Origin of the sequence: Aeromicrobium sp. Root495, from assembly GCF_001426755.1 — a bacterium.
In the GTDB taxonomy this organism is placed as follows: Bacteria; Actinomycetota; Actinomycetes; order Propionibacteriales; family Nocardioidaceae; genus Aeromicrobium.
This window is the reverse complement of record NZ_LMFJ01000001.1, coordinates 891,096-978,892: the sequence shown is the minus strand read 5'-3', so window position 1 is coordinate 978,892 and position 87,797 is coordinate 891,096. Positions and strand designations below refer to the sequence as shown.

General features: G+C 68.6%; 73 protein-coding genes, 3 rRNA genes and 1 pseudogene (1 of these 77 only partly in view). 28 read left to right on the top strand and 49 right to left on the bottom strand.

Translation table 11 applies throughout. The features are described 5' to 3' along the window. Both ASD11_RS18650 and ASD11_RS04990 read left to right on the top strand, forming a co-directional pair. Nucleotides 1-181 (top strand): annotated as a pseudogene (locus tag ASD11_RS18650) (hypothetical protein); the annotation flags it as partial. Nucleotides 182-247: 66 nt separating this feature from the next. Further along, on the top strand, nucleotides 248-955 hold the full coding sequence (locus ASD11_RS04990) for a DUF4191 domain-containing protein (protein ID WP_056284123.1): 708 nt from the start codon (nucleotides 248-250) through the stop codon (nucleotides 953-955). An 88-nt stretch (nucleotides 956-1,043) separates the two neighbouring features. Here the strand turns inward: ASD11_RS04990 and ASD11_RS04985 are convergent, their stop codons facing one another. Next, entirely contained in the window at nucleotides 1,044-1,412 is a 369-nt protein-coding gene (locus ASD11_RS04985; protein ID WP_056284119.1) for an RDD family protein, read from the bottom strand. Nucleotides 1,413-1,610: 198 nt separating this feature from the next. Here ASD11_RS04985 and glnA point away from each other — a divergent pair, with 198 nt between their 5' ends. Both glnA and ASD11_RS04975 read left to right on the top strand, forming a co-directional pair. Next, nucleotides 1,611-3,032 carry a type I glutamate--ammonia ligase gene (glnA, locus tag ASD11_RS04980; RefSeq protein WP_056284115.1) on the top strand — a complete coding sequence of 474 codons (1,422 nt, stop codon included), beginning with the start codon at nucleotides 1,611-1,613 and terminating at the stop codon, nucleotides 3,030-3,032. A gap of 191 nt (nucleotides 3,033-3,223) precedes the next feature. Further along, nucleotides 3,224-4,054: a hypothetical protein gene (locus tag ASD11_RS04975; RefSeq protein ID WP_056284114.1), complete on the top strand. Its 831-nt coding sequence runs from the start codon at nucleotides 3,224-3,226 to the stop codon at nucleotides 4,052-4,054. Nucleotides 4,055-4,060: 6 nt separating this feature from the next. Here the strand turns inward: ASD11_RS04975 and ASD11_RS04970 are convergent, their stop codons facing one another. From ASD11_RS04970 to ASD11_RS04960, 3 genes are all read right to left on the bottom strand, one after another. Then, a complete protein-coding gene (locus tag ASD11_RS04970; protein WP_056284111.1) occupies nucleotides 4,061-4,345 on the bottom strand; it encodes a hypothetical protein in 285 nt (94 codons plus the stop codon). Continuing rightward, a complete protein-coding gene (locus ASD11_RS04965) occupies nucleotides 4,338-5,489 on the bottom strand; it encodes a site-specific integrase (protein WP_056288394.1) in 1,152 nt (383 codons plus the stop codon). Before ASD11_RS04965 ends, ASD11_RS04970 begins: the two co-directional genes overlap by 8 nt. A 61-nt stretch (nucleotides 5,490-5,550) precedes the next feature. Beyond that, complete coding sequence (locus ASD11_RS04960; RefSeq protein WP_056284108.1) at nucleotides 5,551-5,775, bottom strand: helix-turn-helix domain-containing protein; 225 nt, start codon at nucleotides 5,773-5,775, stop codon at nucleotides 5,551-5,553. A gap of 139 nt (nucleotides 5,776-5,914) precedes the next feature. On the opposite strand from ASD11_RS04960, the gene ASD11_RS04955 reads away from it, so the two are divergent. From ASD11_RS04955 to ASD11_RS04935, 5 genes are read left to right on the top strand one after another with little or no spacing between them, the layout of a single operon-like run. Next, the gene (locus ASD11_RS04955) at nucleotides 5,915-6,121 is read left to right on the top strand and encodes an excisionase family DNA-binding protein (protein WP_056284104.1); all 207 of its coding nucleotides are present in this window, start codon (nucleotides 5,915-5,917) and stop codon (nucleotides 6,119-6,121) included. Then, complete coding sequence (locus ASD11_RS04950; protein WP_056284099.1) at nucleotides 6,121-9,381, top strand: helicase-related protein; 3,261 nt, start codon at nucleotides 6,121-6,123, stop codon at nucleotides 9,379-9,381. Before ASD11_RS04955 ends, ASD11_RS04950 begins: the two co-directional genes overlap by 1 nt. After that, a complete protein-coding gene (locus tag ASD11_RS04945; protein WP_056284096.1) occupies nucleotides 9,374-10,057 on the top strand; it encodes a DUF4391 domain-containing protein in 684 nt (227 codons plus the stop codon). Before ASD11_RS04950 ends, ASD11_RS04945 begins: the two co-directional genes overlap by 8 nt. Further along, nucleotides 10,054-11,946 (top strand): site-specific DNA-methyltransferase, encoded by a 1,893-nt coding sequence (locus ASD11_RS04940; RefSeq protein WP_235503239.1) that lies wholly within the window; start codon nucleotides 10,054-10,056, stop codon nucleotides 11,944-11,946. Before ASD11_RS04945 ends, ASD11_RS04940 begins: the two co-directional genes overlap by 4 nt. 4 nt (nucleotides 11,947-11,950) lie before the next feature. Next, entirely contained in the window at nucleotides 11,951-15,034 is a 3,084-nt protein-coding gene (locus ASD11_RS04935) for a type III restriction-modification system endonuclease (protein ID WP_056284094.1), read from the top strand. Nucleotides 15,035-15,053: 19 nt separating this feature from the next. Here ASD11_RS04935 and ASD11_RS04930 read toward each other — a convergent pair whose 3' ends face one another. Together ASD11_RS04930 and ASD11_RS04925 are read right to left on the bottom strand one after the other, a co-directional pair. Continuing rightward, nucleotides 15,054-16,865, bottom strand: a complete 1,812-nt coding sequence (locus ASD11_RS04930; protein WP_056284091.1) for an ATP-dependent helicase — start codon at nucleotides 16,863-16,865, stop codon at nucleotides 15,054-15,056. Next, nucleotides 16,862-18,637 carry an ATP-dependent nuclease gene (locus tag ASD11_RS04925; protein WP_056284088.1) on the bottom strand — a complete coding sequence of 592 codons (1,776 nt, stop codon included), beginning with the start codon at nucleotides 18,635-18,637 and terminating at the stop codon, nucleotides 16,862-16,864. Before ASD11_RS04925 ends, ASD11_RS04930 begins: the two co-directional genes overlap by 4 nt. A gap of 275 nt (nucleotides 18,638-18,912) precedes the next feature. Here ASD11_RS04925 and mobF point away from each other — a divergent pair, with 275 nt between their 5' ends. The 3 genes from mobF to ASD11_RS04910 are packed head-to-tail and all read left to right on the top strand — an operon-like array spanning nucleotide 18,913 to nucleotide 24,468. Then, nucleotides 18,913-22,506 (top strand): MobF family relaxase, encoded by a 3,594-nt coding sequence (gene mobF, locus ASD11_RS18795; protein WP_056284084.1) that lies wholly within the window; start codon nucleotides 18,913-18,915, stop codon nucleotides 22,504-22,506. A 56-nt stretch (nucleotides 22,507-22,562) separates the two neighbouring features. Continuing rightward, nucleotides 22,563-23,570, top strand: coding sequence for a type IV toxin-antitoxin system AbiEi family antitoxin domain-containing protein (locus tag ASD11_RS04915; RefSeq protein ID WP_056284082.1), 1,008 nt, complete (start codon nucleotides 22,563-22,565; stop codon nucleotides 23,568-23,570). Beyond that, nucleotides 23,563-24,468 carry a nucleotidyl transferase AbiEii/AbiGii toxin family protein gene (locus ASD11_RS04910; RefSeq protein ID WP_056284079.1) on the top strand — a complete coding sequence of 302 codons (906 nt, stop codon included), beginning with the start codon at nucleotides 23,563-23,565 and terminating at the stop codon, nucleotides 24,466-24,468. Before ASD11_RS04915 ends, ASD11_RS04910 begins: the two co-directional genes overlap by 8 nt. 4 nt (nucleotides 24,469-24,472) lie before the next feature. On the opposite strand, the gene ASD11_RS04905 is transcribed toward ASD11_RS04910, so the two are convergent. Then, nucleotides 24,473-25,261, bottom strand: a complete 789-nt coding sequence (locus ASD11_RS04905) for a hypothetical protein (RefSeq protein WP_056284076.1) — start codon at nucleotides 25,259-25,261, stop codon at nucleotides 24,473-24,475. A 102-nt stretch (nucleotides 25,262-25,363) separates the two neighbouring features. Here ASD11_RS04905 and ASD11_RS04900 point away from each other — a divergent pair, with 102 nt between their 5' ends. From ASD11_RS04900 to ASD11_RS04890, 3 genes are all read left to right on the top strand, one after another. After that, on the top strand, nucleotides 25,364-25,981 hold the full coding sequence (locus ASD11_RS04900; protein ID WP_162246460.1) for a helix-turn-helix domain-containing protein: 618 nt from the start codon (nucleotides 25,364-25,366) through the stop codon (nucleotides 25,979-25,981). Nucleotides 25,982-26,059: 78 nt separating this feature from the next. Next, nucleotides 26,060-27,265 (top strand): hypothetical protein, encoded by a 1,206-nt coding sequence (locus tag ASD11_RS04895; RefSeq protein ID WP_056284070.1) that lies wholly within the window; start codon nucleotides 26,060-26,062, stop codon nucleotides 27,263-27,265. A 424-nt stretch (nucleotides 27,266-27,689) separates the two neighbouring features. Then, nucleotides 27,690-28,295, top strand: a complete 606-nt coding sequence (locus tag ASD11_RS04890; protein WP_056284066.1) for a hypothetical protein — start codon at nucleotides 27,690-27,692, stop codon at nucleotides 28,293-28,295. 90 nt (nucleotides 28,296-28,385) lie between these two features. Here ASD11_RS04890 and ASD11_RS04885 read toward each other — a convergent pair whose 3' ends face one another. Continuing rightward, the gene (locus ASD11_RS04885; RefSeq protein WP_056284063.1) at nucleotides 28,386-30,548 is read right to left on the bottom strand and encodes a glutamine synthetase III family protein; all 2,163 of its coding nucleotides are present in this window, start codon (nucleotides 30,546-30,548) and stop codon (nucleotides 28,386-28,388) included. Nucleotides 30,549-30,700: 152 nt separating this feature from the next. Then, entirely contained in the window at nucleotides 30,701-30,919 is a 219-nt protein-coding gene (locus ASD11_RS04880) for a hypothetical protein (protein ID WP_056284059.1), read from the bottom strand. A 65-nt stretch (nucleotides 30,920-30,984) separates the two neighbouring features. On the opposite strand from ASD11_RS04880, the gene ASD11_RS04875 reads away from it, so the two are divergent. Continuing rightward, nucleotides 30,985-31,425, top strand: a complete 441-nt coding sequence (locus tag ASD11_RS04875) for a hypothetical protein (protein WP_056288389.1) — start codon at nucleotides 30,985-30,987, stop codon at nucleotides 31,423-31,425. A 66-nt stretch (nucleotides 31,426-31,491) separates the two neighbouring features. Here ASD11_RS04875 and ASD11_RS04870 read toward each other — a convergent pair whose 3' ends face one another. Further along, nucleotides 31,492-32,814, bottom strand: a complete 1,323-nt coding sequence (locus ASD11_RS04870; protein WP_056284055.1) for an ammonium transporter — start codon at nucleotides 32,812-32,814, stop codon at nucleotides 31,492-31,494. A 248-nt stretch (nucleotides 32,815-33,062) separates the two neighbouring features. Here ASD11_RS04870 and ASD11_RS04865 point away from each other — a divergent pair, with 248 nt between their 5' ends. Beyond that, nucleotides 33,063-33,494, top strand: a complete 432-nt coding sequence (locus ASD11_RS04865) for an SRPBCC family protein (RefSeq protein ID WP_056284052.1) — start codon at nucleotides 33,063-33,065, stop codon at nucleotides 33,492-33,494. 79 nt (nucleotides 33,495-33,573) lie between these two features. Here the strand turns inward: ASD11_RS04865 and ASD11_RS04860 are convergent, their stop codons facing one another. Together ASD11_RS04860 and ASD11_RS04855 are read right to left on the bottom strand one after the other, a co-directional pair. After that, nucleotides 33,574-34,086, bottom strand: coding sequence for an LPXTG cell wall anchor domain-containing protein (locus ASD11_RS04860; protein ID WP_056284047.1), 513 nt, complete (start codon nucleotides 34,084-34,086; stop codon nucleotides 33,574-33,576). 62 nt (nucleotides 34,087-34,148) lie between these two features. Continuing rightward, complete coding sequence (locus ASD11_RS04855; protein WP_235503238.1) at nucleotides 34,149-34,778, bottom strand: TetR family transcriptional regulator; 630 nt, start codon at nucleotides 34,776-34,778, stop codon at nucleotides 34,149-34,151. A gap of 161 nt (nucleotides 34,779-34,939) precedes the next feature. On the opposite strand from ASD11_RS04855, the gene ASD11_RS04850 reads away from it, so the two are divergent. The 6 genes from ASD11_RS04850 (at nucleotide 34,940) to ASD11_RS04825 (ending at nucleotide 41,092) form a co-directional block, all read left to right on the top strand. Continuing rightward, entirely contained in the window at nucleotides 34,940-36,031 is a 1,092-nt protein-coding gene (locus ASD11_RS04850) for a ferredoxin reductase (RefSeq protein WP_056284042.1), read from the top strand. A gap of 14 nt (nucleotides 36,032-36,045) precedes the next feature. Next, nucleotides 36,046-37,317, top strand: a complete 1,272-nt coding sequence (locus ASD11_RS04845) for a fatty acid desaturase family protein (protein ID WP_056284037.1) — start codon at nucleotides 36,046-36,048, stop codon at nucleotides 37,315-37,317. 119 nt (nucleotides 37,318-37,436) lie between these two features. Continuing rightward, nucleotides 37,437-38,708: an NAD(P)/FAD-dependent oxidoreductase gene (locus ASD11_RS04840; RefSeq protein ID WP_056284031.1), complete on the top strand. Its 1,272-nt coding sequence runs from the start codon at nucleotides 37,437-37,439 to the stop codon at nucleotides 38,706-38,708. 5 nt (nucleotides 38,709-38,713) lie between these two features. Continuing rightward, on the top strand, nucleotides 38,714-39,478 hold the full coding sequence (locus ASD11_RS04835) for a DUF1365 domain-containing protein (protein ID WP_056288383.1): 765 nt from the start codon (nucleotides 38,714-38,716) through the stop codon (nucleotides 39,476-39,478). After that, nucleotides 39,471-40,712: an SAM-dependent methyltransferase gene (locus ASD11_RS04830; protein WP_056284028.1), complete on the top strand. Its 1,242-nt coding sequence runs from the start codon at nucleotides 39,471-39,473 to the stop codon at nucleotides 40,710-40,712. The genes ASD11_RS04835 and ASD11_RS04830 overlap by 8 nt, the downstream gene beginning before the upstream one ends. An 89-nt stretch (nucleotides 40,713-40,801) precedes the next feature. Beyond that, a complete protein-coding gene (locus ASD11_RS04825) occupies nucleotides 40,802-41,092 on the top strand; it encodes a WhiB family transcriptional regulator (RefSeq protein WP_056284026.1) in 291 nt (96 codons plus the stop codon). A 51-nt stretch (nucleotides 41,093-41,143) separates the two neighbouring features. Here ASD11_RS04825 and ASD11_RS04820 read toward each other — a convergent pair whose 3' ends face one another. The 28 genes from ASD11_RS04820 to tyrS all read right to left on the bottom strand — a co-directional run bounded on the left by ASD11_RS04820 (nucleotide 41,144) and on the right by tyrS (nucleotide 72,316). Continuing rightward, nucleotides 41,144-42,295, bottom strand: coding sequence for a DUF3152 domain-containing protein (locus ASD11_RS04820; RefSeq protein ID WP_056284023.1), 1,152 nt, complete (start codon nucleotides 42,293-42,295; stop codon nucleotides 41,144-41,146). 2 nt (nucleotides 42,296-42,297) lie between these two features. Continuing rightward, nucleotides 42,298-45,213, bottom strand: a complete 2,916-nt coding sequence (locus tag ASD11_RS04815) for a bifunctional [glutamine synthetase] adenylyltransferase/[glutamine synthetase]-adenylyl-L-tyrosine phosphorylase (RefSeq protein WP_056284020.1) — start codon at nucleotides 45,211-45,213, stop codon at nucleotides 42,298-42,300. 69 nt (nucleotides 45,214-45,282) lie between these two features. Continuing rightward, nucleotides 45,283-46,113 (bottom strand): pseudouridine synthase, encoded by an 831-nt coding sequence (locus ASD11_RS04810; RefSeq protein WP_200940147.1) that lies wholly within the window; start codon nucleotides 46,111-46,113, stop codon nucleotides 45,283-45,285. Between the two features lie 97 nt (nucleotides 46,114-46,210). Next, nucleotides 46,211-47,551, bottom strand: a complete 1,341-nt coding sequence (gene der, locus ASD11_RS04805) for a ribosome biogenesis GTPase Der (RefSeq protein WP_056284015.1) — start codon at nucleotides 47,549-47,551, stop codon at nucleotides 46,211-46,213. After that, a complete protein-coding gene (locus tag ASD11_RS04800; protein WP_056284012.1) occupies nucleotides 47,544-48,269 on the bottom strand; it encodes a lysophospholipid acyltransferase family protein in 726 nt (241 codons plus the stop codon). Before ASD11_RS04800 ends, der begins: the two co-directional genes overlap by 8 nt. After that, nucleotides 48,266-48,979 carry a (d)CMP kinase gene (gene cmk / locus ASD11_RS04795; protein ID WP_056284007.1) on the bottom strand — a complete coding sequence of 238 codons (714 nt, stop codon included), beginning with the start codon at nucleotides 48,977-48,979 and terminating at the stop codon, nucleotides 48,266-48,268. The genes ASD11_RS04800 and cmk overlap by 4 nt, the downstream gene beginning before the upstream one ends. 10 nt (nucleotides 48,980-48,989) lie before the next feature. Beyond that, nucleotides 48,990-50,057, bottom strand: a complete 1,068-nt coding sequence (locus ASD11_RS04790) for a prephenate dehydrogenase (protein ID WP_056284004.1) — start codon at nucleotides 50,055-50,057, stop codon at nucleotides 48,990-48,992. After that, the gene (locus ASD11_RS04785; protein ID WP_056284001.1) at nucleotides 50,054-50,839 is read right to left on the bottom strand and encodes a pseudouridine synthase; all 786 of its coding nucleotides are present in this window, start codon (nucleotides 50,837-50,839) and stop codon (nucleotides 50,054-50,056) included. Before ASD11_RS04785 ends, ASD11_RS04790 begins: the two co-directional genes overlap by 4 nt. Further along, on the bottom strand, nucleotides 50,823-51,500 hold the full coding sequence (gene scpB / locus ASD11_RS04780) for an SMC-Scp complex subunit ScpB (RefSeq protein ID WP_327019516.1): 678 nt from the start codon (nucleotides 51,498-51,500) through the stop codon (nucleotides 50,823-50,825). The genes ASD11_RS04785 and scpB overlap by 17 nt, the downstream gene beginning before the upstream one ends. Beyond that, nucleotides 51,497-52,429, bottom strand: a complete 933-nt coding sequence (locus ASD11_RS04775) for a segregation and condensation protein A (protein ID WP_200940088.1) — start codon at nucleotides 52,427-52,429, stop codon at nucleotides 51,497-51,499. The genes scpB and ASD11_RS04775 overlap by 4 nt, the downstream gene beginning before the upstream one ends. Before the next feature lies 1 nt (nucleotide 52,430). Next, complete coding sequence (locus ASD11_RS04770; protein WP_056283999.1) at nucleotides 52,431-52,769, bottom strand: hypothetical protein; 339 nt, start codon at nucleotides 52,767-52,769, stop codon at nucleotides 52,431-52,433. Next, on the bottom strand, nucleotides 52,754-53,602 hold the full coding sequence (locus tag ASD11_RS04765; protein WP_056283997.1) for a ParA family protein: 849 nt from the start codon (nucleotides 53,600-53,602) through the stop codon (nucleotides 52,754-52,756). Before ASD11_RS04765 ends, ASD11_RS04770 begins: the two co-directional genes overlap by 16 nt. A 61-nt stretch (nucleotides 53,603-53,663) precedes the next feature. Continuing rightward, entirely contained in the window at nucleotides 53,664-54,587 is a 924-nt protein-coding gene (xerD, locus tag ASD11_RS04760) for a site-specific tyrosine recombinase XerD (RefSeq protein ID WP_056283994.1), read from the bottom strand. Further along, nucleotides 54,577-55,176 (bottom strand): NUDIX domain-containing protein, encoded by a 600-nt coding sequence (locus tag ASD11_RS04755; protein ID WP_082554172.1) that lies wholly within the window; start codon nucleotides 55,174-55,176, stop codon nucleotides 54,577-54,579. Before ASD11_RS04755 ends, xerD begins: the two co-directional genes overlap by 11 nt. Continuing rightward, a complete protein-coding gene (locus ASD11_RS04750; protein ID WP_056283991.1) occupies nucleotides 55,173-56,864 on the bottom strand; it encodes a CTP synthase in 1,692 nt (563 codons plus the stop codon). The genes ASD11_RS04755 and ASD11_RS04750 overlap by 4 nt, the downstream gene beginning before the upstream one ends. A 151-nt stretch (nucleotides 56,865-57,015) precedes the next feature. After that, a complete protein-coding gene (locus ASD11_RS17715; protein ID WP_056283986.1) occupies nucleotides 57,016-57,870 on the bottom strand; it encodes a copper transporter in 855 nt (284 codons plus the stop codon). Next, nucleotides 57,867-59,051 (bottom strand): putative cytokinetic ring protein SteA, encoded by a 1,185-nt coding sequence (gene steA / locus ASD11_RS18045; RefSeq protein WP_156464594.1) that lies wholly within the window; start codon nucleotides 59,049-59,051, stop codon nucleotides 57,867-57,869. Before steA ends, ASD11_RS17715 begins: the two co-directional genes overlap by 4 nt. 61 nt (nucleotides 59,052-59,112) lie before the next feature. After that, the gene (gene recN, locus ASD11_RS04735) at nucleotides 59,113-60,834 is read right to left on the bottom strand and encodes a DNA repair protein RecN (RefSeq protein ID WP_056283979.1); all 1,722 of its coding nucleotides are present in this window, start codon (nucleotides 60,832-60,834) and stop codon (nucleotides 59,113-59,115) included. Beyond that, nucleotides 60,834-61,751, bottom strand: coding sequence for an NAD kinase (locus tag ASD11_RS04730; protein ID WP_056283976.1), 918 nt, complete (start codon nucleotides 61,749-61,751; stop codon nucleotides 60,834-60,836). Before ASD11_RS04730 ends, recN begins: the two co-directional genes overlap by 1 nt. Next, on the bottom strand, nucleotides 61,748-62,563 hold the full coding sequence (locus ASD11_RS04725; RefSeq protein WP_056283973.1) for a TlyA family RNA methyltransferase: 816 nt from the start codon (nucleotides 62,561-62,563) through the stop codon (nucleotides 61,748-61,750). Before ASD11_RS04725 ends, ASD11_RS04730 begins: the two co-directional genes overlap by 4 nt. After that, nucleotides 62,560-62,790, bottom strand: a complete 231-nt coding sequence (locus ASD11_RS04720) for a hypothetical protein (protein WP_056283968.1) — start codon at nucleotides 62,788-62,790, stop codon at nucleotides 62,560-62,562. Before ASD11_RS04720 ends, ASD11_RS04725 begins: the two co-directional genes overlap by 4 nt. Further along, complete coding sequence (locus ASD11_RS04715; protein ID WP_056283965.1) at nucleotides 62,787-63,791, bottom strand: HAD-IIA family hydrolase; 1,005 nt, start codon at nucleotides 63,789-63,791, stop codon at nucleotides 62,787-62,789. The genes ASD11_RS04720 and ASD11_RS04715 overlap by 4 nt, the downstream gene beginning before the upstream one ends. Before the next feature lie 9 nt (nucleotides 63,792-63,800). After that, on the bottom strand, nucleotides 63,801-64,166 hold the full coding sequence (locus tag ASD11_RS04710; RefSeq protein ID WP_056283961.1) for a single-stranded DNA-binding protein: 366 nt from the start codon (nucleotides 64,164-64,166) through the stop codon (nucleotides 63,801-63,803). A gap of 95 nt (nucleotides 64,167-64,261) precedes the next feature. Further along, nucleotides 64,262-65,269 carry a tetratricopeptide repeat protein gene (locus ASD11_RS04705; RefSeq protein WP_056283958.1) on the bottom strand — a complete coding sequence of 336 codons (1,008 nt, stop codon included), beginning with the start codon at nucleotides 65,267-65,269 and terminating at the stop codon, nucleotides 64,262-64,264. A gap of 97 nt (nucleotides 65,270-65,366) precedes the next feature. Next, nucleotides 65,367-65,483: ribosomal RNA gene (gene rrf, locus ASD11_RS04700) — 5S ribosomal RNA — on the bottom strand. Nucleotides 65,484-65,601: 118 nt separating this feature from the next. Beyond that, nucleotides 65,602-68,706: ribosomal RNA gene (locus ASD11_RS04695) — 23S ribosomal RNA — on the bottom strand. A 341-nt stretch (nucleotides 68,707-69,047) separates the two neighbouring features. Then, nucleotides 69,048-70,566 (bottom strand): 16S ribosomal RNA (locus ASD11_RS04690). Together the 16S, 23S and 5S rRNA genes form the textbook arrangement of a ribosomal RNA operon. A 475-nt stretch (nucleotides 70,567-71,041) precedes the next feature. Then, nucleotides 71,042-72,316, bottom strand: a complete 1,275-nt coding sequence (gene tyrS, locus ASD11_RS04685) for a tyrosine--tRNA ligase (RefSeq protein WP_235503237.1) — start codon at nucleotides 72,314-72,316, stop codon at nucleotides 71,042-71,044. Between the two features lie 77 nt (nucleotides 72,317-72,393). Between tyrS and ASD11_RS18040 the strand changes: the two genes are divergently transcribed. Further along, complete coding sequence (locus ASD11_RS18040; RefSeq protein WP_156464593.1) at nucleotides 72,394-72,915, top strand: hypothetical protein; 522 nt, start codon at nucleotides 72,394-72,396, stop codon at nucleotides 72,913-72,915. On the opposite strand, the gene ASD11_RS04675 is transcribed toward ASD11_RS18040, so the two are convergent. The 3 genes from ASD11_RS04675 to ASD11_RS04665 are packed head-to-tail and all read right to left on the bottom strand — an operon-like array spanning nucleotide 72,845 to nucleotide 78,475. Further along, the gene (locus ASD11_RS04675) at nucleotides 72,845-74,176 is read right to left on the bottom strand and encodes a M1 family metallopeptidase (protein ID WP_082554171.1); all 1,332 of its coding nucleotides are present in this window, start codon (nucleotides 74,174-74,176) and stop codon (nucleotides 72,845-72,847) included. The genes ASD11_RS18040 and ASD11_RS04675 overlap by 71 nt on opposite strands. Next, a complete protein-coding gene (locus ASD11_RS04670) occupies nucleotides 74,173-78,027 on the bottom strand; it encodes a Pls/PosA family non-ribosomal peptide synthetase (protein ID WP_235503236.1) in 3,855 nt (1,284 codons plus the stop codon). The genes ASD11_RS04675 and ASD11_RS04670 overlap by 4 nt, the downstream gene beginning before the upstream one ends. Before the next feature lie 43 nt (nucleotides 78,028-78,070). Further along, entirely contained in the window at nucleotides 78,071-78,475 is a 405-nt protein-coding gene (locus ASD11_RS04665; protein WP_056283949.1) for a universal stress protein, read from the bottom strand. 62 nt (nucleotides 78,476-78,537) lie between these two features. Here ASD11_RS04665 and ASD11_RS04660 point away from each other — a divergent pair, with 62 nt between their 5' ends. Next, nucleotides 78,538-79,212 (top strand): DsbA family oxidoreductase, encoded by a 675-nt coding sequence (locus ASD11_RS04660; protein WP_056283946.1) that lies wholly within the window; start codon nucleotides 78,538-78,540, stop codon nucleotides 79,210-79,212. Nucleotides 79,213-79,441: 229 nt separating this feature from the next. Here the strand turns inward: ASD11_RS04660 and ASD11_RS04655 are convergent, their stop codons facing one another. From ASD11_RS04655 to ASD11_RS04640, 4 genes are read right to left on the bottom strand one after another with little or no spacing between them, the layout of a single operon-like run. Further along, nucleotides 79,442-79,849, bottom strand: a complete 408-nt coding sequence (locus ASD11_RS04655; RefSeq protein WP_056283944.1) for a universal stress protein — start codon at nucleotides 79,847-79,849, stop codon at nucleotides 79,442-79,444. Then, nucleotides 79,846-81,357 (bottom strand): tripartite tricarboxylate transporter permease, encoded by a 1,512-nt coding sequence (locus ASD11_RS04650; protein WP_056283942.1) that lies wholly within the window; start codon nucleotides 81,355-81,357, stop codon nucleotides 79,846-79,848. Before ASD11_RS04650 ends, ASD11_RS04655 begins: the two co-directional genes overlap by 4 nt. After that, nucleotides 81,357-81,884: a tripartite tricarboxylate transporter TctB family protein gene (locus ASD11_RS04645; protein WP_056283939.1), complete on the bottom strand. Its 528-nt coding sequence runs from the start codon at nucleotides 81,882-81,884 to the stop codon at nucleotides 81,357-81,359. The genes ASD11_RS04650 and ASD11_RS04645 overlap by 1 nt, the downstream gene beginning before the upstream one ends. Then, the gene (locus ASD11_RS04640) at nucleotides 81,881-82,867 is read right to left on the bottom strand and encodes a Bug family tripartite tricarboxylate transporter substrate binding protein (RefSeq protein WP_056283936.1); all 987 of its coding nucleotides are present in this window, start codon (nucleotides 82,865-82,867) and stop codon (nucleotides 81,881-81,883) included. The genes ASD11_RS04645 and ASD11_RS04640 overlap by 4 nt, the downstream gene beginning before the upstream one ends. 82 nt (nucleotides 82,868-82,949) lie before the next feature. Here ASD11_RS04640 and ASD11_RS04635 point away from each other — a divergent pair, with 82 nt between their 5' ends. Further along, nucleotides 82,950-84,563, top strand: coding sequence for a sensor histidine kinase (locus ASD11_RS04635; protein WP_200940087.1), 1,614 nt, complete (start codon nucleotides 82,950-82,952; stop codon nucleotides 84,561-84,563). Further along, on the top strand, nucleotides 84,560-85,222 hold the full coding sequence (locus ASD11_RS04630; RefSeq protein WP_235503235.1) for a response regulator: 663 nt from the start codon (nucleotides 84,560-84,562) through the stop codon (nucleotides 85,220-85,222). The genes ASD11_RS04635 and ASD11_RS04630 overlap by 4 nt, the downstream gene beginning before the upstream one ends. Before the next feature lie 29 nt (nucleotides 85,223-85,251). Here the strand turns inward: ASD11_RS04630 and ASD11_RS04625 are convergent, their stop codons facing one another. Both ASD11_RS04625 and ASD11_RS04620 read right to left on the bottom strand, forming a co-directional pair. Continuing rightward, nucleotides 85,252-86,589, bottom strand: a complete 1,338-nt coding sequence (locus ASD11_RS04625; protein WP_056283932.1) for a glutamine synthetase family protein — start codon at nucleotides 86,587-86,589, stop codon at nucleotides 85,252-85,254. A gap of 24 nt (nucleotides 86,590-86,613) precedes the next feature. After that, nucleotides 86,614-87,000, bottom strand: a complete 387-nt coding sequence (locus ASD11_RS04620) for a YchJ family protein (protein WP_082554169.1) — start codon at nucleotides 86,998-87,000, stop codon at nucleotides 86,614-86,616. Between the two features lie 22 nt (nucleotides 87,001-87,022). On the opposite strand from ASD11_RS04620, the gene ASD11_RS04615 reads away from it, so the two are divergent. Next, on the top strand, nucleotides 87,023-87,797 hold the 5' portion of the coding sequence (locus ASD11_RS04615) for an NAD+ synthase (protein WP_056283927.1). 992 nt of this gene lie beyond the right edge of the window; the window shows 775 of its 1,767 coding nt (coding positions 1-775); it begins with the start codon at nucleotides 87,023-87,025; the stop codon falls past the right edge of the window.

The following is an 87,797-nucleotide window of genomic DNA, read 5'->3' as shown; positions in this document are numbered from 1 at the left end:
GGAGTTCGTCGAGCTCAAGGACGAGGCCGACGAGATCGGCTTCCTCGGCGTCATGTCCGGGCCGCTCGTCCGCTCGTCCTACCGCGCCGGTCGTCTGTACCACCAGGCCGTCGAGGCTCGTGAGGCCGCGGGTCAGCCCGTCGCGCGTCACGACGGCGTGCCCATGGCACCCCTGGTCTGATCGCAGAGCCGACCTCGATCCCACACCCGCCCCCTCAGGGTGTCGGAGGGTCGTAGACTGGACAGCATGTCGAATGCTGCCCCCGTGCCCGAGCAGGGTCGCCTGCGCCAGATGCGCCAGGCCTACCGGATCACCAAGAAGACCGACCGCAACATCGGCCTGATCCTGCTCCTGTGGTTCGTGCTCGTCGGCGGCATCACGGCCGTCGTGGCCTACCTCGTCTTCGGCACCGGCATCTTCGGCATCATCACGACGGTCGTCTTCGGCCTCCTCTCCGGCCTCCTGGCCGTGCTCATCGTCTTCGGGCGCCGCGCCGAGCGCGCTGCCTACGCGCAGGTGGAGGGCCAGGCCGGCGCCGCCGCCGGCGTGCTCCAGATGCTGCGCCGCGGCTGGCACACCAAGCCCGCCATCGCGTTCACCAAGAACCAGGACGTCGTGCACCGCGTCGTCGGCAAGCCCGGCATCATCCTGGTCGGCGAGGGCAACCCGGCCCGCGTGCGATCGCTCCTGGCCGCGGAGAAGAAGAAGCACGCCCGCATCGGCGGCGAGGACGTCCCGGTCATCGACGTCATCGTGGGGCAGGGCGAGGGCCAGGTCCGCCTCACCAAGCTCGTCAAGCACATCCAAAAGCTGCCCAAGAGCATCAAGCCGGCCCAGCAGACCGCGGTCATGAACAAGCTCAAGGCGCTCGACGCCATGCGTCCCGCAGCCCCCATGCCCAAGGGCCCCATGCCCACGAGCATGAAGGGCGCCCGCCGCGCCATGCGCGGCTGACCCACCCCACGCTGCCCTGTCCCGTCGGGGACGAACGATGAGGGGTCGTGGTCGCTCCGGCGACCACGGCCCCTCACCGTCGTTCGGGTCAGGCCCGCGTGCGCGGGGCGACGCGCGAGGTCGTCAGCACGTCGTGCAGGCCGCGGCCCTCGTCGTTGGTGATCACCGGCGGAATGACGACACAGATGAGCGCCGTGCGGATGGCCGAGCGGACCAGGCCGATCGGCCGGCCGTCGGCGCCCTCGACCTTGAGACCCATCACGCCCTTGCCGAGGGAGAACCCCACCAGACCGGTGGTCACGGTGACCTCGAGCCAGAAGATGCCGAGCGTCAGGAACGAGCTCGCGGCGCCCTCCCCCGCCAGCGGCCGGCCGGTGATGGCCACGCCGGTCAGCAGCGCGACCACCCAGTCGATGAGCAGGGCCAGGACACGGCGACCGAAGGAGGCGTTCTTCACGAGGCCCAGCCTAGTCAGGCCCGCGCACCGCGTCCGAGCCGAGCGCGCAGCCGGTCAGCGGACTTGTAACATGTCCGAAACATAGGAGTCATGGCAGGGAAATTCCCTCTGCCTACGTTTGAGGGCACGGTGCAGCGATGCGCTGGTCCCACGTTTCGACTCACGACCGCCCCGGTTCCCCGAGGCTCAGGAGGCCACATGTTCGGCAATGCCGACGAGTTCTTCAAGTTCGTCAAGGACGAGGGCGTCGAGTACCTCGACGTCCGTTTCACCGATCTCCCCGGCATCCAGCAGCAGGTCACCCTGCCCGCGTGGACCTTCGACGAGGACGCCGCCAAGAACGGCGTCGCGTTCGACGGCTCGTCGATCCGCGGCTTCCAGAGCATCGACCAGTCCGACATGGTCCTCTTCCCCGACTTCGGCACCGCCTACGTCGACCCCTTCAAGGCGCGCAAGACCCTCGCCATGGAGTTCTTCGTCCACGACCCGATCACGGGTGAGGCCTACTCGCGCGACCCGCGCAACATCGCCCGCAAGGCCGAGGCCTACCTCGCCACCACGGGCATCGGCGACACGGCGTACTTCGCGCCCGAGGCCGAGTTCTACATCTTCGACCGCGTCAACTACGGCACGAGCGCCAACAAGTCGTTCTACGAGATCACCTCGGCCGAGGCCGCCTGGTCCACCGGCGACGAGGTCAGCGACAACCGTGGCTACAAGGTCCGCTACAAGGGCGGCTACTTCCCCGTCGCGCCCACCGACCAGACCGCCGACCTGCGCAACGACATGATGAGCAACCTCGCCGAGGCGGGCCTCACGCTCGAGCGCGGCCACCACGAGGTCGGCACGTCCGGCCAGGCCGAGATCAACTACAAGTTCGACACGCTGCTCAAGGCTGCCGACGACGTCATGAAGTTCAAGTACATCGTGCGCAACACGGCGTGGGCGAACGACAAGACCGTCACCTTCATGCCGAAGCCGATCTTCGGCGACAACGGCTCGGGCATGCACGTTCACCAGTCCATCTGGAACGACGGCTCGCCGCTGTTCTACGACGAGGCCGGCTACGGCGGACTCTCGGACCTGGCGCGTCACTACATCGGCGGCATCCTGAAGCACGCGCCGTCGCTGCTGGCCTTCACCAACCCGTCGGTCAACAGCTACCACCGCCTGGTGCCGGGCTTCGAGGCCCCCATCGCGCTGGTCTACTCGGCCCGTAACCGCTCGGCCTGCGTGCGCATCCCCATCACGGGATCCAACCCCAAGGCCAAGCGCATCGAGTTCCGCTGCCCCGACCCGTCGGCCAACCCGTACCTCGCCTTCTCGGCGCTGCTGCTGGCCGGTCTCGACGGCATCAAGAACAAGATCGAGCCCCCGGCCCCGATCGACAAGAACATCTACGAGCTCCCGCCGGAGGAGTACGACGCCATCGACATGGTGCCGACCTCGCTGAACTCGGTCCTCGACAACCTCGAGGCCGACCACGAGTTCCTCACCGCCGGCGACGTGTTCACGCCCGACCTCATCGAGACGTGGATCGACTACAAGCGCACGGAGGAGATCCTCCCCGTGCAGCTGCGTCCGCACCCGCACGAGTTCGAGCTGTACTACGACATCTGACAGACGTCGTAGCACTGAAAGGGCCTCTGACCTGCACGTTTGCAGGCTCAGGGGCCCTTTCCATTGCTCTGAAATCAGCCGGATTCCGCAGGGATTCCGCAGGAGATCGGCTTCAGCGTCATGCGGTCTCCATCGCTCCAACCGTCTGGACCCTAGGCTCTGAGGCCATTGGGCGCCACGAGGAGGACATCTTGCCAGCCGCTGACTTCAGTGAGTTCTCCTACGGGTACGCCGTGGTGCGTCAAGCCGAGGATCTGCTGGCAAGGATCGGTGCGGGCCTCGTTGGCGCCCCAACCCTGCCATCGCTCCTGAAGGAGAACACGGTCGGATATGACGCGGAACTTGTGGCCGTTGACTTCGCTCTATTCCTGCAGTTCAAGCGCTCCTTCTTCGTCTCCCGACAGCACACCCAAGGACCCTGCGGCTACATGAGCGGGGAGCCACACTGCACCTGGGCTTACTGGAACACCGAGCACTACCGCTTCGACGTCGACACCGATTCCAACCAGTTCCACGCGATGCGGGGTTACGAAACCAGCATCGTCCTCGGTTACGGGAACGGACTCTCGTTGTATCTGGCTCCGGCCTTTCACAAGGAGACCGACCTACATCTCGCCTACACCCGGGGGCTCATACTTGATCGATCGATCGGCATCCGTCCATCCGCGTTCGACACCGTGGCGGCCGGCCAACACAAGTACTCCTTCGACCTCGGGATGACCGCAGGCGTCGTGACCTCAGAGCCCGCCCCTGTTGACCCAAAGACCGCGGCTGACGCGATTACCGCGGTCGCCAACACAGCGATAGCAGAACGCCCGACCGAGCCACTGACGCTGGCCGCCCTCGGTTCGTGGGCTGCCAATCAGTCGTCAGCGGCCGGCATGGACCTCGAATTCGACCGGCGTTCGGCGCCGGACACGCTTGCGTTCCTCAGCGACTTTGCGGGCCTGCTGGGCGGGTCCCTAACTCTTCTCGGCCGCCAAGACGAGACCCTCGCCCGCGACGCGGACGATGGGGCCTGAGATTGGTCAGCCGTCGCAGGGGTCACTGACAGCGCGCATGACTGCCTCGACGTACTCCTCGATGTCACCCGGCGCGAGGGCGAGCTGGATGCGAGTCTCGCTCCCCTGGCCCACCCGGCCGACCACGACGGCCAACGAGGTGTGGTCGTCGTCGAACGCCACGACGACCTTGCCGGGCTTGACGAGTTCGAGATCGTAGATGTCGGTCGGGTCGACGAGCACGTGGCCGCTCTTGTCGACGGCCTCGAAGTCGGCCCAGACGTCGACGCTGTAGAGCCCTGTATCAATCATTGCTTCTCTCCTTATAGACGGCCGCGACCGCGGCTCGTGAGGTGTCATCCCTGTCAGGCCAGAGGTGACCGTAGGTATCGAGGGTTGTCTTCGCCGAGGCGTGCCGAAGCCGGGCCTGCACGACCTTGACGTCGAGGCCGGAGGCGATCAGCAGCGAGGCGAAGTAGTGCCGCAGGTCGTGGAACCGGAAGTCGTCGGGCAGGCCGACCTGGGTCCTCGCTGCGCGGACGGCACGTTCGATCGTCCAGGGCCCGCCGGCGTTGCCCCACAGGTCACTGACGATCTGAATGCCGTTGCCCAGCGGGATCGCCTCGGCGAGGAGCTGCGACATCTCGACTGGGATCGGGATCGAGTGACGCGAGGTGTCGGACTTCAGTGGCTCGTTCTCCCACTGCACCGACGGCGTCACGACGCCGGTGGCGAAGTCGACGTCCGTGACCGGTAACGCCGCCGCTTCGGCAAGGCGCAGCCCGGCGTGGGCACCGAGAAGGATCGCTGGCCGTACGCCGGGCGGCACCGCGTCGTAGAGCGCCCACACCTGGCGCGTCGTGGCGACGTAGGGCCGCTGTTTGCCCATGCCCGGCGAGGTCCGCCGCGAACATGGGTTGCGCGCGACGATCCCGTCATGGACGCCGTCGGTGAAGATCTGGGAGAAGCGTGAGTAGATCGCATAGATGTAGGAGTCGGCTCGCCCCTCCTTCTTGAGCGTCACCGTCCAAGCACGCACGTCCGACGGTTTGATCGCGGACATCGGTACGGATCCGAAGTGGGCCTTGATGATCTTGACGTGCACCTCGGCCTGCCGGACGGTCGACGCCCGTCGAGTGCCGTAGCCGGCCAGCCACTTGTCGCACCACTCCCCGACCGTCATCTTCGCGTCGCTGGGGGCGACGTGGTCGCCGCGCAGGAGTGCGGCCAACTGCTTGTCGAGCCACGCCTGGGCCTGGACCTTCCGGTCGAAGTGCCTGGTGTGCTCGCGACCTGAGTCGTCGACGTACCGGGCGCGCCAGCGCGTCACTTGGCCTGCAACCGCCGACGCGACCTCGACGCTGTTGCCATCGGCATCCTTGATTCGCTTGCGCCAGCGATCCTCGACGGACCCTCGCTGGGATCGCCGCTGCTTGGGTGTGGGTTGCTTCCTCATGGGCTCGCCGTAGCACGGAGCGCCGCCAACCGGGCGGTCCACAGCTGCTCCTGTGGAGAACTCAGGCGACACCGCGCCCCGTGGACTCTCGCTGCTCCTCGAGCCAGTCGAGAACGTCCTGCCGGAAGTAGCGCAGCCGGCGTCCGAGGATGAAGCCGCGTGGCCCGGTGCCGAGCACCCGCCAGTAGCGGACGGTTGCCAGCGGCATCCGCAGCAGCTCGGCGACCTCCTCGATGGTCATCAGCGCGTCGATACGCTCGGGCTCGGGAGTGGTGTGGTCGGTCATGGTCGGCTCCAGGGAGTTGAGGTTGGTCCTACCCCCAATGGCCGAGGGGGGCGGGCCGAGTGGCCAGGGCACCCGAACGAGAGAAGAGATCGGCAGAAACCGGCAAAGAACGGCTCCGGTCGGCACTAGGGTTCGGACGGTGACCGAACCCTGGGTGTCCGCCGACGTGATCGCCGGGTACCTCGGCGTGACCAAGGACAGCATCTACACCTGGATCGCCAAGAAGGACATGCCCGCCCACCGGGTCGGGCGTCTCTGGAAGTTCAAGGTCACCGAGGTCGACGAATGGGTGCGCAGCAGCGGCGCCGACGAGACCGCGAAGCCCCCGAAGAAGGGGGCGCGCTGATGGAGATCATCGACAATCTCAACCGCCTGCTCGGCGACGACATCAAGGTCACCCTCACTCGCGGCTCCAAGCTCCGGATCGCCGCATCGACCTTCTCGATCTACGCCTTCGAGGCACTCCGCAAAGAGCTGGAGGGTGTCAAAGAACTGGAGTTCATCTTCACTGCTCCGACGTTCGTCGCCAGCCAGGCGACCGACAAGGTCAAGAAGGAGCGTCGGGAGTTCTACATCCCCCAGACCAAGCGGGAGTCCAGCCTCTACGGCTCCGAGTTCGAGATCCGGCTGCGCAACAAGCTGACCCAGCGCGCGATCGCCCGGGAGTGCGCGGACTGGATCAAACGCAAGGTCACCTTCAAGTCCAACAAGACCGGCGCTCCGATGCAGCAGTTCGCCGTGGTCGACGATCGGGCCGCATACATGCCGCTCCAGGGCTTTACGTCGGCCGACCTCGGCTACGAGCGCGGCGACGCGGTCTCCAACCTCGTCAACAAGATCGATGAGGCCCCGCTCGCGTCGGCCTACCTCCAGACCTTCGACCAGATCTGGTCGAGCCCGCAGCAGGTCGAGGACGTTACCAAGGTCGTCCACGAGCACATCGCGAGCGTGTACGCCGAGAACAGTCCCGAGCGGGTCTACTTCCTGATCCTCTACAACCTGTTCTCCGAGTTCCTCGAAGACATCAGCGACGACGTGCTGCCTGATGACCTCACCGGGTGGCGCGACTCGGAGATCTGGAAGAAGCTCTACAACTTCCAGCGCGATGCCGCGGTGGGCATCATCAACAAGCTGGAGACCTACAACGGCTGCATCCTCGCCGACAGCGTCGGCCTCGGGAAGACGTTCACGGCGCTGGCGGTCATCAAGTACTACGAGAGCCGCAACAAGTCGGTCTTGGTACTCGCGCCGAAGAAGCTCGAAGACAACTGGACGACCTACAACAGCCCCTACGTCACCAACCCGTTCTCGGCAGACCGCTTCAGCTACCACGTCCTGGCGCATACCGACCTGTCCCGGGACAAGGGCTACTCCGGCCAGATCGACCTGAGCAAGGTGAACTGGGGCAACTTCAACCTCGTCGTGATCGATGAGTCCCACAACTTCCGCAATGCCGACTACTCCGAGGACAAGGAGAGCCGCTACCAGCGGCTCATGCGCAAGGTCATCCAGAGTGGCGTCAAGACGAAGGTCCTTATGTTGTCGGCCACCCCCGTCAACAACCGCTTCAACGATCTCAAGAACCAACTCCAGCTTGCCTATGAAGGCGAGTCAGAACAGCTCTCGGCGAAGCTCAACATCAACAAGTCGATCGAGCAGGTCTTCCGCGAAGCCCAGGTCGCCTTCAAGAGATGGTCCGAGCTCCCCGCCGAGGAGCGCACCACCGACGCGATCCTGCGCATGCTGGACTTCGACTTCTTCGAGCTCCTGGACGCGGTCACCATCGCCCGATCCCGCAAGCACATCCAGTCGTTCTATGACACCGCCGACATCGGCGCATTCCCGAACCGCCTCCAGCCGGGGTCGATACGCGAGCCGCTCACCGACCTGCCGCAGGCGCCGACGTTCAACGAGATCTTCGAGCAGCTCCAGGTCCTCAACCTCGCCGTCTACACGCCGCTCTCGTATGTCCACCCAAGCAAGATGCAGAAGTACGTCGACCTCTATGCAGTCCAGGGCGGAACCGCACGGGGCAACCTCGGCATGGCCGGCCGCGAGCAGGGCCTCAAGACCCTGATGACGGTTAACCTGCTCAAGCGCCTGGAGAGCTCGGTTGAGGCGTTCCGGATCACGCTCCGCAAGGTCGAGGCCGCCATCGACCACGCTCTGCAGGATCTGGATGACAAGGACGGCAAGATCGCCGACATCGGCGCGGCCTTCGGAGACATCGAGGCCGATGACGACGACTTCGAGGTCCCCACCGCTCCGTCGGTCGGCAAGAAGTACCAGATCGACCTCAATGACATGGACACCACCTCATGGCGCAACGACCTCTGGCACGACCGTGAGACCATCCGCGAGCTCGTCGAGGCGATGGACCTCATCACCCCGGAGCACGACCGCAAGCTCCAGCGACTCCGGCAGGTCATCAGCGCGAAGGTCGAGCACCCCCTCAACGGCGACAACAAGAAGGTGCTGCTCTTCTCAGCCTTCGCCGACACCGCCCGCTACCTCTACACCAACCTGGAGCAGACCGTCCACGCCGACCGCGCACTCGAACTCGGCCTGGTCACTGGCTCCACACACCCCAAGACGACCCTCGGCGACGGCTTCGACTTCCAGAAGCTCCTGACGTTCTTCTCCCCCCGCTCGAAGGACAAGGCAGTCGTCTTTCCGAACGAGCCCGGCGAGATCGACCTGCTGATCGGCACCGACTGCATCTCGGAGGGGCAGAACCTCCAGGACTGCGACTTCGTCGTCAACTACGACATCCACTGGAACCCGGTGCGGATCATCCAACGCTTCGGCCGCGTCGACCGCATCGGCTCGAAGAACTCCGTGATCCAGATGGTCAACTTCTGGCCCGACATCAGCCTCGACGAATACATCAACCTCAAGGAGCGCGTCGAGAACCGCATGGTCATCGCCGACCTCGCGGCCACCGCCGACGACAACCTCCTCACCCAAGAGTCCAACGACACCAAGTTCCGCAAGGAGCAACTCCGCCGCCTCCAGGACGAGGTCATCGAGCTGGAGGACGTCCGCACCGGCGTCTCGATCACCGACCTCGGGCTCAACGACTTCCGCATGGACCTGCTCATGTACATGGAGCAGTACGGCGATCTCGCGTCCTCGCCCAAGGGTCTCCATGCAACCGTCCCCGCCAATCCCGAACGTGGCCTTCGCCCCGGCGTGATCTTCGCACTGCGCAGCGTCGATGAGCAGGCGGAGATCAACCGTCACAACCGCCTGCACCCGCACTACCTGATCTACCTCGACAACGACGGCAACGTCGTCACCGACCACACCGAGGTCAAGCAGCTCCTCGACCTGGTTCGGGCAAGCTGTCAGGGAGTGCATGAGCCGATCCCTGCCGCGTACCACGTCTTCAACCAGCTCACGAGCGAAGGCGCCGAAATGCGCGTCTACTCGAACCTGCTCAACGAGGCCATCAACTCCCTCATCGACATCACCGAGCAGCGGGACATCGACAGCCTCTTCTCAGGAGCGAAGACCACCGCATTGCAGCAGAGCTTCGAGGGGCTCGACGACTTCGAGCTGATCGCCTTCCTCGCCATCGTCGAGCCCGAGGCGACCGATGGCTGACCTGATCCAGTGGCCCGAGACGGCGAAGGTCGACCGGGTCATCCCGAAGGAGCGTCTGTACGCCGAGGCCAGCGCGGGTGCTGCCCTCAAGCAGCGGTTCGTCGACGAGGTCCAGCGCGTCCGATGGGCCTACAAGTTGGGCGATGAGTCGCTGCGCCTCGCGCCTGGTGAGACCGTCACCGAGATCCAGGTCTTCGTCCTCGACCTGAAGGGCTCCAGCCTCGACAACTCCGTGCTCGCCTCCATCGACAAGGCGGTCCCCAGCCAGATCATCTTCGAGCTGCGGCGCGAGGACGGTCTGTGGACCGAGCAGGCGATGACCGCGGCCTACAAGCGTGCCGGCGGCAAGACCAAGGGCACCGACTACTTCCGCACCGGCTGGATCGGCTCTGATCAACCGCGCATCCCGCTGCCCGCCGCCCTCGACATGGACGGCCTCTACAGGCAACTGCTGGGCCGCTTGCTCCCCCACCCCATCTGGCCGGTCGAAGAACTGTCGGACGCCCTCGACAGAATGGGACGTATCCGCGGGCTCACCCGCGAGATCGCCGCGCTGGAGAAGAAACTCCGCACCGAACCACAGCTCAACCGCAAGATCGAACTCCGCAGGCAGATCAAGGAACGCACCGCAGTGCTCACCGAGCTGACCGAACCCGTACCGAGCAATAGGGAATGACCGTGGACAAGCTCAAAATGCACTCGCCGGACCTCACCCAGCACAACATCGACCAGATCGCCGAACTTTTCCCCGCGGTCGTCACCGAGACTCTCGACGCCGACGGCAGCCCCGTGCGCGCGGTCGACTTCGACGCGCTCCGCCAAGAACTCTCCGATCACGTCGTCGAGGGGCCACAGGAGCGTTACCAACTCGACTGGCCCGGCAAGCGCGCCGCGGCCTTCGCCGCCAACGCGCCCATCGCCAAGACCCTGCGGCCGGTACGCGCGGAGTCCGTCGATTTCGACACCACGAAGAACCTCTTCATCGAGGGCGACAACCTGGAGGCGCTGAAACTGCTCCAGGAGTCGTACATCGGCAAGGTCAAACTGATCTACATCGACCCGCCCTACAACACGGGCAACGATTTCGTTTACGAGGACGACTTCGCCGAATCGAGCGCCGACTACCTCGCCCGTTCGGGCCAGACATCGGAGACGGGCGACCGCCTTGTCGCGAACACCGAGGCGAACGGCCGCTTCCACTCCGACTGGCTCAGCATGATGTACCCCAGGCTCAGGCTCGCGCGTAACCTCCTGACATCTAACGGAGTCATCGTGATCAGCATCGACGATTCCGAGGTTTCGCGTCTCACGTCGCTCTGCGACGAGGTATTCGGTGCCGACAACCATGTCGAGACGCTGGTGTGGAAGCGTCGCTACGGAGGCGGCGCCAAGGAGCGGCACTTCGCCAGCATCCACGAGTACCTAGTCGTGTACGCGCGGGACCTCTCACAGCTAGAGGAGCTCTTCGTCGACCTGACTGACGAGCAGATCGAGCGTTACTTCAAGTCGACTGACCAGAACTCCACCACTCGCGGACCATACCGAACTCAGCCGCTAGAGCCCGCCGCTTCTATGGGAGACCGTCCCAATCTGCGCTTCCCCATCATCGCGCCCGACGGCTCGGAGCTCTGGCCAAAGCGACAGTGGCTGTGGAGCCGCGAGCGGGTGGCCGAGGCCTCTGAACGTGGCGAGCTGGAGTTCCGTCAAGGCACTAACGGATGGCAGGTATCGATCAAGCAGTATCTGAACGACGAGACCGGCGCCCGTCGCAAGACGAAAGCAACGTCAATCGTTGAAGGCATCTACGGGCAGCTGGGCAGCGCCGAGCTGAAGAAACTGTTCAGTGGCAAGGATCTCTTCCCGTATGCCAAGCCGTCCGCTCTCGTTCAGCGCCTTGTCGACATTTTCACCGTGCGAGATTCGTTGGTGCTCGACTTCTTCGCCGGGTCAGGTTCAACCGCTCACGGGGTCATGGCTCAGGGTGCCCTCGACCGCCTCCCTCGGCGCTGGATCGTGGTGCAGCTCGGAGAGGCCGTAGATGCGAAATCTGAAGCAGGCAAGGCTGGCTACCGCACCATTGCAGAGCTGTCACGAGAACGTATCCGCCTCGCCGGCGCCCAAGTCGGCGTCGGCGCCGGCATGCTGGCTGAGGATCTCGACGTAGGCTTCCGGTCACTTCGAGTCGACAGCACAAACATGGCTGATGTCCTGGCTTCGCCTGACGGGACTGAACAGGATGAGTTGCTCGGTGCGGTTGACAGCGTCAAGCAGGACCGCGGCGCCGAGGATCTCCTGTTCCAGGTTCTGCTGGACTGGGGCTTGGACTTGTCGCTGCCGATCGTTCGCGAGCAGATCGAGGGCTACGAAGTGTTCGCAGTCGACGACGACGGGGTGATGGCGTGCTTCGCTGACAGCGTCACAGAAGCCGTTGTGCAGGCGATCGCGAAGCGCCACCCGCTTCGTGCCGTCTTCAAAGACGCCGGGTTCGCCAGCGACGCGGCGCGCATCAACGCTGAGCAGATCTTCCGCGAGGTGTCACCCGAGACTGAGGTAAGGGCGATCTGACCTGATGAAGCTCCAGTTCAAGGTCCAGCAGTACCAGACCGAGGCCGTCGATGCCGTGGTCGACGGGTTCACCGGGCAGCCGTATGCCGACGGGGTGAAGTACCGCATAGATCCCGGCATGGAAGCGGCACCGACGCTTCTGGAGGATGCGGGCCTTCGCAACGCAGAGATCGCGCTGACCCCGCCACAGCTCCTGACGAACATCCACCGCGTGCAGCAGGCGCGCGGGCTGGAGTTGTCGAAGGACCTCAAGGACCCGGTCAAGAAGTCGGCGTCGCCGATCAATCTCGACATCGAGATGGAGACCGGTACCGGCAAGACCTATGTCTACATCAAGACGATCATGGAGCTGCACAAGCGGTACGGATGGTCGAAGTACATCGTGGTCGTGCCGTCGATCGCGATCCGCGAGGGCGTGAAGAAGTCGTTCGACATCACCGCCGAGCACTTCCAACAGATGTACGGCACCAAGCCGCGCACCTTCGTCTACAACTCCTCCCGGCTGCATGAGCTGGAGCGGTTCTCGTCCGACTCCGGCGTACAGGTGATGATCATCAACATCCAGGCGTTCAACGCCACGGGCAAGGACGCCCGCCGCATCTACGAGGTGCTCGACGACTTCCAGTCCCGCAAGCCCATCGACGTGATCGCCGCGAACCGGCCGATCCTGATCATCGACGAGCCGCAGAAGATCGAGGGCGACGCGAAGAAGCCGTCGAAGTCGCTGGAGGCGCTCGGGCTGTTCAACGCCCTATTCGCGCTGCGATACTCGGCGACCCACAAGATCGAGCGCACCAAGGTGCACCGCCTCGACGCGGTGGACGCGTACAACCAGAAGCTGGTGAAGAAGATCGCGGTGCGCGGCATCACCGTGAAACACCTGGCCGGCAGCACCGCGTACCTGTACGTGGACGGGCTGGAGGTCGGCAAGGGCGCGGACTTCCCGAAGGCGCGGGTGGAGCTTGAGGTGCAGACCGCGCAGGGCATCAAGCGGCAGGTGAAGCGGCTGAGCCAGGGCATGAACCTGCACGACGTCTCTGGTGGCATCGAGGCGTACAAGGGCCTGTTCATCCGGGATGTCGATGCGAACCGCGACATCATCGAGCTGAGCAACGGCGACATCATCGGAGCCGGCGAGGTCACCCAAGACGTGGCCGAGGACCAGAAGCGTCGCATCCAGACTCGCGAGGTCATCCGCGCCCATCTCGACAAGGAACGCGAGCTGTTCGCGCAGGGCATCAAGACGCTGTCGCTGTTCTTCATCGACGAGGTCGCCAAGTACCGCGACTACGACCGGGACGACACCCTCGGCGCGTACGCCCGCGTGTTCGAGGAAGAGTACGAGGCGGTGCTCGCCGACTACCTCAACCAGCTCGACCTCGACGAGGCCGCGGAGCGGTACCGCAAGCACGTCGAGGCGATCCCGGTGCGGTCGACGCACGAGGGCTACTTCTCGATTGACAAGAAGACCGGGCGCTCGATCGACGGCAAGGTCACCGCGCGCGGCGAATTCGCAGGCCAGTCGGACGACGTCGACGCCTACGACCTGATCCTCAAGGACAAGGAGCGGTTGCTCTCCTTCGAGGAGCCGGTGCGATTCATCTGGTCGCACTCGGCGTTGCGCGAGGGCTGGGACAACCCGAACGTGTTCGTCATGGGCATGCTGAAGAAGAGCGACAACACCACCACGCGGCGGCAGGAGATCGGCCGCGGCCTGCGCCTGTCGGTCGACCAGCATGGCGAGCGGATGGACAACCCCGTCACCGTGCACGACATCAACGAGCTGACCGTCGTGACCGACGAGTCGTACACCGACTTCGTCACCGCGCTGCAGAAAGAGATCATCGAGTCGCTGTCGGCCCGTCCGCGCGCGGCGAGCGTCGACTACTTCACCGGCAAACAAATCAAACTCGCCGACGGCTCGACCAGCGTGCTGGAGAAGACGCTCGCGCAGGCGCTGTACAACCACCTCATCCGCCACAACTACATCGACGACGACGGCTTCGTCACCCGGGCGTACAAGGACGCCCGCGCCGACGGCACCCTCGCCGCGCCGACGTCGGAGGCGCTCAAGCCGATCATTGACTTCGCTTGGCCGCTCGTGGACGCGCTCTACCTCGACGTGCCCAAGCCGGCCGACGGCCGCAAGCCCAAGAAGATCCCGTTCAACGAGGCGAACTTCAAGAAGCGCGAGTTCCAGGAGCTGTGGGGCCGCATCAACCACAAGGCCGTCTACCAGGTCGAGTTCGACTCCGCCGAGCTGATCCGCAACTGCATCCATGTGCTCGACAAATCCCTGAGCGTCACCGTCATGCAGTACCTCGTCGAGGCCGGCAAGCAGGTCGTCGGCCTCGAAGTCGAGCAGCTCGAAGCCGGCACCGGGTTCAAGGTCTCGGAGACCAAGGTCGAGCACTTGGCCGTATCGGCGGGTTCCACCGTCAAGTACGACCTGCTCGGCGAGATCGCGGAGAAGACCCGGCTCACCCGCCGAACCTGCGCCGCGATCCTCACCGGCATCAACCCGGGCACGTTCGCGAAGTTCAAGCAGAACCCCGAGCAGTTCATCACCGAAGCCGCCCGGCTCATCAACGAGCAGAAGGCGACCGTCATCGTCGAGCACCTAAGCTACGACCCGCTCGACAACCGGTACGACTCCTCGATCTTCACCGAGAACCAGACCGCCCAGGACCTGTCGAAGGCGGGGGACAAACTCAAGAAGAGCGTCTACGAGTACGTCGTCACCGACTCCAAGGTCGAGCGGTCGTTCGTCGAGAAGCTCGACGTCAGCGACGAGGTCGTCGTCTACTCGAAGCTGCCGCGCGGGTTCTTCATCCCGACCCCAGTCGGCGATTACAACCCCGACTGGGCGATCGCCTTCCGCGACGACACCACGAAGATCAAACACGTCTACTTCGTCGCCGAGACAAAGGGCTCCATGTCGACCCTCCAACTCAAGGGCGTGGAGAACGCCAAGATCGAGTGCGCCCGCAAGTTCTTCGCGTCCCTCAACGACAAGTCCGAGCACGACGGCGTGAAGTACGACGTCGTGAATGACTACGACGCACTTCTCCAGCTCGTCGCCGGATAGGTGCATGCACGCGCCGGCGTTATGAAGACACGAGGGACAGGAATCGTGACGGTTGCGTTGTCCTCGGACCGTACCTCGTGTCTCGCGCCGTCGCTCGCGTGAGCAAGAGAACTCGACGCGGGCGCGTGATCGCAACGTAGAAGGTTCGAAGTTCGTCACGCAATGCCGAATCGGACGTTGCCCTGAAGTCGGGGAACTGGCCGTCGTTCAAGCCAACAACCCCAACGGCCGCATATTCGCGCCCTTGCGATTTGTGCACGGTAAGAAGGCGGACGCCAGACGCGAGGTCGTCCCCACGTTGCGCGCGTGAGCAGTGCAGTTTGAAGTTTCCCCAGGTCAGGTCAGACCGCGCGGTTAGCCCATCAAACTGAGCCCAACTGGTCGAGAACTGGAGCACGTCGGTCTGCCAGTTCGCCGCCTCTGCGTCAGCCACGCCGGTAGGCAGCTCCGTTCCCTGGAGGAAGGGGACGAGCTCCGCGACATCCGTAAGGTCGACTACGCCCGCGACGGCTTGGATCAACTCGTCATCGGACGCAAAGACGGCATCTCTGACTGCATCTGTCGACTCCTCGGCAAGATCGACACCAAGGAGCCTGCCCAGCTCCCAGTACGTCGAATGATGATCGGGCGCTGCCTTCAGCGACACTGCCTCAAGAACGACCCTGCCGGCCACGGTCGTGAGCCATTCATTCGGCGTGCTGGACAGAGCGAACGGAATCTCCCGCTCGGCCAATGCCGACGCTACGAAACGAAGACCGGCCGCTGACCTGGATAGCACTGCGATGTCTTCGGCGCGGAGCGAATTGTTTTCGCCGATGCCGAGCGCCCCCTCGGGAAGCCCGCTCTCCAGGAGGCCTTCGACCCAGGCCGCCACCCTCTCGCCCTCCTCGGCTTCTGTCGCGAGCGCCTCGAGGTCGATCATGCCTGGAGCCGCGAATGCCGCCTCTTCGCTGACCGCGTGGCCGAGTGCAGCCGCAACCTTGCTTGACGCAGTGGCGAGCACCGTGGCGGACCGGAAGTTGGTGTGGAGCTCGTGGCGTTCGGCAACGAAGGCTTCTGTGAATACTCCTATGAGGCGAGGATCTGCCCCGGCGAAGCTCACGATCGATTGCTTGTCATCACCGACCAGCATGGTCGGGATGACCACCTCACCTTGGTCCGATACCAGCTCAGTGAGCAGGTCGTACTGCGCCTTAGTCAGGTTTTGAGCCTCATCGACGACGATGGATGTGTAGAGGCGTCGTATCTGGCGCCGCGCCGAGCCCACCGTCAGCAGCTCCGTAGCACGCGTTAGAAGCGCCGGATAGTCGAGAGCACCATTGTCATCGAGCGCTTGCAGCCAGTCGTTCAGGCCGTCAGTGCGTTCGCCCGTGGCACGTGCCAAGTCGAAGCCCATGAGACGGCTCTTGAGATCTTCTGGCTCCGCGTCGCCGCGATCTCGCAGCCACGAACGAAAGAGCTCCACGCGGTCCTCGTCGCGAGCCAACAACTCCGGCTCAAGCGGAAGCCCGATTCGAGTTCCATGGGCGCGAAGCAAGCTGTGCGCGAACCCGTGGATGGTCTCGCTGTCGATACGACGTGCGAGCGCTCCAAGCCGTGTATCGAGCCTGGCGCGAAGCTCGTCTGCTGCTTTCACCGTGTAAGTCAGAGCGAGCACCCGCCCATTGCCGCCGGAGTCTTCAAGGAGCAACCGTTGGATTCGCCGAGCGACCACTTCGGTCTTGCCGCTTCCCGCACTCGCCACCACCACAAGCGCACGCGCGTTGCTGTCCACAGCTGCCTGTTGCTCGGGACTCAGCACCGGCTCGTTGAAGTCGTCGGTCGTGGTCATGAAAGGGCTCCGTCGATAGCTTGGATCATTTCCTGGACCGGCGACGGCCACGTGGTGGAGTCCTCGTAGCGTTCGAGCAAGACGTCTGCCAGGGTCTGCCCGATCGATCCCTTCAAGTCCTTCATAGTCGATAGGACATTGGCGACGGGCGCGAGATCGGGACGCACCCGTTCGCACGCGGTTCTACCGACGTCCTCGTCGAAGTCCACGATCATCGCCTCGATCGCTCCAGAGACGCCCTTGGCCGCGGCGCTGTCCGGCTTGCCGACCCAGATGACAGTCGCTGGGGAAGCTCCCGTTGTAGCAAGATTCTCAACAGCGGCAACGCCAGCAGGATCGCTGTCAGCGAAGATGAACCAGGGGACCCCGATGGCATTCGCGAACTTGGCAACCGCGCGGGCGGTCTGTGTCGCCATCGACTCGGGGTCGATGACGCAGACCCCGTGGGCCTTTGCGCCGAGGGCGTGCCTCAAAACTGGCGGCAGGAACCCGCGTTCCGTCGCACCGTCCCCGACCACGATGGCACTCGCGAAGAGGATCTCACCGAAGGGTCGTTCGGCAAGCCTCTTGAGCTTCTCCATCTCCTCGGTGTGGTGGCTCGGGCGAAAGGGCCGTGGCGTGCCCGGAGCATTGCTGGGGGCGGGACCGAGGTCCACTACGGCCAGCGAACCTCCGTCCTCCCGGAAGAGCCGGATCGCTCTTGGATCCGAGGCTGTGACGACCTGGCTGGAGTGCGTGCTTGCAACGACCTGCCCGCGGATCGACTTCAGCAGGTGCGGCAACTCAGACGCCGCCTGCGGGTGCAGGTGCGCTTCAGGTTCCTCGACGAGGGTTACAGGATGTGGGCGGAGCGAACCGCCGTCCGCACCGAGCAAGCGTTCATACAGCACGCCTTGGATCTGGAGCGAGGCCAGACTCCGCGCACCAGCGCCATGCATTCTGATCGGAAGCGCCCCATGTCCGCTGTCAAGGTCGATCGACAGCGAGCGAGCCAGTTCCTCGAGGGTGATGGGGATCGGGTTGATGCCGGGAGCTCCGATGCTCCCAACGGCGCGGTTTAGCGCATCCAGCGACCGACTAACCGATGCGAGTGTCCCGCTTCCCGCGACGATGTCGGCACTGAGACCCGCCAAGCGGAGCTCCAGATCGGCCCGTGTCACGTCGTCAACGTCCAAGTCGCTGAGCACCTTGCGAACACCCGAGCCACGACGACCGAGTTCCTCCATCAAGTCGCGCCCAGTGTTGACAAGGTCCGACGCCACCAGCCCCCGAGCATCCCGTCCAAGGTCCTTTGCCCCAGAGCGCTCGACCCAATTGCCGCTGGCGGCGTCGAACGTCAGGATCTTGAACTCGGATCGAGCGCCAAGCCCTTCGGCCGAGCGTCGGACGTGGGCGCGCCAGGCGAAGCGCTCACGAAACGGGGGGTCGCTGATCGTCTGTGCATCGCCGCCCATCAGCCGACCTTCGTCGTCCTCGAACGCTTGCTCGTCTGTGGATGCAGGAGGCGGACTGGGCGCGAGGACGACATCGATCTCGGGTTCCGCAGACGATCCGACGGTGAAGTCGTCTACGTCAGCGACACGACCGCCCAACGCTAGGTGCAAGGCAGACAGAACCCTGGACTTGCCGACATTGTTCCGCCCGACGAGGAGTGTGAGGCCAGGCTCGAACTCGACTTCACACGACACGATTCCTCGGAAGTTCCGAATCGTGACTCTCTCGACATACAGCGCCGCGTGCCTCGTGGCTGGGGCGACGGCAGCGGTAGTCACCCTCCCACGCTAATGCTCGTCCCGTTCGCGCTCCGGACTCCACGCCGAAGCGCCAGCACGACTCCTCCTCTTCTGCCGGCGGCGGCCCCTCGTCTCTGTCATGTCCGTCCTCCTTGTCGTCCTCCTCCTTGTCGTCCTCCTCCTTGTCGTCCTCCTCCTGCTCGTCCTTCCCTGCTCGTCCTTCTCCTGCTTCCCGTCTTCCTCACACACCTCTTTCATCCACGGCCCGTCCCGTGGCCACTCGCGTTCTGCGCGCGGCCGTTTGGGATGTGACGATGACGCTTCACAAGCTCTCGGCGGGGTCGGGGTATGAGTACCTGACGCGGCAGGTGGCGGCTCTCGACTCGACGGAGAAGGGCGCCACTCCCCTTGCCGACTACTACTCGGCGAAGGGCGAGTCGCCCGGGCGCTGGGTCGGCTCCGGCCTCGTCGGAGTCGACGGCTTGGACACCGGCGACGTGGTGACGGCCGAGCAGATGAAGCACCTGTTCGGCACCGGGTCACATCCGCTCACGGGCGACCCGCTGGGGGCGGCGTACAAGGCCTACGACAACACCGGCGTCGACGGGTTCAACGCCGAGGTCGCCCGACGGGCGCGGGTTTCGACAAGCTCAACCACCGAGGGCGGCTCAACCACCGGGAATCCGCCGTACGACGTGGTCGCCCGGGTGCGCTCCGAGGTCGCGCGTGAGCGGTTCGTCGCCGACCACGGACGCGAGCCCAAGACTGCACGGGAGCTGTCGGACGCGCTGGCTCGCTACTCCCGGCCCCGACAGACGGCGGTGGCCGGGTTCGACCTGACGTTCTCGCCGGTGAAGTCGGTGTCCGCGCTGTGGGCCGTTGCACCTGCCGACCTCGCCCGGGCGATCGAGGAGGCACACGATGCTGCCGTCCGCGATGCGCTTGCCTTCATCGAGCGCGAGGCGGTCTTCACCCGCGAGGGGCGCAACGGTGCCCGGCAGGTCGAGACCCGCGGGCTGGTCGCGACCGCGTTCACCCACCGCGACTCCCGGGCCGGCGACCCCGACCTGCACACCCACGTCGCCGTCGCCAACAAGGTGCAGACGCGCTCGGGCAAGTGGCTGTCGATCTACGGCACGGTGCTGCACGAGCACGTCGTCGCCGCGTCGGAGACCTACAACACCGCTTTGGAGCGGCGGCTGGTCGAGGCGCTCGGGGTGGTGTTCGTCGAGCGGCCGGGTGGCGCGCGGGACAAGCGGCCGGTACGGGAAATCGACGGAGTTCCTGCCGACCTGTGTGAGCGGTGGTCGGAGCGGCGCAAGGCGATCACGGCACGGCAGCGGGAGCTGGCGCGGGAGTTCAAGCGGGCGCATGGTCGGCCGCCGACGCCGGTGGAGGCGGTGGCGTTGGCTCAGCAGGCGAACCTGGAGACCCGGGAAGCCAAGCACGAGCCGAGGTCGGAAGCCGAGCAGCGGGCGACGTGGCGGGCCGAGGCGGTTGAGGTGCTGGGCTCGGCGAGGTCGATCGACGACATGGTGTCCTCGCTCCCCCGCGCCGCGGCTCAACGGTCCGTGACGGCGTCCTGGATTCGTGAGGCAGCGGGGCGGGTGATCGCGGAGGTGGAGTCGCGGCGGGCGACGTGGCAGGTGTGGCACTTGCGGGCCGAGGGGCAGCGGCAGGTGCGTGAGGTCGCCGTACCGGCTAATCGGGTGGCCGAGGTGGTCGAGTGGATCGTCGACGATGCGATCGGACGGTTGTCGGTCAACCTCACCCCCGACGTCGATCCGATCCCTGAGCCCGCCGGGTTGCGTCGTTCGGACGGCACCAGCGTCTACCGGCACACCGGCCGCGACCACTACACCAGCCGCCGCGTGCTGGAGGCCGAGCAGCGCATCGTCGCACTTGCTGGCCGGTACGACGGCTTGGCGTGGTCGCCCGATGAGGTCGAGCTGTCGGTGCTTGCCTCCGCGCTCGAGGGCGCACGGCTCAACCGCGGCCAGGAGGTGCTGGTGACCGCGATGGCCACCAGCGGCGCGCGGGTGCAGCTCGCGCTGGCTCCGGCCGGATCTGGCAAGACCGCCGCGATGCAGGTGCTGGCGAAAGTGTGGACCGAGGGCGGCCGCAACGTGCTCGGGCTCGCGCCGTCGGCGGCGGCTGCTGCCGCGCTCGCCGAGGCAATCGCGATGCCGTGCGAGACGCTGGCCAAGCTCACCCACGACCTGGCCCACGTCCCCGACTCCGGCCTTGTCAGCTCGATCGGGCCGGGCACGCTCGTCGTGATCGACGAGGCCGGTATGGCCGACACCCTCACCCTGGCGTCCGTCATCGAGCTCGCGGTGGCGCGCGGCGCCTCGGTGCGGCTGATCGGCGACGACCGGCAGCTCGCCACCATCGGCGCCGGTGGACTGCTGCGCGACATCGCAGCCACCTTCGGCGCGATCCGGCTCGACGAGCTGGTGCGGTTCACCGACCCTGCCGAGGGCGAGGCGTCGCTGTCTCTTCGCGACGGCGATCGGGCCGCGCTGGGGTTCTACCTGGACAACGACCGCGTCCACGTCGGCGATGTCGCCTCCTCTCTCGATGACGTCTTCGCTGCTTGGTCGCGGGAACGTGCCGGTGGGCGCGACTGCCTGATGCTCGCGCCGACCCGGGAGCTGGTGCGTGAGCTGAACCTTCGCGCGCAGGCATCGCGAGGTGTTGTGGGCGGGTCGGTCGGTCTCGCCGATGGCTGCTCGGCGCATGGGGGTGACGTGGTGATCAGTCGCCGCAACGACCGACGCCTCGGGGTGAGCGGCACCGACTGGGTGAAGAACGGCGACCGCTGGATCATCACCGACGTGCGGCCCGACGGCGCCCTGTCGGTGCGGCACACCACCTCGCGGCTGCACGCGACCCTGCCCGCGGCGTACGTGGCCGAGCATGTCGAGCTCGGCTACGCCTCGACCGTCCACACTGCCCAGGGCATCACCACCGACGTCGTCCACGGGATCGTCAGCGGCACCGAGGACCGCCAGATGCTCTACACGATGCTCACCCACGGCCGGGTCGAGAACCACGCCCACATCGTGCTCTCCACCGAGCCGACGCACGCGCTGCCATCGCCGACGGTCGAGCGGGCGATGACCGCGACCGAGGTGCTCGAAGGCATCCTCGCTCGCGACGGAGCCGCCGTCTCCGCCACGTCGACGCAGGTCCGTGCCACCTCGCCAGCAGCGCAGTTTCAGGACGCCGTCGCTCGGTACGCGGACGCCGTTGCGCTCGCAACGTCCCAGATGAGAGCGAACCCCGACCTCGCCGAGCCCGGTCCGCTCCCCTGGCTCGCCGGCACCCCTTCCGAGGCGGCGTCGCACTCGGCATGGGGTCCGTACCTCGCCGCCCGATCCCGCCGAGTCTCTTCGCTCGCCGCCGAGGTCGCCGCCGATCCCGTGCTGCCGGAGTGGACGGCGAAAGACGACGACGTCCTCACTCCGGAGCTGAGGCGCGAACTGGCCGTCTGGCGAGCAGCCACCGGCGTACCCACCGACGAACGAACGCTGGCCGGGCCGGTGCCGCACGACGACCGGGAGGCGGCGTACCACCGCAACCTCACCGGCCGGATCAATGCGCGCTACGGCGAGGCCGTGAAGACCTGGGCCGACCGCATCGTCGAGTACGTCGGCAGGCGCGACGAGCAGACCGGCGAGCTCGCGAAGTACCTCGACGGTCTCGCCCGCAAGGGCATCGACGCCGAGCGCATGCTCGACCTCGCCGCCGGTCGGAAGCCGCTGCCGATAGACCACCCGACCGCCGCGCTGGCCTACCGCGTCAAGGACCTCGCCACCCCGAGGAGGCCGCGTCGGCCGGGTCCGTCGATCGACCCCTTCCCGCGGTCGCCACAGCGAGACGGCGGCCCGAAGCTTGGAATGTAGCCTTAGTTTCGCGTTAGCGGGTTGGAATGTATCGCTCTGCGCGATACTATCCAAGTATGAAGTCCACCGAGGCTCTTCGCATCCTGGCCGACCTGACTGCCTACCAGTGGGGCATGGTCACGTCGGCTCAGGCCAGCATGCACGGGATCGCCCGCCTGGACCTCTCCCGACTCGCCGAGGCCGGACACCTAGAGCGTCTCGCGCACGGCGTGTACAAGGACGCCGGAGCACCCGGCGATCAGTTCGATGACCTCCGCGCTGCCTGGCTCAGCACGGACCCCAAGCGCATGGGACACGAGCGCAGCAAGGACCGCGAGAGTGGCGTTGTCTTCGCTGGGACGTCCGCAGCGCGACTCCACGGCATCGGCGACCTCTGGGATCGCCGCTACAACTTCGTCAGCCCCACTCGCCGACAGAGCCAGCGCAGCGAGATCCGCTACAGACAGCGCAAGCTCGACCCACGCGACGTCACCACCGTCGATGGCCTGCCCGCCATGACGATCGAGTGCACCATTGCCGACCTCTTCAACGCCGAGGCCGACACCAGCCACATCGCCGATGCCCTTCGCGATGCGTCCTACAAGCACAGGCTCGACGTCGATCGTCTGCGCGAACTGCTCGCTCCACACGCGAAGCGCGAGGGCATCCGTCGGGGCGATGGAGCCGCTCTGCTCGAGCGCCTGATGGAGGTTGCAGGTATCGACGCAGACACGCTGTCGGGACGGATCGCGGCCACGCAGGAGATCGGTTCACGCGTCGCCGCCAAGTATCTCGACCAGTTCGGTGGTGTCCGACTGAAAGAGATCCTCGCTGCCCAAGAAGCAGCGAAGGTGATCCATGAGTCGTTCCCATCGCTCGATGAACAGGCCCGAGCGAAGATGCTGTCCGCCATCAACCCAACTGCAATGAAGAGGGCGCAGGAGGCCGTGCAGCGCGTGCTCATGGATTCCGGCACCATTGATGCAATCCGTAAGGCAGCGGCAGCTCAGAGTGCAAATCCCACAGTCACCCCGGAGATGATGCGTCTGATCGAGAACGCGCAGAGGGCGATGAAGAATGTCTGAGCCCTACCCCACGCCTGCCGGAGTCGAGGCCGCCATCAAGGACGCCGCCAAGAAGGCGGCGAAGGCGGATCTCTCTCTCGACGTGAATCGCCGCATTCAACTGGAGTACTTCAACCGGTTCCTCAGTCGGGTGTTCTCCGATGGCGACGAATCTGAGTGGGTTCTCAAGGGCGGCACCGGCATCCTCGCGAGGGTGCCGTCTACGCGTTCCACCCGCGACATCGACCTGTACCGCGAAGGCTTCACACTCACACAGGCCCTGGACGACCTGATCCGCCTCGCAGCGATCGACCTCGGCGACCACTTCGGCTTCGAGTACGTCGGGCACACCGACTCGATCGGCAACGACACCCAGCCCTACACCGAGGGCTACCAAGTCAAGTTCAACATCTTCATCGGGCTCAGCGCGAAGGGGAACCTCCAGGTTGATCTCGCCGTCGGCGCCGGAATGACTGGAGACGTTGTCACGACCGAGCCGGCCACCGCGCTCAACCTGCCTCGCCTGGCCAGGAACCCCTACCGTCTCTACCCCGTCGTTGACCAGATCGCTGACAAGGTCTGCGCGACGATGACCGAGTACCACGAGAAGGCGTCCAGTCGCGAGAAGGATCTGGTTGACCTCGTGGTGTTCGCGACCACGCAAGACATCGACGGCGACGACCTCCGAACCGCGATCGCCACCGAAGCACGCCGCCGAAAGATGGAGACGTTCGACCACTTCGCCGTACCGACGACATGGGGTGCGGGGTATGCCAAGCTCAGCAAGCCCGTGCCCTACTGCGCTGACTACCGCACGGTCGACCTCGCCGCAGAACTCGTCACTCGGCTCATCGACCCCGCACTGTCACGTGATGCCGCGGGCAAGACGTGGTCGCACGAATCTCTAAGCTGGACCTGACCTCTCACATCGCGGTTCGCCCTCGCTCCGCGTCCTCCCGCAGCGCTCGGATGGCGCCAGACGCGTGACGCCGGATGGACCGTGACGACAGCGCGTGGGCTTCCTCGACCATTTGCGTCACCGACGGCGTCATCAGCCCACCTCGGCCGCGGCGCCCCGGTGCGTCGATCTGCTCAGCTGCGTGGGCGAGGTCGAGCAGAAGGTCGCGATCGCTCTCGACCAGCTTGCCGGAGTCGATCCCGCGCTGGAGGAGATCGGCGAGCACCTCCCTGCCCGCCACCTCGTCGTTCGCGGGTCCGGTCGGGATGGACTCATCGAAGGCGTCAACCAGCACGGTCATCGCCCACGCCTCATCACGACGCTTGGCAAGGTCACCGACGCCGAGCTCGGCCATCGACTCCCGGTAAACGCAGTCGAGGATCTTCTTGGCGACGTACCTGTCGTCTGCGGGATCGTGTTCGCAGATCTGGACCCAGAGTTGGCCAGCCACGACCGCGTCGATCTCCTCAGCCAGGCGGCTGATGCGGCCGGCGACTCGCGCGGCACCCGGCATCAGGAGCCAGGCGAGCGCGACGTACGCCCGTCGCTCACCCTCGGCGATCTTCCGGAGAGCCGTGAGCACTCCATCGCGCTGGGCCGGCTCGGCGTCCCGCATCCAGCGCGGCAGTTCCTTCAGGTCATCCACGTCCGGCAGATCCGAGGACATCCGCCGCCACCGCGGCCACTCGGCTCGCAGTCCTCGCATGTTCGGAGCGTCGAGGTCATCGACGCCTAGGCACTTGGCAACGCTCATCACGTTGCTCCTTCCTGTCAGCCCCGGGTTGGGCAACAGGTAGGTGTGCAGGCGTCCCCAGATCGCCGAATAGAGATCTGGCTGGATATGTACGATACGGGTGTGACGAACTGGAGACCTCAGCCGAGGACGGTCATCGAGGAAGCGCGTCTCGCCAGCGGACTTGGCCAGGCCCAGCTCGCAGCCCTCGCTGGCACCTCGCAACCAACGCTGTCGGCTTACGAACGGGGCAAGAAGAGCCCCGGGCTCGCCGCAGCGGAGCGAATCGTGAACGCCGCCGGCTGGAACATCGCGCTCCAGCCGCGGGTCAGCTTCACCGAACACCCAGCGCCACCGGGATTCCGATTCCCGTTCACCGTCCCCGACCGGCTGTGGCGCCTGGAAGCCCCCGGATGCTTCCGCACGATCAAGTTCTTCGACCTCATCGAGGACGACAACGACAGGTTCTGGTGGGACCTCTCTGCCCGTGCGGACCGCAAGCTCGTGTACGAACGGCTCCTTACCTACGGGGACGAGGCCAGCCTGATCCACTGCGTCGACGGCGCGCTGCTGATCGACCTATGGAACGAGATGGAGGTACCCGAGCCGATGCGCACCCACTGGGCCGCGGTCGTCGAGGCCACGCTCCACGCACCGATCCCAGCTGAGCACGAGCTGGTCCGTCGCGACGAGGACACACGGCGCACGGCGTTCGACATCATCAAGCACGCCAACTCCTGACCAGCGCAGCCAAACAACCTGATTCGTCGGATGTGCCCACTACCGTTGGCCTGACCCGAGAAGCCCGAGGAAGCAGCGATGGACAACGAGATTCAGCTCATCAGCGACGGCGATGGCCTCGCGGTCCTCGGCGAGGAGAAGGCGGTCGAGAGGTTCCTGCGCGACGAGGGTCTCTGGGCAGCGTCAAAGGCCCTCGACCTTCGCGGACTGAAGCCGCTGCTGACGCACGGGTCCAACGTCACTCAGGCAGCCGCGGAGGTGACGGCCAACGCTGGACGCTGGATGAAGCTGACCGGGGACTCAGCCAAGGTCGCGAAGAGGTTCCCGCTTCTCAAGGACCCGAAGACCGGCAACTCCTACGCCACGGCTAAGGCGAAGGACGGGCACAAGTTCGTAAAGAACCTTCAGTTCGAGGGCGGGCCCGGATCGCTCCTGACCAATCCGGCGGCCCTTTCTGGGGCGGCGGGTCTGATGACGCAGACCGCGATCCAGCAGACCATGGCGGAAATCACCGACTACTTGGTCAGGATCGACGCGAAGGTCGACGACGTTCTCCGCAAGGTGGACGACACCGTGGTGGCCCAGATGGTCGGGGCCGGCCACACGATTGAGCGAGCACTGACTATCCGCGAGGAGACAGGCAGCGTCAACGAGACCCTCTGGTCGACAGTGGACCAGACACACCAGACGATCGGCGCGACCCAGACCTACGCGCTCGACCAACTCGACGCCGTCGCGAAAAAGTTGGAGGAAACCAAGGTCGGCGGGCTCGCCGCCGCAGCCGCACTAGCCGAGCATGAAGTGCCCAAGTGGCTTGCCGTGCTCGCACGCTGCTTCCAACTGCAAGACGCGATCGACGTGATCGAGCTCGACCGCGTTCTCGCCGAATCCCCGCATGAGCTCGACGCCTATCGACGCGGACTGAAGAAGGCCCAAGCGGGACGACGCGAACTCGTATCCGAGCACACCGCGCATCTACTGGCCCGCATGGACAAGGCCGTCGAAACGGCCAACGCGAAGATTGTCTGGAACCGAACGAAGTCCTTGGATGTCGTCGCGTCTGCCAACGATCTCGCGGCGGGACTCGATGACTTCCACGGATTGCTAACAATCGAGGCTGACCTCCGGTCGTGGGAGCCGCGTGAACTCGGGCGCGCGGCAGAAGTCGCGTCTCAGGCGATCCAGCAGAGTAAGGACAAGGGGCCGGGCGTCGTGGGCACAGCCGCCTTGGCAGCAACCGCAGTCGGCCTGGGGAAGAAGTACGGAGGCGGCGACCAGGCATAGGCGTACTGCCTTCGTCGCGACTCCGCCAAATTCCGCAGGGATTCCGCAGGAGATCCGTTCGAGGCCGAAATCGGCCAACGTCGACCATCGCGCAGGATCAGCGTTTCCGCAGGTCAAACGGCATTTTTGGGAGATAGTCAACACCGGCCAACATCCCCAACGGTGTTCGAGCTGTACTACGACATCTGAGTCTCCGGGGCTGGAGCAGCAGCGTCCTCGCGATGAGGCCTCGCCGCTGGTCCGTCAGTAGTCCGCAGGAGCTGGCACTCGGGCCGCGATCACACGGTTGATCGCGGCCCTTGTGCTGTCGTCGTGGCCCGATGCCCGAGGGAATCTGGCGCGATCCACGCTTGCACCACAGGTCAATGACAGGTTGGCGAGTGAGTGTCGTACGGAAGCACGATTCGCCCTCGGAAGGATCTGTATGAACAAGTCCACACTCGTCCGCGCCGGCATGGCCGGCACCGTCGCCGGCCTCGGTCTCGCCGCCGGCGGCGTCGCCATCGCGAATGCCGACACGACGAAGGCTCCCGACCCGTCCTCGAGCTCCTCGCGACCCGAAGGCCCGCGTGGCGACCACGCAGGACCCGGCCGAGACGCAGCCGTCATCGCGAAGGCACTCGGCCTGGACGAGGACGACGTGGCGAAGGCCATCGAGTCGGTCCGGGACGACCTTCGACCGGAGAAGCCGTCCCAGGGCACTCGACCGACGCCGCCCACCGAGGCCGAGCGCGCCAAGCAGGACGCGGCCTTCGTGAAGGCGCTGGCCAAGGAGCTCGACGTCTCCGAGGACAAGGTCGCCGATGCGGTCGAGGCGGCACAGAAGCAGGCCAGCACCGATCGTCAGGCCATGCGGTCGAAGGTCCGGGCCGCTCTGGTCAAGAAGCTGGACGCCGCAGTCACGGCCGGGACTCTCACGGCGAGCGACAAGACGTCGGTCCTGAAGGCCTTCGACGCCAAGATCATCGACGCCGGCGGACCGCACGGTCCCGGCGCCCTTCCGCCGACGCCGAAGAAGTCGTCCTCCTGACCTGACGGCCAGGAACGGCCACGACCTACGCCGAGTGCAGCGTCCCGTGGCTCCTGAGAGGCCACCGGACGCTGCACTCGGCGTGCTGGGTCAGCGGATGAAGAGCATCTCGCGGTACTTCGGCAGCGGCCACGCCTTGTCGGCGACGTCGACCTCGAGCGCGTCGGCGTAGACGCGGGCCTGGTCCATGAGTCCTCGGATCGACGTGGCCACGTGCTGCATGTGCTCGGCCGTGTCGGCGAAGTCGTGCTTCTCCAGCTCGGCGCCCAGCTCGGTGATGGTCGACATGAGGCCGTTGGCGTTGGCCGCGATGGCATCGACCACCCCCGTGTCGAGGGCAGGGACGGCGGCGTAGGTCGCCGACAGCTCCGCGAGGTAGCCCAGCGCCGCCGGGTAGATGACGGTCTTGCCGAGGTCCATCACGAGCTTCGCCTCGACGAGGACCGAGTTGATGTACTGCTCGGCATAGACCTCGTAGCGGCTGTTCAGCTCCACCGCGGACAGCACACCGGTGGAGGTGAAGAGGTCGATGACGGCCTGCTCGGTGAAGACCGGCAGAGCGTCGGCCGACGTCGGCAGGTTGCGCAGCCCGCGCTCCTTGACGGCAGCCTCGTGCCACTCGCTCGAGTAGCCGTCGCCTCCGAAGACGGCGTTGCCGTGGAGCTCCATGACCTCCTGCAGGACCGTGGCCACGGCCTCCGGCAGCTCCTTGCCCGCACCGAGCTCGGTCTCGAGCTTGGCCGCGATCCAGTCGAGGGAGTCCGCGAGCATGGTGTTCATCGCCACGAGCGGTCCCGAGACCGACTGCGACGAGCCGACCGCCCGGAACTCGAAGCGGTTGCCGGTGAAGGCGAACGGGGAGGTGCGGTTGCGGTCGCCCGGGTCGCGGGTGAACGGGAGGATCTGCGACAGGCCGAGATCCATGATGCCGCCGTCGCTCGAGGCGGAGACCTTGCCGGCCTCGATGTCGGCGTAGACGGCCTCCAGCTGGTCGCCGAGGTAGACCGACAGGATCGCCGGCGGCGCCTCGTTGGCGCCCAGGCGGTGGTCGTTGGACGCCGTGGCGATCACGGCGCGCAGCAGCGGTCCGTACAGGTGGACGCCACGGATCACGGCGCCGCAGAAGACGAGGAACTGCAGGTTCTCCTCCGGCGAGGTGCCGGGGTCGAGCAGGTTGCCCTGGGTCGCGTTGCCGACGGACCAGTTGACGTGCTTGCCCGAGCCGTTGATGCCGGCGAAGGGCTTCTCGTGCAGGAGGCACATGAAGCCGTGCTCGGCTGCCGTGGCCTTCATGACCGTCATGAGCAGCTGCTGGTGGTCGGCCGCGACGTTGGCCGCCTCGAAGTACGGGGCGATCTCGAACTGGCCGGGGGCCACCTCGTTGTGGTGCGTCTTGGCGGGGATGCCGAGCCGGTAGAGCCGGTCCTCGAACTCCTGCATGAACACCTGCACCCGGGCCGGGATGGCGCCGAAGTAGTGGTCGTCGAACTCCTGGCCCTTGGCCGGCGGGGCGCCGAAGAGCGTGCGTCCGGCGAGCAGCAGGTCGGGGCGGGCCGCCGCGAAATGTGAGTCGATGAGGAAGTACTCCTGCTCGGCGCCACAGCTCGAGTTCAAGGGCGCGATGTCGGTCTCGCCCATGAGCGCCAGGACCTTCCGCGCGGCGGTGTCCATGGCGGCGTTGGAGCGCAGCAGCGGGATCTTCTTGTCGAGGGCCTCGCCGGTCCACGACATGAAGACGCTGGGGATCATGAGCGTGGCGCCGTTCTGCGTCTGCATGATGTACGCCGGGCTCGTGGGGTCCCACGCCGTGTAGCCGCGCGCCGCGTTGGTCATGCGCAGGCTGCCGTTGGGGAACGACGAGCCGTCGGGCTCGCCCTTGATGAGCAGGCTGCCCGTGAACTCGGTGATGGCGTTGCCGTCGGCGTTGGTGACGATGAAGCCGTCGTGCTTCTCGGCCGTGATGTTCGTCAGCGGGTAGAAGACGTGCGAGAAGAACTTGGCCCCCTTGCCCATGGCCCAGTCCTTCATGGCCGCGGCCACGACGTCGGCGGTCGCCGGGTCGAGCGTCTCGCCGGTCTGCACCGTGCGCTTCATCGCCTTGAAGGCGTTCTTCGAGAGCGCCTCCTCCATCGTCGCAAGGTTGAAGACGTCGCAGCCCCAGGTCTCGCTGAGGGGACGGATCTCCGTGGTCTCGACCGGCGTGCGGGTCAGCACCTCGGTGATGGCGCTCAGGCGGATGTCGTTGGCCGGCATGTGGTGCTCGCATTCGTGGGGGAACGGGGAGCCCTCACGATAGGAGTCGCCTGTTTCGGTTCGGGATCCCTGCATTTCCGGCAGGTTTCCGACCTGCCGAGGGCCGCGACCGTGGATCGGTCGCGGCCCTCGGGTCGTTCAGCGCGGTGCGGTCAGCCGAGCACCGAGGCGGCGTCGACGGTGCCGTCGTTGGCCTCGATCGCGTCGGCGAGCTTCGTGACCTGCTCGTCGTCGAGCGTCAGGTCGGCCTCCTCGAGCCCCTTGCGGAGCTCGGCCTCGACGGTGCCCTCGGGGGCGCCGTCCTGGTAGGCGCCGACGCGGTTGACGACGAACTGGATGGCCTCGTTCTTGTCAGAAGATGTATCGCTCATGCCTCCGACGCTACCGAGGTCTGGGCGAGATGCATGTCGAGCGCAGCGGTGCGAGCGTGGGTGCCATGAGCACCCAGGACGCACCCGCACCCCGTCACCAGCGACCCGACGGCGTGAGCGACGAGACGGTCGAGGCACTCGGCAAGCTGAGCGAGGCCCTCGAGGCCGTGGAGGAGGCCCGCGGCGCGCTGTACGCCTTCCACCGGCTCTCCGGGCACGCCGACCTCCAGGTGGGTGAGGCAGCGGACCAGCTCAGGGAGGCCGGCCACGGCGGGCTCGCCGACCGGCTCGAGACCGAGCTGGTGGGCCGCAACGTCATCGACGGCCGGTGGACCTTCCAGATCGTCGAGGACTACGACGAGCACTACTACGCCACCTTCAAGGACCTCGAGCGCTCGGCTCGCGACGAGCTCATCGAGGGGAAGACCCACGTCTTCGAGGCCGAGATGAAGGAGGACCGTCGCACCCACGGTCGGCGGCACCACGAGGCCACCCCCGAGGGCTGACTCGATCCGGCCGCGCGCGGCACGACCCGTCCCGCCGCGCGGCGCCGTCCGCAGGACCGGGTGCGCTCAGGACGAGCCGTGGCCGCCGAGGTGCGGGCGCGTGCCCGACAGGGCGTGCAGGTCGTACGCGGCCTCGGCGTGGATGACCAGGTCGACACCCTGTGTCTCGTGGTCCGGGTCCACCCGGAAGCCGATGGTCCGGTCGAGGACCGCCACGATGGCTGCGGTCGCCGCGAACGAGTACAGCAGGGTCGCTCCGGCGGCGACGAGCTGCTTGCCCAGCTGGTCCGCTCCCCCGCCGTAGAAGAGTCCGTCGACCGACGTCACGTCGCTCGAGGCCAGCAGGCCGATGAGGATCGTGCCGACGAGGCCGCCCACGAGGTGGACGCCCACCACGTCGAGGGAGTCGTCGTACTTGAAGTGGTACTTCAGTCCCACCGCCCCCGCGCACACCGCGCCGGCCACCAGGCCGATGGCGAGGGCGCCGACGGGTGTCACGTGTCCGCAGGCCGGAGTGATGGCCACGAGTCCGCTCACCACACCCGACGCGGCACCGAACGAGGTGGCGTGGCCGTCGCGCCAGCGCTCCACGCCGAGCCAGGCGAGCAGGCCCGTGCAGCCCGCGAGCATCGTGTTGACGAACGCCACGGCCGCGAGGTGGTTGGCACCCAGTGCCGATCCGGCGTTGAAGCCGAACCAGCCGAACCACAGGAGCCCGGCGCCGATCATGACGAGCGTGAGGTTGTGCGGCTTCATGGGGTCGCGGCCGAAGCCCAGGCGCTGTCCGAGCACGAGCGCCGCCGCGAGACCGGCCGCGCCAGAGTTGATCTCCACGGCCGTGCCGCCCGCGAAGTCGAGGGCTCCCAGGCGGTTCACCATCCAGCCGCCCACGTGGTCGCCGTCGCTGAGGTCGAAGATCCAGTGCGCCACCGGCGCGTAGACGAGGACGGTCCAGACCGCGCAGAACACGAGCCACGTGCCGAACCGTGTGCGGTCGGCGATGGCGCCGGCGATGAGCGCCACGGTGATGACGGCGAAGAGCCCTTGGAACAGCGCGAAGAGGATCTGCGGGTAGGGCGCGCCGGGCTCGGCCTCCAACAGGCCCTTGAGACCCAGGTACTGCGTCGGGTCCCCGAAGAGCCCAAGACCCATGTCGTCGCCGAAGGCGATCGAGTAGCCCACGAGCACCCAGACCACGGTGACGACGGCGATGGCCCCGAAGACCATCATCATCATGTTGAGGACACTCTTGGCCCGGACCATGCCGCCGTAGAAGAAGGCGAGACCCGGTGCCATGAGGAGCACGAGGGCCGACGCGGCCAGGAGCCAGGCGGTGTCGCCCGCGGCGGTGGCCGCCGTCGCGGCGTCGGACAGGAGTCGGGCATCCATCAGGCTCGTCACCTCTGCGTCTCGGGGCCCGACGACGTTCGGGCCACCGCACAGCGTGACGCCTTCGCATTTCCCCCAGATCACGAAACCGTCATCGGTGTTACGAACGTGTTACGACCGGGAGGGGCACCTTTCTCGGCCCTGGGTCCCGGACGTGAGGAACGCCTCACTCCGAACGCCACCCAGGGGCAGCCGGACGGGAGAGACTGGAGGGATTCGTGTCCGCTCGACCCCGCAGGAGCTCCGCAGTGCCCCGTATCGCCCGCCGCACCTTCGTTGCCGCCCCCGCCGACCGCGTCTGGGCCCTCGTCGAGGACTTCTCCCAGTGGCACCCCCGGCTGAGCATCTACGAGGGAGGCCCCGAGGCCTCCCCCGAGCTCGTGGTGACGGTCGTCGACCGCGACGACGCGGCCCACACGCTCTCCTACTCGATGCCCGAGCCGCCGTTCCCCATCTCCGACCACCTGGCGTCGATCACGGTCACCGAGGACCGCGACACCTCGTGCTACGTGGAGTGGTCGGCGAGCTTCGAGTCCGATCCCGGCATCATGCACATGCTCGAGGACCAGCTGGGCGACGACATCTTCTCCCTGGCCCTCGACAAGCTCGCCACTGCGGCGCAGGACCAGTGGGCCGAGGTGGCCGACGCCCAGCGCGACGGCGAGGAGGCCGCGGCCTGACCCGAGGCCGCGCCACCGAGACGCAGAAGAGCCGGACCCAGCGCTGCTGGGTCCGGCTCTTTCTCGCGCTGCGGAAGAACTAGCTGCGGCGACGCGCCAGGGTGACCGAGCCCGCGACGGCGAGGACGACACCGAGCACGATGACCCAGAAGGCGAGTCCGCCGGTGTTGGGCAGGATGCCCGAGAGCCCGTCGTTGCCGGCGTTGCCGACACCGTCGCCGAGGTCGGCTCCGCCGGCGGCCTGGTCGGTGCACTTGGGCAGGTTGATCGTGGCGGTGCGCGTGAGCGAGCCGCCGTCGTAGGTCTGGACGGCGCGGAGCGTGACGCTCTGGCCGGCCTTGGCCTTCTTGGTGGAGAAGTCCACGGCGAAGTTCTTGCCCGAGCCGGTCTTGGTCTGACCGAGGTAGGTCACGGTCCAGTCGCCGTCGACGCTGGACTTGCCGATGAACGGCAGGGGCTGCCCGATGCAGACGTCGGGATCGATGATGATCGCGACGGTCGGGTCAGGGTAGGCGTCGTCGGCCGCGGACGCGGCAACGCCCGGCAGCACGAGGCCGAGCGCGAGCAGGACGGTTGCACAGAACTTCCACATGCAACCATGATCCATCACGAACGCCCTCCCGTCAGGTGAACACGCGACGTGTATCGAGAGTTTCAGCTCTTCCAGTCCCTGAAACCCAGGACGATGAGTCGCATCTCACGTCGGGCCTTGCGCTTGATGTCCTCTTCGAGGTCGGTCCGGCCGTCCGGGATCCCGATGACCTGCTCGGCCCGGTAGACCATGTTCCTGACGAAGAGCCCCGAGGCCATCTTGACGTCTTCCCCCGACCAGCTGTCGATGTTGGGCAGCCGCGCCAGCATGACGGCGAGCTCGGAGATGAAGAGCTCGAGCTCACGCTGGATGGCCTCGCGCACCAGCGGCGAGCCGCTCGTGCGCTCCCGGGCGACGAAGCCGAAGTGCGCCTTGTTCTGCTTCACGACACGCACGAGGATCTCGGCGGACGCGTCGATGATGTCGGCGAAGGTGTCGGGATCGCGCTGTGCGTCGCGGATCATGGCGCGCAGCGTCTCGAACGACTGACCGACGAGCGCCAGGCCGACGTCGTCCATCGAGGAGAAGTGCCGGTAGAAGGCGGTGGGAACCACGCCGGCCTCACGGGTGACCTGGCGCAGGCTCACCTGGGCGAACCCGACCGTCCCGCTCAGCTCGAGGGCCGCGTCGAGGATGGCCTGACGCGTGCGCTCCTTCTGCGCCTGGCGGGTCAGGGCGGTCGTCTCGCTCACCGTTCCAGCCTATCGTCCGGTTTCGGTGCACACGCATTCACCGGGTGCGCCACGTCACGAGCCCTGGTGGTTGCGTTGAAGCCCAGTCCGAGGCACAATTTCAGTGTACGCACGTTCACTGAACGTTACCGAGCAGTAGAGCTCGATCCAGGAGGAGAGACATGGGCATCGTCCGCCGCGCACTCGGCTCGCGAGCCGTCGCGACCCTGACGTCTCCGCACACCGTCGACCACTACCTCGACCTCGTGCACCCCATGCTCACCGTCGACCTGGTCCGGGCCCGCGTCGTGGAGGTCATCCAGGAGACGGGCGTCGCCAGCACCGTCGTCCTGCGCCCCAACGGCGCCTGGAAGGGCTTCGTGCCCGGACAGCACGTGCAGTTCGGCGTCGAGGTCGACGGGACCCGTCGCGTCCGGGTCTTCTCGGTCTCCAGCTCCACGGAGAACCGCGACGGCACCTTCACGGTCTCGGTGAAGGCGCACCCCGACGGCTACGTCTCGCAGTTCCTGCGCAACGGCCTCACGAAGGGCACCGTCGTCCACCTCTCGCAGGCCGAGGGCGAGTTCGTGCTGCCCGACACGCTGCCCGGACACGTCGCCCTCGTGAGCGGCGGGTCCGGCATCACGCCGGTCATGTCGATGGCTCGCTCCCTGCGCGACCGCGGGCACGCCGGTCGCATCACCTTCCTGCACTACGCCAAGTCGCGCGAGGACGAGATCTTCTCCGACGAGCTCGACACGCTGGCCGCGTCGCTCCCCGACGCGCAGGTGGTGCGCGTCTACACACGCGCCCCCGAGGAGGACGCGCCGCTCAGCGGACGCTTCCACGTCGACCACCTCAAGCACCTCGGGGTCGATCCCGTCGACACCCTCACCTTCGCGTGCGGTCCGGCCGGTCTCATCGCCGCCGTGCGCGACACGTACGAGGAGCTCGGCGCCCTGGACCAGCTCCGGGTCGAGTACTTCAAGGTCCCGTCGGTCGACCTCGACGCGGCCGACGCCACCGGCACCCTGTCGTTCGAGGCGAGCGAGACCGCCGCCGACAACTCCGGCGCCACCATCCTCGAGCAGGCCGAGGCCGCCGGGCTCAAGCCCGACTTCGGCTGCCGGATGGGCGTCTGCAACACCTGCGCCGTCAAGAAGCTCAGCGGCGCCGTCCGCCACGTCGTCACCGGCGAGGTCGGCGCCAACACCGACGAGACCATCAAGGTCTGCGTCCAGGTCCCCGTCGGCGACGTCGTCGTCGATCTCTGAGGAGGGAAGAGAACATGTCGAAGAAGCGCGCACCCATCGAGCCGCTCTCCGCGAGCTCGCACAACGAGGCACCCCAGCCGCTCGTCGGCTCCGACGCCACCAAGCAGTCCACCATCGGGCTCGAGTACATGAGCTATGAGGAGCTGGAGGACTTCGGGCACGAGCTCGACGGGATCCGCCAGCGCACCCTGGACTCACTCGGCCAGGCCGACGCCGACTACATCCGCCGCGTCATCAAGGTGCAGCGCACCTTCGAGGTGCTCGGCCGCATCGGCATCTTCACGCCGTTCTTCTGGCCGACCTTCGTCGCCGGCATCGTGTTCCTCGGTCTCTCCAAGATCATCGAGAACATGGAGATCGGCCACAACGTCATGCACGGCCAGTACGACTGGATGAACGACCCGCTCGTCGACGGCAAGCGCTACGAGTGGGACAACGTGGCACCGGCCCAGGACTGGAAGCACGGCCACAACTACATCCACCACACGTACACCAACATCCACGGCATGGACCGCGACATCGGCTACGGCCTGCTGCGCATCGACAACGACCAGCCCTGGTACCCGAGCCACCGGTTCAACCTGCCGGCCGCCTTCCTGCTCATGCTCTTCTTCGAGTGGGGCGTGATGTACCACGGCATCGAGCTCGACGAGTACCTCGGCGGCAAGATGAGCAAGAAGGACTTCCGCGACCGCAAGAGCCGCGCCGCCCGCAAGGCGCGTCGTCAGGTGCTCAAGGACTACGTGGCCTACCCGGCCATCGCGCTCGCCCTCGTCCCCTTCGTCGGCTGGTGGGCTCCCCTCGCGGTGATCGGCGCCAACTTCGTGGCCAACCTGATCCGCAACATCTGGACGTTCCTCATCATCTTCTGCGGCCACTTCCCGGCCGAGGTCCAGACCTTCGCCGAGGAGGACGCGCAGAACGAGACGCGCGGCCAGTGGTACCTGCGTCAGCTGCTCGGCTCGGCCAACATCTCGGGCAGCGCGCCGTTCCACATCCTGAGCGGCAACCTGAGCCACCAGATCGAGCACCACCTCTTCCCCGACATCCCGGCGCGGCGCTACCCCGAGGTCGCCCAGGAGATCCGGGCCATCTGCGAGCGTCACGGCCTCCAGTACAACTCCGGTCGCCTGTCCAAGCAGCTCGCGAGCGTGGCCCGTCAGCTGGGGGCCTACTCCAAGAAGCCCTCGGACCCGCTGCTGCAGGGCAAGAGCCCCGAGGCCAAGGCCGTGCGTCGCGCCAAGCGCGAGGCGGCCAAGGCTGCCCAGGAGACGGTGGACGCCTGAGTCCTCGAGCCTCGACGGAGCGGGTGCGACACAATGGTGTCGTGCCCACCTTGTCGTCGTCACCGGTGATGGTTGTCACCTCCACCCATCCGACACGCGCCTGAGGACGAACTACCTACATGAGGCCAACAGTCGCAGTCGTCGGGTCCGGGGTCTCCGGACTCACGGCCGCCTACACGCTGCGCACGACCCACGACGTCACGCTCCTCGAGGCGGACGACCGGTTCGGTGGCCACGCCCACACGCACACGGTGCCGGTGGAGGGCGAGCCCGACCATCGCGTCGACAGCGGGTTCATCGTGCACAACGATCGCACCTACCCGCTGCTCCAGCAGCTGTTCCGCGACCTCGACGTGGCCGTGCACCCCACCGAGATGAGCATGAGCATCGCGTGCGACGGCTGCGGGCTCCAGTACGCCGGCGGCCGCGGCGGCAAGGGCCTCTTCGCCCAGCGTCGGCGCGTCCTCGACCCGCGATACATCCGGATGCTCTTGGGCGTGAAGCGCTTCCAGAAGCTCGCGATCGCCCTGCTCGAGACGCCGGAGTCGGCCGACGAGCCGCAGACCTACGGCGACTTCCTGCGGGTCCACGGATTCTCCGAGCACTTCCTGCGCCACTACGCGATCCCCGTGGTGGCCTGCGTGTGGTCCTCGGGCACCGAGACCGCCCTCGACTACCCGGCGCGCTACCTCTTCACGTTCCTGCGGCACCACGGCTTCCTGTCCATCAAGGGCTCGCCGCAGTGGTTCACCGTCCAGGGCGGGTCCAACGAGTACGTCCGTCGTCTCGTCGAGCGCCTCGCCGACGCCCGCAGCAGCAGCCCGGTCCGGTCCGTCTCGCGGACCCGCGACGGCGTCGAGATCCGCACCGGCGACGGTGAGGTCCTGACGTTCGACTCGGTGGTGATCGCCACGCACGCCGACGACGCGCTCGCGCTCCTCACCGACGCCACCCCGGACGAGAAGCGGGTCCTCGGCGCCTTCGAGTACTCCCACAACGAGACGCTCCTGCACACCGACGGCGCGCAGCTGCCCTCGGCCGAGCAGGCCAAGGCCTCGTGGAACTTCCGCATGGACGCCTGCGACGCCGACGGCGCCCCCGTGGTCACGTACTGGATGAACAAGCTCCAGGGCCTCGAGAGCCGCCAGGACTTCCTGGTCACGCTCAACGCCGCCGAGTCCATCGACCCCGAGACGGTCATCGCCCGCATGCAGTACACGCACCCCATCTACACCCCGGCGTCCGTGGCGGCCCAGTCCGAGCTGCCCGACCTCAACACCGCTGCCACGGTCTTCGCCGGCGCCTACCACGGGTGGGGCTTCCACGAGGACGGCTGCCGCTCCGGCGTGCAGGCCGCCGAGGCCGTCCGCTCCGCCGTCACGGTGGCGTGAGCGGCATGAGCCAGCCCGTCGTCCCCGCGCTCCCCGCCCTCGTGGTGGGGAAGGTCGGGCACGCCCGCCGCGGGCCGATCGAGCACCGGTTCTCCTACCGCGTCTACCAGTGGCTCGTCGACGTCGACGACCTGCCGCGGATGCCCCGCTGGCTGCGCGCCTTCTCCACCTTCAAGGCGTCCGACCACCTGGGCGACCCGAGCTCCTCCATCCGCCGGAACATCGAGGCCCTGTGCCGCGAGCACGACATCGACGTGACCGGCCACCGCCTCGTCATGCTCGCCAACGCGCGCGTCCTGGGCCACACCTTCGACCCGCTCAGCGTGTTCTGGGCGATCGACGACGACGGCCACGTGGACACGATCGTCGCCGAGGTCCACAACACCTACGGAGAACGGCACGCCTACGTGCTGCGTCCCGACGAGGCCGGCCGGGCCGAGACCACGAAGGACTTCTACGTCTCCCCGTTCTTCACCGTGGAGGGCAAGTACGACCTGCGCTTCCGGCTCGGTCCCGACCGGGTCTCCTCCACCATCGTCCTGCGCCAGGGCGGCACCGCCATCTTCAGCGCCACGTTCGGCGGCGAGGTCCGACCGGCCACCCCCGGCCGGCTCGCCCGCGTGCTCCTGACGCACCCCTTCATGACCCAGCGCGTCAGCGCGCTCATCCGCATCCACGGCGTGTGGCTGTGGCTCCGACGGCTCCCCGTCGTGGCCCGGTCGCCGCACCGACTCACCTCCACCGCACCCCAGAGGAGCCCTCATGACTGACACGCTCGCCACTCGCTGGCCCGGCATCGCCTCCACGCCCAGCACGCCCTTCAAGGCCCGCGTGGCCCGCGCCATCCTGCGCCCCTCCGTGAGCCGCTTCCCCGTGCGCCTCACGTTCGCCGACGGGCGCCGCTGGGGCGCCGGCGGACCCGACGCGCCCGAGATGCACGTCGTGCGTCCCTCGGCGTTCTTCAACCGCCTGGGAGCCGAGACCAAGATCGGCCTGGGCGAGGCCTACATGGCCGGCGACTGGACCACGGGTCCCGACACCGACCTCGCCGACCTCCTCACCCCGTTCGCGGCGCGCCTCACGAGCATCGTGCCGCCGTCGCTGCAGAAGTTCCGCGCGTTCGTCGACGAGCGCCTCCCGAGCCACGAGCGCAACACCGTGGAGGGCTCGCGCTCCAACATCGGGCGGCACTACGACCTCTCCAACGAGCTGTTCGCCGAGTTCCTCGACCCGACCATGACGTACTCGGCGGCCTGGTTCGCCTCCGCCGACGAGGACCTGCAGACGGCGCAGGAGCGCAAGATCGACGGCATCCTCGACCAGGCCCGCGTCGGCGAGGGCACGCGTGTCCTCGAGATCGGCAGCGGCTGGGGCGCCCTCGCCATCCGCGCCGCCCAGCGCGGCGCCGTCGTCACGACCGTCACGATCTCCCAGGAGCAGGCCGCCCTCGCGGTCCAGCGCTTCGAGGAGGCCGGCGTGGCCGACCGCATCGACCTGCGCCTGCAGGACTACCGCGACGTCACCGGCGAGTTCGACGCCATCGTGAGCGTCGAGATGATCGAGGCCGTGGGCGAGGAGTTCTGGCCCACCTATTTCGCCAAGATCGACAGCCTGCTCGCTCCCGGCGGCGCCGTGTCCATCCAGGCGATCCTCATGGCCGACCACCGCTACAAGGCCACCCGCAACTCCTACGGCTGGATCCAGAAGTACATCTTCCCGGGCGGCCTCATCCCCTCCCCCGAGGCCATCAACCGCACGCTGGCCGAGCACACCACGCTGCGGGTGAGCGAGACCCGCTCGCTGGGCCCGGACTACGCGCGCACGCTGCGCCTGTGGCGCGAGCGCTTCAACGAGCGCTGGCCCGTCATCGCAGAGCAGGGCTTCGACGAGACGTTCCGCCGCATGTGGGAGTTCTACCTCGCCTACTGCGAGGCCGGCTTCGGCGTCGGCTACCTCGACGTCGCGCAGCTGCAGATGACGCGCCACCCCGTCGCCACGGCCTAGTCCTTCCGGACTAGAAACTTGCGTCACCGACCCATCCGCCCGGCGGGTCAGTGACGAACCACTGGTGAAGCCCCCCAAAGGAGATCACCGTGGCCAGCACCTCGCGCCTTCCCATGCCGCTGCAGGAGTCGTACGACTGGCAGTACGACGGTGCCTGCCGCACGGCCAACCCGGAGACGTTCTTCTCCCCGGAGTCCGAGCGCGGTCCGCGTCGGCGCTCCCGTGAGGCAGCAGCGAAGGCCATGTGCAACGTGTGCCCCGTGGTCCGCCAGTGCCTCCAGCACGCCTTGGAGGTCCAGGAGCCCTACGGCGTCTGGGGCGGCCTCAACGCCACCGAGCGCGAGCACATCCTGCGCGCGGCCCGCACCAAGGCCAGCTGACGGCTGACCCACCATGGCCCGCGGGCCGTGGATGATCCACCGCTCAGCGGATCAGGGTGCCTTCCAGCCGTAGCGGGGCAGACCCAGCTCGCTCACCTTGGGCCAGGGGTTGGCCTTGCAGCCCGCCAGACCCTTGGACTGCTGCATCATGACCGGCGCGGTCTTGCCCTTCCCGCCGCAGCCGGCGTGGTTCTTCTCGAACCAGTGCCCCGTCTCGTGGTTCACGACGAGATGGCGGTAGTCGCGCACCGAGCGGTCGGCCTTCTTCCAGCCGGGGGTGGCCGTGCGCCAGCGCGTCTCGTTGATGATGACGTAGCGACCGACCCGACAGCTGTACGTGGAGCTGCAGCCGCTGGAGTACGACGGCACCCGCGACGCCTTGGCCAGCACGAGCGTGAACGACCCGCCCTTGCTCACGCGCTTGAACCGCACCCCGGCTCCTCGCCAGCCCCGCGCGTCGGCGTAGGTCTGCGCGGTCTGCTTGATGAACGTGGAGAGGCTCGAGGAGGAGGAGCCGTTCTTCACGACGCGGTAGGTGACGGTCTTGCGCACGTCACGACGGTGCAGCACCGTCGTGGTGGCCGAGGCCGTGACGACCTTGGGCTCGTGGAGCGCGCGGGTGGCACGGACGCGGAACGCGAGCCGGTGACCCACGTCGCCGGGAGCGATCCGGTACGTGCGCGAGGTGGCCCCTGCGATCGCCCGTCCGTCGCGCAGCCAGCGGTAGGCCAGGCGCGGCGTCCCGCCCCTCCACGTGCCGCCGAGGGCCGTGAGGGTGCGACCGAAGCGTCGCGTGCCGGAGACGGAGGGGTTCTTGGTGACCACGAGGCTCGCCCAGCGCACGGCTGCGGTCCGGTTGGACACGGCGGTGGTGTCGGCCCGGTCGGGAGCGGAGGCCACGACCTGCGCGGAGATGCGGTCGCCCCAGTCGGCCTTGGTGAGCGGGTACGTGAGGCCGGTGCGGCCCGTGCTGACGCCGTTGCGGAGCCACAGCACCGCGGTGGTCGCCTCGGCAGGCTCGTACGTCCCCGGGCTGACCCGGAGCGTGGAGCCCGTCCGGGCGGTGCCCGAGACGACCGGAGTCTTCACGACGGCGACCGGCACGGGCTCGACTCCGGGATCGGCCTCCGCCGCCACGGCCGGCACCGCCGACATGACGCTCGAGAGCAGCGCTGCGACCACGACCACACCCAGACGACCCATGTTCACTCCCAGAAGACGCGCTCGACGACCTGTCGAGCCTGGCGGGTCGAGCGCAGGTACTCGTCGACCATGCGTTCCCCGCCGTCCAGACCGTACCCGAGAAGGTGCGCGACGCCGGCCCTTTCGTCAGCCTGCTGCACCATGGACTCCGCAGCCTTGGCCCGCAGCAGCACGATGGCGTTGCGGATCCGGCTCACGATGCGCCACGAGGTGGTGAGCGTCTCGGCGTCGGACGCCGACAGCAGCTCGGCCTCGGCGGCGGCCGCCAGGGCCTCGAGGGTGCGCGGGGTGCGCAGGCCCGGCACGGCGTGGGCGTGCTGCAGCTGGAGCAGCTGGACCGTCCACTCGACGTCGGCCAGACCGCCACGGCCCAGCTTGAGGTGCGTCGTGGGGTCGGCGCCGCGCGGGAGCCGCTCGGAGTCGACGCGGGCCTTGATGCGACGGATCTCGCGCACCTCGGCCTCGCTCATCCCGCCCTCGGGCCACCGGAGGGGGTCGATGAGCTGGGTGAACCGCGCGCAGAGGTCGGGATCGCCCACCGAGGGACGGGCCCGCAGCAGGGCCTGCGCCTCCCACACCGCCGACCACTTCTCGTAGTACGAGGCGTAGGCGCCGAACGAGCGCACGAGCGGTCCGTTGCGGCCGTCGGGGCGCAGGTCGGCGTCCACCTCGAGCGGCGGGTCGTCCGACGGGGCGGAGAGCATCTTGCGCAGCAGGGTGGCCACGGCCGTGGCGGCCTTCGAGGCCTCGCCGCTGTCGGCCCCGGGCAGCGGGTCGTGCACGAACATGACGTCGGCGTCGGAGCCGTAGCCCGACTCGTGGCCACCGAGACGTCCCATGAGCACGACCGACATGCGGGTGGGCATGTCGCCGCGCTCGGCCTTGACCGCGGTGGTGGCTGCCACGAGGGCCGCCTCGAGGGTGGCCTCGGTGACGTCGGACAACGCCTGGCCCACCGTGTCGATGTCCAGATGGCCCAGGACGTCGGCGATGCCGATGCGCGAGAGCTCTCGGCGACGGACGCGCCGGACGGCCTTGATGGCCTCGTCCGGCTTGGCGTGCCGCTCGGCGGCCAGGATCATCTCGCCGCTCAGCCGTTCGAGGTCGAGCGGGTGCAGGGCTGTGGCATCTCCCAGGAGCGCCACCGAGTCCGGGGCCCGGAGGATCAGGTCGGTCACGTAGCGGCTCGAGGCCACGACGCGGGCCAGCTGCTCGGCGCCCTGTCCCTCGTCGCGCAGCTTGCGGAGGTACCAGTGCGTCTCGCCCAGCGTCTCGGAGATCTTGCGGAAGGCCAGCAGGCCCGCGTCGGGGTCGGGAGACTCCGCGAACCACTCGAGCATCGCGGGCAGGAGCGACTTGAGGATGGCCGCACGACGCGACAGCCCCGAGGTGAGGGCCTGGATGTGGGCCAGCGCACCCTTGGGGTCGACGAAGCCGAGCGCCCGCAGCCGCGCCTCGGCCGCCTCCGGGGTGAGGCGTAGCCCGTCGGCCGGGAGCGAGGCCACGGCCTCGAGCAGCGGACGGTAGAAGAGCTTCTCGTGCAGGCGTCGCACCTGGCGCCGGTGCGCGGCCCACTCCTTCTCCAGGTTGGCGGCCGGGTCCTGGCGGAAGCCCATGGACCGGCCGAGGCGACGCAGGTCCTCGGTGTCCTCCGGGACGATGTGGGTGCGCTGCAGGCGGAACAGCTGGATGCGGTGCTCGAGGGTGCGCAGGAACTCGTACGCCTCCTCCATGGCCGCGCCGTCGCGCCGACCGACGTACCCGCCGTCGATGAGCTCCTGGAGGGCCACGAGCGTCGTGGGGCTGCGGATGGACTCGTCGCCGCGACCGTGCACGAGCTGCAGCAGCTGCACCGCGAACTCGACGTCGCGCAGCCCGCCCGAGCCGAGCTTCAGCTGGCGCTCGCGCTGCCCGTGGGGGATGTTCTCGATGACCCGCCGACGCATGGCCCGCACGTCGCGCACGAAGTCCGGGCGCGTGCTGGCCTGCCAGACGAGCGGACCGACGGCATCCACGTACTCCTGGCCGAGCTTCTCGTCGCCGGCGGCGAAACGGGCCTTGAGCAGGGCCTGGAACTCCCACGTGGAGGCCCAGCGCTCGTAGTACGTGAGGTGGCTCGTGAGGGTGCGCACGAGCGGGCCGGAGCTGCCCTCGGGTCGCAGGTTGGCGTCGACCTCCCAGATGACGCCCTCCGACGTGTGCTGGGAGCAGAGCCGCATGGTGGCTGCCGCGAGGCGCGTGGCGACCTGCGCCGCCTGCCCGTCGACGTCGTCGTCGGTGGGCTCGTGGACGAAGATCACGTCGACGTCGCTGTGGTAGTTGAGCTCGCGGCCGCCGGTCTTGCCCATGGCGACGACGGCGAGGCGACAGCGGTCGGCCTCGGGCTCCTCGGACCGGGCGATCCGCAGCGCGGCACCGAGGGTGGCGACGGCGAGGTCGGCCAGCTCGCCCGAGGACTGCTCGAAGGTCGTGAGCGCCGTGAGGTCGCGCGCCGCCAGGTGCAGGAGCTTGCGGTAGTAGGCGACCCGCAGCTCGTCGGCCGTGGTGGCCTCCTCCATCTGCCGGCGGCGGGTCTCCAGGTCGAGCGGCTGGGTCTTGAGCTCGTCCTGGGCCAGGTCGAGCAGGTGCTCGGGATGGCGAGCCAGGAATCCCCCGAGTCCCTCGCTCGTGCCCAGCACGATGAGCAGCCGGTGCCGCAGCTCGTCGTCGGAGCGCAGCGTGCTCAGGAGTCGCTCGGCGCCCCAGCTGTCGGCGATGTCGACGAGGGAGCCGAGCGCGGAGTCCGGGCTCGCCACGGACGCGATCTGCTCCACCAGGGCGTCGTCGATGCCGGGCAGCAGGGCGAGGTTGGCGACGGCCCGCTCCCCGTCGCGGAAACCGCGGCGGGCCAGGGCGAGATCAGGAGTCGGCGAGGCCACGACGTCAGGTTACGGGAGTGTTGCCCCGGGCCGGACCACCTGTCGAAGCAGCGCCGCGGCCCGGGCGCGTCAGGGGCCGTCCGGCGGCGCGAGCGGGAGCGTCCGACGGCTCACGAACGAGCGGTCCGTGCCGTCCACGGGGTCGGTGAACGACAGCTCGGCGGCCAGCAGCTGCAGCGGGGTGCTGAAGTCGTCGACGGCGACGTCGAGGACCTCCGGGTAGAGGGGGTCGCCCAGGATGGGGACACCCAGCCCGCACAGGTGGACGCGCAGCTGGTGGGTCTGGCCGGTGGACGGCGTGAGCCGGTACACGGCCAGGTCGCCCAGCACCTGCTCCACCTCGACGAGTGTCTCGGCGTTCACTGCGGCACCGGGCACCACCGACACCTGCCACGCACCGCGGTCCTTGCGCAGGTGGTCGCGGACGACGAGGGGAGTCGCCAGGTCCGGCCGGTGAGGGGCGAGGGCCCGATAGACCTTCCGGACCTGTCGTGCGGCGAAGAGCTCCTGGTACGCGCCCCGCCAACGCTTCTCGGTGGTCAGGACCAGCACCCCCGACGTCACCCGGTCGAGCCGGTGCGCGGGCGAGAGCTCGGGCAGACCCAGCTCGTCGCGCAGCCGGACCACGACGCTCTGCCGCACGTGCCGACCCCGCGGGATGGTGGAGAGGAACGCGGGCTTGTCCACCACCACGATCCGCTCGTCGTGGTGCAGCACGTCGGGCGAGCCCGGCACGACCGGCTCGTCGCGCAGCTCGCGGTGGAACCAGACGAAGGTGTGGGGACGGTACGGCTCGTCCTCCAGCACGGCGGAGCCGTCCTGGTGCACGAACCCGCCCGCCTCGAGCATCCCGGCGACGTCGACCCCGGTGGGCAGCTTGGTCCGCAACCACTCCCCCATGGTGCTCCAGGGCGCAGCGCCGACACCCCGGTCGGGCGTGCGCACCCACGCCGCGCCGAGCGCGTGGCGCGGCGGCAGCGGCGACCGGGGCGGCACGTCAGCGCTTGCGCTTCTCGCGCGGTCGCTGCGTGATGTGGATGGGCGTGCCCACGAACCCGAAGTGCTCGCGCAGACGGCGCTCGATGTAGCGCATGTAGCCGGCCTCGAGCTTGCCCGACGTGAAGAGCACGAACGTCGGCGGCGCCACGGAGGCCTGCGTGCCGAAGAGGACCTTGGGCTGCTTCCCGCCGCGGACGGGGTGCGGGTGCTCGGCCACCATCCGGCCGAGGAACGAGTTGAACGCGCCGGTGCCGATGCGGGTCTCCCAGCCCTCGAGCGCGGAGTCGATGGCGCGCACCAGGCGGTCGACGTGCCAGCCGGTGCGTGCCGTGATGTTGATGCGGGGAGCCCACTGCACCTGCACGAGCTCGCGCTCGATCTCGCGCTCGAGGTAGTACTGGCGCTCCTCGTCGACGAGGTCCCACTTGTTGAAGGCGATGACGAGCGCGCGACCGGTCTCGGCCACGGAGGTGATGATCCGGGTGTCCTGCTCCGTGAGCGGCTTGTCGGCCTCCACGATCATGACGGCCACCTCGGCCCGCTCGATGGCGGTGTTGGTGCGCAGGCTCGCGTAGTACTCGTGGCCCGAGGCCTCGCGCACCTTGCGCCGGATGCCGGCGGTGTCGATGAAGCGCCACTCGCGTCCGCCGAGGGTGATGAGCTCGTCGACGGGGTCGACGGTGGTGCCTGACGCGTCGTCGACGACGACGCGCTCCTCGCGGGCCAGGATGTTGAGCAGGCTCGACTTGCCGACGTTGGGCTTGCCGACGATGGCCACGCGGCGCGGGCCGCCCACCTCTTCCTCCTCCTCGCCGGGGGCCTCCGGGAGGGCCTCGAGGACCGCGTCGAGCAGGTCGCCCGAGCCGCGACCGTGCAGGGCGGAGACGGGATAGGGCTCACCGAGCCCGAGGTTCCACAGACCGGCGGCCTCCATCTCGCCACGCTGGTCGTCGACCTTGTTGGCGGCGAGGACGACCGGCTTGTCCGCAGCCCGCAGGATGCGCACGACCGCCTCGTCGGCGTCGGTGATGCCGACGTTGGCGTCCACGACGAACAGGACGGCGTCGGCGGCCTGGATGGCGATCTCGGCCTGGGCCGCGATGCGCTCGGCGAGACCGCGCGCGTCGGGATCCCAGCCGCCGGTGTCGACCACCGTGAAGTAGCGGCCGTTCCAGTTGGCCTCGTAGGGGACGCGGTCCCGGGTGACACCCGGGACGTCCTCGACGACCGCCTCGCGACGGCCGATGATGCGGTTGACGAGGGTCGACTTGCCCACGTTGGGGCGGCCGATGACGGCGAGCACCGGGAGGCGACCGCCTGTATCGATGACGTCAGACAACGGTCGTTCCTTCCGGGAGCGGTCCGGGCAGCGACAGCTGCCCGACGCGCTGCGCCCACACGAGGTGGTCACGCAGGTGGTGATGGATCTGGGCGCCGACCTCGGCCACGGTGCTCGACGGGCGCGGCCAGGGCTGCGCGTCGAAGCGGATGGGCGAGCCGTACATGAGGTCCAGGGTGGCACCGGGGGCCGGGCGTGACTCCGAGTCGGCCCCGGCGGCCCGCGTGCCGAAGACGGCGACGGGCACCACGGGAGCACCCGTGACGAGCGCCAGCCAGGCGACGCCGTTCTTGATCTCGTGCAGCTCGCCCTCGCCGCGTCGGCCCTCGGGGTAGACCACGACGGCCTGTCCGGCCGCGAGGGCGTCAGCCGCGGCGCGCAGCGCGCCGACGTCGGGCTCCTCGCGCTCGATCTTGACCTGGCCCACGAAGCGCAGCAGCCGTCCGGTCCTGCCCTCGAACGCCTCGGACTTCACGAGGGCGTGCGCGGGACGCGGGGTGCACGCGATGAGCAGCGGGCCGTCCATCCAGCCGATGTGGTTGGCGGCGATGATGACGGGACCCTTCTCGGGGACGTGGTGGGTGCCTCGTTCACGCAGCTTCCAGCGTCGCTCGATGTAGCGGCGCCCGAGGGGTCGCAGGAGCTTCAGCCCGCCTTCCGGCAGGCCGCGAGGGGCATGGCCCACCGCCTGGGCGGCCTCGAGGAGCTGGTCGGTCACGCGGGATCGCCCACCTCGTCGACGAGGGCGACCACGGTGTCGATGACCTGCTCGAGCGTGAGGTGGGTGCCGTCGACCTGCACGGCGCCGTCGGCCCGCACGAGCGGGGACGCCGCGCGCGTGGAGTCGATCTGGTCGCGACGGGCCAACGACTCCGCGGTGGCCGAGGTGTCGGCTGCGCCGGTCTCGGCAGCGCGGCGGGCGGCGCGGGCAGCGGCGTCGGCCACGAGGTAGACCTTCACGGGGGCGTCGGGGGCGACGACCGACCCGATGTCGCGACCCTCGACCACGATGCCGCGACCTGCTTCGAGGACGTCTGCGATGGTCCGACGCTGGAGGTCGACGAGCAGCTCACGGACCCGCGCGACGGTGGCCACGGGGCTCACGTGGTCAGTGACGTCGGAGCCGCGGATGGGCTCGGAGACGTCGGTGCCGTCGGCCTCGATGGTGGGACCGAGCGGGTCGGTGCCGGAGACGATGACGACGCTCTCGGCCTCGCGCGCGACGGCGTCGGCGTCGGACACGTCGGTCCCCCGCTGCAGCAGGGCCCAGGTCATGGCGCGGTACATGGCACCGGTGTCGAGGTACGCGAGCCCGAGCCGCGAGGCGACGCCGCGGGCGGTGCTGGACTTGCCGGAGCCCGACGGTCCGTCGACGGCGACGACGAGACCGGTGGCCCTGCCGTCGTTCGCTCCCTGACGCTCGCTCATGCGTTCTCCTTCATCGGTACGCGGACCAGCCACGCTCGGTGAGCGCGGCGACGAGGACGTCGGCCCGCTCCGCCGCGACGGCGATCTCGACGAGGCCCACGGGCCGGCCGAGCTCGTGGTCGATGCGCAGGTCCTCGATGTTCACCCCTGATTCTCCCGTATGGGCAAAGAGCTGCGACAGGGCACCCGGGGAGTCGGGGATCTGGACGTGGACGGTGGACAGCTCCACCGGCTCGCCGCCGTGCTTGCCGGGGATGAGACGCGTGCCCGCGCGGCCCGTGTCGAGCACGTGGGCCAGGGTCTCCGCGTCCACACCGACCTCACGGTCGAGCGCCGTGATGACCCGGTCGAGATCGCTGCGCACGTCGGAGAGCAGGGCCCGCACGGCGTCGGCGTTGCTGTCGAGGATGTCGATCCACATCCCCGACGCGCTGCCGGCGATGCGGGTGACGTCGCGCAGCCCAGGCCCCGCGAGGGCGAGGTGCGACGACGGGGCGTCGGCCAGCCGCGACGCCGTGAGGACGGAGAGCAGGTGCGGCAGGTGGGACACGAGCGCGACGGCGTCGTCGTGGGCCGCGGCCTCGAGCCGGATGGGCACGGCGCCCATCATCACGGCGATCTCCTCGACGAGCCGCACGGCGTCGTCGTCGGCACCGGGGCTGGGGGTGATGGCCCACGGGCGGCCCTCGAAGAGCTGGGCGGACGCGGCAGCCGGTCCCGACCGCTCACTTCCGGCCATGGGGTGGCCGCCCACGAAACGGTGTCCTTCGGGGTGCGCGGCCGCGGCCGCCACGACGGCGGACTTCACCGAGGCGACGTCGGTGACCACGGCGTGCGGCCAGCGCTCCAGGGCCTCGACGACGGTGCGGGGCGCGGCGCTGGGAGGGACGGCCACGATGACGGCGGCCGGCTCCGGCGTGGTGCCCACGGTCCCGGCTCCCCGAGCGGCCGCCTGGGCAGCCACCGCGGGGTCGGCGTCCTCGAGGAACACCTCGATGCCCTGCGCACGCAGCGCGAGGGCCACGGACGTGCCGATGAGGCCGCACCCGATGACCTGGGAGGGAGGCTGGTCGATCATTCCGACGACCCCGGCTCGTCGGCTCCGGGGGCAGGCGACGACGAGTCGACGCTGTCGAGGAGCGCGCCGAGCTCGTCGCGCGAGAGCTCGCGCAGCGCCCCGGCGGCCAGCGCACCCACGTGCAGCGGCCCGAAGGCCGTGCGGGTCAGCTCGAGGACCGGGTGTCCGGCGGCGGCGAGCAGACGCCGGACGATGCGGTTGCGCCCCATGTGGATGTCGAGCTCCACGAGCGATCGTCCCCGCGAGCGGTCCTTCACGAGGAACCGGTCGACCGAGGCGCTGCCGTCCTCCAGCTCGATGCCGTCGCGCAGGACCTTGCCGGTCCGATCGGGCACGACACCCTCCACGAGCGCCACGTACGTCTTGGTGATCTCGAACGACGGGTGAGCCAGGCGGTGGGCCAGGTCGCCGTCGTTGGTGAGGATGAGCAAGCCCGACGTGTCTGTGTCGAGCCGGCCGACGTGGAAGAGCCTCTCGGGGCGGTCCGCCACGAGCGACGCGAGGTCGGGACGGCCCTGCTCGTCAGCCATGGTGGACACCACGCCGCGAGGCTTGTTGAGCACCAGGTAGACGTTCTGCGACGCGGGCGGCAGACGCTTGCCGTCCACGCGGATGACGTCGGCCACGGGGTCGACGCGACGACCCATCTGGGTGACGACCTCGCCGTTCACCTCGACACGACCGTCGGCCATGAGCTCCTCGCAGCGACGTCGGCTGGCGACCCCGGCCTGGGCCAGCACCTTCTGCAGGCGGACGCCCTCGTGCTCAGTCGACTCGCTCACCGGTCTCCTCACCGAGCTCGTCGTCCGACGGCTCTGCTGCAGCGGCCCCGGACTCCTCGGCGGCCTCGGCCGGGCTCTCGGGGACGAGGTCGTCCTCCATGTCCTCGATGGCCGGGAGCATGGGGGCGATGTCGGGGAGGTCGGACAGGCTGGCCAGACCCATGCGCTCGAGGAAGTAGCTGCTCGTGCGGTAGAGGATGGCTCCGCTCTCGCCGTCGTGGCCGGCCTCCTCCAGGAGTCCGCGGGTCACGAGCGTGCGGACCACGCCGTCGACGTTCACTCCACGGATGGCCGAGATGCGCGAGCGGCTGATGGGCTGTCGGTACGCCACGACCGCGAGCGTCTCGAGCGCGGCCTGCGTGAGCCTCGCCTGCTGGCCCTCCAGGACGAAGCGCTCCACGGCCGAGGCGTACGTCTCGCGAGTGAAGTAGCGCCATCCACCGGCGACGTTGCGAAGCTCGAAGCCGCGCTGCTGCTCGTCGTACTCGGCGGCGAGCTCGGTGAGGGCGTCCTCGACGTCGTAGGGCGGGTGTCCCACGGCCTGGGCGAGCGTGAGGTGGTCGAGGGGCTGGTCGGCGACCATCAGCACGGCCTCGAGCGCGGGTCGGAGCTCGAGCATCTCCAGCTCGAGCTCGTGCGGGCCCTTGGGCAGGTCGCTCACGCGCCCTCCTCTTCCTGGTCGGTGTCGTCCTGACGCGCGGCGTCGTCCTGAAGGGTCTGGTCGGGGTCGAGGGTCACGGCGGCGACGGGCTCGGTCTCCGGGCCGGACGGCGCCACCTCCTGCAGCACCGGCGGGGCGTCGAACTCGTCGCTCACGTCGATGTCGGCGTCGTCGGAGCCGGTCCAGCGCAGGTGCAGGTCGCCGAGCGGCGTGGCCTGGTCGAACGCGACCACGCCCTCGCGGAACAGCTCGAGCAGCGCGAGGAACCGCGCCACCGTGGTCATGACATCGGCGTCGGCGGTGAGCGCACGGAAGGTGATGTTCTGCTCGCGGCGCAGCCGGTCGACGATGAGGTGGGCCTGCTCGCGCACGCTCACCTGCGGTGCGTGCAGGTGCGCGATGGAGAGCATCGGCACCGGCTTGGGCTCGAAGGCCTTGGCCGCCAGCGCGGCCAGCTCCTGAGGACCCACGGAGATGAGGACCTCGGGGAGGAGGTCGGCGAAGCGCGGCTCGAGCCCCACCGACCGTGGATGACGACGCTCCTCCCCCACGAGTCGCTCGGCGATGACGGCCGCCACCTGCTTGAAGGCCCGGTACTGCATGAGTCGCGCGAAGAGCAGGTCGCGGGCCTCGAGCAGCGCGAGGTCCTCCTCGTCCTCCACCTCGGCCTGCGGCAGCAGGCGGGCCGTCTTGAGGTCGAGCAGGGTGGCCGCCACGAGCAGGAAGTGCGTGGTCTGCTCGAGGTCGTCGTCGAGGGTCTTGATGTAGGCGATGAACTCGCCGGTGACCTTGGAGAGCGCGATCTCGGTGATGTCGAGCTGGTGCTTGGAGATGAGGCCGAGCAGCAGGTCGAAGGGTCCCTCGAAGTTGCCGATGGACACCGAGAAGCCGGCGGGCACGCTGGGCTCGGCGACGACCTCGTCGCTCACGTCAGGACGCGTCGAGTCGTCGTGCGACGTCACTGTCGACACCACGCGCCTCCAGGTCGGCCAGGGCGATGGCGAGGGCGGCCCGCACGAGCCGGCCACGGTCGACGTTGCGACCGAGGGCGCCACGCAGCTGCAGGCGCGCCTGCTCCACCGCGAGCAGCTCGTCGGACGTGACGTAGACGGTCATCTTCTCGTCGTGCTTGACCCGGCCGCTGCCCGTGGCCGGGGCGGCAGCCGCACCGGAGGCTGGGGCCGGCGTGCTCGCAGCGGGCTTGCCCGCCGACGGGGCGGTGGCGCGGAACAGCTCGTCGGCGCCGGGCAGGTTCACGCGTCGGGGCATCGGACCAGCACCTCCCGGGCCAGCTGGCGGTACGCCTCGGCACCGGGCGAGGAGGGCGCGTACTCCGTGATGGGCTCGCCCGCGACCGTGGAGTCCGAGAACTTGACCGTGCGGCGGATGACGGTGTGGAAGACGAGGTCGCCCCAGCCCTCGACGAGGGTGGCCAGCACCTCGCGGCCGTGCAGGGTGCGACCGTCGAACATCGTGCCGAGCAGGCCGATGATGGTGAGGTCGAAGTTGGTGCGGTCGCGAACCTTCTCGATGGTCTCCTTGAGCAGCGCCACCCCGCGCAGCGCGAAGTACTCGCACTCGAGCGGGATGATCACGCCGTCGGCCGCGGTGAGCGCGTTCACGGTCAGGAGTCCGAGCGACGGCTGGCAGTCGATCAGGATGACGTCGTAGTCGTGGAGGACGGGACGCAGCGCGCGGGCCAGCACCTGCTCACGACCCACCTCGGTGACGAGGCGCATCTCGGCCGCCGAGAGGTCGATGTTGGCCGGTGCGAGGTCGAGCCCGGGGACGCTCGTGCTGAGGATGATGTCCTTCAGCCCGAGCTCACGGTCCATCAGGACGTGGTAGATGCTCTGCTCCAGCTCGTGGGCGTTGAAGCCCAGACCCACCGTCAGGGAGCCCTGGGGGTCGAAGTCGAGCAGCAGGACCCGCCGACCCGCCTCCACGAGGGCAGCACCGAGGCTGATGGTGGTGGTGGTCTTGCCGACGCCACCCTTCTGGTTGCACAGCGCGATGATCTGCGCCGGCCGACCGGGCGGCCGGGGCGTGGGATCAGGGAGCAGCGGGACCGGTCGTCCGGTGGGTCCCAGCTCGTCGCTCATCTGTGTCCTCTGCGCCTCGATGGTCTGGTCCTGCCGTGATTCCGTGCCACTCTACCGCCACTCAACGGGCCCGCGGATGCGCACTGGCGTACGTCTCGCGCAGTCTCTCGATGGTCACGAGGGTGTAGATCTGGGTGGTGGTGACCGAGGCGTGGCCCAGGAGCTCCTGGACGACGCGGACGTCGGCCCCACCGTCCAGCAGGTGGGTCGCGAACGAGTGTCGCAGGGTGTGGGGCGAGACTTCAACCGCCACCCCGGCCCGCTGGGCCGCCTTGGTCAGGACCGTCCACGCGCTCTGCCGACTCAGGCGCCCGCCGCGCGCGTTCAGGAAGAGTGCCGGGCCCGACTGGAGTGCGGCGAGCGTCGGCCGCGAGGTCGCCAGGTAGGTCTCGATGGCCGCGAGGGCGAAGCTCCCGACCGGCACGATCCGCTGCTTTCCGCCCTTGCCGCGCAGCAGGACGGTCCCGTCGGTGAGGTCGAGGTCGTCGACGTCGAGCCCCACGGCCTCCGAGATCCGGGCCCCCGTGCCGTAGAGCACCTCGAGCAGCGCCCGGTCACGCCGGGCGAGCGCGGTCTCCGGCGCTCCCGATGCCTCGAGGATGGCCTCCACCTGCTCGAGGTCGAGCGCCTTGGGCAGCCGAGCCGCCGGCCGGGGCGGCTTCACGCCGGCGGTCACGTCGAGCGCGACGATCCCCTCACGGAGACAGAACTTGTGGAAGCCGCGCACGGCCACGACGGCGCGGGCCGAGCTGGCCGGGCCGAGCGGCGGGTGGTCGGGGTCGCCGGTGCGCAGCGCGGCCAGGAAGCCGAGCACGTCAGCCTCCTGCACGGCCGCGACGTCGTCGATCGAACGTCCCGCGAGGTGCTCGACGTAGCGTCGCAGGTCACGGCGGTAGGAGGCCAGGGTGTTGGCCGACAGACCGCGCTCGACCCCGAGGTGGCTCAGGTAGTCGGAGACGGCGCGCTGGAGGGGCTCACCGGACACGTCGTGCCTGCTCGGCCAGGATGGCCGCGACCGTCATGGCGTCACCGACACGACCGGCGAGCACGGCCTCGACCGCGTCGTCGAACGGCATCCACCACTGGGTCATGTCGGCCTCCTCGGCCTCCCTCTCGGTGCGCTCCGCGTCGGGCACGACGCTGAGCCCGGTGGCGAGGTAGACCGTCCAGCGCTCGGTGGAGTACCCGGGCGTCGTGACGAGGTTCAGCAGGACGGACCAGTGCTCGGCGACGAGGTCGGTCTCCTCGCCCAGCTCGCGCCGGGCAGCGTCCTCGGGGCCCTCTCCCCCGACGTCGAGCGTCCCCGCGGGGATCTCGAGCAGCCGCGCGCGCACGGGGTGCCGGTACTGCTGGACGAGCAGCACCCGGTCCTCGTGGTCGAAGGCCAGCACGCCCACGGCACCATGGGGCCGCACCACGGCGCGGCCGTGCTCGGAGCCGTCCGGCGCCACGATCGTGTCGACCGAGAGGCTCACGTACGGGCTGGTGTAGTGCTCCTGCGAGGACGCCACCGTCCAGGCGGCGTCCTCGTCGGCGAGGCCGGCCGGAGCCGACGACCCCGGCAGGCCGCTCATGCGGTGGCGCTGGTGTCGACGGCGTCGACCGGGCTGTCGACGGGAAGACGGGTCTCGCGCTGGCGCTGCAGCGCTGCCTTCACCAGGCCCACGAACAGCGGGTGCGGCCTCGTGGGACGGGATCGCAGCTCGGGGTGGGCCTGCGTGGCGACGTAGAACGGGTGGACCTCCCGGGGGAGCTCCACGAACTCCACGAGGGTGCCGTCCGGAGAGGTGCCGCTGAACACGAGACCGGCGGCCTCGATCTGCGCACGGTAGGCGTTGTTGACCTCGTAGCGGTGGCGGTGACGCTCCTCCACCTTGTCGCTGCCGTAGAGCTCGGCCACGATGCTGCCCGGCGTGAGCGCGGCCTCCCAGAGACCGAGGCGCATGGTGCCGCCCAGGTCGCCGGCACCCTCGACGAACGCCTGCTGCTCGGCCATCGTCGCGATGACCGGGGCCGGCGTGCTGGGGTCGAACTCCGTGGAGCTGGCACCGTCGATGCCCGACTCGTGGCGGGCGTACTCGATGACCATGCACTGCAGGCCGAGGCAGAGACCCAGCACGGGGATGCCGCGCGTGCGGGCGTACTGCAGCGCACCGACCTTGCCCTCGATGCCACGGATGCCGAAGCCGCCGGGCACGCAGATGCCGTCGACGTCGCCCAGGTGCTGGGCCGCACCGGACTCCGTGGCGCAGTCGTCGGACGGGACCCAGCGCAGGTGCACCTTGGTGCTGCGGGCGAAGCCGCCGGCGCGCAGGGCCTCGGCCACCGAGAGGTAGGCGTCGGGCAGGTCGATGTACTTGCCGACGAGCGCGATCGTGACCTCGTCGTCGGGCTGGTGCACCCGGCGCAGCAGGTCGTCCCACTCCGTCCAGTCGACGTCACGGAACGGCAGGTCGAGGCGGCGCACGACATAGGCGTCGAGGCCCTCGGAGTGCAGAACCTTGGGGATGTCGTAGATGGACGGTGCGTCGCTCGCGGTGACGACGGCCTCGGGGTCGACGTCGCACATGAGCGAGATCTTGTTCTTGACGCTCGCCGGGATGGCCCGGTCCGAGCGGCACACGATGGCGTCGGGCTGGATGCCGATGGAGCGCAGGGCGGCCACCGAGTGCTGCGTGGGCTTGGTCTTGAGCTCGCCGGAGGGACCGATGAACGGCACGAGCGAGACGTGCAGGAAGAACACGTGCCCGCGGCCGATCTCGTGACGCACCTGGCGGGCGGACTCGAGGAACGGCTGGCTCTCGATGTCGCCGACCGTGCCGCCGATCTCGTGGATGACCACGTCGACGCCGGGGCCGCCCATGGAGAGCATCCGGTCCTTGATCTCGTTGGTGATGTGCGGGATGACCTGGACGGTGTCGCCCAGGTAGTCGCCGCGACGCTCCCGCGCGATGACGTCGGAGTACACCTGCCCGGTGGTGACGTTGGCGCGGCCCACCAGCACCTCGTCGAGGAAGCGCTCGTAGTGACCGATGTCGAGGTCGGTCTCGGCGCCGTCGTCGGTCACGAAGACCTCACCGTGCTGGAACGGGTTCATCGTTCCCGGGTCGACGTTGAGGTAGGGGTCGAGCTTCTGCATCGTGACGCGCAGGCCACGCGACTTGAGGAGTCGACCGAGGCTGGAGGCCGTGAGCCCCTTGCCGAGCGAGGAAGCGACCCCGCCGGTGACGAAAACGTGCTTGGTGACCGGGCTAACCGCCACAGTGCCTCCCGTGGGCTCAGAATGGGCGTCGAACCTGTCGGTCCTCCACGGGATTCCAGCCTACCAACACCGAGGGCCTCAGCGCCAACGACACACGGGACCGACCGTCGAGGTCACCCGACGGAGCCGGGTGAGACCGTGCTCGGCGGACTCAGCGGGGAAGGGCGCCGTCGGCACTGCGGCTCGTGCCCCAGGCCCCGTTGTTGCCGCTCGCCTCGCGGGCGAGTGCCAGAGCCACCACGACGGGGCCGGCCGCGGCGTCGGTGACGTCGACCGTGGAGACGGGCGAGTCGGCGTCGCGCACCTCGGCGACGTAGCCCTCCTCACGGCTCGAGGCGGTGGGACCGGCGACGACGGTCCCGGCACCTGCTCCGTCGAGCCCCTGGGCGAGGGCCGCCAGGACGGGTCCGCTCCCCCCGGCCCGCGAGGAGCCGCTCACCACGACGGCGAGGTCGGCAGCCTTGCTGGGCTTGTTCTTCCACGTCACGAGCTTGGCCTCCACCATGGCGGCGTCGACCGCGGCGGCCTTGTCGTCGAGCGAGGCGTCAACCTTGCCGGCGACCGAGCGCCCGAGCGCCTCTCCCACCTGGGCATAGCTCTCGCCGCTCAACGTCACGCCGGCGTCGGAGGCGGCCTGCTGAGCCACGCTCTCGGCGAACTGTCGGTTGGCCGGGTCGAGGAGCTTGGCGGTGAGCACGCCCTGCCCGGTGACCGAGCCGCCGGCCTTCTTGACGTCGGCCACGACGTCGGCCACCTGGCCCTCGTCGGCACCGGGCAGCGTCAGGACGACGACGGAGTGCTTGGCCAGCTTGTCGCCCAGGAGCGCGGGAGCGGTGCGGGCGGCGTAGCCCTCGTCGAACCGGGCCAGGGCCGGGTCGGTGCTGTCGTCGCTGCCGGACAGCTCGGACCCGGCGTCGTCGAGGAGGCCGGCGCCCAGCGCCACGCCGGCGGCGAGCGCGATCAGCACGGCGGCGATCGAGACGAGGTGGTAGCGGAAGCTGATCACGGGAGAAGTCCTTCGATCCAGGAGCGAGCGTCGGAGAGCTGGCCGGACAGGTCGTTCCACCAGTCCTGGCCGACCGGGGTGGTGGCGATGGCGGCGACGACGGCCACGAGGCCGGCCAGGAGCACCAGGAGCACGGGCCACACCGACATGGGCGTGGCCACGAGGTGTCCCACCGCCTTGGCGTCGACGAGGCGGCGCCCGGCGCGCAGCCGGGTCACGAACGTGCTGGCCACCTCGGCGGAGCCGCGCTCGAGGAATGCCACGAGGTTCGGCGCGCCGCCGACCTCGACGATGACGGGTGCCTCGTTGCTGTCGGCCAGGAGGATCGCGAGGTCGCCCGGCGAGCCCGTGGCCACGAAGGTGACGGCGTCGACGCCGGCCTTCTCGAAGCGTTCGTGCCCGCCGTGCGTGGGGCTGGAGGTGGTGACGACCACCTGGGCGCCGCTGCGCAGCGCCCGGTCGGAGAGGTCGTCGACCCCGCCCACCACCACGCCGGGCTTCAGGCCGAGGTCGAGTGCGGCGTCGGCTCCGCCGCTGACACCGATGACCACGGCGTCGTGGTCGCGGATCCACTTGCGCAGTCCCCGCAGGTCCTGCTGCCAGTCGTGGGCGCGCTGCACCACCACCACGGGACGGCCGCGCAGCCTGCGGGCCAGCCGTGGGACGCGAGCACCCTCGAGGAGCATGGCGCGCTCACGCTCGAGGTGGTCGCTGGCGTTGGCCGTGAGCGACTCGAGCCGCGTGGAGAGGCCCTGCTCGGCAGCGCCGAGCTGCTGGGTGACGGTGGCGTCGTCCTGCGCCACGCCCTGCGCCACGAGGACACCGTCCTTGAAGATGCGGCTGCCCTCGACGCGGACCGTGTCGCCGGACTTGAGCCGCGACCACACGCCGTCGCCCACGGCGTCGATGAGCGTGACGCCGGCGTCGGCCAGGACGCGGGGCCCGAGGTTGGGGAATCGTCCCGAGGACGAGGCGGAGGCGTTGACGACGGCCCGGACCCGACGCTGGACGAGCTCCTCGGCCTGGGACCGGTCGAGGTCGGCAGCGTCGATGACGGCGATCTCACCGGCCTTGAGCGACTTGGCCTGGGAGTCACCAGGGCGGGCGAAGCGCACCACGGCCGAGAAGCCGGAGGCGTCGTCTTGTGCTGAGCGCCGGGCGCTGCGGGACCATCGAGACATCGTCAGCCATCGTGGCACGCGGACCTGGCCGATCCGTGCAGGTCGCGCCCGGGCGTGGCGCTCAGGGAGCCGGGTGAGGGGCCTGGCGACCCGAGCGCTCGGACCGGGCCACGTCGAGCAGCTCCTGGGCGTGGGCCTGGGCGGTGGCCGACTCCTCCAGCCCCGCGAGCATGCGGGCCAGCTCGTCGACACGGTCCTGCCCCACCAGCTCGGAGACCGAGCTGCGGGTGACGGCACCGTCGTCGGACTTGCTCACGTGGAAGTGGTGGTCGGCGAAGGCCGCCACCTGCGGGAGGTGGGTCACGGCCAGCACCTGGACGGATCCGGCCAGGCGGGCGAGGCGACGCCCGACCTCGACGGCAGCCGCGCCACCGATCCCGGCGTCGACCTCGTCGAACACCATGGTGGGCACCGTGGTGCGGTCGGCGAGCACGACCTCGAGCGCCAGCATGAGGCGAGACAGCTCGCCGCCGCTGGCTCCCTTGGAGAGCGGCCGCGGGTCGGAGCCGTTGTTGGCGGCGAAGAGCAGCTCGACGTCGTCGATGCCGTGCGCCGCGGGCTCGGCGCCCTCGCGCCGGGAGACCGAGACCTCGAGCCGTGCCGAGGGCATGGCCAGCGCCGTGAGCTCCTCGCTGACGAGGGTGCTGAGCCGACCGGCCGCCTCCTCGCGCACCGCGGAGAGCTCCTCGGCGAGGCTCTGCACCACGGGTCGCAGCTCGTCGATCTCGGCCTGCAGCCCGGAGATGGCGTCGTCGTCGTGGTCGATCTCGCCCACGCGGGCAGCGGCCTTCTCGGCCCACTGCAGGACGTCGGCGAGCTCGGGGCCGTACTTGCGCTGCAGGGCCGTGAGCGCGGCCCGGCGGTCCTGCACCGTGCTGAGACGCGCCGGGTCCACCTCGACACCGGCGGCGTAGGAGGCCAGCTCCCCGGCGACGTCGTCGACGAGGATCGCCAGCTCGGACACCCGGGCGCCCAGGGCGTCGAGCGTGGGGTCGTGGCCGGCGACGTCCGAGAGCACGGCGCTGGCGAGGCTCAGGCGGTCGTGGGCCGGGCCACCCTCGGGATCTCCCGAGAGTGCGGCGTGCGCGACGTCGGCGGCACGCACGAGCGACTCGCCGTGCGCCAGGCGCGACTCCTCGGTGCGGAGCGCCTCGTCCTCACCGTCGAGGGGCTCGACGGCCGCGATCTCGGTGAGGCCGTGCTGCAGGAGATCGAGCTCGCGGGCGCGCTCCTGAGCGTTGGTCCGCAGCTCCTCGAGGCGCGACTGCGCTGATCGGAGGCGCTGCCGGACGGGCTGGTAGCGCTCCAGCACGGTGGACAACGGTTCTCCGGCGAAGCGGTCGAGCGCCTCACGCTGGGCCACCGGGCGGTGGAGGCGGTGCTGGTCGGACTGCCCGTGGACGGCGACCAGCTGGTCGGTCACCTGGGCCAGCAGGCCGGCCGGGACCGTGGCGCCTCCCGCGACCGCACGGGAACGTCCCTGGGCCGAGAGCGTGCGACCGATCACGAGCGCGTCGTCCTCGACCTCGCCCCCGGCCTGCTCGACGCGTTCGGCCACGCCGTGCCCCGGCGGGAGCACGATGGTGGCCTCGACGCGGGCCGACGAGGCGCCGCGGCGGACCAGGCCGCTGTCGGCGCGGTCGCCGCGCAGCAGTCCCAGCGCGGTGACGACCATCGTCTTGCCGGCGCCGGTCTCACCCGTGATGACGCTGAAGCCGCTGCCGAGCTCCAGCTCGGCCGACTCGATGACGCCGAGCGAGCTGAGGCTGAGGTACTGCCACATCAGAGTCCCCCCTGCTGACGACGCTCGGCCGCACCCCGCCAGCCCTCGACCGGCAGGTCGAACTTGCGGACCAGACGGTCGGCGAACGGAGCGTCGTGCAGGCGTGCCAGCCGGGCCGGCACGGTGCCGCGGCGGACCTCGACGCGGGCACCGACCGGCAGCTCGGCGGCGCGGCGCCCGTCGCACCACAGGACACCGTTGGCGCGCTCCCCGACGACCTCGACCGCGAGCACCGCCTCGGGCGAGACCACGAGGGGCCGGGCGAACAGGGCGTGCGCGCTGATGGGGACCATCAGCAGGGCCTCGACCTCGGGCCACACGATGGGACCGCCGGCGCTGAAGTTGTAGGCCGTGGAGCCGGTGGGCGTGGCGCACACGAGCCCGTCGCAGCCCCAGCGCGAGACCGGACGGTCGTCGATCTCGACGACGAGCTCCAGCATCCGCTCGCGGGCCGCCTTCTCCACGCTGGCCTCGTTGAGCGCCCAGTTGGTGGCCACCACCTCCCCGCCCACGAGCACGCGGACGTCGATGGTGAGCCGTTCCTCCACGCTGTAGGTGCGCTCGACGATGCCCCGCACGACGTCGTGCAGATCGGCGACGTCGGCCTCGGCGAGGAACCCGACGTGACCCAGGTTCACGCCGAGGACGGGGGTGCCGGTGCCGCGGCACACCTCCGTGGCGCGCAGGATCGTGCCGTCTCCCCCGAGGACGAGGGCGAGCTCGCAGCCCTCCGCCGCACCCTCACCGTGGGGCAGGACGACCGCGTCCTCGACCCCCACCGAGGCCAGCGCGGCCGCCTCGGTGTCGAGGATGGAGATCTCCAGGCCGGCAGCACGCAGGTCGCGCGCCACGGTGACGGCGACCGAGAGCGCCTCGGGGCGCGCCTCGTGCACCATGAGCAGGATCCGACGGGTCATGCATCGACCTCCAGGGGTCCGGCCGCCACGACGTCGAGGGCGGACTGCTCGAGGGGTGCCGGTGCGTCCGTGCGCAGCCAGCAGAAGTACTCCACGTTCCCGGCGGGACCGGGCAGGGGGCTGGGCGCCAGGGCGCGGGTCCCCCAGCCGTGCTCGTGGGCGCTGAGGCACACGCGGTGCACGGTCTCGGCGTGCAGGGCCGGGTCGCGCACGACACCACCCTTGCCGAGCCGGTCCTTGCCGACCTCGAACTGGGGCTTGATCATGAGCACGATGTCCCCATCCTCTCGGCAGACGCGCGTCAGTGCGGGCATGACCACGGTAAGGGAGATGAACGACAGGTCCGACACCACGACGTCCACCGGACCACCGATCGACTCGGTCTCGACGGTGCGGATGTTGGTGCGGTCGTGCACGTGGACGCGCGGATCGTTCTGCAGGGCCCACACGAGCTGTCCGTAGCCGACGTCGACGGCCACGACCTCACGGACACCTCGTCGCAGCAGGACGTCGGTGAAGCCGCCCGTGGAGGCGCCGGCGTCGAGGCAGCGACGCTCGACGACGCTCAGGCCCAGGGGCTCGAACACCCCGAGGGCGCCCAGCAGCTTGTGGGCGCCGCGGGAGGCCCACCCCTCGTCCTGCGTGGTGTCGACGACGATGGCCTGGTCGGTGCCCACCTGGGTGGCGGGTTTCTGCGCTCGCTGCCCGGCCACCTTGACCTGACCGGCCTGGATCAGGCCGGAGGCGTGCTCGCGGGAGCGGGCGAGGCCTCGCCGGACCAGCTCGGCGTCGAGCCGGACCCGGCGGCTCATGTTCCGGGGAAGGGCGTGTCGGGGCGGCCGGCGCCGGCGAGCGCCCGTCGCAGCGCCTGGTGCGCCTCGTCGAAGACCTCGGGATGACGCGCGAGGTCGACGTCGCCCAGCGCATCGAGCCGGTCCAGCACCGTGGACAGCTCGGGGTGGTCGACGACGAGCTCGCGGGCCCGCTCCAGCAGGTCCCGCGCCCGTTCGGCGTTCTCGGTCTCGAGGTCGTCGCTCACGACGTCATCCTCTCATCGAGTGCCGGCGCCTCGGCACCACCGTCGACCACGTGCCACGCGAGTGCCAGCACCGCTCGCAGGGCGGAGGTGGTGCCGGGCTCCCCCGACGTCAGGGTGATCGTCCCGTCCTGGAGCCGCGCCCCGGCGTCGCCGCAGGTGGCCGACGTCTGCGCGACCTCGACGGGGTGATGCTCCTCGAGCAGGCCGGAGAGGTCCGTGGAGACGAACGCTGGCCGCAGGTGCTCGGCCGCCTGCACCCACGTGGCGAGCGAGTCCACGCCGGTGAGCACGGCGAGCGACGGGATACCGATGCGGTTCGCGCCCTCGATGTCGGTGTCGAGCCGGTCGCCGACCATGAGGGGCCGCTCCGCCCCGGTCCGCGTGAGCGTCTCCTCGAAGAGCGGCTTCTCCGGCTTGCCGGCCACGACGGGATCCCGGCCGGTGACCCCGCGCACGAGGGCCACGAGGGAGCCGTTGCCCGGAGCGATCCCCCGGGGCGTGGGCACCGTGAGGTCGGTGTTGCTGGCATACCAGGGCAGGCCGCGGGCCACCGCATAGGTGGCCTCAGCCAGGTCCTTCCAGCCGAGGTCGGGGTTGAATCCCTGGACGACGGCCGCGGTGTCGTCGCCGAGGGCCGTGACGCACCTCAGCCCGAGGTCCTCGAGCGGCAGCCGGAGTCCCTCCCCGCCGACGAGGAGCACCTCCGAGTCGGACGGGAGGTCGTGCGCCATGAGCCGCGCGACGGCCTGGGCCGAGGTGATCACCTCGCCCACCTCGCGCAAGGGCATCCCGAGGGACTGCAGGTGCTCGGCCACCACGGCGGCGGGCCTGGCTGCGTTGTTGGTCAGGTACGCCACTGCGGTGCCGGCCGAGCGAACGGACTCCAGGGCCTCGGCGGCCCCGGGCACGGCGTCAGGGCCCACGTAGACCACGCCGTCGAGGTCGAGCATCACCAGGTCGTGCCGGCTGTGCAGAGGGACGTCGGACGAGGCCAGGACCATGCTCCCAACCTATCGCCGGGCTGGGCGACGTTCCTTGGGTGCCGCCGGGCCGAGCGCCACGACGGAGGTCACCTCCACCGACGCGAAGCTCTGCACCCCGGCACCACCGCGGCTGAACCGGCGGCGCAGAGCTCCCTGGACCTCGACCTGCTCGTCGGCGCGGAGTCGAGCGACCGATCGCCTGATGCGAGCGGCCCAGGCGACGCACTCGATGGTGTCGACGCTCTGCTTGGAGCGCTTCCGCGCTGCGGCGTCACGCTCCACCACGAGCCGGAAGGTCACGATCTCGTCGCCACTGGGCAGCGCGAGGACCTGCGGATCGGCAGAGATGCGTCCGGAGAGATGGACATGGTTGAGGGCAGAGGTTCCAGTCATCCGGCCAGTCTCGGCGCACGAAGACGGGCCGGCCAGACCTCACCGACGCGTCTGTGGACGACGTCGGCGAGGTCCGCCGGTCTGTGGACCGCCGGTCAGCGGTCCAGGGTGCTGAGGCGCTCCTCGGCATCGGTGATGCCGTTGCCGTCGACGGCCACCACGCGGTGGAACCACTCGACGGCCTCGTCCTTGCGACCCGCGGCGAGCAGCGTGTCGGCGTAGGCGTAGCGAAGTCGCGCGACCCAGTCGGCCCGCGACTTGGAGTTCAGGTTCTCCGTCTCGAGCAGCTGGAGGGCCGCGTCGACCTGGCCCAGGTCGCGGCGTGCCCCGGCCACGACGATCGTGAGCTCGATCTGGCCCATCTCGTCGAGCTTGGCCCGGATCTCCGGCTTGTCGTAGGCCAGCGCCTTCTCGGGACGCTTCAGCGCCCGCTCGCAGTCGGCCATCATGGGCGCGTACGACTGTCCACCGTTCATGCGGCGCGCAGCACGGAACTCGGCCAGCGCATCGGCGAACTTGCCGGCTGCGTACGCGGTCTCGCCACACGCCTCACGGATCATGGCGTTGCGCGAGGCACGCGCCCGAGCCGCCAGGGCGTGCTTGTAGGCCGTCTCGGGGTCGTCGTGCAGGAGGACGCCGGCCATCACGAGGTGACGGGCGACGCGATCCTGAAGCTTCTCCGGAAGGCTCTGCAGCTGGAGCCGCGCTGCGCGGTCGAGATCCTTGGCACTGACGTCGTCCGGGATGGGAGGACCGTCGTACGTCTGCTGGTCGACGGTGCGCTCGCGCTCGGGCTCGCGCTCACGGCGCTGGCCGCCCGGACGTCCTCGTCCGCCGGCACCGGCCGGTCCCGCGGAGCGGGGACCACCGCGACGATCGGATCCGCCGTCACGGCCACCCGGGCCACCTCGCCGGTCGGATCCTCCGGAGCCGCCGCGACGGTCCGATCCGCCGGGCGCGCCGTCCCGGCGATCACTGCTGCGGCCGGTTCCACGCTCTCCAGGTCGTCCCTGGGAGCGTCCCTGCCCGCCGGGTCCGCCTTGACCGCGTCCGCGGCCCTTGTCAGAGCGGCCTGAGCCGCCCGATCGTCCTGACTCAGCCATGAGTCCATCCTGTCCTGTACTGCTGCTTCTGTCATGCGACACAGCGCTGCAAATGCAACGAGGCCGCTCCCGAAGGAGCGGCCTCGCGCTAAAAATTGTCCGGCGACGTCCTACTCTCCCACGCGCTCTCGCACGCAGTACCATCGGCGCTGAAGGGCTTGACTTCCGGGTTCGGAATGTAGCCGGGTATTTCCCCTTCGCCATGGTCGCCGAAACTCTATGGAGATATCAAAACCTTGGAGCACAGAGTTCTCATGAGTCATGAGTACTCCTGCTTCATGGTTCCCGATCATATCTCGGGAACCTCACAGTGGACGCGCGTGATCTTTGTAAGAAACAAGCCCTCGGCCTATTAGTACCGGTCAGCTCCATGCATTGCTGCACTTCTACTTCCGGCCTATCAACCCAGTGGTCTGCTGGGGGCCTTACCTGGTAAACCAGTGGGAAACCTCATCTTGAAACGTGCTTCCCGCTTAGATGCTTTCAGCGGTTATCACTTCCGAACGTAGCCAACCAGCCGTGCTCTTGGCAGAACAACTGGCACACCAGAGGTTCGTCCATCCCGGTCCTCTCGTACTAGGGACAGCCTTTCTCAAGTTTCCTACGCGCGCGGCGGATAGGGACCGAACTGTCTCACGACGTTCTAAACCCAGCTCGCGTGCCGCTTTAATGGGCGAACAGCCCAACCCTTGGGACCTGCTACGGCCCCAGGATGCGACGAGCCGACATCGAGGTGCCAAACCATCCCGTCGATATGGACTCTTGGGGAAGATCAGCCTGTTATCCCCGGGGTACCTTTTATCCGTTGAGCGACGCCGCTTCCACATGCCAGCGCCGGATCACTAGTCCCGACTTTCGTCCCTGCTCGAGTTGTCACTCTCACAGTCAAGCTCCCTTGTGCACTTACACTCGAAACCTGATTGCCAACCAGGCTGAGGGAACCTTTGGGCGCCTCCGTTACATTTTAGGAGGCAACCGCCCCAGTTAAACTACCCATCAGGCACTGTCCCTGATCCAGATAATGGACCTAGGTTAGATATCTAGTACGACCAGAGTGGTATTTCAACGGTGACTCCACTCGAACTGGCGTCCGAGCTTCACAGTCTCCCACCTATGCTACACAAGTCGAACCAAACACCAATACCAAACTATAGTAAAGGTCCCGGGGTCTTTCCGTCCTGCCGCGCGTAACGAGCATCTTTACTCGTAGTGCAATTTCGCCGAGTTCATGGTTGAGACAGCGCCCAAGTCGTTACTCCATTCGTGCAGGTCGGAACTTACCCGACAAGGAATTTCGCTACCTTAGGATGGTTATAGTTACCACCGCCGTTTACTGGGGCTTAAGTTCTGTGCTTCGCTTGCGCTAACACGTCCCCTTAACCTTCCAGCACCGGGCAGGAGTCAGTCCGTATACGGCGTCTTTCGACTTAGCACGGACCTGTGTTTTTAGTAAACAGTCGCTTGGGCCTGGTCTCTGCGGCCTTCAACGCTTCGTGGAGCAAGTCCACTCACGAATCCGGCCCCCCTTCTCCCGAAGTTACGGGGGCATTTTGCCGAGTTCCTTAACCATGATTCACTCGATCACCTTAGTATTCTCTACTTGACCACCTGAGTCGGTTTGGGGTACGGGCGGCTCAGAACCTCGCTAGATGCTTTTCTCGGCAGCATAGGATCACTCACTTCGACTAAAACGTCTCCCCATCAGTTCTCAGGCACATGAGTCACGGATTTGCCTATGACTCGCCCTACGACCTTGGCCGCGGACTACCATCGCCGCGGTTGAGCTACCTTCCTGCGTCACACCATTGCTTGCCTACTACCAGCTCGGGTCGTGCGCTCTGCCGGCCAATGTCTCCGAAGAGACTGGAGGCCGGTTTCGGGCACTTAGCATTACTGGATTCAGCATGGGCGGTTCAGTGCCGGTACGGGAATATCAGCCCGTTGTCCATCGACTACGCCTGTCGGCCTCGCCTTAGGTCCCGACTTACCCAGGGCAGATTAGCTTGACCCTGGAACCCTTGGTCATTCGGTGGAGGAGTTTCTCACTCCTCATTCGCTACTCATGCCTGCATTCTCACTCGTGTCACATCCACGGCTGGGTCACCCCGCCGCTTCGCTCGTGACACGACGCTCCCCTACCGATCCACACGGCTGGACCACGAAGGCCTACCTATAGTGTGAATCCCATAGCTTCGGTGGATAACTTGAGCCCCGCTAAATTGTCGGCGCGGAATCACTTGACCAGTGAGCTATTACGCACTCTTTCAAGGGTGGCTGCTTCTAAGCCAACCTCCTGGTTGTCTCTGCGACTCCACATCCTTTTCCACTTAGTTATCGCTTAGGGACCTTAGCTGATGGTCTGGGCTGTTTCCCTCTCGACTACGGAGCTTATCCCCCGCAGTCTCACTGCTGCGCTCTCACTTACCGGCATTCGGAGTTTGGCTGGGTTCAGTAAGCTTGTAGGCCCCCTAGCCCATCCAGTGCTCTACCTCCGGCAAGAAACACGCAACGCTGCACCTAAATGCATTTCGGGGAGAACCAGCTATCACGGAGTTTGATTGGCCTTTCACCCCTATCCACAGCTCATCCCCCCAGTTTTTAACCTAGGTGGGTTCGGTCCTCCACGCGGTCTTACCCGCGCTTCAACCTGGCCATGGATAGATCACTCCGCTTCGGGTCTAGATGGTGCAACTCATTCGCCCTATTCGGACTCGCTTTCGCTACGGCTACGGCTCTCGCCTTAACCTCGCTACACCACGCTAACTCGCAGGCTCATTCTTCAAAAGGCACGCTGTCACCCTTCACAAGGAAGAGCTCCAACGGATTGTATGCACATGGTTTCAGGTACTATTTCACTCCCCTCCCGGGGTACTTTTCACCTTTCCCTCACGGTACTAGTCCGCTATCGGTCATCGAGGAGTATTTAGGCTTAACGGGTGGTCCCGCTAGATTCACACCGAATTTCAGGGGTTCGGTGTTACTCGGGGTAACGCAAAAGAGCCATGAGCTTACGACTACGGGGGTCTCACCCTCTACGCCACGACTTTCCAGTCGGCTTCGTCTTCACTCATGGTTTGTGACTCTTTGTCAGCTCGGCAGAACTGACCATGCGGCCCCACAACCCCCCAATGACAACCCCTGCCGGGTATCACATCACTGAGGTTTAGCCTCTTCCGGTTTCGCTCGCCACTACTTCCGGAATCACGGTTGTTTTCTCTTCCTGAGGGTACTGAGATGTTTCACTTCCCCTCGTTCCCTCCAGACGCCCTATGTGTTCAGGCGCAGGTACCTGGACTTTCCTCCAGGTGGGTTTCCCCATTCGGACATCCCCGGATCACAGGTCGGTTGTCACCTTCCCGGGGCTTTTCGCAGACTCCAACGTCCTTCATCGGCTCTCGATGCCAAGGCATCCACCATGTGCACTTAGTAGCTTGTTGTTACTACAAAGATGCTCGCGTCCACTGTGAAGTTCTCAAAATACGATCGGTACCGCACAAATTCCCACGCCTGCTCAGTTGTAGGAAGAACCGAGCGGTTCGAGGGGATATGCGGTCCGAGGAAACTGCCCGAAGGCTGATCCCTCAGGACCCAACAGTGTGCCTGAGTTGTCGCTACTTTCCATCGAGGTTCCGTCCTGCAAGCAGGTGTACTGACGATGTTCGGCGGGCGACAAGCCAAATAGTCGACGTCCACTAGTGAGCTGTGCTGCACGAGACATTCGCTCGTGATCAGCACAATGGACCGTCTGGAATGAACCAGCCGGCCAAATGCTCCTTAGAAAGGAGGTGATCCAGCCGCACCTTCCGGTACGGCTACCTTGTTACGACTTCGTCCCAATCGCCAGCCCCACCTTCGACAGCTCCCTCCGTAAACGGTTGGGCCACTGGCTTCGGGTGTTGCCGACTTTCATGACGTGACGGGCGGTGTGTACAAGGCCCGGGAACGTATTCACCGCAGCGTTGCTGATCTGCGATTACTAGCGACTCCGACTTCATGGGGTCGAGTTGCAGACCCCAATCCGAACTGAGACCGGCTTTTTGGGATTCGCTCCACCTTGCGGTTTCGCAGCCCTTTGTACCGGCCATTGTAGCATGCTTGAAGCCCTGGACATAAGGGGCATGAAGACTTGACGTCATCCCCACCTTCCTCCGAGTTGACCCCGGCAGTCTCCTATGAGTCCCCACCATTACGTGCTGGCAACATAGAACGAGGGTTGCGCTCGTTGCGGGACTTAACCCAACATCTCACGACACGAGCTGACGACAGCCATGCACCACCTGTATACCGACCACAAGGGGGGCTACATCTCTGCAGCTTTCCGGCATATGTCAAACCCAGGTAAGGTTCTTCGCGTTGCATCGAATTAATCAGCATGCTCCGCCGCTTGTGCGGGCCCCCGTCAATTCCTTTGAGTTTTAGCCTTGCGGCCGTACTCCCCAGGCGGGGCGCTTAATGCGTTAGCTGCGGCACGGAGACCGTGGAAGGTCCCCACACCTAGCGCCCAACGTTTACGGCATGGACTACCAGGGTATCTAATCCTGTTCGCTCCCCATGCTTTCGCTCCTCAGCGTCAGGTAATGCCCAGAGAACCGCCTTCGCCACCGGTGTTCCTCCTGATATCTGCGCATTCCACCGCTACACCAGGAATTCCGTTCTCCCCTGCATACCTCTAGTCTGCCCGTATCGGAAGCACGCTCAGGGTTGAGCCCTGAGTTTTCACTCCCGACGCGACAAACCGCCTACGAGCCCTTTACGCCCAATAATTCCGGACAACGCTCGGACCCTACGTATTACCGCGGCTGCTGGCACGTAGTTGGCCGGTCCTTCTTCTGCGGGTACCGTCACTTTCGCTTCGTCCCCGCTGAAAGAGGTTTACAACCCGAAGGCCGTCATCCCTCACGCGGCGTTGCTGGATCAGGCTTTCGCCCATTGTCCAATATTCCCCACTGCTGCCTCCCGTAGGAGTCTGGGCCGTGTCTCAGTCCCAGTGTGGCCGGTCACCCTCTCAGGCCGGCTACCCGTCGTCGCCTTGGTGAGCCGTTACCTCACCAACTAGCTGATAGGCCGCGAGCTCATCCTTCTCCGCCGGAGCTTTCCACCTCCGATCATGCGAAAGGAGGTCATATTCGGCATTAGACGTCGTTTCCAACGCTTATTCCGATGAGAAGGGCAGATTGCTCACGTGTTACTCACCCGTTCGCCGCTCGTGTACTCCCGAAGGAGCCTTACCGCTCGACTTGCATGTGTTAAGCACGCCGCCAGCGTTCGTCCTGAGCCAGGATCAAACTCTCCGTTGAAAATTCAACATTCTGTTCGATCCCGACAAACTATTTGCTGACAAATAAATTGTCGGAATTGTTTCCATCGCTGATCGAGAAGCCGAAGCTTCTCAGTCATCGACGGGGGTATTACTTTGATTAATCTCGTCGACTTTTGGCACACTGTTGAGTTCTCAAGGATCAGACGCACACCCTAGCGCTTCCCGTTTCCGGTGAGGCGCCTCAGGGGCAACTCGTCCAACTTACATGGTCTTGCGGATCCCGGTCAAACCGGCTCCTGCCACGTTCACTCTCCGTTGTCAGCAGCTAGTTTCCGGACGCTGGGTGTGAAACCCTTGGCGGTCCTGGCGTTAACTGTTTCGGTTCGAGTGGCTGCGAGACCCGATCGCCCGGCGTTCCCGCCTTGCTCTCCGTCGCTCTCTGCAACAAGAAGAACATTACGCAGATTCGCCTGACGTGGCAAATCGAGAGCGGGTGACGCCCGTCACATTCGCTAGCGATTCAGAAAAACGCCTGAAATGCCGCGCTTTCCCTTCCGTAACACGAGCCAGGAGCCGTGGAGGAGCGGAGCGTCGGCCAGCAGCAGCTCGGGATCCTCCGCCCGGACGTTGTTGACGTAGGCGCCTCCCTCACTCACCGCACGCCGGGCAGCCGACCTCGAGTCGACCAGGCCGGCAGCCACGAGGGCGTCCGTCAGCGTCGGCGCATCGGCCACTGCAAGGTCCACGGCGCCTGCTTCGCGCAGGGCAGCAGCCAAGGTGGACTCCGGCAGCTCGGCCAGGTCTCCGCGGCCGAACAGCGCCGTGGACGCGAGCTCGGCGGCGGCCACCTCCTGGGACCCGTGGACCAGGGCGGTCACCTCGGCGGCGAGGCGACGCTGGGCCAGACGGAGCCCGGGCTTCTCGACGTGCTCCACGAGGAGCGCGTCGATCTCGTCGAGCGGCACGAAGGTGAACTGCTTGAGGTACTCCCCCACCTTGGCGTCCTCGGCCTGGATCCACGACTGGTAGAAGGCGTACGGACTCATGAGGGCGGGGTCGAGCCACACCGTGCCCGACTCGGTCTTGCCGAACTTGGTGCCGTCGGCCTTGGTGATGAGCGGGGTCGCGAGGGCGTGCACCTTGGCCCCCTCCGAGCGACGCACGAGCTCGACCCCGGCGGTGATGTTGCCCCACTGGTCGCTGCCACCGGTCTGCAGGACGCACCCGTGCCGACGGTGGAGCTCGAGGTAGTCCAGCGACTGCAGGAGCACGTAGCTGAACTCGGTGTAGCTGATGCCGCTCTCGAGGCGGCTGCTCACGACGTCGCGGGCCAGCATCCGGTTCACCGGGAAGTGCTTGCCGATGTCGCGCAGGAAGTCGATCGTGCTGAGCCCCTGGGTCCAGTCGAGGTTGTTGACGAGCGTGGCGGCCGAGGGTCCGTCCAGGTCGACGAACCGCGACACCTGGCCGCGGATGCGCTCGACCCAGTCGCCGACGGTCTCCTTGGTGTTCATCACCCGCTCCCCCGCCTCCTTGGGGTCGCCGATGAGTCCGGTGGACCCGCCCACCAGCAGCAGAGGCCTGTGCCCCGCCAGCTGGAGCCGGCGTGCGGTGAGGATCTGCAGGAGGTTCCCGACGTGCAGGCTCGGGGCCGTGGGGTCGAAGCCCACGTAGTACGTGATCGGCCCCTCGTCCATCTGGGCGCGCAGGGCGTCCAGGTCGGTCGAGTGCGCGATGAGTCCACGCGCCTGCAGGTCGTCGAGCACGGCACCGCCGGTTGCGGTCACGGATTCCTCCAAGGTCTGGAACGGTCGCCCCGATCCTATGCAGGGACCGCGCGACGGGGGCCTGGGACCATGGGGCGGTGGACGTCGTCGAGATCGCGCTGGTCGAACGGGACCTGGTCGACGCCTGGGCGACCCACCTCGCGTCCGAGACGGCCGGCACGGCCGTGTCCCTCGGGCGGCACTGTCCGGCCTGCGGCTCGACGCGCCATGGGCGGCCGCTCGTGACCGGTCGTCCCGACGTCCACGTGAGCCTCGCGCGGGCCGGAGCCCAGGCCGTGGTGGCCGCGGCGCGGGTCCCGGTGGGGATCGACGCGGAGCAGCGCGGAGCCGTGGACGCGGACGCCCTCGCAGCCGCCGACCTGCCTCCTGCCGCCGACCCCACCCTCGCGTGGGTGACGGCCGAGGCGCGGGGCAAGCTGGCCGGCACCGGACTTCGCGGACCCTCCCGCGACGGCCTCATGACGACGGTCGCCGTCGGTCACGGGCTGGTCGTCGTGCTCGCCACCCACGCGCCGGTGACCGTGCGGTTCAGGGAAGTCGAGGGAGCTCCGGACGGCGCAGCCACGGCTCCAGGAACGCCGCACCGTCCACGTCGGTGACGTCGGAGATGAGCTGCTCGAGCTCGAGCGTCGAGGCGTTGGAGTGGCGGTGCCGCTTGGTCCACAGCTGCAGGAGCCCGAAGAAGGCGTCGTCGCCGACGGTCGTGCGCAGGGCGTGGACCGTGAGCGCCCCGCGCTTGTAGAGGCGGTCGTCGAACATCAGGTCGGGTCCGGGGTCGGCCAGCACGAGGTCCTGCTCGAGGGCGTCGAGCCGGCGCCAGTGGTGCTCGGCCCACTCCTGAGCCGAGCGGCCACCGCTCTCCTCGGACCACAGCCACTCGGCGTAGCACGCGAAGCCCTCGTGGAGCCAGATGTCGTTCCACGTGCGGAGCGTGACGCAGTTGCCGAACCACTGGTGGGCCATCTCGTGGGCCACCAGACGTTGGGCGTCCCACTCGTCGGTCATGAGGTTGGAGCCGAAGATGGAGAGGCCCTGGGCCTCGAGCGGGATCTCCAGCTCGTCGTCGGTGACGACCGTCGTGTAGCCGGCCGCGAAGGGGTACGGGCCGAACCGGTCGGCGAAGAAGGCCAGCATCTCGGGCTGGCGCCGCAGGGCCTTCAGCGCGGTGGCGGCCTCCTCGCGCGACGAGACGATGCGGAGCGGGACGTCGGCGTCGTCGTCCTGCGTGACCAGACGTCCGACGTGCACCGTGGCCAGGTAGGAGGCCATGGGCTCGTCCTGCACGTACCGGTGGGTGACGGTGCCCGCGCCGCGCCGCGTGGGCTCGGCGCGGCCGTTGGCGACCGCGCCGTAGCCGTGGGGCACGGAGACCGAGACGTCGTAGCGGGCCTTGTCGGACGGCCGGTCGTTGCAGGGATACCAGGACGGGGCCCCGTGGGGCTGCGACGCGACGATCGAGCCGTCCTCGAGCTCCTCCCAGCCGGCCTCACCGTCGAGACCGGGCATGGGCCTCGGGGAGCCCGAGTACGTGACCGCGACGACGAGCTCGGTCCCGGCCGTGACGGGCTCCCGCGTCGTGATGGTGAGGTGGTCGCCCTTGTGCGCGAACTTGGCGGGTCGCCTGCCGTCGACGAGGACCTTGGAGACCCGGAGACGGTGCAGGTCGAGCACGAGCGACGTGGTGTCGAGCTCGGCCCTCACGTGCAGGACGGCCGTGCCCTCCAGGCGGTTGCTCTCGGGGACGTAGGTGAGGGAGAGCTCGTAGGCGGAGACCCCGTAGCGCCGGTCGCCGTGACCGGGGACGTAGCGGTGGTCGACGGGATCACGCTGCACGGCTCGGGCCGGACCGGTCCCGCTCATGCGTTCCAGGGTCCGATCGGGTTGCCGATCCAGCGCGTGCGGGCCGGGACGGACTCCCCACGCATGACGAGCGATCCGGGGCCGACCGTGGCATGACGTCCCGCCGACGCCGCCGGCAGGACCACCCCGTGAGGGCCGAGCGTGGCGCCGCTGTGCAGCTCGACCGTGTCCATGCTGAGTATCCGATCATGGAACAGGTGGGTCTGCACCACGCAGCCCCGGTTGACCGTGACCCCGTCGCCCAGGTGGACGAGGTCGGCCTCGGGCAACCAGTACGACTCGCACCACACACCCCGCCCGATCGACGCTCCGAGGGTGCGCAGCCAGGCGGTCAGGAGCACCGTTCCCGAGACCGTCCCGCAGAACCAGCGGGCGGCCAGGACCTCGACGAAGGTGTCGGCCAGCTCGTTGCGCCACACGAACGTGCTCCAGAGCGGGTGCTCCCCCGCCCGCACCCGACCGACGAGGAGCCACTTGGCCGCCGTGGCGACGGTGGCGGCGACGAGACCGGCCACGGCGAGCATCGGTCCGGCCAGGACCATGGCGAGCCACCAGCCGACACCGTCGGCCACGGCGAGCAGGGCCGTGGCCCACCCGAGGACGAGGCCCACGTCGAGGACGACCGCGACGAGCCGGGCGAGCTCGAAGCCGGCCCGGGCCGCTCGCAGGCGCAGGGGCGGCTCGTACGTGCGGGTCCGATCGACCTCCTCGACGGAGCGGCGGAGCTTGGTGGGCGGGCTGCCGAGCCACGACGTGCCCTTCTTCGCCTCGGTGCGACGCGGCGCCGCCGACAGCACGGCCACGAGTCCCCGCTTGGGGACCTTGCGACCGGGAGCCGTCATGCCGGAGTTGCCGACGAAGGCGTGCCGGCCGATCTTGACGGGCTCGACGCGCAGCCATCCGCCGCCGAGCTCGTACATGCCGAGCATCGTGTCGTCGGCCAGGAAGGCACCCTCGCCGACCGTGGTCATGGAGGGCAGCATCAGGACGGTGGACGCCTCGACGTCGGGCCCGATCCTGGCACCGAGCAGGCGCAGCCAGACGGGCGTGAGCGAGCTGGAGTACAGCGGGAACAGCCACGTGCGGGCCTCGTCGAGGACCCGGAACACGGTCCAGGCCTGCCACGCCTGACGACCGTGCACGGCGTGCAGACCCGGCCTCAGCCCGAGCGACTGGAGGCGGACGATCACGAGCACGAGGGTCGCGAGCACCAGCATCGTGAGCAGGGCGAACGGGACGAGCAGCACGAGGGCCCGCGCCAGCGCGTCTCCCGCACCGGAGGCACCGTCGAGCAGGGGCGAGAAGGCGGCGAGCGCGAGGACGGCCGCCAGGAGGGGCAGGCTCGCCAGGAACGCACCGGTGAGCGCGTAGGCCACGGCCCAGCGTGGACGGAGCGGAGCCTCCTCGGCCAGGAGCGGGCCGCGGGACTCACCGACGACGCGGGCGGGCGCTCCGGCGGCGTACTGCCCCTCCGGGACGTCCTCCAGCACCGTGGAGCCGGCGACGACCTCGGCGTCGTCGCCGATCGTGACTCCGGGGCCGACCAGGCTCCGCACGCCGATGCGGGCGCTCTCGCCGATCCTCACCGGGCCCAGTCGCAGCGTGGCGCCGTCGATCCACCAGCCGCGCAGGTCCACCTCGGGCTCGACGGACGCCCCGTCGCCCACGGTGAGCCAGCCGGTGACAGGAGGAACCGTGTGCAGGTCGACCCCCTTGCCGATCGTGGCGCCCAGGAGCCTCGCCTGGGTCTTGACGAGTCCGGACGACGCGAGCGACTCCGCGCCCACCTCGTCGACCCAGCGCTCGGCGGCCCACAGCCGCAGGTGCGTCTTGCCGCCTCGCGGGTGCTCCCCGGGCTCGACGCCTCGCAGCAGGAGCCTGGCGCCCGCCACGGCCAGGACCATGCGACCGACGGGAGAGACGAGGACCACCAGGCCGATGACGACGGCGACCCACGGGACCTCGGGCAGCCACGCCCAGCCCCACGCCGAGCGGGCCGCGAGGACCCCCAGCCCGACCCACGTGAGCCAGCGGAGGCCGGCGGCCGCGCGGAACGGCAGCAGCAGGACCAGCTGTCCGAGCTGGGTCTTGAGCGGCACGGGCGGGACGCTGCGGTTCAGGGCGCCGGAGGGCGTCTGCATGGCATCCAGGTGGGCCGCGAGCCCTGCCACGGACGAGTGCTCGTAGACGTCGGCCACGGTGGCCTCCGGGAAGCGCTCCCGCAGCCGGGCCACGAGCTGGGCCGCCATGAGGCTGCTGCCGCCGAGTGCGAAGAAGTCGTCCTGGGGCCGGGACACGACCGCACCGAGGATGTCGAGCCACAGCTCGCCGACCCAGCCGGCGGTCCCCTCGAGGCGGACCTCGGCCTCGGGCGCGGCGACGGGCCACGGCAGCGCGTCGCGGTCGACCTTGCCCGACGTGCGGACCGGGACGGTGGGGACGACGGCGAGGCGCGGGACGTTGGACGCAGGCAGCCGCTCCCGCAGGAGGACCCCGACCGTCCCGGCGTCGAAGGTGCCGTCGACCGTCACGTAGCCGACGAGGACCTTGTTGCCGGCCGAGGTGGTGCGCACGGCGGCTGCGGCAGCCACGACGCCGGGAAGGTGCAGCAGGGCGTCGTCGATCTCGCCCAGCTCGATGCGGCGACCGCCGATCTTGATCTGGTCGTCGGCGCGGCCCTGGAAGACGAGGCCCTCGCCGTCGAACCGCACGACGTCGCCGCTGCGATAGGCGCGGTCCCAGCCCAGGGCCGGCGCGGGCGCGTACTTCTCGGCGTCCTTGTCGGCGTCGAGGTACCGCGCCAGGCCCACCCCGCCGATCATCAGCTCGCCCGGCTCCCCCGGGGCCACCGGAACACCCTCGGCATCGACCACGGCGAGGTCCCACCCGGCCAGAGGCAGACCGATGCGCACCACCTCGTCGGCGTGCACGCGGGCCCCGCACGCCACGACCGTGGCCTCGGTGGGACCGTACGTGTTCCACACCTCCCGGCCGGGCGTGGCGAGGCGCAGGCCGATCTCGGGCGGGCACGCCTCTCCCCCGAGGATGAGCAGCCGGACCGCGTCGAGCGCGGCGGTGGGCCACAGCGAGACGAGCGTGGGGACGGTGGAGACCACGGTCACGTCGTTGGCCACGAGCCAGGGCCCGAGGTCGGTGCCGCTCTTCACCAGCGAGCGCGGGGCCGGCACGAGGCAAGCACCGTAGCGCCAGGCCAGCCACATCTCCTCGCACGAGGCGTCGAAGGCGACGGACAGCCCGGCCATGACGCGGTCACCGGGGCCGAGCGGATGTTCCTGGAGGAACATCGAGGCCTCGGCGTCGACGAACGCGGCGGCGGAGCGGTGCTGGACCGCCACGCCCTTGGGCGTGCCGGTGGAGCCGGACGTGAAGATGATCCAGGCGTCGTCGGTGAGCTCGGGGTCCTCGACGCGGACGGGCGCGCCGGGCGATCCCGCCGTGGAGATGCGCAGGTCGTCGCCGATGACGGCGGCCACCCCGGCCTCGCCGAAGACGGTGCGGGCGCGCTCGTCGGGGTCGTCGACGTCGACCGGCACGTAGGCGGCTCCGGCGTGCAGGACGCCGAGGATCGCCACGTAGAGGTCGGTGGTGCCCGACGTGATGCGCACGCCGACCCGGTCACCCCGCCCGACGCCGACGTCGGCGAGGTCGGTGGCCACCGCCGTGGCGGCCTCCTCGAGCTCGGCGTACGTGAGGACGCGGGAGCCGTTGTCGAGGGCGGGGACGTCGGGAGCGTCCGCGAGGGTCGCTCGGAAGATCTCGACGAGGGTGCGCGGCGCGGGTGCCTCGGCACCCCGGAGCAGGGTCGGCGGGACCGTCAGGGCTTCGGGCACGGGCGGCACCGTCCCACGACGGCGTGAACGCCCGGTGAACGCGTCACAGGACGGCGGCGGCCGCCTGCCCCGGCTTGACCGCGAGCACCGGCACCGGCGCGTCCATGAGGATGCGCTGCGCCGTGCTGCCCATGAGGAGCTTGCCGACCGCGGTGCGCGGCCGCAGACCGATGATGATGAGCCCGGCCTTCACCTCGCGCGCGACCGTCAGGATCTCCTCCGACGTGTCGTCGCCCGAGGGCTGACGGACCGAGACCTCGGTGCCGGTCTTGTCGCGGATCTCGGCGCGCAGCTGCTCGAGCTCGTCGGCCTTGAGCGTGGGCCGTCCGTCCTCGCGCGAGACGCACACGAGCACGAGCGGCGAGCTCGTGGCCCGCGCCCGGGTGATGCCGTGCTCGAGCGCCACCTCTCCGAACTGGTCAGCGCGATATCCGACGACGATGGTCATGCGTCCATGATCGCGCATCGGAGCGCCGGAATCATCTCCCGGGACCAGGTGTTGGACCCGACGTGAGCACAGACACCCCCTCCGCCCCCGCGCCCGTCAAGATCGACGTCTGGTCCGACATCGCGTGCCCGTGGTGCTACGTCGGCAAGCGCCGCATGGAGACGGCCGTCGCGGCCTTCGCCGAGCGCGGCGGCGCGGTCGAGATCGAGTACCACAGCTTCGAGCTCTCCCCCGAGACGCCGGTGGACTTCGCCGGCGGCGAGGCCGACTTCCTGGCCGCCCACAAGGGCATGCCGCGCGAGCAGGCGGCGTCGATGCTCGAGCAGATGACTCAGCTGGCGGCCACCGAGGGCCTGGCCTACGACTTCGGGTCCCTCCAGCACACCAACACCGTCCTCGCGCACCAGGTGCTGCACCTCGCCAAGGAGCACGGCGTGCAGGTGGAGCTCAAGGAGCGTCTCCTGAAGGCGTACTTCGAGGAGGGCCGGCACGTGGGACGCATCGACGACCTCGTGGAGCTGGCGGCCGAGGTCGGGATCGACCGCGACGTCACGCGGGCGGCGCTGGAGTCCGGCCGCTACCTCGACGCCGTGCGCGCCGACCAGGAGCAGGCCCTCGAGTACGGCATCAGCGGGGTCCCGTTCTTCGTGCTCGATGGACGCCTCGGCGTCTCCGGCGCCCAGGACCCCCAGGTCCTGCTCGGCGCCCTGGAGCAGGCCGCCGGGGTCGAGGCATGACCGGGCCGCTCCAGATGGTGCCAGGAGCCGACGACGCCGTGTGCGTCGACGGGGTCTGCGCCGTCCCCTCGGCCACAGCCGACGAGACCCCCGCCTCCACCGACGAGAAATGATGCATCCGGGTAGCCCTGGCTACCCGGATGCATCAACACCGACGGCGGGCCGACGAGCGACGATGCTTTGCGGTGGCTGTGGCTACCGCAAAGCATCATCTCCGGTCGGGACGGCGTCAGACGGTGTCGGCGAGCGGGTCGGGCTTGACCGCGAGCACGGGGCACTCGGCGTCGAGGATGACGCGCTGGGCGACGCTGCCCAGCAGCGCCTTCCCCACGGGTGAGCGGTGCTTGACGCCCACCACGATCAACGTGGCGTCGACCTGCTCGGCCACCTCGATCACGGCGTCGGCCACGTCGGGCACGACGTCGTGGCGCATGCTCACCGAGAGCCCCAGCGTCTGGAGCTCGGCCTTGATGCGCTCGATCTCGGCGTCGTCGGCGTAGCGCCGGTCGACGAGCGAGTCACCGCGCGTGGCGTTGACCACGACGAGGTCCTCGCGCCGCAGCTCGGCCTGGGCCGCTCCGTGCGCCAGGGCCGCGCGGCCGTACTGGTCGGTCCCGTAGGCGATGACGATGGTCATGCGTTCACGTCCATGGATGCGTCCTCCGTGCGGGTGGGGGCGGGCGGGGTGGTGCGGCGCGACATGACGACCGAGCCGACGAGCAGGATCGCCATGACGATGTAGACGACGACGGCGACTGGCTCGCTCCACAGGGTGCTGACGTCTCCCTGGGAGATCGAGAGCGCCTGGGTGAGCTGCTCCTCGAGCCTGGGGCCGAGGATCACTCCCACGATGAGCGGGAGCACCGGGATGGCGAAGCGCCGCATCGCCAGGCCCAGCATGCCGATCCCGAGCAGGAGCGCGAGGTCGAAGGCCTGGAAGTTCACGCTGTAGGCGCCGAGCGAGGCGAAGAACAGGATCCCCGCGTAGAGGTACGGCCGACGGATCTGCAGCAGCTTGGCCCAGACCGGCGCCAGGGGCAGGTTCAGGACGAGCAGCAGCGTGTTGGCGATGAAGAGGCTCGCGAGCAGGCCCCAGACCAGCTTGGGCTGGGCGTCCATGAACTGCGGACCGGGCTGCAGGCCGTAGTTCTGCATCGCCACGAGGATGACCGCGGCCGTGGCCGTGGTGGGCAGACCGATCGCGAGCAGCGGCACGAGGGTGCCGGCCGCGGAGGCGTTGTTGGCCGCCTCGGGTCCGGCCACGCCCTCGATGGCGCCCTTGCCGAACTCCTCAGGGTGCTTCGTGAGACGACGCTCCGTGATGTAGGAGAGGAACGTGGGCACCTCGGCGCCACCGGCCGGCAGCGCGCCGAACGGGAACCCGAACGCGGTGCCACGGAGCCAGGGCTTCCAGGAGCGGCCCCAGTCGTCGCGGCTCATCCACGGCTGTCCCACGGGGATGACGTCGAGCGGCTTGCTGCGCAGGTGCGCAGCGACCCACAGGGCCTCACCGATGGCGAACACGGCGACGGCCACGACGACCACGTCAATCCCGTCGGCCAGCTGCGGGCTGCCGAAGGTCATGCGCTGCTGACCCGTGGTGGTGCCCACGAGGCCGATGGCGAGCCCGATGAACAGGGCGATGAAGCCGCGGATCTTCGACGACCCGAGCACGGCGGTGACCGTGAAGAGCGCGAGCGCCATGATCGCGAAGTACGACGGCGCACCGAGCTTGACGACGACGTCGGCGATGTTGGGCGCCAGGAGCACGATCAGCAGCGTGCCGATGGTGCCGGCCACGAACGAGCCGACCGCCGCCGTGGCGAGGGCCTGCGCCGCCCGCCCCGACTTGGCCATCTTGTTGCCCTCGAGCGCCGTGACCACCGAGGAGGACTCCCCTGGCGTGTTCAGGAGGATCGACGTCGTGGACCCGCCGTACATGCCGCCGTAGTAGATGCCGGCGAAGAGGATCAGTCCACTCGTGGGCGGGACGCTGAACGTGACGGGCAGCAGCAGGGCCACCGTCATGGCCGGACCGATGCCGGGCAGGACGCCGACCGCGGTGCCGAGGAGGACGCCGATGACGGCGTACATGAGGTTCTCCGGCGTGAGCGCCGTGGCGAAGCCTTCGAGGAGGAGATCCATCAGAGCACCCCGTCCAGGACGCCGGCGGGGATCGGGATCCCGAGGCCGGAGTAGAAGCCGTACCAGGTCAGCAGGGAGAGCGCGGTGCCGATGCCGACGTCCAGGATCAGCGTGCGGCTGCCCAGGACGCGGGCCGAGGCGGCGAACAGGAACGCTCCCACGATGGCCCAGCCGAGGAAGTCGATCGTCGCGATCACGATGACGAGGACCAGGCCGAGCTTGATGACGGTGGCCCAGTCACTGCCCTGCGTGAGGTCGACGTCCTCGCCGTCGTCCTCCTCCGGCACGTCGCCACGCCACGTGGCCACGGCCAGGAGTCCTGACAGGAGCACGAGGACCGCGCCCACGACGTAGGGGAAGGCGTAGGGCTGGACGGGCTGGTCGGCGAAGCCGTCGGAGAGCCCGGCCGCGTCGATCAGGACGACGATCCCCACGACGAGGAGGAACCCGGCGAGCCCGTACTGGGCCACGTCCTTGCGCGTCGTCCCGTCGGGCGCGACGGGTGTGGTGGTCTCGGTGGTGGTCATGCGAGTCCCAGCTCCTTCAGGGTCGAGGCGACCCGGTCGTTCTGCTCCTCGAGGAAGTCCTCGAAGTCCTGGCCGACGGAGAAGTTGTCGATCCAGCCGTTGCGCTTGAGCGCGGCCTTCCACTCCTTGGTCCCGTGCATCTCGGTGACGATCTCGACGAGCGCCGCCTTCTCCTCCTCCGTGATCCCCGGCGGCGCGAGGATGCCGCGCCAGTTGAGGAACTCCATGTCGACGCCCGCCTCCATGAGGGTGGGCGCATCGACGTTCTCGAGGCGCTCCGCGCCGCTCACCGCGAGGACCCGCAGCGAGCCGTTGTCGATCTGGCCCTGGAACTCACCGAGCCCGGACATGCCGGCGTCGATCTTGGAGCCGAGCAGGGCCGTCGTGAGGGGACCACCGCCGTCGTAGGAGATGTAGTTGACGTCGCGCGGGGAGATGCCGATCTCCTGCGCGAGCTGCATCGGGAAGAGGTGGTCGGGGCCGCCCGGCGACGAGCCGCCGCCGATCGTGACGCCCTTGGGGTCCTTCTTCCAGGCGTCGACGAGGTCGGAGAGCTCCTTGTACGGCGAGTCGGCCGGCACGAGGATGCCCTCGGCCTCCGCCACGACGCCGGCGATGGGCGTGGCCTTGTCGACCGTGGCCTTGGACTTGTTGGTGTAGACCGCACCGACGACGCCGAGGCCCATCGTGAGCATGACGTCGTCGGAGCCGCGCTCGTTCATGAGCCGCTGCATCGCGACCGTGCCGCTCGCCCCGATCACGTTGGTGATCTCGAAGCGGCCGGTGATGTCGTCGTCCTCCATGGCCTTCACGGCGGCGCGACCGGTGAGGTCGTACCCCCCGCCGGGGCTGTTGGGGATCATCATCCGCAGGCGACGGTTGTTGGGGTCGTCGCCGCCCCGGGTCACGCCGCAGCCGGCGGTGCCGGCGAGCAGGGCGAGCACCAGAGCCACGAGCGTGGCCTTGCGTGCACTGGACGTCATGGGTCCTCCTTGGTCGGACCCGATCCTCGCCCAGCTTGTGGCCTGCGTCACGATTGTGGTCGCAAGGGAGGTAGTGGTCATTGTGGTCGTCAAGAGGACGCGCCTGACGCTCGCCGGTCAGGTGCTCGTGCTGCAGCTCGTCGTCATCGGCGTCGTGCTCGTCATCGTGGGCGCCATCTCCCTGCGCCAGAGCACCTCCACGTTCGGCGAGGAGCGCGGCCGGGCGATGCGCTCGGTGGCCGAGTACCTCGCCAACATCGACGTCGTGCGCGACCGTGTCGACGACGAGGACGCACCCCGCACCCTGGCGCCGTCGGTCGACCGGGCCCTCCGGCTGTCGGGTGCCACGACGGTCTCCATCGCTCGCGCCGACGGCGAGGTGGTGGCCTCCTCGGACCCCGAGCTCGTGGGCACGCAGGCCAGGCTCGGCGACAGCGACGTGCAGCAGGGCCGCGGCTGGGGCGGCGACCTCGACGTCGACGGACACCCCGCCGTCGCCGGTCACGCACCGGTGCTGTCCGACGCCGGCGACCTCATCGGCCTGACCATCGCGGAGCAGCGCTACCCGGCGTTCTGGGACCGCCTCACGGACGACGCCACCGACCTCGCGCTCTTCCTGGGGGCGGGCGCCGCCCTCGGCGTGGCCGGGACGTGGTGGGTCTCGCGCGTCCTGAAACGTCGCACGCGGGGGCTGGGGACGGCCGAGATCGCCACCCTCGCCGACCACCGCGAGGCGCTGCTCCACAGCATCGGCGAGGGCGTGCTCGCGGTCGACCCGCAGGGACGCATCACGGTGCTGAACGACAGCGCGTGCGAGCTGCTGGGCCTCCGCACCTCCGACGTCGGCCGCCGCGTGGCCGACCTCGGGCTCGAGCCCGACGTCACGGCCCTCCTCGCCGGGCACGACGACGCGCACGACGCCGTCGCCCTCGTGGGCGACCGCGTGATCGTGGTGAACCGCAGGCCCGCCCTGAGCCGGGGCCGCGGGATCGGGAGCGTCACCACGATGCGCGACCGCACCGAGCTGGTCTCCATGCAGAACCAGCTCAGCTCCAACCTCTCCATCACCGACACGTTGCGCGCCCAGACCCACGAGTTCGCCAACCGCATCCACACGATCTCCGGACTCGTGGAGCTGGAGGAGCACGAGGAGCTCGCCCAGCTCCTCGGCACGCTGCGCCGCGAGCGGGCCGAGCTCGACGTCCGTGTCCGGGACCACGTGGACGACCCGGCCGTGGCTGCTCTGCTGGTGGGCAAGGCCAGCGTCGCGGCGGAGGCCGGCGTGCGGCTCACCGTCACCGACGACTCGCACCTGCCCGGCCTCGAGCGGAGCCTGTCCGGCGACGTCACCACCGTCGTGGGAAACCTGGTCGACAACGCCGTCGACGCGTGCCGGAACCTGCCGGACGCCGCCGTCGAGATCACGCTCGCCGTGGCGGACGGCGACGTCGTCGTGACGGTCGACGACAACGGTCCGGGGGTCCCCGAGGAGATCCGTTCCGCCATCTTCGTCCGGGGCTTCTCGACGAAGCCCGACGTCCTGGGCGGCCGGGGCATCGGGCTGCCGCTCGTGCGGCTCATCGCCACCCGGCGCGGCGGGACGGCCCTGATCGACGACGAAGCCGGTCGCACCCGCTTCGTCGTGAGCCTGCCGCTCGTGCCCGGTGCGGCCACTCGTGGGACGGTGTCGTCGTGAGCGGTCCCCTGCGCGTGCTGGTCGTCGACGACGACTTCATGGTCGCCCGCATCCACGAGCGCTTCGTGGAGCGGACCGACGGCTTCGAGGTCGTGGGCAGTGTCCGGTCGGGCCGTGAGGCCCTCGCCGCCGTCGACGAGCTCACGCCCGACGTGGTGCTGCTCGACGTCCACATGCCCGACATCGACGGGCTCGAGGTCCTGCGCTCGCTGCGGGCGGCGGGCCACGCGGTGGGTGTCGTGATGGTCACGGCCGAGCGCGACGCCGAGGTGGTCCGGTCGGCGCTGCTGGGCGGGGCGCAGCAGTATCTCGTGAAGCCGTTCGAGTACCCCGACCTCGCCGCGCGGCTCGACGCCGTCCGGAGGTCGATGGAGGTGCTCGTCGGCGATGCCGACCAGGCGGCCATCGACCGGGCCTTCGGCGCGGCCGCCACGACGCCCGCACTGCCCAAGGGCCTGAGTCACGAGACGGCCGACGCCGTCCTGGCCGCGCTGCGCGACCAGGGAGAGCTCTCCGCCACCGAGGCGGGTGACGCCACCGGGCTCGCCCGGGTCAGCGCGCGGCGCTACCTCGAGCACTTCGTCGCCACCGGCCAGGCCACCGTGCGGCTGCAGTACGGCAGCGCCGGACGCCCGGAGCGTCGCTACACCCGGGCCTGACGCGCCCCGAGCCGGGACGCGTCAGGCACTCAGAGCATCGGGAGCAGCTTGTCGATCTCGAACTGGGTGACCTGCGAGCGGTAGTCCTGCCACTCGGCTCGCTTGTTGCGCAGGAAGAAGTCGAAGACGTGCTCGCCGAGGGTCTCGGCCACGAGCTCGCTGCTCTCCATGATGCGGATGGCTTCGTCGAGGTTGCGCGGCAGCGGCGCGATCCCGAGGGCCTTGCGCTCGTTCTCGCTCAGCGCCCAGACGTCGTCCTCCGCCTCGGGCGGCAGCTCGTACTGGTGCTCGATGCCCTTGAGCCCGGCGGCCAGGATGAGCGCGAACGCCAGGTACGGGTTGGTGCCGGAGTCCACGCCGCGGTGCTCGACGCGCGCCGACCCACCCTTGTGGGGCTTGTACATGGGCACGCGCACGAGGGCGGAGCGGTTGTTGTGGCCCCAGCACACGTAGTTGGGGGCCTCGCCGCCCCCCGCGAGACGCTTGTAGGAGTTGACCCACTGGTTGGTGACGGCCGTGATCTCCGGCGTGTGGTGCAGGACCCCGGCGATGAAGGCCCGGCCCGTGCGCGAGAGCTGGTACTCCGAGCCGGCCTCGTAGAACGCGTTCTCGTCGCCCTCGAAGAGCGAGACGTGCGTGTGCATGCCGGACCCGGGGTGCTCGGTGAACGGCTTGGGCATGAACGAGGCCCACTTGCCCTGGCTCAGCGCCACCTCCCGCACGACGGTGCGGAACGTCATGATGTTGTCGGCCATGGAGAGCGCGTCGGCGTAGCGGAGGTCGATCTCCTGCTGGCCCGGACCGTTCTCGTGGTGGCTGAACTCCACGCTGATACTCATGTTCTCGAGCATCGTGATGACCTCGCGGCGGAAGTCCTGGCCGCCGCCCTGGGCGGTGTGGTCGAAGTAGCCGGAGTCGTCGACCGGGACGGGACGTCCGCCGGCGTCGGGCTTGCCCTTGAAGAGGTAGAACTCGATCTCGGGGTGCGTGTAGTAGGAGAACCCCATCTCCGCGGCCTTCTGCATCGTGCGCTTGAGCACGTGGCGGGGATCGGCGTACGACGGCGAGCCGTCGGGCATGGCGATGTCGCAGAACATCCGGGCCGTGGCAGGCGTCTCGCCGCGCCACGGCAGGATCTGGAAGGTGGAGGGGTCGGGCTTGGCGAGCATGTCGGCCTCGTGCACGCGGGCGAAGCCCTCGATGGCCGAGCCGTCGAAGCCGATGCCCTCGCTGAACGCTCCCTCGAGCTCGGCCGGCGCGATGGCGACCGACTTGAGCGAGCCCAGCACGTCGGTGAACCACAGACGCACGAACCGCACGTCGCGCTCCTCGAGCGCACGAAGGACGAAGTCTTCCTGCTTACCCATGGGCTGAGTCTCGCATGCCTCGTGTTACGGCGATGTTTCGCCTCGCAGGCGTCCTCGGACGTACTGCCAGCCCTCGCCGGAGTGCACGAACCGACTCACCTCGTGGACGACTCCAGGCTCCCCCTCGCGGCGGTAGTGGGCCCGGAACTCGACGAGCCGGGGCTCTGCCCGCACGACGTCGAGCCCCGTCCAGAGCAGGAGCGGGTCGAAGTCGACCGCCGCCGGGCGGGTCGTCTCGTGCCACGTGCGCAGGAGGTAGGGCTCGTCGTGCCGGACGAAGGCCGAGTAGCGCGACCGCATGAGCGCCTCGGCGGACGGTGCGGGCTCGCCGGAGTGCCACCGCCCGCAGCACCCCGGGTAGGGCAGGTCGGAGCCGCACGGGCACGCCCCCGGAGGTCTCGCTGCTGTCACGGGCTCACACTAGGCTGGCCGCGTGCCCCAGCTGCGCCTCGCCCTCGCCCAAGTCAACGCCCGCGTCGGCGATCTCCGCGGCAACGCCGAGATCGTCGTCGAGCAGGTGCGTGCCGCCTCCGACGCAGGAGCCCACCTCGTGGTGCTGCCCGAGATGGTGATCACCGGCTACCCCATCGAGGACCTCGCGTACCGACGCTCGTTCATCGAGGCCTCCCAGCGCACCGTCAAGGACCTCGCGGGCCGGCTCCAGGCCGAGGGCCTCGGGCACCTCGTCGTCGTGGTCGGGCACCTCGACTCCGCCAAGCCCGTCACGCTGGCGGCCCTGCCCGAGCGGCTCGGCGTCCCCAAGAACGAGCCCACCAACTCGGCGTCGGTCATCACCGGCGGCGAGGTGGTGGCGCGCTACGACAAGCACCACCTGCCCAACTACGGCGTCTTCGACGAGTTCCGGCACTTCGTCCCGGGCGACGAGACCCAGGTGATCCAGGTCCACGGGGTCGACGTCGCCATCGCCATCTGCGAGGACATCTGGCAGGACGGCCCCTCCGCGGCCGCCGACGCCGCCGAGGCGGGCCTGCTCGTCGTCCTCAACGGCTCGCCGTACGAGGCGGCCAAGGACGACACCCGCCTCACGCTCTGCTCGCGCCGCGCCGTCGAGGGCGACTGCGCCCTGGCCTACGTGAACCTCGTGGGCGGTCAGGACGAGCTCGTCTTCGACGGCGACTCCCTCGTCGTCGACGCCCGCGGCGAGCTGGTGGCGCGCGCCGCACAGTTCCAGCCCGAGCTGCTCGTGG

What these genes read in the sequence shown, in the direction of transcription:
- ASD11_RS04990 (WP_056284123.1), top strand. Translation starts at nt 248, where the DNA reads ATGTCGAATGCTGCCCCCGTGCCCGAGCAGGGTCGCCTGCGCCAGATG.
- glnA (WP_056284115.1), top strand. Translation starts at nt 1,611, where the DNA reads ATGTTCGGCAATGCCGACGAGTTCTTCAAGTTCGTCAAGGACGAGGGC.
- ASD11_RS04970 (WP_056284111.1), bottom strand. Translation starts at nt 4,345, where the DNA reads ATGATTGATACAGGGCTCTACAGCGTCGACGTCTGGGCCGACTTCGAG.
- ASD11_RS04965 (WP_056288394.1), bottom strand. Translation starts at nt 5,489, where the DNA reads ATGAGGAAGCAACCCACACCCAAGCAGCGGCGATCCCAGCGAGGGTCC.
- ASD11_RS04960 (WP_056284108.1), bottom strand. Translation starts at nt 5,775, where the DNA reads ATGACCGACCACACCACTCCCGAGCCCGAGCGTATCGACGCGCTGATG.
- ASD11_RS04950 (WP_056284099.1), top strand. Translation starts at nt 6,121, where the DNA reads ATGGAGATCATCGACAATCTCAACCGCCTGCTCGGCGACGACATCAAG.
- ASD11_RS04945 (WP_056284096.1), top strand. Translation starts at nt 9,374, where the DNA reads ATGGCTGACCTGATCCAGTGGCCCGAGACGGCGAAGGTCGACCGGGTC.
- ASD11_RS04940 (WP_235503239.1), top strand. Translation starts at nt 10,054, where the DNA reads ATGACCGTGGACAAGCTCAAAATGCACTCGCCGGACCTCACCCAGCAC.
- ASD11_RS04935 (WP_056284094.1), top strand. Translation starts at nt 11,951, where the DNA reads ATGAAGCTCCAGTTCAAGGTCCAGCAGTACCAGACCGAGGCCGTCGAT.
- ASD11_RS04930 (WP_056284091.1), bottom strand. Translation starts at nt 16,865, where the DNA reads ATGACCACGACCGACGACTTCAACGAGCCGGTGCTGAGTCCCGAGCAA.
- mobF (WP_056284084.1), top strand. Translation starts at nt 18,913, where the DNA reads ATGACGCTTCACAAGCTCTCGGCGGGGTCGGGGTATGAGTACCTGACG.
- ASD11_RS04915 (WP_056284082.1), top strand. Translation starts at nt 22,563, where the DNA reads ATGAAGTCCACCGAGGCTCTTCGCATCCTGGCCGACCTGACTGCCTAC.
- ASD11_RS04910 (WP_056284079.1), top strand. Translation starts at nt 23,563, where the DNA reads ATGTCTGAGCCCTACCCCACGCCTGCCGGAGTCGAGGCCGCCATCAAG.
- ASD11_RS04905 (WP_056284076.1), bottom strand. Translation starts at nt 25,261, where the DNA reads ATGAGCGTTGCCAAGTGCCTAGGCGTCGATGACCTCGACGCTCCGAAC.
- ASD11_RS04895 (WP_056284070.1), top strand. Translation starts at nt 26,060, where the DNA reads ATGGACAACGAGATTCAGCTCATCAGCGACGGCGATGGCCTCGCGGTC.
- ASD11_RS04890 (WP_056284066.1), top strand. Translation starts at nt 27,690, where the DNA reads ATGAACAAGTCCACACTCGTCCGCGCCGGCATGGCCGGCACCGTCGCC.
- ASD11_RS04885 (WP_056284063.1), bottom strand. Translation starts at nt 30,548, where the DNA reads ATGCCGGCCAACGACATCCGCCTGAGCGCCATCACCGAGGTGCTGACC.
- ASD11_RS04880 (WP_056284059.1), bottom strand. Translation starts at nt 30,919, where the DNA reads ATGAGCGATACATCTTCTGACAAGAACGAGGCCATCCAGTTCGTCGTC.
- ASD11_RS04875 (WP_056288389.1), top strand. Translation starts at nt 30,985, where the DNA reads ATGAGCACCCAGGACGCACCCGCACCCCGTCACCAGCGACCCGACGGC.
- ASD11_RS04870 (WP_056284055.1), bottom strand. Translation starts at nt 32,814, where the DNA reads ATGGATGCCCGACTCCTGTCCGACGCCGCGACGGCGGCCACCGCCGCG.
- ASD11_RS04860 (WP_056284047.1), bottom strand. Translation starts at nt 34,086, where the DNA reads ATGTGGAAGTTCTGTGCAACCGTCCTGCTCGCGCTCGGCCTCGTGCTG.
- ASD11_RS04850 (WP_056284042.1), top strand. Translation starts at nt 34,940, where the DNA reads ATGGGCATCGTCCGCCGCGCACTCGGCTCGCGAGCCGTCGCGACCCTG.
- ASD11_RS04845 (WP_056284037.1), top strand. Translation starts at nt 36,046, where the DNA reads ATGTCGAAGAAGCGCGCACCCATCGAGCCGCTCTCCGCGAGCTCGCAC.
- ASD11_RS04840 (WP_056284031.1), top strand. Translation starts at nt 37,437, where the DNA reads ATGAGGCCAACAGTCGCAGTCGTCGGGTCCGGGGTCTCCGGACTCACG.
- ASD11_RS04835 (WP_056288383.1), top strand. Translation starts at nt 38,714, where the DNA reads ATGAGCCAGCCCGTCGTCCCCGCGCTCCCCGCCCTCGTGGTGGGGAAG.
- ASD11_RS04830 (WP_056284028.1), top strand. Translation starts at nt 39,471, where the DNA reads ATGACTGACACGCTCGCCACTCGCTGGCCCGGCATCGCCTCCACGCCC.
- ASD11_RS04820 (WP_056284023.1), bottom strand. Translation starts at nt 42,295, where the DNA reads ATGGGTCGTCTGGGTGTGGTCGTGGTCGCAGCGCTGCTCTCGAGCGTC.
- ASD11_RS04810 (WP_200940147.1), bottom strand. Translation starts at nt 46,113, where the DNA reads ATGGGGGAGTGGTTGCGGACCAAGCTGCCCACCGGGGTCGACGTCGCC.
- cmk (WP_056284007.1), bottom strand. Translation starts at nt 48,979, where the DNA reads ATGAGCGAGCGTCAGGGAGCGAACGACGGCAGGGCCACCGGTCTCGTC.
- ASD11_RS04790 (WP_056284004.1), bottom strand. Translation starts at nt 50,057, where the DNA reads ATGATCGACCAGCCTCCCTCCCAGGTCATCGGGTGCGGCCTCATCGGC.
- ASD11_RS04770 (WP_056283999.1), bottom strand. Translation starts at nt 52,769, where the DNA reads ATGCCCCGACGCGTGAACCTGCCCGGCGCCGACGAGCTGTTCCGCGCC.
- ASD11_RS04765 (WP_056283997.1), bottom strand. Translation starts at nt 53,602, where the DNA reads ATGAGCGACGAGCTGGGACCCACCGGACGACCGGTCCCGCTGCTCCCT.
- ASD11_RS04755 (WP_082554172.1), bottom strand. Translation starts at nt 55,176, where the DNA reads ATGAGCGGCCTGCCGGGGTCGTCGGCTCCGGCCGGCCTCGCCGACGAG.
- steA (WP_156464594.1), bottom strand. Translation starts at nt 59,051, where the DNA reads ATGTCTCGATGGTCCCGCAGCGCCCGGCGCTCAGCACAAGACGACGCC.
- recN (WP_056283979.1), bottom strand. Translation starts at nt 60,834, where the DNA reads ATGTGGCAGTACCTCAGCCTCAGCTCGCTCGGCGTCATCGAGTCGGCC.
- ASD11_RS04730 (WP_056283976.1), bottom strand. Translation starts at nt 61,751, where the DNA reads ATGACCCGTCGGATCCTGCTCATGGTGCACGAGGCGCGCCCCGAGGCG.
- ASD11_RS04725 (WP_056283973.1), bottom strand. Translation starts at nt 62,563, where the DNA reads ATGAGCCGCCGGGTCCGGCTCGACGCCGAGCTGGTCCGGCGAGGCCTC.
- ASD11_RS04715 (WP_056283965.1), bottom strand. Translation starts at nt 63,791, where the DNA reads ATGGTCCTGGCCTCGTCCGACGTCCCTCTGCACAGCCGGCACGACCTG.
- ASD11_RS04710 (WP_056283961.1), bottom strand. Translation starts at nt 64,166, where the DNA reads ATGACTGGAACCTCTGCCCTCAACCATGTCCATCTCTCCGGACGCATC.
- ASD11_RS04705 (WP_056283958.1), bottom strand. Translation starts at nt 65,269, where the DNA reads ATGGCTGAGTCAGGACGATCGGGCGGCTCAGGCCGCTCTGACAAGGGC.
- ASD11_RS04675 (WP_082554171.1), bottom strand. Translation starts at nt 74,176, where the DNA reads ATGAGCGGGACCGGTCCGGCCCGAGCCGTGCAGCGTGATCCCGTCGAC.
- ASD11_RS04665 (WP_056283949.1), bottom strand. Translation starts at nt 78,475, where the DNA reads ATGACCATCGTCGTCGGATATCGCGCTGACCAGTTCGGAGAGGTGGCG.
- ASD11_RS04655 (WP_056283944.1), bottom strand. Translation starts at nt 79,849, where the DNA reads ATGACCATCGTCATCGCCTACGGGACCGACCAGTACGGCCGCGCGGCC.
- ASD11_RS04650 (WP_056283942.1), bottom strand. Translation starts at nt 81,357, where the DNA reads ATGGATCTCCTCCTCGAAGGCTTCGCCACGGCGCTCACGCCGGAGAAC.
- ASD11_RS04645 (WP_056283939.1), bottom strand. Translation starts at nt 81,884, where the DNA reads ATGACCACCACCGAGACCACCACACCCGTCGCGCCCGACGGGACGACG.
- ASD11_RS04640 (WP_056283936.1), bottom strand. Translation starts at nt 82,867, where the DNA reads ATGACGTCCAGTGCACGCAAGGCCACGCTCGTGGCTCTGGTGCTCGCC.
- ASD11_RS04625 (WP_056283932.1), bottom strand. Translation starts at nt 86,589, where the DNA reads ATGGGTAAGCAGGAAGACTTCGTCCTTCGTGCGCTCGAGGAGCGCGAC.